104 protein-coding genes (2 of these 104 running past the window's edge) are annotated in these 113,547 nt (G+C 62.5%); 57 read left to right on the forward strand and 47 right to left on the reverse strand.

Annotation, left to right across the window (positions count from 1 at the left end; genetic code table 11):
• The 5 genes from pdxH to dinG all read right to left on the reverse strand — a co-directional run.
• Positions 1 to 305: the 5' portion of a pyridoxamine 5'-phosphate oxidase gene (gene pdxH, locus QQ992_RS22185; RefSeq protein ID WP_016713790.1), read on the reverse strand. The gene continues 343 nt to the left of window position 1, outside the view; only the first 305 of its 648 coding nucleotides appear in the window; it begins with the start codon at positions 303 to 305; its stop codon lies off the left edge, out of view.
• A gap of 18 nt (positions 306 to 323) precedes the next feature.
• Positions 324 to 1,304 (reverse strand): OmpA family protein, encoded by a 981-nt coding sequence (locus tag QQ992_RS22190; protein WP_286111048.1) that lies wholly within the window; start codon positions 1,302 to 1,304, stop codon positions 324 to 326.
• A gap of 99 nt (positions 1,305 to 1,403) precedes the next feature.
• A complete protein-coding gene (locus tag QQ992_RS22195) occupies positions 1,404 to 2,549 on the reverse strand; it encodes a serine hydrolase domain-containing protein (RefSeq protein ID WP_286111049.1) in 1,146 nt (381 codons plus the stop codon).
• A gap of 109 nt (positions 2,550 to 2,658) precedes the next feature.
• Positions 2,659 to 4,893, reverse strand: coding sequence for a beta-galactosidase (locus QQ992_RS22200; RefSeq protein WP_286111050.1), 2,235 nt, complete (start codon positions 4,891 to 4,893; stop codon positions 2,659 to 2,661).
• 79 nt (positions 4,894 to 4,972) lie between these two features.
• Positions 4,973 to 7,117, reverse strand: coding sequence for an ATP-dependent DNA helicase DinG (gene dinG / locus QQ992_RS22205; RefSeq protein WP_286111051.1), 2,145 nt, complete (start codon positions 7,115 to 7,117; stop codon positions 4,973 to 4,975).
• 98 nt (positions 7,118 to 7,215) lie between these two features.
• Here dinG and QQ992_RS22210 point away from each other — a divergent pair, with 98 nt between their 5' ends.
• The gene (locus QQ992_RS22210; RefSeq protein ID WP_286111052.1) at positions 7,216 to 7,680 is read left to right on the forward strand and encodes a CopD family protein; all 465 of its coding nucleotides are present in this window, start codon (positions 7,216 to 7,218) and stop codon (positions 7,678 to 7,680) included.
• 149 nt (positions 7,681 to 7,829) lie between these two features.
• Here the strand turns inward: QQ992_RS22210 and QQ992_RS22215 are convergent, their stop codons facing one another.
• From QQ992_RS22215 to QQ992_RS22230, 4 genes are all read right to left on the reverse strand, one after another.
• The gene (locus QQ992_RS22215) at positions 7,830 to 8,588 is read right to left on the reverse strand and encodes a collagen-like protein (RefSeq protein WP_286111053.1); all 759 of its coding nucleotides are present in this window, start codon (positions 8,586 to 8,588) and stop codon (positions 7,830 to 7,832) included.
• Positions 8,581 to 8,856 (reverse strand): DUF1145 domain-containing protein, encoded by a 276-nt coding sequence (locus QQ992_RS22220; protein WP_016713783.1) that lies wholly within the window; start codon positions 8,854 to 8,856, stop codon positions 8,581 to 8,583. The genes QQ992_RS22215 and QQ992_RS22220 overlap by 8 nt, the downstream gene beginning before the upstream one ends.
• A gap of 98 nt (positions 8,857 to 8,954) precedes the next feature.
• Entirely contained in the window at positions 8,955 to 9,674 is a 720-nt protein-coding gene (locus QQ992_RS22225) for a PA1041 family peptidoglycan-binding anchor lipoprotein (RefSeq protein WP_198751026.1), read from the reverse strand.
• Positions 9,675 to 9,763: 89 nt separating this feature from the next.
• Positions 9,764 to 10,456, reverse strand: a complete 693-nt coding sequence (locus QQ992_RS22230) for a PA1041 family peptidoglycan-binding anchor lipoprotein (RefSeq protein ID WP_016713781.1) — start codon at positions 10,454 to 10,456, stop codon at positions 9,764 to 9,766.
• Between the two features lie 159 nt (positions 10,457 to 10,615).
• Here QQ992_RS22230 and QQ992_RS22235 point away from each other — a divergent pair, with 159 nt between their 5' ends.
• From QQ992_RS22235 to QQ992_RS22250, 4 genes are read left to right on the forward strand one after another with little or no spacing between them, the layout of a single operon-like run.
• Positions 10,616 to 11,110 carry a DUF6231 family protein gene (locus QQ992_RS22235; protein ID WP_286111054.1) on the forward strand — a complete coding sequence of 165 codons (495 nt, stop codon included), beginning with the start codon at positions 10,616 to 10,618 and terminating at the stop codon, positions 11,108 to 11,110.
• 2 nt (positions 11,111 to 11,112) lie between these two features.
• Positions 11,113 to 11,589, forward strand: coding sequence for a YchJ family protein (locus tag QQ992_RS22240; RefSeq protein ID WP_025754557.1), 477 nt, complete (start codon positions 11,113 to 11,115; stop codon positions 11,587 to 11,589).
• A 2-nt stretch (positions 11,590 to 11,591) separates the two neighbouring features.
• On the forward strand, positions 11,592 to 12,068 hold the full coding sequence (locus QQ992_RS22245; protein ID WP_019096575.1) for an LEA/WHy family protein: 477 nt from the start codon (positions 11,592 to 11,594) through the stop codon (positions 12,066 to 12,068).
• Positions 12,069 to 12,075: 7 nt separating this feature from the next.
• Positions 12,076 to 12,273, forward strand: a complete 198-nt coding sequence (locus QQ992_RS22250) for an SEC-C metal-binding domain-containing protein (RefSeq protein WP_009684590.1) — start codon at positions 12,076 to 12,078, stop codon at positions 12,271 to 12,273.
• A gap of 31 nt (positions 12,274 to 12,304) precedes the next feature.
• On the opposite strand, the gene QQ992_RS22255 is transcribed toward QQ992_RS22250, so the two are convergent.
• From QQ992_RS22255 to QQ992_RS22270, 4 genes are read right to left on the reverse strand one after another with little or no spacing between them, the layout of a single operon-like run.
• Positions 12,305 to 13,207 carry a pyridoxal-phosphate dependent enzyme gene (locus QQ992_RS22255; RefSeq protein ID WP_119368981.1) on the reverse strand — a complete coding sequence of 301 codons (903 nt, stop codon included), beginning with the start codon at positions 13,205 to 13,207 and terminating at the stop codon, positions 12,305 to 12,307.
• Positions 13,204 to 14,415 (reverse strand): MFS transporter, encoded by a 1,212-nt coding sequence (locus tag QQ992_RS22260; protein WP_286111055.1) that lies wholly within the window; start codon positions 14,413 to 14,415, stop codon positions 13,204 to 13,206. The genes QQ992_RS22255 and QQ992_RS22260 overlap by 4 nt, the downstream gene beginning before the upstream one ends.
• A complete protein-coding gene (locus QQ992_RS22265; RefSeq protein WP_119368979.1) occupies positions 14,412 to 15,200 on the reverse strand; it encodes an alanyl-tRNA editing protein in 789 nt (262 codons plus the stop codon). Before QQ992_RS22265 ends, QQ992_RS22260 begins: the two co-directional genes overlap by 4 nt.
• The gene (locus QQ992_RS22270) at positions 15,197 to 15,910 is read right to left on the reverse strand and encodes a serine O-acetyltransferase (RefSeq protein WP_286111057.1); all 714 of its coding nucleotides are present in this window, start codon (positions 15,908 to 15,910) and stop codon (positions 15,197 to 15,199) included. The genes QQ992_RS22265 and QQ992_RS22270 overlap by 4 nt, the downstream gene beginning before the upstream one ends.
• Before the next feature lie 171 nt (positions 15,911 to 16,081).
• Here QQ992_RS22270 and QQ992_RS22275 point away from each other — a divergent pair, with 171 nt between their 5' ends.
• Together QQ992_RS22275 and QQ992_RS22280 are read left to right on the forward strand one after the other, a co-directional pair.
• Entirely contained in the window at positions 16,082 to 17,422 is a 1,341-nt protein-coding gene (locus tag QQ992_RS22275) for an aminotransferase-like domain-containing protein (protein WP_286111058.1), read from the forward strand.
• A gap of 103 nt (positions 17,423 to 17,525) precedes the next feature.
• The gene (locus QQ992_RS22280) at positions 17,526 to 19,967 is read left to right on the forward strand and encodes a penicillin acylase family protein (protein ID WP_286111059.1); all 2,442 of its coding nucleotides are present in this window, start codon (positions 17,526 to 17,528) and stop codon (positions 19,965 to 19,967) included.
• Between the two features lie 38 nt (positions 19,968 to 20,005).
• On the opposite strand, the gene QQ992_RS22285 is transcribed toward QQ992_RS22280, so the two are convergent.
• The gene (locus QQ992_RS22285; protein ID WP_433963097.1) at positions 20,006 to 20,431 is read right to left on the reverse strand and encodes a type II toxin-antitoxin system HicB family antitoxin; all 426 of its coding nucleotides are present in this window, start codon (positions 20,429 to 20,431) and stop codon (positions 20,006 to 20,008) included.
• A 199-nt stretch (positions 20,432 to 20,630) separates the two neighbouring features.
• Here QQ992_RS22285 and QQ992_RS22290 point away from each other — a divergent pair, with 199 nt between their 5' ends.
• From QQ992_RS22290 to pdeM, 5 genes are all read left to right on the forward strand, one after another.
• Positions 20,631 to 21,647, forward strand: a complete 1,017-nt coding sequence (locus tag QQ992_RS22290) for a ligase-associated DNA damage response exonuclease (protein WP_286111060.1) — start codon at positions 20,631 to 20,633, stop codon at positions 21,645 to 21,647.
• A complete protein-coding gene (locus tag QQ992_RS22295; protein ID WP_286111061.1) occupies positions 21,644 to 23,302 on the forward strand; it encodes an ATP-dependent DNA ligase in 1,659 nt (552 codons plus the stop codon). The genes QQ992_RS22290 and QQ992_RS22295 overlap by 4 nt, the downstream gene beginning before the upstream one ends.
• Positions 23,303 to 23,401: 99 nt before the next feature.
• Positions 23,402 to 24,517, forward strand: coding sequence for a succinylglutamate desuccinylase/aspartoacylase family protein (locus tag QQ992_RS22300; RefSeq protein ID WP_105945854.1), 1,116 nt, complete (start codon positions 23,402 to 23,404; stop codon positions 24,515 to 24,517).
• A 67-nt stretch (positions 24,518 to 24,584) separates the two neighbouring features.
• Positions 24,585 to 27,035 (forward strand): ligase-associated DNA damage response DEXH box helicase, encoded by a 2,451-nt coding sequence (locus QQ992_RS22305; RefSeq protein ID WP_286111063.1) that lies wholly within the window; start codon positions 24,585 to 24,587, stop codon positions 27,033 to 27,035.
• Positions 27,032 to 27,682 carry a ligase-associated DNA damage response endonuclease PdeM gene (pdeM, locus tag QQ992_RS22310; protein ID WP_286111065.1) on the forward strand — a complete coding sequence of 217 codons (651 nt, stop codon included), beginning with the start codon at positions 27,032 to 27,034 and terminating at the stop codon, positions 27,680 to 27,682. Before QQ992_RS22305 ends, pdeM begins: the two co-directional genes overlap by 4 nt.
• Before the next feature lie 6 nt (positions 27,683 to 27,688).
• Here pdeM and QQ992_RS22315 read toward each other — a convergent pair whose 3' ends face one another.
• Both QQ992_RS22315 and dcd read right to left on the reverse strand, forming a co-directional pair.
• Positions 27,689 to 27,916, reverse strand: a complete 228-nt coding sequence (locus QQ992_RS22315) for a hypothetical protein (RefSeq protein WP_016713758.1) — start codon at positions 27,914 to 27,916, stop codon at positions 27,689 to 27,691.
• 94 nt (positions 27,917 to 28,010) lie between these two features.
• Positions 28,011 to 28,577, reverse strand: coding sequence for a dCTP deaminase (dcd, locus tag QQ992_RS22320; protein WP_003258001.1), 567 nt, complete (start codon positions 28,575 to 28,577; stop codon positions 28,011 to 28,013).
• Positions 28,578 to 28,905: 328 nt separating this feature from the next.
• Here dcd and QQ992_RS22325 point away from each other — a divergent pair, with 328 nt between their 5' ends.
• Positions 28,906 to 29,115: a cold-shock protein gene (locus QQ992_RS22325; RefSeq protein ID WP_003254922.1), complete on the forward strand. Its 210-nt coding sequence runs from the start codon at positions 28,906 to 28,908 to the stop codon at positions 29,113 to 29,115.
• Positions 29,116 to 29,272: 157 nt separating this feature from the next.
• Here the strand turns inward: QQ992_RS22325 and apbC are convergent, their stop codons facing one another.
• Positions 29,273 to 30,367: an iron-sulfur cluster carrier protein ApbC gene (gene apbC, locus QQ992_RS22330; RefSeq protein WP_016713757.1), complete on the reverse strand. Its 1,095-nt coding sequence runs from the start codon at positions 30,365 to 30,367 to the stop codon at positions 29,273 to 29,275.
• Positions 30,368 to 30,526: 159 nt separating this feature from the next.
• Between apbC and metG the strand changes: the two genes are divergently transcribed.
• The 7 genes from metG to QQ992_RS22365 all read left to right on the forward strand — a co-directional run bounded on the left by metG (position 30,527) and on the right by QQ992_RS22365 (position 36,215).
• Entirely contained in the window at positions 30,527 to 32,566 is a 2,040-nt protein-coding gene (gene metG / locus QQ992_RS22335; RefSeq protein WP_286111070.1) for a methionine--tRNA ligase, read from the forward strand.
• Positions 32,567 to 32,655: 89 nt separating this feature from the next.
• Entirely contained in the window at positions 32,656 to 33,204 is a 549-nt protein-coding gene (locus QQ992_RS22340; protein WP_119368971.1) for an Rnf-Nqr domain containing protein, read from the forward strand.
• A complete protein-coding gene (locus tag QQ992_RS22345; RefSeq protein WP_286111072.1) occupies positions 33,201 to 34,175 on the forward strand; it encodes an RnfABCDGE type electron transport complex subunit D in 975 nt (324 codons plus the stop codon). Before QQ992_RS22340 ends, QQ992_RS22345 begins: the two co-directional genes overlap by 4 nt.
• Positions 34,172 to 34,774 (forward strand): RnfABCDGE type electron transport complex subunit G, encoded by a 603-nt coding sequence (locus QQ992_RS22350; RefSeq protein WP_286111074.1) that lies wholly within the window; start codon positions 34,172 to 34,174, stop codon positions 34,772 to 34,774. Before QQ992_RS22345 ends, QQ992_RS22350 begins: the two co-directional genes overlap by 4 nt.
• A complete protein-coding gene (locus tag QQ992_RS22355) occupies positions 34,767 to 35,291 on the forward strand; it encodes an Rnf-Nqr domain containing protein (RefSeq protein ID WP_286111076.1) in 525 nt (174 codons plus the stop codon). The genes QQ992_RS22350 and QQ992_RS22355 overlap by 8 nt, the downstream gene beginning before the upstream one ends.
• A 4-nt stretch (positions 35,292 to 35,295) precedes the next feature.
• On the forward strand, positions 35,296 to 35,934 hold the full coding sequence (gene nth / locus QQ992_RS22360; RefSeq protein WP_119368968.1) for an endonuclease III: 639 nt from the start codon (positions 35,296 to 35,298) through the stop codon (positions 35,932 to 35,934).
• Positions 35,935 to 36,038: 104 nt separating this feature from the next.
• The gene (locus QQ992_RS22365) at positions 36,039 to 36,215 is read left to right on the forward strand and encodes a PA3496 family putative envelope integrity protein (RefSeq protein ID WP_286111078.1); all 177 of its coding nucleotides are present in this window, start codon (positions 36,039 to 36,041) and stop codon (positions 36,213 to 36,215) included.
• Between the two features lie 56 nt (positions 36,216 to 36,271).
• On the opposite strand, the gene QQ992_RS22370 is transcribed toward QQ992_RS22365, so the two are convergent.
• Positions 36,272 to 36,895: a response regulator transcription factor gene (locus tag QQ992_RS22370; protein WP_019096559.1), complete on the reverse strand. Its 624-nt coding sequence runs from the start codon at positions 36,893 to 36,895 to the stop codon at positions 36,272 to 36,274.
• Between the two features lie 369 nt (positions 36,896 to 37,264).
• Here QQ992_RS22370 and QQ992_RS22375 point away from each other — a divergent pair, with 369 nt between their 5' ends.
• Positions 37,265 to 37,732: a hypothetical protein gene (locus QQ992_RS22375; RefSeq protein WP_286111079.1), complete on the forward strand. Its 468-nt coding sequence runs from the start codon at positions 37,265 to 37,267 to the stop codon at positions 37,730 to 37,732.
• A gap of 70 nt (positions 37,733 to 37,802) precedes the next feature.
• On the opposite strand, the gene QQ992_RS22380 is transcribed toward QQ992_RS22375, so the two are convergent.
• Both QQ992_RS22380 and QQ992_RS22385 read right to left on the reverse strand, forming a co-directional pair.
• The gene (locus QQ992_RS22380; protein ID WP_119368966.1) at positions 37,803 to 39,020 is read right to left on the reverse strand and encodes an argininosuccinate synthase; all 1,218 of its coding nucleotides are present in this window, start codon (positions 39,018 to 39,020) and stop codon (positions 37,803 to 37,805) included.
• Between the two features lie 228 nt (positions 39,021 to 39,248).
• The gene (locus QQ992_RS22385; protein ID WP_286111081.1) at positions 39,249 to 40,214 is read right to left on the reverse strand and encodes a flagellar protein MotY; all 966 of its coding nucleotides are present in this window, start codon (positions 40,212 to 40,214) and stop codon (positions 39,249 to 39,251) included.
• A gap of 130 nt (positions 40,215 to 40,344) precedes the next feature.
• Here QQ992_RS22385 and pyrC point away from each other — a divergent pair, with 130 nt between their 5' ends.
• Positions 40,345 to 41,391, forward strand: a complete 1,047-nt coding sequence (gene pyrC / locus QQ992_RS22390) for a dihydroorotase (RefSeq protein WP_016713746.1) — start codon at positions 40,345 to 40,347, stop codon at positions 41,389 to 41,391.
• Between the two features lie 59 nt (positions 41,392 to 41,450).
• Positions 41,451 to 42,062 (forward strand): ribonuclease T, encoded by a 612-nt coding sequence (rnt, locus tag QQ992_RS22395; RefSeq protein WP_225917480.1) that lies wholly within the window; start codon positions 41,451 to 41,453, stop codon positions 42,060 to 42,062.
• Positions 42,063 to 42,197: 135 nt separating this feature from the next.
• Here the strand turns inward: rnt and QQ992_RS22400 are convergent, their stop codons facing one another.
• Positions 42,198 to 42,800 carry a peroxiredoxin gene (locus tag QQ992_RS22400; RefSeq protein WP_012273884.1) on the reverse strand — a complete coding sequence of 201 codons (603 nt, stop codon included), beginning with the start codon at positions 42,798 to 42,800 and terminating at the stop codon, positions 42,198 to 42,200.
• Positions 42,801 to 43,024: 224 nt separating this feature from the next.
• Between QQ992_RS22400 and QQ992_RS22405 the strand changes: the two genes are divergently transcribed.
• Positions 43,025 to 43,243 (forward strand): bacterioferritin-associated ferredoxin, encoded by a 219-nt coding sequence (locus tag QQ992_RS22405; RefSeq protein ID WP_045185737.1) that lies wholly within the window; start codon positions 43,025 to 43,027, stop codon positions 43,241 to 43,243.
• A gap of 201 nt (positions 43,244 to 43,444) precedes the next feature.
• The gene (gene bfr / locus QQ992_RS22410) at positions 43,445 to 43,918 is read left to right on the forward strand and encodes a bacterioferritin (protein ID WP_060497889.1); all 474 of its coding nucleotides are present in this window, start codon (positions 43,445 to 43,447) and stop codon (positions 43,916 to 43,918) included.
• A gap of 57 nt (positions 43,919 to 43,975) precedes the next feature.
• Here the strand turns inward: bfr and grxD are convergent, their stop codons facing one another.
• Both grxD and QQ992_RS22420 read right to left on the reverse strand, forming a co-directional pair.
• Positions 43,976 to 44,311: a Grx4 family monothiol glutaredoxin gene (grxD, locus tag QQ992_RS22415; RefSeq protein WP_016713741.1), complete on the reverse strand. Its 336-nt coding sequence runs from the start codon at positions 44,309 to 44,311 to the stop codon at positions 43,976 to 43,978.
• A 91-nt stretch (positions 44,312 to 44,402) separates the two neighbouring features.
• Positions 44,403 to 46,511 (reverse strand): molybdopterin oxidoreductase family protein, encoded by a 2,109-nt coding sequence (locus tag QQ992_RS22420; protein WP_286111084.1) that lies wholly within the window; start codon positions 46,509 to 46,511, stop codon positions 44,403 to 44,405.
• Positions 46,512 to 46,884: 373 nt separating this feature from the next.
• On the opposite strand from QQ992_RS22420, the gene argF reads away from it, so the two are divergent.
• The gene (argF, locus tag QQ992_RS22425) at positions 46,885 to 47,805 is read left to right on the forward strand and encodes an ornithine carbamoyltransferase (protein ID WP_016713738.1); all 921 of its coding nucleotides are present in this window, start codon (positions 46,885 to 46,887) and stop codon (positions 47,803 to 47,805) included.
• Positions 47,802 to 48,911, forward strand: coding sequence for an ABC transporter ATP-binding protein (locus QQ992_RS22430; RefSeq protein ID WP_286111086.1), 1,110 nt, complete (start codon positions 47,802 to 47,804; stop codon positions 48,909 to 48,911). Before argF ends, QQ992_RS22430 begins: the two co-directional genes overlap by 4 nt.
• Before the next feature lie 37 nt (positions 48,912 to 48,948).
• Here QQ992_RS22430 and ybaK read toward each other — a convergent pair whose 3' ends face one another.
• Positions 48,949 to 49,419 (reverse strand): Cys-tRNA(Pro) deacylase, encoded by a 471-nt coding sequence (ybaK, locus tag QQ992_RS22435; RefSeq protein WP_286111087.1) that lies wholly within the window; start codon positions 49,417 to 49,419, stop codon positions 48,949 to 48,951.
• A 303-nt stretch (positions 49,420 to 49,722) separates the two neighbouring features.
• Between ybaK and QQ992_RS22440 the strand changes: the two genes are divergently transcribed.
• The 4 genes from QQ992_RS22440 (at position 49,723) to glpD (ending at position 54,699) form a co-directional block, all read left to right on the forward strand.
• Positions 49,723 to 50,574 carry an MIP/aquaporin family protein gene (locus tag QQ992_RS22440; protein WP_286111088.1) on the forward strand — a complete coding sequence of 284 codons (852 nt, stop codon included), beginning with the start codon at positions 49,723 to 49,725 and terminating at the stop codon, positions 50,572 to 50,574.
• Positions 50,575 to 50,625: 51 nt separating this feature from the next.
• The gene (gene glpK / locus QQ992_RS22445; protein ID WP_119368957.1) at positions 50,626 to 52,125 is read left to right on the forward strand and encodes a glycerol kinase GlpK; all 1,500 of its coding nucleotides are present in this window, start codon (positions 50,626 to 50,628) and stop codon (positions 52,123 to 52,125) included.
• Between the two features lie 102 nt (positions 52,126 to 52,227).
• Positions 52,228 to 52,983, forward strand: coding sequence for a DNA-binding transcriptional repressor GlpR (glpR, locus tag QQ992_RS22450; RefSeq protein WP_016713733.1), 756 nt, complete (start codon positions 52,228 to 52,230; stop codon positions 52,981 to 52,983).
• Between the two features lie 174 nt (positions 52,984 to 53,157).
• Complete coding sequence (glpD, locus tag QQ992_RS22455) at positions 53,158 to 54,699, forward strand: glycerol-3-phosphate dehydrogenase (RefSeq protein ID WP_286111090.1); 1,542 nt, start codon at positions 53,158 to 53,160, stop codon at positions 54,697 to 54,699.
• A 48-nt stretch (positions 54,700 to 54,747) separates the two neighbouring features.
• Here glpD and QQ992_RS22460 read toward each other — a convergent pair whose 3' ends face one another.
• Positions 54,748 to 59,172 carry an NEL-type E3 ubiquitin ligase domain-containing protein gene (locus QQ992_RS22460; RefSeq protein WP_286111092.1) on the reverse strand — a complete coding sequence of 1,475 codons (4,425 nt, stop codon included), beginning with the start codon at positions 59,170 to 59,172 and terminating at the stop codon, positions 54,748 to 54,750.
• A 334-nt stretch (positions 59,173 to 59,506) separates the two neighbouring features.
• Here QQ992_RS22460 and QQ992_RS22465 point away from each other — a divergent pair, with 334 nt between their 5' ends.
• The 7 genes from QQ992_RS22465 to QQ992_RS22495 all read left to right on the forward strand — a co-directional run bounded on the left by QQ992_RS22465 (position 59,507) and on the right by QQ992_RS22495 (position 66,384).
• The gene (locus tag QQ992_RS22465) at positions 59,507 to 60,424 is read left to right on the forward strand and encodes a glutamate/aspartate ABC transporter substrate-binding protein (RefSeq protein ID WP_110740447.1); all 918 of its coding nucleotides are present in this window, start codon (positions 59,507 to 59,509) and stop codon (positions 60,422 to 60,424) included.
• Positions 60,425 to 60,570: 146 nt separating this feature from the next.
• A complete protein-coding gene (locus tag QQ992_RS22470) occupies positions 60,571 to 61,317 on the forward strand; it encodes an amino acid ABC transporter permease (RefSeq protein WP_019096550.1) in 747 nt (248 codons plus the stop codon).
• Complete coding sequence (locus QQ992_RS22475) at positions 61,318 to 61,989, forward strand: amino acid ABC transporter permease (protein WP_028698557.1); 672 nt, start codon at positions 61,318 to 61,320, stop codon at positions 61,987 to 61,989.
• A complete protein-coding gene (locus tag QQ992_RS22480) occupies positions 61,986 to 62,720 on the forward strand; it encodes an amino acid ABC transporter ATP-binding protein (RefSeq protein WP_003258023.1) in 735 nt (244 codons plus the stop codon). The genes QQ992_RS22475 and QQ992_RS22480 overlap by 4 nt, the downstream gene beginning before the upstream one ends.
• Positions 62,721 to 62,793: 73 nt before the next feature.
• Positions 62,794 to 64,698 carry a two-component sensor histidine kinase AauS gene (gene aauS, locus QQ992_RS22485; RefSeq protein ID WP_025754577.1) on the forward strand — a complete coding sequence of 635 codons (1,905 nt, stop codon included), beginning with the start codon at positions 62,794 to 62,796 and terminating at the stop codon, positions 64,696 to 64,698.
• 47 nt (positions 64,699 to 64,745) lie between these two features.
• Positions 64,746 to 66,023, forward strand: a complete 1,278-nt coding sequence (aauR, locus tag QQ992_RS22490; protein ID WP_433963124.1) for a two-component response regulator AauR — start codon at positions 64,746 to 64,748, stop codon at positions 66,021 to 66,023.
• Positions 66,024 to 66,048: 25 nt separating this feature from the next.
• Positions 66,049 to 66,384, forward strand: a complete 336-nt coding sequence (locus QQ992_RS22495; RefSeq protein ID WP_286111094.1) for a GlpM family protein — start codon at positions 66,049 to 66,051, stop codon at positions 66,382 to 66,384.
• An 18-nt stretch (positions 66,385 to 66,402) separates the two neighbouring features.
• On the opposite strand, the gene QQ992_RS22500 is transcribed toward QQ992_RS22495, so the two are convergent.
• The gene (locus QQ992_RS22500) at positions 66,403 to 67,398 is read right to left on the reverse strand and encodes an alpha/beta fold hydrolase (protein WP_286111095.1); all 996 of its coding nucleotides are present in this window, start codon (positions 67,396 to 67,398) and stop codon (positions 66,403 to 66,405) included.
• A 196-nt stretch (positions 67,399 to 67,594) separates the two neighbouring features.
• Here QQ992_RS22500 and metR point away from each other — a divergent pair, with 196 nt between their 5' ends.
• Positions 67,595 to 68,512, forward strand: coding sequence for a transcriptional regulator MetR (metR, locus tag QQ992_RS22505; RefSeq protein ID WP_019097212.1), 918 nt, complete (start codon positions 67,595 to 67,597; stop codon positions 68,510 to 68,512).
• On the opposite strand, the gene QQ992_RS22510 is transcribed toward metR, so the two are convergent.
• A complete protein-coding gene (locus tag QQ992_RS22510) occupies positions 68,496 to 68,909 on the reverse strand; it encodes an NUDIX hydrolase (RefSeq protein ID WP_274080748.1) in 414 nt (137 codons plus the stop codon). The genes metR and QQ992_RS22510 overlap by 17 nt on opposite strands.
• Before the next feature lie 240 nt (positions 68,910 to 69,149).
• On the opposite strand from QQ992_RS22510, the gene QQ992_RS22515 reads away from it, so the two are divergent.
• Positions 69,150 to 70,769, forward strand: coding sequence for an FMN-binding glutamate synthase family protein (locus tag QQ992_RS22515; protein ID WP_016713720.1), 1,620 nt, complete (start codon positions 69,150 to 69,152; stop codon positions 70,767 to 70,769).
• 40 nt (positions 70,770 to 70,809) lie between these two features.
• Here the strand turns inward: QQ992_RS22515 and QQ992_RS22520 are convergent, their stop codons facing one another.
• The gene (locus QQ992_RS22520; RefSeq protein WP_286111097.1) at positions 70,810 to 72,228 is read right to left on the reverse strand and encodes an amino acid permease; all 1,419 of its coding nucleotides are present in this window, start codon (positions 72,226 to 72,228) and stop codon (positions 70,810 to 70,812) included.
• A 392-nt stretch (positions 72,229 to 72,620) separates the two neighbouring features.
• On the opposite strand from QQ992_RS22520, the gene QQ992_RS22525 reads away from it, so the two are divergent.
• The 3 genes from QQ992_RS22525 to QQ992_RS22535 all read left to right on the forward strand — a co-directional run bounded on the left by QQ992_RS22525 (position 72,621) and on the right by QQ992_RS22535 (position 77,159).
• Positions 72,621 to 75,770, forward strand: coding sequence for a transglycosylase domain-containing protein (locus tag QQ992_RS22525; RefSeq protein ID WP_286111098.1), 3,150 nt, complete (start codon positions 72,621 to 72,623; stop codon positions 75,768 to 75,770).
• A gap of 89 nt (positions 75,771 to 75,859) precedes the next feature.
• Entirely contained in the window at positions 75,860 to 76,405 is a 546-nt protein-coding gene (locus QQ992_RS22530; RefSeq protein ID WP_028698561.1) for a PadR family transcriptional regulator, read from the forward strand.
• Positions 76,398 to 77,159, forward strand: coding sequence for a siderophore-interacting protein (locus QQ992_RS22535; protein ID WP_105945829.1), 762 nt, complete (start codon positions 76,398 to 76,400; stop codon positions 77,157 to 77,159). Before QQ992_RS22530 ends, QQ992_RS22535 begins: the two co-directional genes overlap by 8 nt.
• A gap of 118 nt (positions 77,160 to 77,277) precedes the next feature.
• Here the strand turns inward: QQ992_RS22535 and QQ992_RS22540 are convergent, their stop codons facing one another.
• Complete coding sequence (locus tag QQ992_RS22540) at positions 77,278 to 77,913, reverse strand: Pr6Pr family membrane protein (RefSeq protein WP_286111099.1); 636 nt, start codon at positions 77,911 to 77,913, stop codon at positions 77,278 to 77,280.
• Position 77,914: 1 nt separating this feature from the next.
• Positions 77,915 to 78,136: a VF530 family protein gene (locus tag QQ992_RS22545; protein WP_286111100.1), complete on the reverse strand. Its 222-nt coding sequence runs from the start codon at positions 78,134 to 78,136 to the stop codon at positions 77,915 to 77,917.
• Positions 78,137 to 78,300: 164 nt separating this feature from the next.
• On the opposite strand from QQ992_RS22545, the gene QQ992_RS22550 reads away from it, so the two are divergent.
• From QQ992_RS22550 to QQ992_RS22570, 5 genes are all read left to right on the forward strand, one after another.
• A complete protein-coding gene (locus QQ992_RS22550; protein WP_286111101.1) occupies positions 78,301 to 80,349 on the forward strand; it encodes a TonB-dependent receptor in 2,049 nt (682 codons plus the stop codon).
• Between the two features lie 217 nt (positions 80,350 to 80,566).
• Complete coding sequence (locus QQ992_RS22555; RefSeq protein ID WP_286111102.1) at positions 80,567 to 81,901, forward strand: carbohydrate porin; 1,335 nt, start codon at positions 80,567 to 80,569, stop codon at positions 81,899 to 81,901.
• Positions 81,902 to 81,930: 29 nt separating this feature from the next.
• The gene (locus QQ992_RS22560) at positions 81,931 to 84,342 is read left to right on the forward strand and encodes a glucose/quinate/shikimate family membrane-bound PQQ-dependent dehydrogenase (RefSeq protein ID WP_286111104.1); all 2,412 of its coding nucleotides are present in this window, start codon (positions 81,931 to 81,933) and stop codon (positions 84,340 to 84,342) included.
• 227 nt (positions 84,343 to 84,569) lie between these two features.
• A complete protein-coding gene (gene lon, locus QQ992_RS22565) occupies positions 84,570 to 86,990 on the forward strand; it encodes an endopeptidase La (RefSeq protein ID WP_286111105.1) in 2,421 nt (806 codons plus the stop codon).
• A 107-nt stretch (positions 86,991 to 87,097) separates the two neighbouring features.
• Complete coding sequence (locus QQ992_RS22570; RefSeq protein WP_286111106.1) at positions 87,098 to 87,490, forward strand: protease inhibitor I42 family protein; 393 nt, start codon at positions 87,098 to 87,100, stop codon at positions 87,488 to 87,490.
• Between the two features lie 6 nt (positions 87,491 to 87,496).
• Here QQ992_RS22570 and QQ992_RS22575 read toward each other — a convergent pair whose 3' ends face one another.
• The gene (locus QQ992_RS22575) at positions 87,497 to 88,432 is read right to left on the reverse strand and encodes an alpha-xenorhabdolysin family binary toxin subunit B (RefSeq protein ID WP_286111107.1); all 936 of its coding nucleotides are present in this window, start codon (positions 88,430 to 88,432) and stop codon (positions 87,497 to 87,499) included.
• A 1-nt stretch (position 88,433) separates the two neighbouring features.
• Positions 88,434 to 89,624, reverse strand: a complete 1,191-nt coding sequence (locus tag QQ992_RS22580) for an alpha-xenorhabdolysin family binary toxin subunit A (RefSeq protein ID WP_286111109.1) — start codon at positions 89,622 to 89,624, stop codon at positions 88,434 to 88,436.
• A 210-nt stretch (positions 89,625 to 89,834) separates the two neighbouring features.
• Here QQ992_RS22580 and cmoA point away from each other — a divergent pair, with 210 nt between their 5' ends.
• Complete coding sequence (cmoA, locus tag QQ992_RS22585; RefSeq protein WP_286111111.1) at positions 89,835 to 90,578, forward strand: carboxy-S-adenosyl-L-methionine synthase CmoA; 744 nt, start codon at positions 89,835 to 89,837, stop codon at positions 90,576 to 90,578.
• Positions 90,575 to 91,531, forward strand: a complete 957-nt coding sequence (gene cmoB / locus QQ992_RS22590) for a tRNA 5-methoxyuridine(34)/uridine 5-oxyacetic acid(34) synthase CmoB (RefSeq protein WP_198750963.1) — start codon at positions 90,575 to 90,577, stop codon at positions 91,529 to 91,531. The genes cmoA and cmoB overlap by 4 nt, the downstream gene beginning before the upstream one ends.
• Before the next feature lie 68 nt (positions 91,532 to 91,599).
• Here the strand turns inward: cmoB and QQ992_RS22595 are convergent, their stop codons facing one another.
• Positions 91,600 to 91,803, reverse strand: coding sequence for a hypothetical protein (locus QQ992_RS22595; protein ID WP_003252072.1), 204 nt, complete (start codon positions 91,801 to 91,803; stop codon positions 91,600 to 91,602).
• A gap of 239 nt (positions 91,804 to 92,042) precedes the next feature.
• On the opposite strand from QQ992_RS22595, the gene QQ992_RS22600 reads away from it, so the two are divergent.
• On the forward strand, positions 92,043 to 92,717 hold the full coding sequence (locus tag QQ992_RS22600) for a heavy metal response regulator transcription factor (protein ID WP_003258489.1): 675 nt from the start codon (positions 92,043 to 92,045) through the stop codon (positions 92,715 to 92,717).
• Positions 92,714 to 94,096 carry a heavy metal sensor histidine kinase gene (locus QQ992_RS22605; RefSeq protein WP_286111112.1) on the forward strand — a complete coding sequence of 461 codons (1,383 nt, stop codon included), beginning with the start codon at positions 92,714 to 92,716 and terminating at the stop codon, positions 94,094 to 94,096. The genes QQ992_RS22600 and QQ992_RS22605 overlap by 4 nt, the downstream gene beginning before the upstream one ends.
• A 128-nt stretch (positions 94,097 to 94,224) precedes the next feature.
• On the opposite strand, the gene pdxJ is transcribed toward QQ992_RS22605, so the two are convergent.
• The 10 genes from pdxJ to rpoE all read right to left on the reverse strand — a co-directional run bounded on the left by pdxJ (position 94,225) and on the right by rpoE (position 104,235).
• Entirely contained in the window at positions 94,225 to 94,947 is a 723-nt protein-coding gene (gene pdxJ / locus QQ992_RS22610; RefSeq protein ID WP_153670549.1) for a pyridoxine 5'-phosphate synthase, read from the reverse strand.
• 61 nt (positions 94,948 to 95,008) lie between these two features.
• Positions 95,009 to 95,692: a DNA repair protein RecO gene (recO, locus tag QQ992_RS22615; protein WP_286111113.1), complete on the reverse strand. Its 684-nt coding sequence runs from the start codon at positions 95,690 to 95,692 to the stop codon at positions 95,009 to 95,011.
• A gap of 165 nt (positions 95,693 to 95,857) precedes the next feature.
• Positions 95,858 to 96,760, reverse strand: a complete 903-nt coding sequence (gene era / locus QQ992_RS22620; RefSeq protein WP_016498176.1) for a GTPase Era — start codon at positions 96,758 to 96,760, stop codon at positions 95,858 to 95,860.
• Positions 96,753 to 97,442, reverse strand: coding sequence for a ribonuclease III (rnc, locus tag QQ992_RS22625; RefSeq protein ID WP_016713699.1), 690 nt, complete (start codon positions 97,440 to 97,442; stop codon positions 96,753 to 96,755). Before rnc ends, era begins: the two co-directional genes overlap by 8 nt.
• Before the next feature lie 163 nt (positions 97,443 to 97,605).
• Entirely contained in the window at positions 97,606 to 98,460 is an 855-nt protein-coding gene (gene lepB / locus QQ992_RS22630; protein ID WP_016713698.1) for a signal peptidase I, read from the reverse strand.
• A gap of 5 nt (positions 98,461 to 98,465) precedes the next feature.
• Positions 98,466 to 100,265: a translation elongation factor 4 gene (gene lepA, locus QQ992_RS22635; protein ID WP_025754588.1), complete on the reverse strand. Its 1,800-nt coding sequence runs from the start codon at positions 100,263 to 100,265 to the stop codon at positions 98,466 to 98,468.
• Positions 100,266 to 100,446: 181 nt separating this feature from the next.
• Positions 100,447 to 101,844, reverse strand: coding sequence for a DegQ family serine endoprotease (locus QQ992_RS22640; RefSeq protein ID WP_371920893.1), 1,398 nt, complete (start codon positions 101,842 to 101,844; stop codon positions 100,447 to 100,449).
• 209 nt (positions 101,845 to 102,053) lie between these two features.
• Entirely contained in the window at positions 102,054 to 103,019 is a 966-nt protein-coding gene (locus QQ992_RS22645) for a MucB/RseB C-terminal domain-containing protein (RefSeq protein WP_286111117.1), read from the reverse strand.
• Between the two features lie 12 nt (positions 103,020 to 103,031).
• Positions 103,032 to 103,622: a sigma-E factor negative regulatory protein gene (locus tag QQ992_RS22650; RefSeq protein WP_015271600.1), complete on the reverse strand. Its 591-nt coding sequence runs from the start codon at positions 103,620 to 103,622 to the stop codon at positions 103,032 to 103,034.
• A gap of 31 nt (positions 103,623 to 103,653) precedes the next feature.
• Complete coding sequence (gene rpoE / locus QQ992_RS22655; RefSeq protein ID WP_003252049.1) at positions 103,654 to 104,235, reverse strand: RNA polymerase sigma factor RpoE/AlgU; 582 nt, start codon at positions 104,233 to 104,235, stop codon at positions 103,654 to 103,656.
• A 434-nt stretch (positions 104,236 to 104,669) separates the two neighbouring features.
• Between rpoE and nadB the strand changes: the two genes are divergently transcribed.
• Positions 104,670 to 106,274, forward strand: a complete 1,605-nt coding sequence (gene nadB / locus QQ992_RS22660; protein WP_286111118.1) for an L-aspartate oxidase — start codon at positions 104,670 to 104,672, stop codon at positions 106,272 to 106,274.
• 273 nt (positions 106,275 to 106,547) lie between these two features.
• Here nadB and QQ992_RS22665 read toward each other — a convergent pair whose 3' ends face one another.
• The gene (locus tag QQ992_RS22665) at positions 106,548 to 107,012 is read right to left on the reverse strand and encodes a protein YgfX (RefSeq protein WP_286111119.1); all 465 of its coding nucleotides are present in this window, start codon (positions 107,010 to 107,012) and stop codon (positions 106,548 to 106,550) included.
• Positions 106,996 to 107,250, reverse strand: coding sequence for an FAD assembly factor SdhE (locus QQ992_RS22670; RefSeq protein WP_009684770.1), 255 nt, complete (start codon positions 107,248 to 107,250; stop codon positions 106,996 to 106,998). Before QQ992_RS22670 ends, QQ992_RS22665 begins: the two co-directional genes overlap by 17 nt.
• A 133-nt stretch (positions 107,251 to 107,383) precedes the next feature.
• Between QQ992_RS22670 and ygfZ the strand changes: the two genes are divergently transcribed.
• Positions 107,384 to 108,325 (forward strand): CAF17-like 4Fe-4S cluster assembly/insertion protein YgfZ, encoded by a 942-nt coding sequence (ygfZ, locus tag QQ992_RS22675; protein ID WP_286111120.1) that lies wholly within the window; start codon positions 107,384 to 107,386, stop codon positions 108,323 to 108,325.
• A 55-nt stretch (positions 108,326 to 108,380) separates the two neighbouring features.
• On the forward strand, positions 108,381 to 109,187 hold the full coding sequence (locus QQ992_RS22680) for an HDOD domain-containing protein (protein ID WP_286111121.1): 807 nt from the start codon (positions 108,381 to 108,383) through the stop codon (positions 109,185 to 109,187).
• 126 nt (positions 109,188 to 109,313) lie between these two features.
• On the opposite strand, the gene QQ992_RS22685 is transcribed toward QQ992_RS22680, so the two are convergent.
• Positions 109,314 to 110,693 carry a sensor histidine kinase gene (locus QQ992_RS22685; protein ID WP_060497929.1) on the reverse strand — a complete coding sequence of 460 codons (1,380 nt, stop codon included), beginning with the start codon at positions 110,691 to 110,693 and terminating at the stop codon, positions 109,314 to 109,316.
• The gene (locus tag QQ992_RS22690) at positions 110,686 to 111,357 is read right to left on the reverse strand and encodes a response regulator (RefSeq protein WP_286111122.1); all 672 of its coding nucleotides are present in this window, start codon (positions 111,355 to 111,357) and stop codon (positions 110,686 to 110,688) included. The genes QQ992_RS22685 and QQ992_RS22690 overlap by 8 nt, the downstream gene beginning before the upstream one ends.
• A gap of 201 nt (positions 111,358 to 111,558) precedes the next feature.
• Here QQ992_RS22690 and QQ992_RS22695 point away from each other — a divergent pair, with 201 nt between their 5' ends.
• The gene (locus QQ992_RS22695) at positions 111,559 to 112,848 is read left to right on the forward strand and encodes an OprD family porin (protein WP_016713687.1); all 1,290 of its coding nucleotides are present in this window, start codon (positions 111,559 to 111,561) and stop codon (positions 112,846 to 112,848) included.
• Between the two features lie 32 nt (positions 112,849 to 112,880).
• Positions 112,881 to 113,547, forward strand: partial view of a Bug family tripartite tricarboxylate transporter substrate binding protein gene (locus tag QQ992_RS22700; protein WP_003252023.1) — the 5' portion only. The gene runs 314 nt beyond the window's last position; 667 of the gene's 981 nt are visible here — the first part of the coding sequence; its start codon is at positions 112,881 to 112,883; the stop codon falls past the right edge of the window.

Raw genomic sequence — 113,547 nt, forward strand, 5'->3', positions numbered from 1 at the left:
CAGAAGAAGGTCATGGCTGCAAAGGGGTTGGCTTGCAGCTGCTGGCCCTTGGCGCTGTCGTAGTTGGTGAAGAAGGTAAAACCACGCGTGTCGAGCCCCTTCAGCAGCAGCACACGGCAATGCGGGCGGCCTTCGCCGTCGACAGTGGCCAGGGTCATGGCATTGGCTTCCACCGGTACCTGCTCGGTTTTCACCGCATCGGCAAACCACTGGTGAAACAGGGCGAACGGCTCACCCGGAGCCTGGGCTTCGGCCAGGCCATCACGGGTGTAGTCGCGGCGCATATCGGCCAGGGATTGGGTCATTGCTGCGTTCCTTGACGATCAGTTGGTCTTCGCAGGGCTGTTGGCAGCTACTTTCTTGTCAGTGGTAGCTTTCTTGGCGGCTGGCTTGGCCGGCGCGGCTTTCTTCTTGGCGGTGGTCTTGGCTGGAGTCTTGGCCTTGGCTGCTGGTTTTTTCGCCACTGGCTTCTTCGCTGCTGGCTTGCTGTCGGCGGCCTTGGCAGCCGGTGCCTTGGCATCCTGAACCGCAACCATCGAAGCCGGCGCAGGTGCCGGGCCGGCCTGCTGGTATTTGGCCAGCAGTGCGACCATGGTGTTCTGCGGGGTCAGCAACATTTCAACACGGCGGTTCAGGGAACGGCCTTCGGCGCTGTCGTTGGCGGCACGTGGCATCACCGAGCCCATGCCCTTGAGGGTCAGGCGGTCACGCTGCAGGCCGCTGAGGCGGAAAATGGCCGATACCGACGCGGCGCGCTCAAGGCTGAGCTTCTGGTTGGCAGCTGCAACACCGCTGCTGTCGGCGTGGCCGAGCACCAGCACGGCAGTTTTCGGGTCACCTTCGACGGCCTTGGCCACTCGGGTGATCGGGCCGAGCGTCATGGGCAGCAGCATGTTCGGGCGGTCAGGGTTGTACGAGCTGTCTACCGGCAGGGTTACCGCGAGCACATTGTCGCGACGCTCCAGCTCCAGCTTGCTGTCCTTGATGGCTTCGCGCAGCTTGGGCTCGTACTCGTCCAGCCAGGCCTGGGTGGCCTTCTGGTCGATCTTCGGCACCACAGGCCCTTTGGCTTGCTTGTCATCACCACCGAACGGCCACCACCAGCGGCTGGCGCTTTCAGACTTGGCATCGGCTTTGGCCACGTTTTCAGTGACGGCTGCCTTCACTTCCTGCTCGGCGACCTTGTCCGAACCGAAAGGCCACCAGCTGGAGCCACCTGCCTTGGAGCCTTCCGGAGAGTGGCTGGCACAGCCGGTAACGGCGGTCAGGCACAGGGCGAGTGCTAAGGTTTTATGTGAAGACATCAGCGATACACCATGAAATTAAAAGAAATTTTGCCCACACACATAAGGCGTTGGCATTGAGGATAGTCAAAGGGCTGGGGCAATACCCGCATTACCCGATCAAAGGCAACTGGCAAGGACACGCACCAGCTTCTGGGCTCGTGGGTCCATCAGCACATAAGGGCCGAGGGTATTGACCACGAAGCCGAACGCCACATCGTGCTCCGGGTCGGCAAAACCGACCGAGCCACCGGCACCGGGGTGGCCAAAGGCACGTGCGCCGAGGCCGAAGGTGGCATTGGCCACATCGGGCTGGTCGAGCATACAGCCGAGGCCGAAACGGGTCTGGGTGAGCAAGGTACGGTCCTGGCCCAGGCTGTGTTCACGGGTCAGTTCATCGAGCAGTTCGGACTCGAGCAGGCTGCCGTCCAGCAGCCCGGCATAGAAACCCGCCAGGCTGCGTGCATTGCCATGGCCATTGGCCGCCGGCTGCTGCATGCGCCGCCATTCCGGCTTGTTGGTGCTGGTCAGGATTGCTGGCGGGTTGGTGAAGGCGCGGGTCGACAACGCCTCGGGCTCACGCATGGTCACCTGCAACAGGCGCTGCGCGGCGGCATCCCCGGGGTTGCCCTTGCCACGGGCGATATGCGCCACGCGGTGGAACTCTTCATCTGCCAGGCCAACATGGAAGTCCAGCCCAAGCGGGCGGGCGGTACGGGCCACGATCGAGTCGCCAGGGCCACGGCCATCGGCACGACGGATCAGTTCGCCGATCAGCCAGCCGTAGGTGATGGCCGCATAGCCGTGTTCCGTACCTGGAGCCCACCAAGGTGTCTCGGCCGCCAGGGCATCCACCATGGCCTGCCAGTCATACAGGGCTTCGGCTGGCAGCAGTTCACGGATGGCAGGCAGGCCGGCACGGTGGCTAAGCAGTTGGCGCAGGGTGATCGACTGTTTACCCGCTTGGGCAAACTCGGGCCAGTAGTTGGCCACTGGCGCATCGAGGGCCAACTTGCCCTCGCCCACCAGTTGCAGGGCAGTGACGGCAGTGAAGGTCTTGGTACAGGAGAACAGGTTGGCGATGGTGTCGCTGTGCCAGACCTGTTGCCCGTCCTTGTCGGCGCTGCCGGCCCACAGGTCGATGACGGTTTCGCCCCCCACCTGGATGCACAGCGCGGCGCCACGCTCCTGGGGATCATCGAACAGCGCGGCAAAGGCTTCGCGCACGGCTTCGAACTTCAGCTCATAGTGACCCTGGATCTGCACCCGCTGTACCCCGTACGACCATGTTCAAAAAAGGTGTGCATTGTTTCAGTAGTTGGGTGTTTTGCAAACTGGCTTGGGCCAAATGGTCGCGACGAACGGTAACCTGCACTCAAGGCGCCGGCTTTTCCAGCTGGGTACGCAGTTGGCTCACGGCCTGCAGGTTGCTCTTGCGCACCGCGTCGACAAACCCTGGGTAGGGCATATCCGTAATCGCGACCAGCCCCAGGTGCCCATTCTCGCCGTCGAGCAGGCGGCCGCTAGCCGGCTGATCGAGGTACTGGAACCAGTGGGCACCCACGATCATCGGCTGCGCCAGGGCCGCCTTGAGGAAGTTGCCATAGGCCGGGCCACGGTCCTCTTCCCGCGCCACCTCCAGCGGCCCTGGCCAGAACGGCCCGCGATCGCGCGAACCGAACTGGAACTCGGACACCAGCACCGGCTTGTCGAGCTCGGCCAGGCGCGCGAAGTCGTAGCCGTCCTGCGGCTTGAGGGTATAGAAGTTGAAGCTGAGCACATCGCAGAATTCGGCACAGGCCTTGACCGCCTCCGGCGTGCTGACCGCATAGCGGCCCCCCAGCAGCAGGTGATTGGGGGCATGCCATTTCAATGAGTCGGCAATGGTCTTGAAGTAAGTCTCGGCAAACACCTGCTGGAAGTGCTGGTAGTCGCGCTCGATTTCCGGGTGTTCCGGGTTGGGCAACGGTGCCTCGAAGCCCGGGTCTTCCATCAGCTCCCAGGCGGTCAGTTCGATGCCCCAGGCCTTGGACAGCCCCTCCTGGTTACGGTACTTGTCGCGCAACTGCTTGAGGAAGGCGCGTTTGGCCGGCACGTCGGTGGTCAGGCGCAAGGTGCCATAGGCCAGGCCATAGCGGGCTTTGGGGTCGTTACCGGGGGCAGCCCACGCCAACTCGTTGTCGGCGAAGTAGCCGATCAGCCAAGGGTCGTCGCGGTGATCGCGGGCGGCAATGGCCACGGCGCGCTCTGTAGCCATGGCAAAACGTGGGTCGAACGGGTCGGGCATACTGCCCCACCAGTCCATGCCGGTGCTGATGCTGGCGTAGTCTCCCACGATCGACAGCGGCAAGGTGTAGGGCATCCGCTTGGCCTGGCCCAGGGCAGGCTCGCTCCAGTTGCCGATCGTGTTGAACCCCCAGGCCTGCAACCGGTCGAGCGCATGCGCCTGCCAGCGGGCAGCATCCAGTACCAGCGGCGGGCAGTTGGCTGGCTGCCCTTCCAGGGCCGGCGGGCAGGGTTTACCGTAGGTACGCTGCAGGTTGGCAGCATAGAAGTCGAACCAGCGCCCTTGCTTGAAATTGCGCCCTTGCGACGAGGCATTGCCATCGTCGTTGTTGCCTTCGCCATAGAATGCCGCCAATGCCTCGCCCTCACCCGGCAATGCCTTGAACATGCCTTCACGGCCGGCGACGTAAGTACGCCCGCCATCTGCAGCTATCGCATTCACCCCCAGGGAATAGAACGGGTGCCCCTCGGGCGTTACCAGGTACCAGCGGCCATCACGCTTTTCGGTACGGAAAAACCCTTTGGCCTCGAACGCCGGCCCGGCAACAAGCCCGCCGTAGCTGTCCAGTTGCTGCTTGTCACGCTCAGCCAGCCAGCCCTTGAGCTGTTGCTGCTCGCGCTTATCGGCCGCCTTGAGTTGATCGTCATTGGCGACCTTCTCTGGCCAGTTGGCGCGGGTGGACTGGCCGTAGGCATCGATCAGCTCGTGGTAGGCCGCCTGGTAGGCCTGGTCGTCATCCTGGATGCCCACCCGTTCGATCAGCAGGTTCTGGGCCACCTTGGGGTTGGGGATGCTCAGGCTGACCGAGGTCACCTGCTTGAGGTCAACCGCGCCAGCGCTGCTGGTCAGTAGCAGGCGCTGGCCGCCGTGGTTCCAGGGCATGGGAGGGCCGGCGCGCATGCCCTGGCTCAACGGCGAGCTGGCTGTCAGTGGCACCATCACGGTTTGCGCAGGGCCGGCCGGCAGGTCGATGCGGCTGGTCAAGGTGCGGCCATCGCTGCCTTGCACCGTAACATCAACAGTCAGTGCCCAGTCCATGGCACTTTGCAGGCGCAAGGTGAGAAATTGCCCTGCAGACCAGTCCCACACCCCGCCTTGCGGGCTCAGGCGCAAGGTCGGTCGCGGGGCCGGGTTGAACACCACACGTCGCAGCACCTCGCCCTCGGCCGTTTGCTCCGCGTTGTACTGCGGCATGCCTGCATCTTCGGTCGCCACGTTGACCACCGAGGCCGGGCGCACGAAGCTGAACAGCGTCTGCTGCCCGGCCAGCAAGGGCGAGCTGAACAACAGGGCGAAAACGGCGGGCAGGGTACGGCGGACCATAAGGCTGGGGCTCTCCTTCAGGGCCGTCATGGCCCAAGACTGAGTAATGGACAACGCGCCGGAGCAAGTGCTCCGGCGGTCAGGAAATCTCCCGCCGGAACGGCGGCAGCGCATTGAGAATAGCCTTGCCGTAGCGCTGGGTGACCAGGCGCCGGTCAAGCAAGGTGATGACGCCGCGATCCTGCTCGGTACGCAGCAGACGGCCACAGGCCTGGATCAACTTCAACGAGGCGTCGGGTACGGCAATTTCCATGAACGGGTTGCCACCGCGAGCCTCGATCCACTCCGACAAAGCGGCTTCCACCGGGTCGTCGGGCACGGAGAAAGGTATTTTGGCGATGACCACATGCTCGCAGTACGCACCTGGCAGGTCGACACCTTCGGCAAAGCTGGCCAGGCCGAACAACACGCTGTGCTGGCCATCATCGACCCGCGCCTTGTGCTTGTTCAGGGTTTCCTGCTTGGACAGGTTGCCCTGGATCAGCACCAGCTTGCGCCAGTCACGGTCCAGGCCGTCGAACACATCCTGCATTTGCTTGCGTGACGAGAACAGCACCAGCGCGCCACGGGCATCCTCGACGATGTTTGGCAGCTCACGGATGATCGCCGCCGTATGTGCCGCCGCATCGCGGGGGTCGGCCTGCAGGTCGGGGACCCGCAGCAGGCCGGCATCGCCATGCACGAACGGGCTGGGCACCACGCAGGTGACGGCATCGCGCGGCAACCCCGAGCGCATGCGGAAGCGATCGAACTTGCCCAGCGCGGTCAACGTCGCCGACGTGACCAGTGCGCCGTGGGCAACGCTCCACAGGCTGCGGCGGAGCATCTCGGCGGCGAGGATGGGGCTGGCGTTGACTTCGATGTCGAACAGTGCACCACTCTCGGCCAGCGTCAGCCAGCGAGCCATGGGCGGGCTGTCTTCCGGGTCCTCGGCGGTAAAGGCCGTCCACAGTTCCCAGTTGCCCTGGGCACGGGTGACCAGGCTGCCAAACAGCGGGTACCACTCTTCGGCCTGATGGCTGGCGATGCCGATATTGACCTCGCCATCCATGCCCTCCTTGAGCAGGTCGGCCAGGCGGGTGAACAGGTCGTTGAGACGGGCAAAGCCCTTTTTCAGTTCGATACCCACTTCGCGGATCTGCTCTGGCACCACACCGCCCTCGAAGCGGTAACGCGGGCGTTCGCGGCCTTCGGTATCCTCGCTGGGGCGGAAGTCTGCCACCTGCTCGCACAGGGTGAACATGAACTGCTGTTGGGTCCGCACTTCCCGCGCCAGCTCCGGCACCTGCTCGATGTACTTGCCAAGGTCACCGGGCAGCGGGTGCTGAGCCAACAGTTTGGTCAGGTTCTTGGCGGTCTGTTCCAGCCAGTCGGCAGTGGAGCGCAGGCGCGAATAATGGGCGAAATGGCCGATGGCCTTGTCTGGCAGGTGATGGCCTTCGTCGAACACATACAGGGTATCGCGCGGGTCGGGCAACACTGCGCCACCGCCCAGGGCCAGGTCGGCCAGCACCATGTCGTGGTTGGTGACGATCACGTCGACCTTGCCCATGCCTTCGCGGGCCTTGTAGAACACGCACTGCTGGAAGTTCGGGCAGTGGCGGCCTGTGCACTGGCTGTGGTCGGTGGTCAGCCGTGCCCAGTCCTGGTCTTCCAGGGCCTCGGGCCAACTGTCACGGTCACCGTCCCAGCGGTTGCCAGCGAGCTTCTCGATCATGCTGTTGAACAGCTTCTGGCTGCGCTCGTCGACTTCGATGCGGAAGCCTTCCTCCTCGAACAGCTGGGCGGTGGCCGACTGGGCATGGCCTTCCTGCAGCAGGATGTCGAGCTTGGACAGGCACAGGTAGCGGCCACGGCCCTTGGCCAGGGCGAAGCTGAAGTTGAGCCCGCTGTTGCGCATCAGGTCGGGCAGGTCCTTGAAAACGATCTGCTCCTGCAGGGCCACGGTCGCGGTGGCGATCACCAGGCGCTTGCCGGCGGCCTTGGCGGCCGGGATGGCTGCCAGGCTGTAGGCCACGGTCTTGCCGGTACCGGTGCCCGCCTCGACCGCCACCACGGCAGGCTCGCCGGCACGGCGGCCTTCATCGTCGCAGGCGATGTCGCCAAGCACCCTGGCCACTTCGGCGATCATCAGGCGCTGGCCATAGCGCGGCTTGAGGCTCTTGGCTTCGAGAAAACGCGAATAGGCGCCCTGGATGGTGGCTTTGAGTTCGTTGCTGATCATGGTCTGCAGGCGCCCGAAGGGCTGGATATATTTTCAGTGTTTCACACGGGGCGGCTATCATACCCCGCTATTGCCTATTATGCCGCATGGAGATCCGGATGCTTGCCTTTGCCCTGCCCTACACACTGCATGTCCTGGCTGCCCTGGTATGGGTCGGCGGCATGTTCTTCGCCTGGCTGGTGCTGCGCCCGGCAACGGTTGCAGCCCTTGAGGGCCCTGCGCGGCTGCGCCTGTGGGTGGAAGTTTTCCGACGCTTCTTCGGCTGGGTCTGGGTGGCCGTGGCGATTTTGGCGATAAGTGGTATCGGCATGTTGCACATGCGCTTCAGTGGCTTCGAGACTGCGCCAAAGTACGTGCAGGTGATGATCGGCGGCGGGATCGCCATGTTTGCCTTGTTCATGCGCATTCAGGCGTTGCTGTTGCCCGAGCTGAAGGCAGCGGTGCAAGCCGAGGACTGGCCGACGGGTGCGGCAGTACTCGGGCGGATTCGGCGGATGGTGGGGATCAATCTGCTGCTGGGGCTGGCTGTGGTCGCCGTGGCCAGTTCGCGGCTGATGTTCTGACAGGCTCTACGCGGTCCCTGTAGGAGCGGCCTTGTGTCGCGATGGGCTGCGCAGCAGCCCCAGGTTTCAGCGTTTCCACACAAATTGCTGGTGCTGCTGCGCAGCCCATCGCGACACAAGGCCGCTCCTACAGGGGGGCGCGGCGTGGTTCAGAGCCGCTGCAAGATCAGCTCACCCGCGGCACCCGCCAACCCAGGTTGGCCCGGCTGTCCCGGCCGGCCATTGGCCCCGGCGTCGGTGCTGTACACAAGGCAACCTTTACTCGCCCCGCCTTTACCCGCCTTGCCTGCCGCCCCGGCCTTGCCCGGTGCGCCGCCATCCAGGCGCACCACAACGTGCTCCTGCGGGAACCCTTGCGGCAGGCTCAGACGAATGCGCCCACCCGGAGCACCGTCGTGCCCGTTGCCGCCATTATCGCCATTGGCACCGCGACTGGCCTGGCCCCATGTGCAACCACCTGCCTGGCCATTGGCACCATCAAGCCCCACGTACCCCGGCGCACCGGCGCCGCCACGGGCATCGATCGCCACCCGCTCGGCATCCAGCTCAGCCAGTTTCAGGTCCAGACTGCGGCCCGAGCGGGCTGCCCGCTGGTAGCTACCGGCAGCCCCTGGGGCACTGAATTCACTGCCTTCGCCCAACCTGGCGCTGCGCGCCTCGATCAGCAACGGGCTATCGGAAGGTGCAATGGCGATACGCGCATCACGCCCCAGCTCCAGCTGATCGACCTTCAATTCCGCAAGCGAGGCAGGCAGCAGCAGGGTTGCCGAATCAGCGACACGCAAGTGCGTGAGGTGCACGCTGGCCGACTTGTCGGGCAGGCGCAGCATGGAATTGGCGGCGACTTCCAGGCTTTCGGCCTGAGCCAGGGGAGTGGCCAACATGGCCAGCAACATCAGATTACGCATTTCGCGGCGCCTCCTGCGCACGGGGAATGGACATGACATGGAAGATACCCGTCAACAGGATCTGCAATCGGTCGAACCAGCGGTGGCTGCGCCCACGCAAGCTGCCATTGAAGAACAGCACTTCGAGCAGGTGCAGGCCGAACAGGAAGATACCAGCGGCATTGATCAGCAGATTGAAGGGCAAAGGTTGTGGCAACAGCTGATTGAACAACACCACACCCCAGAAAGCGACCGTCAGGACCTTGCCCAGGCCCAGGATGAACTTCATACCCCGCCCCTATCGATTGTTGTTATGTCGAGACGGCCCGATCGAGCGGGCCGTGCGACCCACATTAACTGCAATGCCAAGGCAGGCGCCAGCACCGCTCAGTTGAGGTGAAGCTCCACCCGTCGGTTGCGCGCGCGGCCCTCCTCGGTTTCGTTGTCGGTGACCGGCTCGCTTTCCCCACGCCCTTGGCTGGTGACCTTGCCGGGCTCCAGGCCCTGGCTGATGAGGTACTCGGCAACACTGCTGGCACGGCGCTCGGAAAGCGCCTGATTGTAGGTGTCGGAGCCCACGCTGTCGGTATGCCCGATCACGGCGACCTTGGCTACCGTCGGTGAATTGAGCTTCGCCACCAGGCCTTGCAGCCGTTGCTGGGCCGCCGGGGTCAGGTCGGCGGAATCGAAGGCGAACATCACCGCGCCGTTGTCATCCAGGATGATGACCTCAGGTGCAGGTTCGGGTGCGGTAGCAGGGGGAGCTGCCGGATACACCTTCAACGGGCACCCCATGTGGTCGACCGCCGTGTTGGCTGGGGTGTCGGGGCAACGATCGCGGCGGTCGAAAATACCGTCGCCATCTTCGTCACCGTCCTGGGCGTAGCAGATCAGCCCCCCGGTAATGGCGCCCAGGGCGCCGCCACCTGCGGCCCAGGCAGAACTTTCGATAGCGCCCAGGCCGCCACCGACCAGGCCGCCCAACAGGCTGCAGATGGGCCAGGTCCTTTGGTTGAGGGGCGCGCTGCCATCACTGTGAGTAGCGCAGCCTGCGAGCAGGCTGGCAGCCACCAACAGCGGCAATGCCGCCTTCGACGTCACACTCATGCTGAATGCTCCTGTGTCATTGGCCACAAACGGCTGACCGGCATCAAGACGCGCCCGTGCCACTGCTCAAGGCACGGGCGCATGCCGTGTTACCGCTGGATCTTGATCTCGGTACGACGGTTCATCGCACGCCCTTCGGCCGTGGCATTGTCAGCCACCGGTTGGGTTTCACCGGCACCGACCACCGAAACGAAGCTGCTGCGCGGTACGCCGCTCTCGACCAGGTAATCGGTCACCGAGTGGGCACGACGTTCGGACAGTTTCTGGTTGTAGCTGTCGGAACCGACACTGTCGGTGTGGCCGCTGACACTCAGGCGGGCGGATGGCGCTTCCTGTTTGAGGCGCGTGGCAATGGTGTTGAGGCGCTCTTTGTCGCGGGCGGTCAGCTTCGCAGAGTCGAATTCGAAGTGCACATCGCGAATGACGATGACCTCTTCTTTCTGCACCACCACTTCCTCGACCACGGCTGCCGGCTCAGGCGGGCACCCGTTGGCATCGACCTGCACCCCACGCGGGGTGCCAGGGCACTTGTCACGGCTGTCCGGCACGCCGTCGCCATCCTCGTCGCCATCTCCATGGGCCCAGCAGTAACCCGCCGCCAGGCCACCGCCCAGCAACGCGCCCCAGCCAGCCCAGCTGGAACTTTCAATAGCGCCCAATGCGGCGCCGCCTACACCCCCGACGGCGGCACATTTCGGCCAGTCGGTTTTTTGCAAACCTGCACAACCAGTCAACACACTGGTGAGCAGTACCAGGGGTATCGCTGTGCGTACTATGCTCATTTCATTGCTTCTCCTAGGGGGAATCGGCATAAGGCCGATCTCTGGGAGTAAAGACCGCGCATTCCAACCCTGCCAGCAATAAGCCACGACGCGGTCACATGCCTCTTTGCCCGCAGGCTGCGGCCCGCTAGTCTTGGACGACTTGAACGAGGATTGGCAATGACCGAAGGTTTCTCCCAACGTACGCCGCAGCAGGCTTTGGCAGCCCTGCTGGAGCGTTTCACCCCGCAACGCCTGCTGCTGGTGGGCACACGCTTCCCGGCGCTCGACGCCTTCGCCGCGGCACACCCGCAGGTGACCATCGCCACAGCGGCCCCCGGCCCGCTTCCGGCCGAGCTTGCGGCCCAGCGCTTTGACCTGGCGGTGCTGGTGGACTGCCTGGAGCACCTGCCCAAACGCACGGGCCTGGAACTGCTCGGCGGCATCCGCAACCTCAATGCCAGCCGGGTTGCCGTGCTGGCCGACCTGGCCGCCTGCGGCTGGCAAGACACCGACTTTTTCGCCCTGGCCCTGTCGGCCAGCGAGAAATTCTGCCGTGACCAGCAGGTATTGAGCCTGTTCACCTATGATCTACATGACTACAAGCAGGTCCCGGACTGGCTCAACGCCAGGTTCTGGGCCAACCCTGAAAACTTCGGCAAGTACTGGTGGTGATGATGAGTGTCTCGGTCTGCCCTTGTGGCAGTGGCAACCTGCTTGACGCCTGCTGTGGGCATTACCATGCCGGCACCCCGGCACCCGATGCCCAGGCGCTGATGCGCTCACGCTACAGTGCCTACGTACTGGGCCTGGTCGACTACCTGGTGGCCACCACTTTGCCCGCCCAACAAGCCGACCTGGACCGTGCCGCCATGGCCGCCTGGAGCGCCCAGAGCACCTGGCTGGGCCTGGAGGTAGAAAGCGCCGAAGTACTCGGTGGCCAACCGGAACACGGCTTTGTCACCTTCACCGCACGCTGGCACGACCAGGAGGGCGACCACCAGCACCGTGAACGCTCGGCGTTCGTCCAGCATGCCGGGCGTTGGTACTTCATCGACCCTACGGTCGGGTTGAAGGCCGGGCGCAACGACCCCTGCCCCTGCGCCAGCGGGCAGAAGTTCAAGAAATGCTGTGCCAGTTACGTCGGGAGCTGAACATGAACGCCCGCGCCCGTCTGCTGCTGCTCGGTACACTGATGGCATGGCTGGCGGGCTGCAGCAGTTGGGGCGGTGAAGACTGGCGCGAACCCGAGGTGCGCCTGGTCGAGGTCGAAACGGTCAAGGCCAGGTTGCTGGAGCAGGAATTCGTGCTGCACCTGCAAGTCGACAACCCCAATGACAGCCGCCTGTTCATCCGCAACCTGTCGTATGCCGTACGCCTGAACGACCTGCTGCTGGTGCAGGATGAAACCAGCGTATGGCGCAGCGTGGGCGGGCATGCCCGGCGTACCTTCAAGATCACCGCGCGTACCAACCTGTGGCAGCACCTCAAGCCGCTGGCCAAGCTGCTCAGAAGCAAGCAACCGCTGCATTACACCCTGCAGGGCGAACTGGCGACCGGGCTGCTTATCCATCGGGACCTGCACTTATCGCGCAGTGGTGAGATAATCCCCGGCGATCACATCCCGGAGTAACCCTGCAATGTCCCAACAACCCCACGTTCATGGCCCTGACTGCAACCACGACCATGATCACCACCATGACCATGGCCATGTTCACGGCCCGCACTGCAACCACGGCCACCAGGAGCCGGTACGTAACGCCCTGAAGGACGTTGGCCGTAACGACCCGTGCCCATGCGGTAGCGAGAAGAAGTTCAAGAAGTGCCACGGCGCCTGATCTGACGTTGCCCCCTGCTGAGGGCCTTGGCCTAGGCGGCCTTGCGCCGGCTCGCCCCCAGCAGGTCCTGGTACCACAGGCCGGCGTCATAGGCGATGGTCACCACAGTGGTCCCGGCATACCGCGGGTGCTGGGCCATGCGCTGAGCAACGGCCAGGCAGGCGGCAGCGGTATTGCCCACGAAAATGCCACTTTGCATGTAGAACCAGCGCTGCGCAGCCAGCATCTCTGCGTGTTGCACCTGGGCCCGCTCGTCCACCAGCGACCAGTCCATGAAGGGCGGGCAAACCCCAACCGCCATCCCTTCGAAGCGGTGGTCGGCAAACACACCCGCCCTTGAGTCGCACCCGCTGGGGTCGACCAACACCGTCGACACTTCGAAACCGTGATCTTTCAGCCCCAGCGTAATGCCCGTGAAGCTTGCACCCGTACCCGCACAGCCAACAAACAGGACTTCCCGCCCTGCCCCGGCGTTGGTCAGTTGCACGGCCAGCTCGCTGGCCGTCTGGTAACGGTGGGCTTCGATACCCACCGGGTTGTTGAACTGGTCGGTATAGAAGTATGACTTGCCCAACGCGGCCTGGTTATCCAGGTGGTGCATGACCACATCCTTGGGGGTGGCACCGGCCATCAGCATTTCCTTGCCGATCAGCCGGGCGCCGAAACACTCGAGCAAATCCCGCTTGGTCTGGCTGAAGCTCAGCCCGACCGCCAGCTCCACCGCAACCTGGTACTGGTGACAGGCCGCCAGCAAGCCGAAGCCGAAACTGCCACCGGTTTTCTCGATGACGGTTGTCACACCGGGAATGATGTCGCCATTGCGCACGGCATGCTCGACGATGCGCCGGGCCGCCCGGTATTTGTGGCTTCCTCCCGGGTTGTTCATTTCCAGCTTGGTGTAGATGCGATCGCTGACACTGATGAGCTCGCTCATTTGCGGCTACCTTCCATTGAAGTATGCAGGCAGGCCTTGTTCTGCAGCAGGCCGGCAGTGGCAACCAGCAGCCCGATGCACAGGGCCATGCAGATGGCGTTGGTGCCATCCCAGCCGACCGTGCTCAGCAACAGCGAAGGGCTGAACGCGCCGAGGGTGGCGAAGATGGCAATGGCCAGGTCGTTCTTGCCCTGCATCTGCATCGCTGCCGGGCTGTTCTGCAGCGACTGGGCCAGCAAGGCGCCGCCGCCTACATACGTCAGGTTCCAACCCAGCCCGAGGGCAATCAGTGCCAAGGTCATCATGGCGTAGCTGTGCGACCAGATATTCAGGGCCGAGCAGCCGATCAGCAGGGCCAGGCCCGCGCAAATGGTGGTCCTGATACCCAACCGCTGGATAATTGCACCGGTGAAGAACGACGGGGCAAACATGGCAATCACATGCCACTGGATCGCCAGGCGTACGTCCGAGAAGTCCTCGTGCATGTGCTTCATGTGCATCGAGGCCTGGATCATCAGCAGGTTCATGATCCCGTAGCTCAGTGCAGCAACGCCCATTGCCACCACCACACTCGGGCTTAACGGCTCGGTACGTGGGCGGGCCGACTGGGCGGCGCTGTTGACCGTGCGGGTCACACCGCCATCGTCTGGCAGGCAAAGGGCAATCAGCAGTGACAGCAGCGCCAGGCCGACAAACGCGGCATAACACAGCGAAAACAGTGGATAGCCGCCAACATCACGCAGCCACTCGGTGAGCGTCGGCCCGACCACCGCGGCGATGACGCCCCCCGCCACAACCAGCGAAAGGGCTTTGGGTTTCAGGGCCTGAGACAGATTGTCGGTGGCCGCGAAGCGGTTGAAGTTGGCGAAGGCGATATACACACCCAACGCAGAATGGCTAAGGACCAGCGTTGCAAAATGCTGGTGCTCCACCGCCAGAAAGCCGCTGACACCCGACAATGCCAGAGGAATGGCGCCCAGCATGAAGGCCTTTTTGCGGCCGATGCGGCTCATCAGCCTGGAGACCGGGTAGGTTGCCAGCATCAGGCTCAGAAACTGAAACCCGTACGGCACCGTGGACCACGCGGCATCAGGCGCCAGCGCCGCGCCGACAATGGCGGCCATGGTCACGGACATGACCGCTGTGGTCAGGTTGATCGACTGTGCGGTGAAATACAGGTACGTGCGCCGCGGTAACGTGCTGTTCATAGTGCGTGCCCGTGGTAGGTGGACAGGTCGATTTCGGCATCGGGAAACGCGCAGATCAGCCGTTCCTTACCTTTGCCCAGGCGTTTGCGCCTGACGCTCAGGCGCCCGATACGCCCTGGTGAATCGAGGTGTGTGCCACCGCACGGAATTTCGATGCCGTTGTAGGTCCACAAACGTGCGTCTTCCAGGCCCTCGACCGCGTAGTGCTCGATGGGTGCATCGCAGCCGATCAGGTCGTTGGCCCGCCGCTCTATTTCAACCACCTCTTCGGCCGTGAAAGCGTCCTCGACCAGGAAGTCGAAACGTGCCGAATCCTCTTTGATGTGGCAGCCGATGGTCCATTGCTGCAGCTCTTCACGCAGCCCGATAGCAGCGGCATACAGAAAGTGACTGGCACTGTGAGACAGCGTCAGCCGTTCGCGCCGTTCAATATCGATGGTGATGCGGGCCGGCATGCCTGGCGTGACGTCATCCAGCAAGTGCAGGTCATCAGGGTGCAGACTGTGAATAATGATGCCGCCCAGTTTTCCGCCTTTGAAACCTTCGAGGCGAATCGGGCTGCCATACAGTTTTTTCACCCAGACAAAGCGCACAGTTCCCACAGGTAATTCAATGGTGCCGAAGTCTGCTTCCTGGCCGCCGCCTTCCGGATAAGCCACGGTACTCTGCAATTCAATGCCATCACTGTGCACGCGTGTTACTTGCGTATCAACGCCGGCCAGGTACTGGTCTTTGTAATACAGCTTTTCGGTATTGCGTAAAACTTCATAGTTCAGAGCGTTCATGGTTCCAGTACCACCTGCAATGATGTTTTAACCTGTACCCGGGCAGCAGCGGGAACATCTTTGGTAATAATGCAGCCCGGCCCGATAAATGCGCCGTCACCGACGTGGATAGCGCCCAGCACACTGGCGAACGCGCCGATTTGTACCCGGTTGCCCAAGGTCGGGTGCCTGGGGCTTGAAGGGTTGCCGCTGATACCGCGGGCGCCCAGGGTGACGCCGCCCAGCACGTAGCAATCGTCACCAATGGTCGAGGTTTCGCCTATGACGGTGCCCATGCCGTGATCGATGATGAAGCGTGCGCCAATACGGCTACGGAAGTGGATCTCGGCCCCGGAGAGCATTTTGCCGCGCCTGGAGATCATGGCCGCCAGGCATTGACCGCCGGCGCCATAGGCAGCAGCGGTATTGTTGTAGATCCAGTGGGCGAGCCGATAATGCAGAACGGCAGAATAAGAGGTGTACGTTCTTGCAATGAATACCAGGTCGCGGCCAGCTGCCGGATCTTTCAGGGCAAAGGCCTGCAAATCGGCATGGGCTTGTTCGGTGACACACTGAATAACCGCAGTTTCTTTAAACGCTTCGAATTCATCAACTGAACAACACTCCAATAGCGCCGATGTAACAAGGTTCCTTACAACCTTGAATGTTTCCGGTTCATCAGGCACAGGTAGCCTGGCAATGACGGCTGATTGCATATCCATAGAGTGCATGGGCTCGATATCCAGTTGTCTGGTTGAACAGACGCTTCAGGGGCTGCCTTTGCGGGCAACCAACACTTCCGACAAGGGAATAGTGGCAGGTACTGGCCATTTGCAAACGAACAGTCGACAAGCATTTCCGTTAACTGTTAGGCTTTTTTTTCTAACGGTTTGAGACCTGCCATGAACACCAGCAGCCTTCATCACCAGTTAAGACAACGCCTGGATGCAGGGGAGTGGCTGCCCGGGCAGCGCATGCCCTCCATCCGGAAACTGACGGCTGCGGTCGACTTCAGCTACCACGACGTTGTTTCGGCCTACGCCCAGCTGGTCAGCGAAGGTGTGTTGACGGCTTCACCAGGCAGGGGCTACTTCGTCGCGACCCGGTCACGGCAAACCAGTGTGATCCACGAGCCCGAGTGCATGGCGGGCGACCCGCTCTTCAAGCTGCTGCAAGGCGGCCAGCACTACACCAAGCTGGGCAGCGGCTGGCTCCCCCCTGCCTGGCGTGACACCGAGTTGCTGGCCAAGGCCATTCGCCGCACGGCGCGGCTGGAGCAAAGCTCGCTGGCCGAATACGGCGACATCCAGGGCTACCTGCCCATGCGCAAACAGCTGTGCGTACACATGAAACGGCTGACCCGTGTCGATGTTCGCCCCAACCAGTTGCTGACCACACTGGGCGCCACACAAGGCCTGGACCTGGTTGCGCGGCTGCTGATCAAGCCGGGCGACCACGTTTTCGTCGACGAGCCGGGTAACGGCAACCTGATCAAGCTGATCCAGCTGGCGGGCGGGCACGTTGTCGGCATACGGCGAACCCAGGACGGGCCAGACGTGGAAGAGATGAAAACCTACCTGGCCAGGCACAAGGTCAAGGCATTTTTCTGCAACAGCACCTTCCACAACCCTACCGGCAGCAACATCAGCCCGCACAACGCCTTCAGCGTCCTGCGCCTGGCGGTAGAGCACGAGTTCTTCGTGGTCGAGGACGATGTGTATGGCGACTTCAGCCCGGCCGTACGCCAGACCTTTGCCGAGCTGGACAACCTTGACCGGGTCATCTACATCGGCAGTTTCTCCAAATGCCTGTCAGCATCGCTACGCGTGGGTTTCATCGCCTGCTCACAAGACCTGATCGAACCGCTGACACGCCTGAAACTGCTGACCTGTGTTGCCGTCCCGGCGTTTTGCGAACGCTTCGTCAACACCATATTGTCGGATGGCACCTATGCCCGGCACATGAATGATGTGCAGCAGCGCCTGATCAGGCAGCAGGTCCAGACCCAGCGGCTTCTGATCGAGCGAGGCTGGCAGTTTGAAATCGCCCCGCAAGGGGGGATGTTCCTCTGGGTCTACCACCCGGACCTGCCAGACCTGCAACCCCTGGTGCGCAAACTGGAACAAAACAAGATCCTGCTGATGCCCGGCTCGGCGTTCGCCGTTACCCGTGACTACCGGCGCTATGCGCGCATCAATTGCACGCACTTTTCCGAGACGTTGGCAGACCACTTCAACGTTTGAGGCAGCGCTGGCAAATAAACCGACCTGGGACCTTGCATGGCGCCTGCGCGCTTACTACCTTAGCGCCTTTCGAAACCCGCCACGCCTTGCAGGAGCCCTTGTCATGGCCGCCCCCGCCTTTCCTCCCTTCCGCCCGCGGTTCGCAACCGCTGCCACGCTGCTCGGCATGCTCGGGCTGGCCGGCTGCCAGACGGGCGGCTACCAGGACAGCGTGCCACCGACCAGTGGCGTGCAGCCGCTCAAGGGCCTGGCGCAGAATGTTTCAGTACGCCGCAATGCCATGGGTGCGCCACTGATCGAAAGCAGCAGCTTCCATGATGCGCTGTTCAGCCTGGGCTATGTGCATGCCGGTGACCGCATCGAGCAGATGGTCTCCATGCGCCTGCTGGCCCAGGGCCGCCTGGCCGAACTGGCCGGCAGCGAAGCGCTGGACATCGACCGCCTGATGCGCGCGGCCAACCTCAAGCAAAGCGCCGCCCAGCAGTACGCCGACGCCTCGCCACGGCTCAAGCGCTTTTTCGAAGTGTACGCACGCGGGGTCAACGCCTACCTGTTCCGCTACCGCGACAAGCTGCCGGCCGGCCTGGCCAGCAGTGGCTATCGCCCGGAATACTGGAAGCCCGAAGACTCGGCACTGATCTTCAACCTGTACGCGTTCAGCCAATCGGTGAACCTGCAGGAAGAATTGAGTGCCCTGACCCTGGCGCAGAAAGCCGGCAGCGACAAGCTGGCCTGGCTGCTGCCTGGCGCCCCGGACGAGCCATTGGCCGAAGGCGAAGTGGACAAGCTCAAGGGCCTGAACCTGGCCAGCCAGCTGCCGGGCCTGCCAGCGCTGGCAGCCGCCAGCCAGAAACTGGCCGACCTCGACCTGCTCGGCAGCCCGGGCTCGGCCAACCTGGCCCTGGCCCCGCAGCGCAGCCGCAGCGGCAAGAGCCTGCTGGCCAGCGACAGCCGCGCTACCTGGGCCCTGAGCCCGGTACAGATCCACACCGCCAAGTACCAGGTGGCCGGCCTGTCGTTGCCGGGCTTGCCGATCGTGCTGGCCGGTTACAACGGCAAACTGGCCTGGAGCAGCAGCGCCGTGATGGCCGACAACCAGGACCTGTTCCTGGAACAACTGCGTCGTCAAGGCAGCCAGCTGAGCTACCTGGCCGACGGCAAATGGCTGCCGGCCCGCGCCCGGAGCGAAACGTTCTTCGTCCGAGGCCAACGCCCGCTGCGCGAGGTGATGTATGACACCCGCCACGGCACCCTGCTGGCCCAGCCAGACAACGCCAGCCTGGGCCTGGCGCTGAACCTGCCGCAGTTCAAGGGCGACCGCAGCCTGGATGCACTGTTCGACCTGACCCGGGCCAGGAACGTGGAACGCGCCTTCGACAGTACCCGCGAAGTGACCGCCGCGGCCCTCAACTTCGTCTTCGCCGAGCCAGAGCACATTGGCTGGCAAGTCAGCGGCCGCTACCCCAACCGCCGCGAAGGCCAGGGCCTGCTGCCCTCGCCGGGCTGGGACGGGCGCTACGACTGGGACGGCTATGCCGACCCGATGCTGCACCCGTACGACCAGGACCCAACCGCTGGCTGGATCGGCCACGCCAACCAGCGCAGCCTGCCGCGCGGCTATGGCATGCAGCTGTCCAGCACCTGGTACTACCCTGAGCGCGCCGAGCGCCTGGCCCAGTTGGCCGGCAATGGCCGCCACGACAGCCGCAGCCTGATGGCCCTGCAGAACGACCAGGTGACCCTGCTGGCCGACAAGCTCAAGCAGATGTTCGACGCCCCCGGCATGGCCCAGCCATTGAAGCAGGCGATAGACGCCCTGCCTGCCGCACAACGCGACAAGGCCCGCGACACGCTGGCCCGGCTCAAGGCCTTCGATGGCCGACTGAGCCCGGTGTCAGCGGATGCCGCACTGTACGAGCTGTTCTTGCAGGAGGTAGCGCGGCAGACCTTCCTCGACGACCTAGGCCCGGAATCCGGCCCGGCCTGGCAGGCGTTCGTCAGCAATGCCCGCTTGTCGTTCTCGGCCCAGGCCGATCACCTGCTGGGCCGCGACGACAGTCCGTTCTGGGATGACCGCAACACCCCGCAAAAAGAAGACAAGCCCGCCATTCTCGCCCGCAGCCTGGCGGGAGCAATGGACGCCGGGATCGCGCAACTGGGCGCCGACCGCCGCGCCTGGCAGTGGGGCAAGCTGCACCAGTACCGCTGGCCAGCACCGGCCTACCATGGCTTGGGCGAAGCCATCAGCCGCTCACCGCTGGCTGCAGGTGGCGACTTCACCACCCTGGCCCTGACGCCATACGCCTGGGGCAGCGACTTCGACACCCGCCTGCCGGCCTCGGCGCGGATGATCGTCGACTTCGGCCAGGCCGAACCGTTGCAGGTGCTGACCAGCAGCGGCCAGTCCGGTAACCCGGCAAGCACGCACTACAGCGACGGGCTGGATGCCTGGTTCAAAGGCCGGTTCATGAGCCTGCCGCTGCAGCAGCAGAACTTCGGGCGGGCGTATGGCAGCCAGCGCTTGACCTTGGTGCCTGGCAAGTAAGCCCTCGGCCCGAGCCGCCAGCTGCGGCGGCTCGGGCTTTAAACAGCGACGACTGAGAGCTCGATCCGCTGTCCCAACACATGCAAGGCATGCTCAACCTGCTCGATTTTCGAGCGATGCAACAGATCGACCAGACGATCGACCTGGGGACGATTTACCCCTAGCCGGCGTGCCATCTCGGTCTTGCTGATTTTTTGTCCCACCATCGTATTCCACAGCGCTGCCTTCGCTGCCGTCAGGGCTGGCAGGCGTACCACGGGCTGGCCCGCCGTAGGCGCTGAAGGTAGAGGGATAGCCTGTTTCTGATCCACATAGAACGAAAGCGCAGACTCCAAGGCATCCACCGCATCGAACAATGCTTCCTCCGAAGTATCACCCGCGCAGGCCATCTCTGGCACATCGGGACAACTCACCCAGACACTGCCGCCTTCCTGATGAACAACCACCGGATACTCGAATATCATCACATGCCTCTCTGAACCCCTCATGCGTAAAGGCCGCAACATTTTTGTTGCACACGCCAACCGGATTACACAGTTAACCGCAAAAGGCCTTTCGGCATTTCTGAATGGCGTGTAGTCCATTTCGCTAATTGAAACCGTTCGAACTCCCGAGACCGTTCCGAGCTCTTAACAAGTATTCTCGGCAACCCGCGCTCGCCCTATGGACCTTGTCATCGCCCGCCCCGAAGGCCTCTACTGCCCGCCCGGTGATTTCTACATCGACCCTTGGCGGCCCGTGGACCGCGCCGTGATCACCCATGGCCACGGTGACCATGCACGTACCGGCAATGGCCATTATCTGACCGCGAGCCCAGGTGCTGGCATTCTGCGTAGCCGGTTGGGCCAGGGCATCGATTTGCAGACCCTGCCCTACGGTGAGCGCCTGCTTCACCATGGGGTGACCCTGAGCCTGCACCCGGCCGGGCACGTGCTGGGTTCGGCACAGGTGCGCCTGGCGTACCAAGGTGAAGTCTGGGTCGCGTCCGGTGACTACAAGGTAGAGCCCGATGGCACCTGTACGCCTTTCGAACCCGTGCCGTGCCACACCTTTATCACCGAGTCGACGTTCGGCCTGCCCATTTATCGCTGGCCCGGCCAGGCTGAGGTCTTCGCGGGCATCAATGCCTGGTGGCGGGCCAACAGCACACAGGGCAAGGCCAGCGTGCTGTTCTGCTATGCCTTCGGCAAGGCCCAGCGGATTTTGCATGGGCTGGACGCCAGCATCGGCCCGATCCTCGTGCATGGCGCCGTCGAGCCGCTCAACCGGGTGTACCGGGACGCCGGTATCCACCTGCCGAAAACCCTCTACGCCGGCGATATACCGCGCAACGACCCACTGCTGCGCCAAGCGCTGATCCTGGCGCCCCCGTCAGCCAGCGGCAGTAGCTGGATGCGCCGCTTTGGTGAGTACAGCGATGCCTTCGCCAGTGGCTGGATGCTGTTGCGCGGCACCCGCCGGCGACGCGGTGTGGACCGGGGCTTCGTCCTCTCGGACCATGCCGACTGGCCCGGCCTGCTGTGGGCAATCGGCCAGACCGGCGCCGAACGGGTGATGGTCACCCACGGCTCGGTCAACGTGCTGGTGCGCTACCTCAACGAACAAGGCCTCGATGCCCGCGCCTTCGCCACCGAATACGGCGACGAAGACGACGTCGTCACTGCCGAACCCACACCATGAAAGCCTTCGCCACGTTGTACCTGCGCCTGGATGCGACCACGTCCAGCAACGCCAAGCTTGAGGCACTGCGCGACTATTTCGCCAATGCCCCCGCCGAGGATGCCGCCTGGGCCGTGTACTTTCTGGCCGGCGGGCGCCCGCGCCAGCTGGTGCCCACTCGCGTGTTGCGCGCACAGGCAACGGCTCAGGCCGGGTTGCCGGACTGGCTCTTCGAAGAAAGCTATCAGGCAGTGGGTGACCTGGCCGAAACCATTTCGCTGTTGCTACCCCTACACGCCGATGGCAGCGATGAAGGCCTTGCCACCTGGGTGGAGCAGCATTTGCTGCCCCTGCGCGGGCTACCGCCTGAGCAGGTTCAGCAGCGCCTGCAGCCGCTCTGGGCGCAGCTGGATCGCCCCAGCCTGATGCTGTGCCTGAAGCTGATCACCGGCAGTTTTCGCGTGGGCGTATCGAAGTTGCTGGTCACCCGCGCCCTGGCGCAACTGGCCGGGCTGGACGCCAAGCGCGTGGCCCAACGCCTGGTCGGTTACACCGATATTGGCCATCGCCCTACCGCAGCCAGCTACCAGAAGCTGATCGCCCCGGAGTCCGCCGATGAGCATCGCCAGCGCGGCGGCCAGCCGTACCCATTCTTCCTGGCCCACCCGCTACAAGCCTCTATCGACCAGTTCGATACTTTGCTCGGGCCGCCAAGCAACTGGCAAATCGAGTGGAAGTGGGACGGCATTCGCGCCCAGGTGGTCAAGCGCGAGGGCCAGCTGTGGGTGTGGTCGCGCGGCGAAGAGCTGGTGACCGAGCGCTTCCCCGAACTGCACAGCCTGGCGCAGACGCTACCCGATGGCGTGGTGCTCGATGGCGAGATTCTGGTCTGGAAACCAGGTGATACAGGGGCTGAACTGGCCGTGCAGCCTTTTTCCTTGCTACAGCAGCGCCTGGGGCGAAAAACGCTGGGCAAGCAATTGCTGACCGACGCACCGGTGGTGTTGCAGGCCTACGACCTGCTGGAGTGGCAAGGCGAAGACTGGCGCAACCGGCCGCAGCACGAGCGCCGCAGCCAGCTGGAACGCTTGGTCGATGCGTACCCGCTTGCCCCCGTGCTGCTGTCGCCGCTGCTGACAGGCCCGGACTGGGCCGACCTTGCCCACCAGCGCGAACAGTCGCGCAGCCTGGGTGTCGAGGGCCTGATGCTCAAGCAACGCGAGGCCCTTTACGGCGTGGGGCGCACCAAGGATATGGGTACCTGGTGGAAGTGGAAGATCGACCCGTTCAGCGTCGATGCCGTGCTGATCTACGCCCAACGCGGCCACGGCCGACGTGCAAGCCTGTACAGCGACTACACCTTCGCCGTGTGGGACGCACCGGCCGGCACCCCGGGGCGAGCATTGGTACCCTTTGCCAAGGCCTATTCGGGGCTCAGTGACGAAGAAATGCGCAAGGTCGATGCCATTATCCGCAAGACCACGGTGGAAACCTTCGGCCCGGTGCGCAGCGTAACGCCTACGCTGGTGTTCGAACTGGGCTTCGAAGGCATTGCCTTGTCCAGGCGCCACAAGAGCGGTATTGCCGTGCGCTTTCCGCGCATGCTGCGCTGGCGGCTGGACAAGCCGGTGGAAGAGGCGGATGACCTGGGCACCTTGCAGGCACTGCTGGCCTGAAAGGTCGCGACCCCATTGAGGCGCAACGCTGAAAACTATGCTTCTATCAGTGTGCCGACCTGTGTCGCAGACCGTATTCGCCACGCATCCAGGACCACCATGCACCATTCAACCCACGACCTGCTCTCACCCGTTCCGGGCATCACCCGCCAGTTGCACAGCTTCCACTTCGGCCCTCGCAGTGGCGGCAAAGTCTATATCCAGGCTTCCCTGCATGCCGACGAACTGCCCGGCATGCTGGTGGCATGGCACCTCAAGCGGCGCCTGATAGCGCTGGAAGAACAAGGCCGCCTGCAGCGCGAGATCATCCTGGTGCCGGTGGCCAACCCGGTCGGCCTGGAGCAAGTGCTGCTGGATGCGCCGCTGGGGCGCTTCGAACTGCAAAGCGGCGAGAACTTCAACCGCAACTTCGTCGACCTGTCGGACAGCATCGGCGACCAGATCGAAGAGCACCTGACCCAGAACCCGGCGCACAACGTCGAGCTGATCCGCGAATACCTGCGTCGTGGGCTGGACGCGCACCCGGCCCGCACACCGCTGCAAGCCCAGCGCCTGATCCTGCAGCGCCTGGCCTGCGATGCCGACATGGTGCTGGACCTGCACTGCGACTTCGAAGCAGTCGAACACCTGTACACCACACCCGATGCCTGGCCACATATCGAGCCGCTGGCCCGCTACCTGGGCGCCCAGGCCAGCCTGCTGGCCACCGACTCGGGCGGGCAGTCGTTCGACGAATGTTTCAGCCTGGTCTGGTGGCAGTTGCAGCAACGCTTCGGCAAACGCTTCCCGATCCCGCTGGGCTGCTGCTCGGTCACTGTCGAGCTGCGCGGCCAGGCCGATGTCAGCCATGACCTGGCCAGCAAAGACTGCCAGGCGATACTCGACTTCCTTACCCACGCAGGCGTTATCGAAGGCGCCAGCCCTGCCCTGCCGCCCTTGCCCAGCCCGGCCACGCCGCTGGCTGCTGTCGAACCGGTAGTGACGCCGCTGGGCGGGTTGCTGGTGTATCACGCCAAACCCGGACAGCACCTGGAAGCCGGGCAGTTGATTGCCGAAGTCATCGACCCGCTCAGTGACCGGGTAACGGCTGTGCGCAACAGCCAACCGGGCCTGCTGTATGCCCGCAGCGTAAGGCGCATGGCCACTTCCGGTATGGTCATCGCCCATGTTGCTGGCGAGCAGGTATGTCGCAGTGGCTACCTGCTGGGCAACTGATTCGGTAAAACCATTGCGCCTGGCGCGCGGTCTGTAGAAGCACAGCCTTCGAAGGACCACTTCCCTCATGCCCGCTGCCACCGACCTTGCCAATGCCTGGTTTGCCAGGCGTGGCTGGAAGCCATTCGCTTTCCAGCGCCGCGTTTGGGCGGCTGTGGCGCGCGGCGAGTCCGGCCTGCTGCACGCCAGTACCGGGGCCGGCAAAACCTACGCCGTGTGGCTCGCCGCGCTTCGTGCGTTCAAGACCCAGCCCCAAGGCAGCCAACCGGCGCCATTGCAGGTGGTGTGGGTGACGCCCATGCGCGCCTTGGCCGCCGACACCGCACGCGCCCTGCAGGTGCCCGTGGATGAACTGGCGCTGCCGTGGAGCGTTGGGGTACGCAGCGGAGACACAGGCAGCGCCGAACGAGCCCGACAAGCTCGGCGCCTGCCAAGTGTGCTGGTCACCACACCCGAGAGCCTGACGCTGCTGCTGACGCGTACACAGGCCCGCGAAGATTTCGCCACCCTGCGGCTGGTGGTGGTGGATGAATGGCACGAACTGCTGGGTAACAAGCGCGGGGTACAACTGCAGCTGGCCTTGGCCCACCTGCGCCACTGGCATCCAGGCCTGCCGACCTGGGGCCTCTCCGCCACCCTGGGCAACCTGCAACATGCACGGGACGTTCTGCTGCCGCAAGGCGGCCTGCTGGTACAGGGGCGACAAGACAAGGCGCTGCAAGTCGATACCTTGCTGCCAACAGCGATCGAGCGCTTCCCCTGGGCTGGGCATATCGGCCTGAAGATGCTCGACCAGGTCAGCCAGGAAATCGAGGCCAGTGCCAGTTGCCTGGTGTTCACCAACACGCGCGCCCAGGCCGAGCTCTGGTACCAGGCCCTGCTTGAAGCCCGCCCTGACTGGGCCGGGCTGATTGCTCTGCACCATGCCTCGCTGGCCCGCGATACCCGCGACTGGGTGGAACGTAGCCTCAAGCAGGGCAGCCTGAAAGCGGTGATCTGCACCTCCAGCCTTGACCTTGGCGTGGACTTTCTACCCGTGGAACGGGTGTTGCAAATCGGCTCGGCCAAAGGCATCGCCCGCCTGATGCAACGCGCCGGGCGCTCCGGGCACGCACCGGGGCGGCGCTCGCGGATCACCCTGGTGCCTACCCACAGCCTGGAACTGGTGGAGGCAGCTGCAGCCCGACAGGCACTGATAGCCGGGCACATCGAAGCCCGCTGCTCGCCGCAACTGTGCATGGACGTGCTGGTGCAGCACCTGGTCAGCATGGCCTTGGGCAGTGGCTTTCGACCCAAGCAGCTACTGGCCGAAGTGCGCAGCACCTGGGCCTTCCGCGCGTTGCGCGACAGCCAGTGGCAGTGGGCGCTGGACTTCGTCTGCCACGGCGGCAGTTCACTTTCCGCCTACCCGGATTACCAGCGCGTCGAGCCCCGGCCCGACGGCGTTTACCGGGTTGCCAGCGAACGCCTGGCACGGCGCCACCGCATGAGCATCGGCACCATCGTCAGCGACGCCAACCTGCAACTGAAATACTGGAGCAAGGGCGGCGGGGGCAAGACGCTGGGCAGTGTCGAAGAGGCATTCATCGCCCGCCTGCGTCCCGGCGACACGCTGGTGTTTGCCGGGCGGGTGCTGGAACTGGTACGCGTGGAAAACATGACCGCCTATGTGCGCCGCAGCACCGCACGCAAGGCTGCGGTGGCACGCTGGAACGGTGGGCGCATGCCGCTATCGAGCGAACTGGCCGACGCGCTGGTCGAGCAGCTCGATTCTGCGGCCCATGGCCGCTTTGACGGCCCGGAGATGCGAACCGTGCGCCCGCTGCTGGCGTTGCAGGCACAGTGGTCGGCGTTGCCAACCACCGGCACGCTGCTGGCCGAAACCTTCAAGTCCCGCCAGGGCTGGCACGTGTTCTTGTACCCCTTTGCCGGGCGCCTGGCCAACCTGGGCCTGGCCAACCTGATTGCCTGGCGGGTCAGCCGCGTACAACCGCTGTCGGTATCGATTGCCGTCAACGACTACGGGTTCGAACTGCTCAGCCCTGCACCGGTGGACTGGACAACGCACCTGCCAAAAGCGCTGGGTACCGAGCACTTGCTGGAAGATGTGCTGGCCAGCCTGAATGCGGGGGAAATGGCACTGCGGCGTTTTCGCGAAATTGCCCAGATTGCCGGGCTGGTGTTTGGCGGGTACCCGGCGGCACAAAAGAGCACCCGACAGATCCAGGCATCCAGCGGGCTGTTCTATGAAGTGTTTCGCAAGCATGACGCCGGTAACCTGCTACTCGGCCAGGCACGGGACGAAGTGCTGGGCGAGGAGCTGGAGATCGAGCGGCTGCGTCGGCAATTGCTGAAAATGGCCAGCCTGAAGCTGGACCTGCAGGTATTGAAGCGACCGGGGCCGCTGGCCTTCGCTTTGCTGGTAGAGGGCATGCGCGAGACGCTGAGTACCGAGAAGCTGGCAGACCGGATTGCGCGAATGGTTGCAGAACTGGAACAAGCGGCGGGCAAGGCATGAATGACCAGCCCATCGAACACGCAGGCCAGGTGCTCTGGTTGCTTGCCGACAAGGCCATCTATTGGCCCAGCCGCCGAGCATTGCTGGTGGCCGACGTGCACATCGGCAAGGCTGCCAGCTATCGTGCCCTGCACCAACCTGTGCCGCGTGGCACCACAGACGCGACGCTCACCCGGCTGGATGCCTTGCTGGCAGCCCATGACTGCGACCAGCTGATCGTCCTCGGGGACTTCCTCCATGCACGCACTGCCCGGGCGCCAGCAACACTGGCCAGGCTGCATGCGTGGCGGCAGCGCCACGCGTACCTGAACATTGTGCTGATACGCGGCAATCATGATCGCAATGCCGGCGATCCACCTGCATCGCTTCGCATTGAAGTCAAGGATGAGCCTTGGATACTGGAACCTTTCGCGCTACAACACGAACCCGCGCCTCACCCGGCTTACCCGGTGCTGGCGGGCCATGTGCACCCGGTTTTTGTGCTGCGAGGCACGGCCCGCCAGCGCCTGCGACTGCCGTGCTTCCTGATCGACGCTCACGTCAGCCTACTGCCGGCTTTCGGTGAATTCACCGGCGGCTGGAAGATCGCGCCATCCGGCACCAGCCGGGTATACCTGGCTGGCGCAGGGCGCGTCTGGCCGCTGTAACGGCGCTCAGGCGACAGGTGCTGGCGGCGGCTCATCCGGCAAGGTCGGCTCGCCCGGCTCCATGGGTGGCCTCTCGCCAGGCTCTGGTGGCTGCGGGGTATCGGGGTCAGGCTGATGGGGCACGCCCCCCGCCTGCATGGGCAGCGGGTGCGCCAGCAATGACCAGGGCAACAACCCCACGTGGTTGGGCTGCAGGCCTGCCAGCTTGGCACTGATTGCGGGATGGAGTTTCATTGGCTGCTCCTGACGAAAGCCGATGCACATCATGCGCACCGGCATTACTTCGTTGGAGTGCCAAAGGCGCGGGTAATTCCCCGCGCTTGTCGGCTCAGGTGCGCGGCAGGGTGACGCCGCGCTGGCCTTGGTATTTGCCGCCACGGTCCTTGTAGGACACTTCGCACTCTTCGTCAGACTGCAAGAACAGCATCTGCGCCACGCCTTCGTTGGCGTAGATCTTCGCCGGCAGCGTGGTGGTGTTGGAGAACTCCAGCGTCACGTGGCCTTCCCACTCGGGCTCCAGCGGGGTGACGTTGACGATGATGCCGCAACGGGCGTAGGTGCTCTTGCCCAGGCAAATGGTCAGCACGTCACGCGGAATGCGGAAGTATTCGACGGTGCGCGCCAGGGCGAAAGAGTTTGGCGGGATGATGCACACGTCGCTCTTGATGTCGACAAAGCTGCCGGCATCGAAATTTTTCGGGTCGACGGTAGCCGAGTTGATGTTGGTGAACACCTTGAATTCGTCAGCGCAGCGTACGTCGTAGCCATAGCTGGAGACGCCAAAGGAGATCACCCGGCTGTCTTGTTCGCCGCGCACCTGGCGCTCGACGAACGGTTCGATCATGCCGTGTTCCTGCGCCATGCGGCGAATCCACTTGTCCGATTTGATGCTCATGGCGGGGGTGTCCTGAAGAGTTGCGTGGTGAAAATCGTGACGCACATCTTACCGGTCCCGGCGCCCAGGTTAAAGTTCTATGCCTCATCCCGCGCCGGGCGGGGGCTGCAGCCGCCGTCGATCCGAATTTGCGTAAAGCGCCTTCTGACCATTGGCAGGTTGCGGAAAGTGGGGTAAGGTGGCGCCACTGTGCTGCACGTGACACCGAGAATCTCTAGTTTGATGCACGATCCTGATCGGCCCATCGCTGAATTTTCTGCTCTCTTTGCGCTCAGTCCCGGGCAGGGTTTTTCCTGACCGTTATCAAATTGTCCAAGGAGACAGAAAAATGTCCAACCGTCAATCCGGTGTTGTTAAGTGGTTCAACGATGAGAAAGGCTACGGCTTCATCACCCCTCAGTCGGGCGACGACCTGTTCGTGCACTTCAAAGCCATCCAAGCTGACGGCTTCAAAACCCTGAAAGAAGGCCAGGCTGTTACTTTCGTCGCTACCCGCGGCCAGAAAGGCATGCAGGCTGAAGAAGTTCAGATCGCCTAAGTCGATCTAGCTTTTTAGCTTTCAAAAAAACCCGCCTTCTGGCGGGTTTTTTTATGCCTGCCTGAAAAACCGAGTCGCCTGCTTCGCGGGTAAACCCGCTCCTACATCGACCGTGTAGGAGCGGGTTTACCCGCGAAGCAGGCGACTCGGTTTCAGGTCAGTCTTCGCTGATGGTAATGCTCGGCATCGCCGGCGCCGCCGCCTCTTGCAGCACAATCCGCGCACCCACCTGGCGCGCCAGCTCTTGATAGACCATGGCAATCTGGCTTTCCGGCTCGGCAATCGCCGTCGGCTTGCCGCTGTCGGCCTGCTCGCGGATCAACATCGACAATGGCAACGACGCCAGCAGGTCAACGCCATACTGGCTGGCCAGCTTCTCACCACCGCCTTCGCCGAACAGATGCTCGGCATGGCCGCAATTCGAACAGATATGCACGGCCATGTTCTCGACCACGCCCAGCACCGGGATGTTGACCTTGCGGAACATCTCCACACCCTTCTTGGCATCCAGCAACGCCAGGTCCTGCGGCGTGGTGACGATCACCGAGCCCGCCACCGGCACTTTCTGCGCCAAGGTCAGCTGAATGTCGCCAGTACCCGGCGGCATGTCGATCACCAGGTAGTCCAGGTCATCCCAGGCGGTCTGGGTGACCAGCTGCAGCAGCGCACCGGAAACCATCGGGCCGCGCCAGACCATCGGTGTGTTGTCGTCGGTGAGGAAGGCCATGGACATGACCTCCACGCCATGGGCCTTGATCGGCACGAACCACTTCTGCTCGCGAATCTGCGGGCGGGTGCCTTCGGCAATACCGAACATCACGCCTTGGCTAGGGCCGTAGATATCGGCATCGAGAATACCCACCCGTGCGCCTTCGCGGGCCAGCGCCAGCGCCAGGTTGGCCGCAGTGGTCGACTTGCCCACCCCGCCCTTGCCCGAGGCCACGGCGATGATGTTCTTGACGTTGGCCATGGCCGGCACCTGGGCCTGGGCCTTGTGAGCAGCGACCACGCAGTCGATCGACACTTGGGCGCTGCTGACGCCCTCAAGGTTGCCGATGGCCGTCTGCAACACCTGGGCCCAACCGTTCTTGAACAAACCTGCGGCATAGCCCAGCTGCAATTGCACGCTGACCTGCCCGCCCTGGATGTCGATGGCGCGCACACAACCGGCGCTGACCGGATCCTGGTTCAGGTAGGGGTCGGTGTACTGGCGAAGCACGCCTTCGACGGCGGCACGGGTGACGGCACTCATGGAGACTCCCATTGGCAAACTGAATGTAAAACAGGCGCCTATCCTAACCCGTCAATCGTCAGTAGATGCGCATGCGGGGTGAAATATCTTCGCCAGCCCTTTATAGTGGCCGATCACCCTTAATTTTTACCCCGTAGCCAGATAAGTAGCCGAGCCACCATGTCCGAGCCACGTCAGATTCTCGTCACCAGCGCCCTGCCCTATGCCAATGGATCCATCCATCTAGGCCATATGCTCGAGTACATCCAGACAGACATGTGGGTCCGCTTCCAGAAAATGCGTGGCAACCAGTGCATCTATGTCTGCGCCGACGACGCCCACGGCTCGGCCATCATGCTGCGCGCCGAAAAGGAAGGCATCACCCCGGAGCAACTGATCGCCAACGTTCAGGCCGAGCACAGCAGCGACTTCGCCGACTTCCTGGTGGATTTCGACAACTTCCACTCTACCCACAGCGAAGAGAACCGCGAGCTGTCGAGCCTGATCTACACGCGCCTGCGTGAAGCCGGGCACATCGCCACCCGTTCGGTAACCCAGTACTTCGACCCGGAAAAGGGCATGTTCCTGGCCGACCGTTTCATCAAGGGCACCTGCCCCAAGTGCGCGGCCGAAGACCAGTACGGCGACAACTGCGAAAAATGCGGTGCCACCTACGCGCCTACCGAGCTGAAGAACCCCAAGTCAGCGATCTCCGGCGCCACCCCGGTACTGCGTGACTCCCAGCACTTCTTCTTCAAGCTGCCAGACTTCCAGGCCATGCTGCAGCAGTGGACCCGCAGCGGCACCCTGCAGGACGCGGTAGCCAACAAACTGGCCGAATGGCTGGATTCCGGCTTGCAAGAGTGGGACATCTCCCGCGATGCGCCGTACTTCGGCTTCGAAATCCCGGGTGAACCGGGTAAATACTTCTACGTGTGGCTGGACGCGCCAATCGGCTACATGGCCAGCTTCAAGAACCTTTGCGCACGCCGCCCGGAACTGGACTTCGATGCGTTCTGGAACGAAGGCTCCAAGGCCGAGCTGTACCACTTCATCGGCAAGGACATCGTCAACTTCCACGCCCTGTTCTGGCCAGCCATGCTCGAAGGTGCCGGTTTCCGCAAGCCGACTGCCGTCAACGTGCATGGCTACCTGACCGTCAACGGCGCGAAGATGTCCAAATCGCGCGGCACCTTCATCAAGGCCCGTACCTACCTCGATCACCTGCAGCCGGAATACCTGCGTTACTACTACGCAGCCAAGCTGGGGCGTGGCGTCGACGACCTGGACCTGAACCTGGAAGACTTCGTGCAGAAGGTCAACTCCGACCTGGTGGGCAAGGTCGTGAACATTGCCAGCCGCTGCGCCGGCTTCATCCACAAAGGCAACGAAGGCGTGATGGTAAGCGGTGATGCCGCGCCTGAGCTGACCGAAGCCTTCCTGGCTGCCGCTCCGTCCATCGCCGAAGCCTATGAAGGCCGTGACTTTGGCCGCGCCATGCGTGAAATCATGGCACTGGCCGACCGCGCCAACGCCTGGATCGCCGACAAGGCGCCGTGGTCGCTGGCCAAGCAGGAAGGCAAACAGGATGAAGTGCAGGCCATTTGTGCCCAGGGCATCAACCTGTTCCGCCAGCTGGTGATCTTCCTCAAGCCGGTACTGCCGGTGCTGGCAGCGGACGCCGAGGCTTTCCTCAACGTTGCCCCGCTGGCCTGGAACGACCACCTGTCGCGCCTGGAAAACCATAAACTGAACCCGTTCAAGGCCCTGATGAGCCGCATCGAACCGGCCAAGGTCGAAGCCATGGTCGCCGCCAGCAAGGAAGACCTGCTGGCCGCCGAAGCCAAGGCCCCGGCCGGCAACGGCGAGCTGACCAAGGACCCGCTGTCGGCAGAAATCGAGTTCGACACCTTCGCTGCCGTCGACCTGCGCGTGGCGCTGATCGTCAAAGCCGAAGCCGTACCGGGCGCCGACAAACTGTTGCAACTCACCCTGGACATCGGTGACGAGCGCCGCAACGTGTTCTCCGGCATCAAGTCGGCCTACCCCGACCCGTCCAAACTGGAAGGCCGCCTGACCATGATGGTCGCCAACCTCAAGCCCCGGAAAATGCGTTTTGGCGTATCCGAGGGCATGGTCATGGCTGCCGGCCCTGGCGGTGAAGAAATCTACCTGCTGAGCCCGGACAGCGGCGCCAAGCCAGGCCAGCGCATCAAGTAACCCCCCCTGCCCCGGCCCTCGTGCCGGGGCAGTTTCTTCTGCGCCTTGATTACCGGACAATCACCCGTATTCCCGGCTATCGTCATCTCATGAGCGATTACCTTCTGGTCCTGATCGGCGCCGCGCTGGTCAATCACCTGTGCCTGTTGCAGCAGCCAATCCCCCGGCTGAACCTGCATGTGCATGGCCTGGCCTGCGCCCTTTGCATTGCCTTGGGCACGATCGGCGCACAATTGCTGATGCGGGGGGTACTTGCCCCGCTGCACATCCCCGACCTTGCCCTGTTCCTGTTGTTGCCCTGGCTGGCACTGCTCGCCTGGGGCTTGCCGTGGCTGCTGGCGAAGTGGCGCCCGGCCTGGCCCGTAGTCGGGTTGCCAGCGCTGCTGTCGAGCAATGCCACAGTGCTGGGGCTCGCCCTGCAGCAGGCAGGCGATGACAGCACCTGGCCCTCGACGCTGCTGCAAGGTTTACTGGCGGGCGGCGGCTTCTGGCTGGCACTGGTGTTGTTCGCCGACTTGCGCCAGCGCAGTGCCCATGCCGATATCCCCGGCGCACTGCGCGGCCTGCCGCTCGAGTTGATCGGCGCCGGGGTGATGGCCATGGCGTTTTCCGGCTTTAACGGTATGTTCGGACAATGATCAGCCAGCCCGATCCGCGACTGCGCACCAGTATGGGCCTGGTCCTGCTGGCCTGTTTGCCTGGCCTGCTGGCGTTGTTGTGGTTGCATGGCTGGGGCATGCTGCTGAACCTGTTGCTAAGTGCCACCGCCGCATTGCTGTGCGAAGCTGTGCTGCTGGCGTTGCGCGGCCAAACGCTGAGCACGGCGCTAGGCGACGGCAGCGCACTGGTAACCGCCGTGCTGCTGGCGGCCGCCCTGCCCACCCTGGCCCCGTGGTGGTTGCCGGTGGTCGCGGCAAGCGTTGCCATCGGTTTCGGTAAACAGGCTTTTGGCGGCGTCGGACGCAACCCGTTCAACCCGGCCATGGTGGGTTATGCCTTCGTGCTGCTGAGCTTCCCGTTGCAGATGAACCATTGGCCGGGGCAACCCCCAGGCCTGTTCGACAGTTTGCAGCAGGTATTCACCGGAGGCGAACAGATCGACGCCTGGGCCCGGCCGACGTTGCTCGACGGCCTGCGCCACAACCGCAGCCTGACCATCGAGGAGCTGTTCGCCAGCCATCCAGGCTTCGGCAACATCGGCGGGCGCGGCAGCGAATGGGTCAACCTGGCATTCCTGCTCGGCGGCCTGTTCCTGTTGCAGCGCAAGGTGATCAGCTGGCATGCACCACTGGGCCTGCTGACAGGGCTGTTCGTGTTCAGCCTGCTGGGCTGGAACGGCTCTGGGTCGGACTCCAATGGCTCACCCTTGCTGCACCTGTTCTCCGGCTCGACCATGCTGGCAGCCTTTTTCATTGCCACCGAGCCGGTGTCGGGGCCCAGGAACGAACGGGCCAGGCTGTACTTCGGCCTGGGTGTCGGGCTACTCATCTACCTGATTCGCACCTGGGGCAGCTACCCGGATGGCACCGCGTTCGCCGTCCTGCTGATGAACCTCATGGCACCAACGCTTGAACGCCTTGCGGCACAACCCCAACAGGCCGCCCGATGAAACGCCTGACGCATGATGTGAGCCTGCTGGTACTGATTGGGGTATTGGCAGTGTCTGCCACGCTGGCATGGCGGCACTTGACCGGCCCTGCCATCACCGGTGCCGAGAAGCAACTGCAAAGCCGTCAACGGCTGGCCGTGCTGCCCGAGGGCAGTTATGACAACCAGCCGTTGGACAGCCCGCTCGCGAAGCCCGAGGCGCAGCGACCCAACAGCCGCATCCTCGCGGCTTACCGTGCCACGATGGCGGGCATACCAAGCGCGATCGTTCTGGTCACTCAAACCCAAGGATATGCCGGGCCAATCGTACTGAGCGTGGCCATCGCCACAGACGGCCGGCTGATTGGCAGTCAGGTCATGGAGCAACAGGAAAGCCCCGGTCTGGGCGCACGCCTGGGCGACCCGCAGTTGCACTGGCTTGGGCAGTTCGACAACCGCCATCAGGGCGACCATTGGGCGCTGAAGCGGGACCAGGGTGACTTTGACCAACTGGCCGGCGCGACCGTGACTTCACGGGCGGTGATCACCGCGCTGCAAGAGGCGCTGAGCTATTTCGATGAGCAGCGCAGCGTACTGCTGGAGGGTGCAGCACATGAATAGGTTCTGCCTGCTGGCCGTAAGCCTGACGCCCCTGCTGGGTGCTACCCGAACACTGCATGAGGGCATCGCCATTGGCCTGTGCGCAGTAGTGATGGGCAGCCTGCATCAGCTTTTGCTGACACCGCTGCGCCAGCGTCTGGCCAGCTGGGCCTATGTGCTAGCCAGTCTGCTGATGCTGGCAGCCTTGGCCAGTTGCCTGCAAATGGCCCTGCGCGCAGGGTCGCTGCCTTTGGCACTTGCCCTTGGCCATTATCCCGCCCTGCTGTGCCTGCAGTGCCTGGCCTGCGATCATCAGCTACCCGATCAAGGCCGCTGGCGCATGCTCGCCAGGTATTTCTGTGCGGTATTTGCCCTCTGCCTGGTGCTCGGCGCCAGCCGCCAATGGCTGGCCAACGTTGCCGACCTGCACGTGGCCAGCCTGGCCCCGGGCGCCCTGCTACTGCTCGGACTGCTGCTGGCCTTGTACAATCGCTTGCGTCCGGGCCCTGCCCACCCACGTCGTCAAGGAAAGCTCTGATTTCATGAATGCCGCCAAACGCCTGGAGATTTTTCGCAGGCTGCACGAAGACAACCCAGACCCGAAGACAGAACTGGCCTACACCACCCCGTTCGAGCTGCTGGTCGCCGTGACACTGTCCGCGCAATCCACCGACGTCGGCGTCAACAAGGCCACTGCCCGCCTGTTCCCCGTCGCCAATACGCCCGAGGCCATCTATGCCTTGGGCGTTGAAGGCCTTAGCGAATACATCAAGACCATCGGGCTATACAACAGCAAGGCCAAGAACGTCATAGAGGCCTGCCGGCTGCTGATCGAACGCCACGCCAGCCAGGTGCCACAAACCCGCGAAGCCTTGGAGGCGCTGCCCGGTGTGGGCCGCAAGACCGCCAACGTGGTGCTCAACACAGCGTTCCGCCAACCGACCATGGCGGTGGACACCCACATCTTCCGGGTGAGCAACCGCACGGGTATTGCACCTGGCAAAACGGTGCTGGAAGTGGAGAAGAAACTGGTCAAGTTCGTGCCAAAAGATTACCTGCTCGATGCCCACCACTGGCTGATCCTGCACGGGCGCTACGTGTGCCAGGCACGCAAGCCAAGGTGCGGCAGTTGCAGGATCGAAGATTTGTGCGAGTACAAGCACAAAACCTCCGACGATTGAGGCGATAGCTGGAAACCCCTCACCACGATTGAAAAAATCTTTTTTACCGGCGTCTGCTTTCTGGTTATAAGGACGGCCAATGGCCCCTTGGCTTGGAGCGACTCATGAGTAGCGATAAAGACGACCTGTCGATCGAAGATGATTTTGTTGCCGCAGACGATGACGCGGAGCCCCAGGTGGAAACCGCAAAGACCAACCTGAGCAAACGCCGCACCATCGATAACATGCTGGAAGAACGGCGCCTGCAAAAGCAGTTGGCCGATTTCGACTACGACCTGTAAAGCCGGACCTGTAGCCTTGGCAAAGCCTCCTGACTGGAGGCTTCAAGGCTTGGCAGTCAGTTCAGTCCTTGCCGCTGCGCCAGCTCGATCAGGTCGACCAGCGACCGTGCATTGAGCTTGAGCAGCAGCCGCGACTTGTAGGTACTGACCGTCTTGTTGCTGAGGTACATGCTGTCGGCAATCTCCTTGTTCGAACGCCCTCGCGCCAGTTGTTGCAGCACCGTCATTTCACGCGCGGAGAGGCGATTGACCATGTCCACCTCGCTTCCCGCCCCCCTGCCACGTGACGCATGCAAGGCCTGGTTGGGGAAATAGCTGTAACCCGACAACACCGCCTTGATGGCGCTTAACAACTCGGTAAGTTCCTGCTGCTTGCACACGTATCCCGCAGCGCCCGCCTGCATGCAACGCATCGAGAAGTTGCCAGGGGCCTGCGATGTCAGCACCAGTACCTTACTAGCCGGGCTGAACGTCGTCATGCGGGCGATCACCTCCAGACCATCCAGTTTCGGGATCCCGATATCCAGCACCACGATATCCGGCAGGTGTTGCCGAGTAAGCTGCAGCGCAGCCACCCCATTATCGGTCTCCGCCACGACGTCATACCCATGCCGCTCCATCAGCATGCGTACGGCCAGGCGTATGACCGGATGATCATCCACGATAAGCACTTTATTCATGCGATATCCATTCATTCATTGTTTTGCTTTGGCACGCCACGATAACCGACAGGACGCTTGCTGGCGCGGCGATTTACTGACGAAACTCATGGACAGACAAAACTTACAACACTTACAGAAATTTCCTACACTTCATGACCAAGGTTGTAACAAACGCGCTCCTTAGTACCAAAACAACGGTATCACCCGCCTGCAAAAACGCACCAGTTGAAAACTGAACATCTGCTGGCGAAACGTCCAACTCAAACGCGCTGAAAAAACAAAGCCGAGTGGCTTTATGTCGATTATTCCTCACCGGGAAAACAATCCAGTCTTTAGTTGAGTACCGCAGTAAGGTAATGATGGGCAAAACCGCTGGAGATGGCCCACATGACCCAAGCACAACCTGTTGCCCCGCTGACGATCATTGCCATCTTCGCGGGGATTATCGAAGCCTCCGCCCTTGCCACACTGCCTTTTCTCAGTGAGTCCAGCCAAAAGCTCTACACCTGGTTCCTGGTAGGCTTTCCGTTCTTTCTGACGGCACTGTTTTTTCTCACACTCAACTTCAATTACAAGTCGTTCTACAGCCCGCCACCAAACAAGATGGCACACGACAAAACGCCAACTGTGAACAGTGTCATCAGTGATGCCCCTGAGGCGGCGCAAGGCGAGCCTGTCACGTTCATGTTTTCCGGCCCCGACGCCTATCGCATGATGGAACAACAACTCCTGCATGTACTTGCCCAACCGCCCGTGCCGCCCCGAATATGGCGCTTTTGCAACCTGGACAAACGTCAATGTGCGCAGCTGTCGATCAGTGCACTCGAGGGTGATGTTGTGAGCCAACACAGTTGAATGCCCTGACTTTTCTGCACGCAAAAAAAACCCCGGCTCAAGCCGGGGTTTTCATTGCACGAGCGCGCAATCAGAGCATCGAACGGCCCTTGTTGGCGGCAATGCGCATGCGCAGTGCGTTCAACTTGATGAAGCCTGCAGCATCGGCCTGGTTGTAGGCGCCGCCATCTTCCTCGAAGGTCGCGATGTTGGCATCGAACAGCGAATCGTCCGACTTGCGGCCAACCACGGTAACGTTGCCCTTGTACAGCTTCAGGCGCACGACACCGTTCACGTTGACCTGGGAAGCGTCGATCATCTGCTGCAGCATCAGACGCTCAGGGCTCCACCAGTAGCCGGTGTAGATCAGGCTGGCGTACTTCGGCATCAGCTCATCTTTCAGGTGAGCGACTTCGCGGTCCAGGGTGATCGACTCGATGGCACGGTGGGCCTTGAGCATGATGGTGCCGCCAGGGGTCTCGTAGCAGCCACGCGACTTCATGCCGACGTAACGGTTTTCCACGATGTCGAGGCGGCCGATGCCGTTGGCACCACCGATACGGTTCAGGTCGGCCAGGACGGTGGCCGGGGTTTTCTCGACGCCATCAATGGCAACGATGTCGCCGTTGCGGTAGGTCAGCTCGATGTAGGTCGCCTGGTCCGGGGCGTTCTCAGGCGAGACGCTCCATTTCCACATGTCTTCTTCGTGCTCGGTCCAGGTATCTTCCAGGACACCGCCTTCGTAGGAGATGTGCAGCAGGTTGGCGTCCATTGAGTACGGCGACTTCTTCTTGCCGTGGCGCTCGATCGGGATGCCGTGCTTTTCGGCGTAGTCCATCAGCTTCTCGCGGGACAGCAGGTCCCACTCACGCCACGGGGCGATGACCTTGACGCCAGGCTTGAGGGCATAGGCACCCAGCTCGAAACGAACCTGGTCGTTGCCTTTGCCGGTGGCGCCGTGGGAAATGGCGTCAGCACCGGTTTCGTTGGCGATTTCGATCAGGCGCTTGGCGATCAGCGGACGGGCGATGGAAGTACCCAGCAGGTACTCGCCTTCGTAGACGGTGTTGGCGCGGAACATCGGGAACACGAAATCACGCACGAACTCTTCGCGCAGGTCGTCGATGTAGATCTCTTTAACGCCCATTGCCTGAGCCTTGGCACGGGCCGGCTCGACCTCTTCGCCCTGACCCAGGTCAGCGGTGAAGGTCACCACTTCGCAGTTGTAGGTATCCTGCAGCCACTTGAGAATCACCGAAGTATCAAGGCCGCCGGAATACGCCAGTACGACCTTTTTTACGTCCGCCATGCCATCACTCCACGGGGTTGTACGGAAAGGGATCGATTCTAACGGCCTTGCAGATAAAATTACAGTGGGGCGACAGCTTCTGACGACAAAGCGACAGGAACTTTCGCAAGCGCGACGGGGTGCATGCCTCCACATCTCTAGCGCCTATCAGATCGAGCGCCGCGCGGGCGGCGCTCGATCTGATAGGCGCTGAAGACCTTGTGGTGAGCACCTATGGCCAATACGGTCTCAGGGCGCCTTCGCCCCCGGCGCGGCAGCAGCCGGGCTGGCTGCGGCTGGAGCTGGGGCCGGAGCAACAGGCGCCGCTGGCTCAACCGGTTTCTCTACCGGTTTCACAACCACCGTAATCTGGTCCAGCTCGATATTCACCCGTCGATTTCGCGCCCGGTTGGCAGCACTGTTGTTCTTCACCAACGGGTATTGCTCACCGTGGAAGCGCACGATGATCTGATCCTCCGCCACGCCATGGGCCTTGAAGTAATCAGCCACCGCCAGCGCGCGACGGCGCGACAGGTCACGATTGGTCAGGCGGTTGCCGCTGTTGTCGGAGTGGCCGTCGAGTTCGATATGGTTCACCGTAGGGTCGGCCTTCATGTAATCGAGGATCACATCCAGCCGTGCACGCGCCGACGCGTCCAGGTCGGTGCCGCCCCCCGGGAAGCCCACCTGCGTCTGGCGCACCTGATCGAAATTCATCGGTAGCAGCTTGCCGGCACAGGCCAGGTAGTCGCTGTAGGCCTTGGCGAAGCTGACCGGCAGCACACGCACTTCCATCGACTTGCCGGCTTCACCCGCATAGTTGCGCACCACCGTGCTGCGCCCGTCGAGCAGGCCATTGATCAGGCGGCTGGCCTGGCCTTGGGACGAGCTGAACAACACACCGGTACGGGCCATGCGCACACTGCCCAGGTTGATGTCGCCGCGCCCGGGTTGCCATGGGGCCGCCGCTGCCAGCAAGCTGGCGGTGCCTGCACCCAGTACGTTGCTGTCCGAGCGCAACTGGAACACCGGCTGCTCACCCGCCCGGCGCACGAACTCACCGCTGCCGAAACCTTCGATCGGCTGGATCAGGCGGCACTCGAACTGGTCACCCTCGACCTTCCAGGCAATGTTTTCCATGCGCGTCTGGAAAGTCAGTGCACCGGCCGGCAGGCTGGCGAACAGGGTCAACAGGGCTAGGTAACGCTGGCGCACGGGCGGCTCCACAAATTCTGACGGCTTACCTGCAGGCTATCGGACGCTGGCCGGAAAACTTGATAGCCGTGCTCGACCCAGGGTTTTCCGGTAGCATTGGGGCTTGAGTTCGACCCGCCTGGAATCCCCAATGTCCGATCGCCTGACCCTCCTGCGCCCCGACGACTGGCACATCCATCTGCGCGATGGTGCCGTCCTGCCCCACACCGTTGGCGACGTGGCGCGTACCTTCGCCCGTGCCATCATCATGCCAAACCTGGTTCCACCGGTGCGCAATGCCGCCGAGGCTGGCGCCTACCGTGAGCGCATCCTCGCCGCGCGCCCGGCCGGCAGCCGCTTCGAGCCGCTGATGGTGCTGTACCTCACCGACCGCACCAGCCCCGAGGACGTCCGCGCGGCCAAGGCCAGCGGCATCGTGTACGCTGCCAAGCTGTACCCGGCCGGCGCCACCACCAACTCCGACTCGGGCGTGACCAGCATCGACAACATCTTCCCGGCCATCGAAGCGCTGGCGGAAGTTGGCATGCCCCTGCTGGTGCATGGCGAAGTGACCCGTAGCGAAATCGACGTGTTCGACCGCGAGAAGCGCTTCATCGACGAGCACATGCGCCGCCTGGTCGAGCGCTTCCCTACGTTGAAAGTGGTGTTCGAACACATCACCACCGGCGATGCCGCGCAGTTCGTCACCGAGGCCCCGGCCAACGTTGGCGCGACCATCACCGCCCAGCACCTGCTGTACAACCGCAACCACATGCTGGTTGGCGGCATTCGCCCGCACTTCTACTGCCTGCCGATCCTCAAGCGCAACACCCACCAGGTGGCGCTGCTGGATGCGGCCACCAGCGGCAACCCGAAGTTCTTCCTCGGCACAGATTCGGCACCTCACGCCCGTCACGCCAAGGAAGCCGCCTGCGGTTGCGCCGGTTGCTACACCGCCTATGCGGCCATCGAGATGTACGCCGAAGCGTTCGAACAACGTAACGCACTGGACAAGCTGGAAGGCTTTGCCAGCCTGCACGGCCCGGCTTTCTATGGCCTGCCGGCAAACACCGACACCATTACCCTGGTCCGCGAAGAATGGACCGCCCCGGACAGCCTGCCGTTTGGCGAGCAGACGGTAATCCCGCTGCGCGCTGGCGAAAAACTGCGCTGGCGCCTGCTGGAGGACAACGCGTGAGCGAAGACCTCTACGAAGACGACCTGGACTCCCAGGGCAGCAGCGGCTCTCGCCACCCGATGGCCGAGCGCTTCCGTGGCTACCTGCCGGTCGTGGTGGATGTGGAAACCGGTGGTTTCAACAGCGCCACCGATGCCCTGCTGGAAATTGCCGCCGTCACCATCGGCATGGACGAGAAAGGCTTCCTGTTCCCCGAGCACACCTACTTCCACCGGGTGGAGCCGTTCGAGGGTGCCAATATCGAAGCCGCGGCGCTGGAGTTCACCGGTATCAAGCTGGACCACCCGCTGCGCATGGCCGTCAGCGAGGAAAGCGCGCTGACCGACATCTTCCGTGGCGTGCGCAAGGCGCTCAAGGCCAATGGCTGCAAGCGGGCGATCCTGGTCGGCCATAACAGCAGCTTCGACCTGGGCTTCCTCAATGCAGCGGTAGCGCGCAACGACCTGAAGCGTAACCCGTTCCACCCGTTCTCCAGCTTTGACACCGCTACGTTGGCGGGCCTGGCCTATGGCCAGACCGTACTGGCGCGCGCCTGCCAAAGTGCGGACATCGACTTCGACGGGCGTGAAGCGCACTCGGCGCGATACGACACCGAGAAGACGGCAGAGCTGTTCTGCGGCATCGTCAACCGCTGGAAAGAAATGGGCGGCTGGCGCGACTTCAACGACTAGAAGCTTCAAGTTTCAAGCTGCAAGCGACAAGGAAAAGCAGGCCGCATGCGCTCAGTTTTTTCTTGAAGCTTGTAGCTTGAAACTTGAAGCTAAAAAAACCGGCCACGAAGGCCGGTTTTTTTATGCGAGCGGCAATTACAGCTTGCCGGCGTTCTCGCTCAGGTAGGCAGCAACGCCTTCTGGCGAAGCGTTCATGCCTTTGTCGCCTTTTTTCCAGTTGGCAGGGCAAACTTCGCCGTGCTCTTCGTGGAACTGCAGGGCGTCAACCAGGCGCAGCAGCTCGTCCATGTTACGGCCCAGTGGCAGGTCGTTGATGATCTGCGAACGGACAACACCGTTGGTGTCGATCAGGAAGGCGCCACGGAAAGCCACGCCGCCTTCGGACTCGACGTCGTAGGCTTTGCAGATTTCGTGGGTCATGTCGGCAGCCAGGGTGTACTTCACCTGGCCGATGCCGCCGTTGTTGACCGGGGTGTTACGCCAGGCGTTGTGGGTGAAGTGCGAGTCGATCGACACGCCGATCACTTCAACGTTGCGGGCCTGGAAGTCCGGGATGCGGTTGTCCAGGGCGATCAGCTCGGACGGGCAGACGAAGGTGAAGTCCAGCGGGTAGAAGAACACCAGGCCGTACTTGCCCTTGATGGCCGAAGCCAGGTTGAAGCTGTCGACGATCTCGCCATTGCCCAGCACGGCCGGAACGGTGAAATCGGGGGCTTTCTTACCAACGAGTACGCTCATTGTAATCTCCTGATGAGGGTGAAAAACCGTTTGCCGGGCCAGACGGGCTTGCCCGACATCCAACAAAGGCCGACCATCATACACGGCTTCTGATGACAGGCCGAATCCATCAGGCAGGCAACCGCCGGTCGCTCAAGCACGGCCCTTCCAGAAAGCCCTTTGACAAGCATTCTCATTAACATTAAGCTCCAACCCATCGACTCAACCCGCGATGGTCAGCCCTTATGTATGTGTGTCTTTGTGTCGGCGTTACCGACGGACAGATCCGCGATGCGATCTATGAAGGATGCTGCAGTTACAAGGAAGTGCGAGCCGCGACCAATGTCGCAAGCCAGTGTGGCAAATGCGCCTGCCTGGCCAAGCAGGTGGTCCGTGAGACCCTGACCGAGCTTCAGGTCAGCCAGGCAGCCCTGCCCTACCCCGTAGAATTTACCGCAGCCTGAAACCCCAGAATTCAAAGAACCGGACCCTGTGTCCGGTTTTTTTATGCCTGTAATTCAATAAGTTAGCGCCGCAACGCGGTTCACAAACATTCTTATTCCTATTAATTTTCACTTATTATTCAATAACTTAGGTTTGACACTCCTAAGTATCGGGATCAAACTTCACTGTATTGGCACACTTCTACAGGGCAGGAACCCGCAATGAAAGGCGACGTAAGCGTCATCCAGCATCTCAACAAGATCCTCGGAAACGAGCTGGTCGCGATCAACCAGTACTTCCTGCACGCACGCATGTACGAAGATTGGGGCCTGAACAAACTCGGCAAGCTCGAGTACAAGGAATCCATCCACGCGATGAAAGACGCTGACAAACTGATCAAGCGTATTCTCTTCCTCGAGGGCATCCCGAACGTTCAGGACCTGGGCAAGCTGATGATCGGCGAGCACACCAAGGAAATGCTCGAGTGTGATCTGAAGCTTGAGAAGAAAGCCCTGGTAGACCTGAAGGCGGCCATTGCGCATTGCGAAACGGCTGGCGACTTCGGCTCGCGTGACATGCTTGAAGATATCCTCGAGTCCGAGGAAGAGCACATCGACTGGCTGGAAACCCAACTGGGTCTGATCGACAAGATCACTATCGAGAATTACCTGCAGTCGCAGATGGGCGAAGAGTAATTCTTCAGCGCATAAAAAAACCCGCGATCCGCGGGTTTTTTTATGCTTGCCGGAAAATCAGGCTTCGGAAGCCTTGGCCTTGGCAGCCGCTTCCTTGATCAGGGTTTGCAGTTCACCCTTCTCGAACATTTCCAGCATGATGTCGCTGCCGCCAACCAGCTCACCGGCTACCCACAGCTGTGGGAAGGTCGGCCAGTTGGCGTACTTTGGCAGGTTGGCGCGGATTTCCGGGTTCTGCAGGATGTCGACGTAGGCGAACTTCTCGCCACAACCCATCACAGCCTGCGATGCCTTGGCCGAGAACCCGCACTGCGGGGCATTCGGCGAGCCTTTCATGTAAAGCAGAATGGTGTTGTTGGCAATCTGCTCTTTGATCGTATCGATGATATCCATCTAGCACCTCAGCTGAACTTTCCGACGCGGTCGTCGGCACGGTGACGCATTGTAACGGAAAGCCGAGCGGCGTGCTCGGCCTTACCATTGCTCATGCGGCCTCTACCTGCACGGGCACGCCATTGAGTGCAGCGTTGCCGGAAACCGCGTCCCGAAAGCGCTCGTCGGTCAGGTCATTGGCACTCACGCCGGGTTGTGTCTGGGCGATCTGCATGTGCACGCCCTGGCGGCCATGGCCGAAGCCATGGGGCAGGCTGACCACACCCGGCATCATGTCCTCGCAGGCCTCCACCTCGACTTCGAGGGCCCCCGTGCGCGAGCGGATACGCACCCGCTGGCCGTCCTGCAGGTGCCGCTGCTGCAAGTCTTGCGGGTGCATCAGCAACTGATGACGCGGCTTGCCTTTCACCAGGCGATGGAAATTGTGCATCCACGAGTTGTTGCTGCGTACATGTCGGCGGCCAATCAGCAACAGTTCGCCGGCTATCGGAGGCGCCTGTTGCGCCAGGCGCTGCAAGTCGTCCAGCAACACTTGGGGGGCCGCTTCGACAGCCTTGCTGGCAGTTGCCAGGCGCCCGACGAGGTTACTGCGCAAAGGCCCGAGATCGAGCCCGTGCGGGTGATTGGCCAGTGTCGCCAGCGAGAGCTTCCATGGCGTCGCCTCACCGTAGCGCCCTTTGCGCAGGGCCATGTCGATCATCTGCGCCGGGGCCCAGGTCGGTTTCAACTCCAGCTCGGCACGCCTGGCAAACGCCTGCGCCAGGCCGACGAAGATTTCCCAATCGTGCAGCGCGCCTTCCGGCCTGGCCAGGATCGCCCGATTGAAACGGGTGACGTTGCGCACGGCCAGCAGGTTGAAGGTGCTGTCGTAGTGGTCGTTTTCCAGCGCGCTGGTGGAAGGCAGGATCAGGTCGGCATGCCGGGTGGTTTCGTTGATGTAGAGGTCGATGCTGAGCATGAACTCCAGCCCCTCCAGCGCTGCATCCAGCTGGCGACCGTTAGGGGTGGATAGCACGGGGTTGCCGGCCACTGTCACCAGCGCGCGAACCTGCCCTTCGCCTGGCGTCAACATCTCTTCTGCCAGGGCCGCCACGGGCAGCTCGCCACCGTACTCGGGCAAGCCCGATACCCGGCTTTGCCAGGCGTTGAAATGGCCACCCGAGGTGGTCGCCACCAGATCGACGGCAGGCTCCGTACACAACGCGCCACCTTCACGATCGAGGTTGCCGGTCACCAGGTTGATCAGTTGCACCAGCCAATGGCAGAGGGTACCGAAGGCTTGGGTAGAGACACCCATGCGCCCATAACACACGGCCTTGCCTGCAGCGGCGAAATCCCGTGCCAGCTGGCGGATATCCGCTGCGGCAATACCACAATGCACGCTCATGGCCTCGGCGCTGAGCGACGCAAGCGCTTCGCGTACTTGTTGCAGGCCGTTGACCGGCAAGTGCGAACCCTGCGCCAGGCCCTCCTCGAACAGGGTGTTGAGCAAGCCACACAAAAAGGCCGCATCGCCACCGGGGCGAATAAACAGATGGGTATCGGCCATGGCCGCCGTCTCGCTGCGCCGCGGGTCCACCACTACCAGACGCCCTCCCCGCCCGCGTAGGGCCTTCAGGCGCTTCTCTACATCGGGCACGGTCATGATGCTGCCGTTGGAGGCCAGCGGATTGCCGCCGAGAATCAGCATGAAGTCGGTCTGGTCGATATCCGGGATCGGCAGCAGCAGGCCATGGCCGTACATGAGGTGGCTGACCAGATGTTGTGGCAACTGGTCCACCGACGTGGCCGAGAAACGGTTGCGCGTCTTGAGCAGGCCAAGGAAGTAGTTGCTGTGGGTCATCAGGCCATAGTTGTGCACGCTCGGGTTACCCTGGTACACCGCCACGGCATTGCGCCCGTGCGCCTGCTGGATCGCCCACAGCTTGTCGGCGGCCAGGGTAAAGGCCTCGTTCCAGCCAATGGCCTCCCAGCGCTCCCCCACCCGTTTGTGCGGCTGGCGCAGGCGGTCGGGGTCGTTCTGGATGTCTTGCAGGGCCACGGCCTTGGGGCAGACATGGCCGCGGCTGAACGGGTCCTCGGGGTCGCCTTTGATCGAGCTGATCAGCGCCCGCCCATCGTCTTCGTGGCTGACTTCGATGTTCAGCCCGCAGATCGCTTCGCACAGGTGACAGGCACGGTGGTGCAGGGTCTTGGTCATGGCCGCCTCTGCCTTGTTGTTGTCGAACAGTGACTATGCGCCCGGCCCCTCCCCCGGGCCAGCGCCCTTCGCCGCGTGAATCCACCGACATCAGGCGCACGATTCGCGACAGCCATTTGCCAAATTGCCAGCAAGCCGTGTACAACCCTGTGTAGTAAATAAAAAACAGCACCGGCCAGCGGGTAAAGACACCCTTTGCAACATCCTTTCGAATAGGCCGCTGTTTCCCCCTTGGCTTGAGGCGACATTTACTTATAGTATTGCGCCTTTCCCTATTTCGTCCGCCCCGTGCGGCTTACGCCGCAGGTCACTCCCGTTGTCAAAAAAAACCATACGGTCGACCTGCATACCGTTGCAGATAAGGTAGTCAATCATGAGCGCTAGGCACTTTCTCTCCCTGCTGGACTTCACCACCGACGAATTGCTCGGGGTGATCCGCCGCGGCATCGAGCTGAAGGACCTGCGCAAGCGAGGCGTGCTGTTCGAGCCCCTGAAGAACCGTGTATTGGGCATGATCTTCGAGAAGTCCTCGACCCGCACCCGGGTGTCGTTCGAAGCCGGCATGATCCAGCTCGGTGGCCAGGCCATCTTCCTGTCGCCGCGCGATACCCAGTTGGGCCGTGGCGAGCCGATCGGCGACAGCGCGATCGTGCTGTCGAGCATGGTCGATGTGGTGATGATCCGTACCCACGCCCACAGCACCCTGACCGAATTCGCCGCCAAATCGCGCGTACCGGTCATCAACGGCCTGTCCGACGAGTCGCACCCGTGCCAGCTGCTGGCCGACATGCAGACGTTCCTGGAACACCGCGGTTCGATCCAGGGCAAGACCGTGACCTGGATCGGCGACGGCTTCAACATGTGCAACTCCTATATCGAGGCTGCCCGGCAGTTCGATTTCCAGCTGCGCATCGCCTGCCCCGAAGGCTACGAGCCGGATGAACGCTTCATGGCGCTGGGCGGAGACCGCGTGCAGATCATCCGTGACGCCAAGGAAGCCGTACGTGGCGCACACCTTGTGGTCACCGATGTCTGGACTTCCATGGGCCAGGAGGAGGAAACTGCACGGCGCCTGGCGCATTTCGCGCCTTACCAGGTCACCCGCGAACTGCTCGACCTGGCGGCACCCGATGTCCTCTTCATGCACTGCCTGCCCGCCCACCGTGGCGAGGAAATCAGCCAGGACCTGCTCGACGACCCTCGTTCGGTCGCCTGGGACGAGGCTGAAAACCGCCTGCATGCACAGAAGGCGCTTCTCGAATTCCTTGTAGAACCGGCTTACCACCACGCATGAGTCAACCCCTACTGCTCAACCTGCGCAACCTCGCCTGCGGCTATGGCGACCAGCGCATCGTCCAGAACCTCAACCTGCACCTGAATGCAGGCGACATCGGTTGCCTGCTGGGTTCATCCGGTTGTGGCAAAACCACCACCCTGCGCGCCATTGCCGGCTTCGAGCCGGTGCATGACGGTGAAATCCAGCTGGCCGGCGACGTCATTTCCCGCGCCGGCTTCACCCTGGCCCCGGAAAAACGCCGCATCGGCATGGTGTTCCAGGACTACGCGCTGTTCCCGCACCTGACCGTGGCGCAGAACATTGCGTTTGGCATCGCCAAGCACCCACGCCAGGCCGCCGTCATCGAAGAGATGCTCGAACTGGTCAAGCTGGGCGGCCTGGGCGGGCGTTATCCGCATGAGCTGTCTGGTGGCCAGCAGCAACGGGTCGCGTTGGCCCGTGCACTGGCGCCAGAGCCGCAGTTGCTGCTGCTCGACGAACCGTTCTCCAACCTTGACGTGGAGCTGCGTCGGCGCCTGAGCCACGAGGTTCGCGACATTCTCAAAAGCCGCGGCACCAGCGCCATCCTGGTGACACATGACCAGGAAGAAGCGTTCGCCGTGAGCGATCAGGTCGGCGTGTTCAAGGAAGGCCGCCTGGAGCAGTGGGACACGCCCTACAACCTTTACCACGAGCCACAGACGCCATTCGTGGCCAGCTTCATCGGCCAGGGGTACTTCATCCGGGGGCAGATGAGCAGCCACGAGGCGGTCAATACCGAACTGGGTGAACTGCGCGGCAACCGCGCCTACACCATGGCGCCAGGCAGCTCGGTGGATGTGCTGCTGCGACCGGACGATATCGTGTATGCGCCGGACAGCGCGCTGAGGGCGGCTATCGTGGGCAAGAGCTTCCTGGGGGCATCGACCTTGTATCGCCTGCAACTGCCGACCGGCAGCCAGCTGGAAGCGATTTTTCCCAGCCATGTCGACCATCAGGTGGGTGGGGATGTGGGGATTGCGGTGAAGGCCGATCACCTGGTGCTGTTCCCGGTACCGGGCAGTGTGGCGGCGCAATTGCCGCGCCAGGAGAACGGGGTACGTCGGTACAGTTCGGCGACCTGACTTTAGATCCTTGGGGCCGCTTTGCGGCCCCAGATACTCAGCCTCTGCCGATCCCGGCAAACTTGCCCTGGGTATGCTCGGCCAACACCGCTGCGGCCAACTCCACTTCCAGCCCACGCCGTCCAGCACTGACATGGATAGTTGTAAAGTTCTGCGCTGAATCATCAATGAACGTCCGCAGACGCTTCTTCTGCCCCAACGGGCTGATCCCGCCGACCAGATAACCCGTGGCGCGTTGCGCCGCCGCAGGGTCGGCCATTTCGCACTTCTTCACCCCCGCAGCATGGGCCAGGGCCTTCAGGTCCAAAGTGCCCACCACAGGCACCACCGCCACCAACAATTCCCCCTTCTCGCTGCTCGCCAACAACGTCTTGAACACCTGTTGCGGGTCAAGCCCAAGCTTTTCCGCTGCCTCCAGGCCATATGACGCCGACTTCGGGTCATGCTCATAACTGTGCACGCGGTGCTCGGCACGGTGCTTCTTCAACAGGTCTAGGGCGGGGGTCATGCAGGGGCTCCGGTCTTGGACGACTCGGCGGCTACTTTAGGACAATTCCCACATCCCAGCCAGCGCACCGCAATTGGGCGCCTCTAGCACGGGGATCCGCGGCTGATTTTAGCGGCCATATCGTGACTAGTCGTTCACTTTCGACCTTTGACATCAGCGTTTCTTGTCTATATTTTTTCGTTTCTGAATAAATGGTGCACTTATAAGGTGCATTTCCTACATCTGCCCGGGGTCAATGGGGATAGACACCGGGCTTTGCTGTCGAGCGCCACGCGCCTCACAACAAAAAAAACGAGGTCATACATGACGACTGCTCTACGCCAACCCACGCTGTCCAGCCAATGCCTGGCCGAGTTCCTCGGCACCGCCCTGCTGATCTTTTTCGGTACCGGCTGCGTTGCCGCCCTCAAGGTCGCCGGCGCCAGCTTCGGCCTATGGGAAATCAGTATCATCTGGGGCGTCGGCGTGAGCATGGCGATCTACCTCACCGCCGGCATTTCCGGCGCGCACCTGAACCCGGCCGTGAGCATCGCCCTCACCCTGTTTGCCGGCTTCGACAAGCGCAAGCTGCCCTTCTACATGCTGGCCCAGGTGTGCGGCGCGTTCTGTGGCGCAGCGCTGGTGTATACCCTGTACAGCAACCTGTTCTTCGATTTCGAACAGGCCCACACCATGTTGCGCGGTAGCGAAGCCAGCCTGGAGCTGGCCTCGGTGTTCTCCACCTACCCACACCCGTCGCTGTCCACCGGCCAGGCATTTCTGGTGGAAGTGGTGATCACCGCCATCCTGATGGCCGTGATCATGGCCCTGACCGACGACAACAACGGCCTGCCACGCGGTGCCATGGCTCCGCTGCTGATCGGCCTGCTGATTGCCGTGATCGGCAGTGCCATGGGCCCCTTGACCGGCTTCGCGATGAACCCGGCCCGCGACTTCGGACCAAAACTCATGACCTTCCTGGCCGGCTGGGGCGAAATCGCCTTCACTGGCGGGCGGGATATTCCTTATTTCCTGGTTCCGGTGTTCGCACCGATCCTTGGCGCCTGCATGGGTGCCGCGACCTATCGCGGCCTTATCGCCCGCAACTTGCCAACGGCACCTGCCGCGAACCCTGAGACAAATGACATCCGCCAGGGCGATACTCAAGCCAGTTGATGCCGGCATCACGCCCAGCCCTGACCCCCTATTTTTGCAAGGCCTACGACCATGACAGACACCCAGGATAAGAACTACATCATCGCCCTGGACCAGGGCACCACCAGTTCGCGGGCGATCATTTTCGACCGCGACGCCAATGTGGTGGGTACCTCCCAGCGCGAGTTCGCCCAGCACTACCCGCAGGCGGGCTGGGTCGAGCACGACCCGATGGAGATCTTCGCCACGCAAAGCGCGACCATGGTCGAAGCCTTGGCCCAGGCCGGTATCAGCCACGCTCAGGTCGCCGCACTGGGCATTACCAACCAGCGCGAAACCACCGTGGTATGGGACAAGGAAACCGGTCGCCCGGTGTACAACGCCATCGTCTGGCAGTGCCGCCGCAGTACCGAAATCTGTGCCCAGCTCAAGCGTGACGGGCATGAAGACTACATTCGCGAAACAACCGGCCTGGTCACCGACCCCTACTTCTCCGGCACCAAGCTGAAGTGGATTCTCGACAACGTCGAAGGCGCGCGTGAACGTGCCGAGCGTGGCGAGCTGCTGTTCGGCACCATCGATACCTGGCTGATCTGGAAGTTCTCCGGCGGCAAGGTACACGTCACCGACTACACTAATGCCTCTCGCACGTTGATGTTCAACATCCACAGCCTGCAGTGGGACGACAAGCTGCTGGAGATCCTCGGCATCCCGCGCCAGATGCTGCCAGAGGTGCGCCCGTCCTCGGAAGTGTACGGCCACACCAAGAGCGGCATCGCCATCGCCGGTATCGCCGGCGACCAGCAGTCGGCACTGTTTGGCCAGATGTGCGTGGAGCCAGGCCAGGCCAAGAACACCTACGGCACCGGCTGCTTCCTGCTGATGAACACCGGCGACAAGGCGGTAACGTCGTCCCATGGCCTGCTCACCACCATCGCCTGTGGCCCGCGTGGCGAGGTGGCCTACGCGCTGGAGGGTGCGGTGTTCAACGGTGGCTCCACCGTACAATGGCTGCGTGACGAGCTGAAAATCGTCAACGATGCTTTGGATACCGAGTACTTCGCCAGCAAGGTCAAGGACAGCAACGGCGTCTACCTGGTGCCCGCCTTCACCGGCCTGGGTGCCCCGTACTGGGACCCGTATGCCCGTGGCGCGCTGTTCGGCCTGACCCGTGGCGTGAAGGTGGACCACATCATCCGCGCGGCACTGGAGTCGATCGCTTACCAGACCCGCGATGTACTCGACGCCATGCAGCAGGATTGCGGCCAGCGCCTGTCCGAGCTGCGCGTGGACGGCGGTGCGGTGGCCAACAACTTCCTCATGCAGTTCCAGGCCGACATCCTCGGCACCTGCGTAGAGCGGCCGAAGATGCGCGAAACCACAGCGCTGGGCGCCGCCTATCTGGCTGGCCTGGCCTGTGGCTTCTGGAGTGGCCTGGACGAGCTGCGCGATAAAGCCATCATCGAGCGCGAATTCAGCCCACAGCTGGATGAAGCGCAGAAAGAGAAGCTGTATGCCGGCTGGAAAAAGGCGGTCGAGCGCACCCGTGACTGGGAAGATCACGAGGCGTAATGCCTATCGGGGCCGCCACGCGGCCCCAATCGTCTACTGGCCGTCATCCGCGTCCTACGGCATCATTGCAGAATTTGTCCGGCAGCCCCAAAGGACCGCCCCATGAATCTGCCCCCCCGCCAACAACAAATCCTCGAACTGGTGCGTGAGCGCGGTTACGTCAGTATCGAAGAAATGGCGCAGCTGTTCGTCGTGACACCGCAAACCATCCGCCGTGATATCAACCAGCTGGCCGAACTCAATTTGCTACGTCGCTACCACGGTGGCGCGGCCTACGACTCGAGCGTGGAAAACACCGCTTACGCCATGCGTGCCGACCAGATGCGCGACGAAAAGCAACGCATCGCCGAAGCCGTAGCCCGGCAGATTCCCGACCATGCTTCGGTGTTCATCAACATTGGCACCACCACCGAATCCATCGCCCGGGCACTGCTCAATCACAACCACCTGAAGGTCATCACCAATAACCTGCATGTGGCTGCAATCCTCGCGGCCAAGGATGACTTCGAAGTGCTGGTGGCCGGTGGCACGGTACGTCGCGATGGCGGGGTGGTCGGCCAGGCCAGCGTCGACTTCATCAACCAGTTCAAGGTCGACTTCGCCCTGGTCGGCATCAGCGGCATCGATGAAGACGGCAGCCTGCTCGACTTCGACTATCAGGAAGTGCGGGTATCCCAGGCCATCATCGCCAATGCCAGGCAAGTGATCCTTGCCGCCGACTCCAGCAAGTTCGGGCGCAACGCCATGGTGCGCCTGGGTTCGATCAGCCTGGTCGATTGCCTGGTGACCGACCAGGCGCCGACGACCACCCTCACCCAGTTGCTCAACCAGTACAAGATCCGCCTCGAAGTGGTTTGAGCCGCCTGCGGGCTGCCAAGCGGCCCGCCATTTTCGTAAATGTTCACTTTATTGTCATCTGATCAGTTTTTTCTATAAAGACTGACTGGCGACCGGCTTTCTCTTGCGCTAGTATTTTCGAAAACGAACATCAATGTTCATATTCGATGTGAACAGCCCCAGGAGGCCTTGCCCGTGTCCCAGCCCGTTTCGTCCCAGCCCCCACTCGCCGACTGCTATGACCTCGCCGTGATCGGCGGTGGCATCAATGGCGTGGGCATCGCTGCCGACGCCGCTGGGCGTGGCTTGAAGGTATTTCTTTGCGAGAAGGACGACCTGGCCCAACACACCTCGTCAGCCAGCAGCAAATTGATCCACGGCGGCCTGCGCTACCTGGAGCACTACGAGTTCCGCCTGGTGCGTGAAGCGCTGGCTGAACGTGAAGTGCTGCTGGCCAAGGCACCGCACATCGTCAAACCGATGCGCTTTGTGTTGCCACACCGCCCGCACCTGCGCCCGGCGTGGATGATTCGTGCAGGCCTGTTCCTGTATGACCACCTGGGCAAGCGCAAGCGCCTGGGTGCCTCGCGCAGCCTGCGCTTCGGCCCGGGGTACCCGCTCAAGCCGGCGATCACCCGCGGTTTCGAATACGCCGATTGCGCGGTGGACGACGCCCGCCTGGTGGTGCTGAACGCCATGGCAGCTCGCGAACATGGCGCGCATGTGCGCACCCGCACCCGTTGCCTGCGCGCCGAGCGCGTCGATGGCCTGTGGGAGGTGTCGCTGCAACACGCCGATGGCAGCCTGCAGACCATTCGCGCCCGCGCCCTGGTGAACGCCGCCGGCCCATGGGTCGCCAGCTTCATCAAGGACGACCTCAAGCTTGATGCCCCCTACGGCATCCGCCTGATCCAGGGCAGCCACATCATCGTCCCACGCCTGTACGAAGGCGAGCATGCCTACATCCTGCAGAACGAAGACCAACGCATCGTCTTCTGCATCCCTTATCTGGACCGCTTCACGCTGATCGGTACCACCGACCGCGAATACAGCGGCGACCCGGCCAAGGTGGCGATTACCGAGCAGGAAACCGATTACCTGTTGAAGGTCGTGAACGAACACTTCAACCATCAACTCAGCCGCGCCGACATCCTGCACACTTATTCCGGCGTACGTCCGCTGTGCAATGACGAGTCCGACAACCCATCGGCGGTAACCCGCGACTACACCCTGGCATTGTCTGCCGCCGAGGGAGAAGCGCCGTTGTTGTCGGTGTTCGGTGGCAAGCTGACCACCTACCGTAAGCTGGCCGAGTCGGCCATGGCAGAGCTCAAGCCATTCTTCACCCAGATGCGCGACAGCTGGACTGCCCAAGCGGCCTTGCCAGGCGGCGAAAACATGACGACCGTCCAGGCATTGGTCGATGCCATCCTTGCCCGCAATGGCTGGTTACCGGTCGACATTGCAAAGCGCTGGGCCGTGACCTATGGCAGCCGCGTCTGGGCCCTGCTGGAAGGTGTCAACGGGCCAGACGACCTGGGCCAGGCCATCGGTGGCGGGCTGTTCAGCCGGGAAGTCGATTATTTGCGCAGCCAGGAGTGGGCCATCAGTGCCGAGGATATTCTCTGGCGGCGCACCAAGCTGGGCTTGTTCACTTCGGCAAGCGAACAAGAAACGCTGAAAGATTATCTGAAAGAAACCGCCCGCAAAATCTCGCTGGGCGATCAGGCTGCTTGAATGGATTCGACGCGGTGCATGCAGGCAATGCACCGCGTCGATGCCCCTTCAACGTTGCCAACGCATCAAGGCTTCCTGAGTCAATTGTTCGATCAATGTACGTTCCTTCGTTTCCAGTTCCTTGGCCAGTACCTTGCACTGTTCCAGGTAAGTGTTCTCACTGATCGTTCCGTCACTGACCAGTGCGTCGGCATGCTCCAGCGCCAGACGCTGCTCATCCACCAACGCCCTGAATCGCAGAAAGTACGTGTTTCGCAAGTAGTCTTGCCAATAGGCTTGGTCGGCGAGTGACTGCCTGAGCCGTGCATCGCTCTCTGCAGACAGGATCTCGACTCTGGCGACATTGATGTCTTCAACCGTCACCAACGACTCTGCCAGGTAGTGCATGCGCACCGGCTGGGCCGGTAATTGCAAAGGCCCGGCAAGCCCGACCCGATAGGCAAGGTACGTTTCGATGTCGTCGATGTGCTCCAGCCGTGCAGGGTCGTTGGCCAGGGCCTCTCTGAGCCTGTTGAGCTTTTGCGCAGCCACCCTGTCAACTTCCTGCAACCGATACAGCGAGCGCCCCAACCTTACCAAGGCCCTCTCGCTCTGCATCTGCGACAGGCCCGCCGTTTCACGATGAACCAGCGCACGAACCTCCAGTTGGCTAAACAACCAGAGCACACGGTCTTCGCAGGTCGCCACACCCCCTGCCTGCGCGAACATCAGCTCACGTAACTCACCGTTCTGCTCGCACGCCTCGATAATGGCCCATACCCTTGCCCGGTAGTACATCGGGTGTTTCAAGAAGTCTGGCGACCTGCCAAGGTCATGCAGGAAGTGAAAGAAGTCACTGGAACCCGGCTCATTGCGCAAATTGAGCCAAGCCTGCTCACGCGTGGTCCGCAGTGCACCGACTGCCCCTGTCAGCCACTGAGACAGCTCTGCCTGCTGCAGCAGATGCTCACGATAGTTCGGGCTTCCCTGCGCAACGGGTTGTACCGCGCCCGATGGGCCGGGCTGCGCTTGCACATAGCTTTCACTGGCTTCGTCCAACGGATTGCCGCGAAGCTCCATTTGTTGCAGGCGCTCCCGCAGGCCTTGCAGATCCTGGTTGACCTGCTGGATCTGGTTTTCACGCAGGTCGACAAGCCCGCGCCATGGCAGTTGCTGAAGGTTTTCCGGCATTTCGGCAAGCGCTGTTCCGCGCAGCCCCACATTCCGCAAGTTCAACAACCCCCTCACCTCCGGGGCAATACCCAACGGGTTGAAGTTGATCTCAAGGTCTTCAAGGTTACGCAGCCCCCTTAACCGCTCGCTATCTGCCTGCGTGAAAATGATCTCGTTGTGATCCAGACGAAGCTGTCGAAGCTCGGGCAGTTGGTCCAGGCCCGATGGAATCGACAACAAGCGATTGTTACGCACGTCCAGCTCCCTCAGGTTTGGAAAACGCCTGAGGAAATCGACGTCGATCTCGCCTAACGCCATGTCGCGCATAACCAGCCGCGTCACGTGCTCGAACATGATGCCCGGCGGCAGGGGAGGCAAACGCCCCACCCGTTCGGCACAGATTTCTAACGCGTAAGTACCATCGCCCAGCAGCCCTGTTTTACGGCGCCAACAACGGCGAATTGACCTTATCACCCTGTTGCGCCGTAGCAAGTCGAGAAGGTTTGTATACTCCGCTCGCCAACTCGCCAGGCCTTGACGCAGGCTCACCCACTGCCCATGTAACCGCTCATACCGTGACCACGGGTCAGCCCCCGCCGCCATGGCATCCAGCACATAGCGCTGCAGTTGCTCATCGTCGAGCGTGGGAAAAATCTGCCTGATACCACGCCTGGTGGCTTGCGCACGGCCATTCCCCCGTCCGCTTAGCGGGTAGCCAAGCCGACCATCGGCAAAGCGCACGGGTGGCCGTACGCCCCCGGGGACAGCGACTTGCCCGATGAGCCGGGAAGCAACATCGCGGTGAAGCCGGGCGTGAGCCGCCAGCACGTTTACCAGTTGCGGCTCGCTAAGCGTTGCATCCCCCAGCAGCAACTTCTGGTCTTCCCCCATGACCAGCAAGAGCGCATTCATGAGGCTGTCGGTGGTGGTCACTTCGGGTTGGCCGCCCCCCGTCAGATCATGAATGCTGTAACGGCTTTTCTCGCGCACGATGCAAATGACCTGCTGCGTCGCTTCTGCCCCCACCTGGCCAAGCACACGCCCTTCGGGTGAGCCCTCCCGTAACTCGACGCGAAGCGAATCGGGCCAGGCAGCGAGCTCCTGTACCAACCCCAAGGCCAATCGCTCAGTATCGGTGTTGACCGCAGAGGCTTGCCTCAGGCCCGCGCTGGCTCGGTCCAGGCGGCTGTCACGGAGAAACCAGCGCGCTCTTTCTGCCATGGCCAGCGACACCCGCCCGGTGCTATTGAGTAGCTCCAGATCGCCACTGTTCACTTGCTGACGTATTTCCTTTGCGCCTCGCACGCTGAGCCCCGGGAAGTGCCGACGCAGTAGCGTATCTTCCACCTCTTCGGCATCCTGGGCAGCGGCGACCAACATGTCGAAAGCAGCGGTTTCCATCACAGGGTGCGCAGCATGTAACCGGTAACGGTCCAATGCATCCTGAAGGCGTGCAGGTGCCGGCGCGTTTTCTACGTTCAAGCGCCGCAATTGCGCCTCGTCGAAACCTGTGCAATCGAGCACGGCTGTGGCCTGCTCTGGGCTGATATCCGCGAACCTGGACGCCAGTCTCTGCAGTAACAGGTGCTCTCCCTGCCATTCCTGTGGCTGCTCGAGCGAATGGCGCCAACCACCACTGCCATTTCGCTCCAGCAGCGGCCGGTATGCGCCTTCGCGTTCGGGGTGGCGAATTTGCAGTTCCTTGCCATCCCGAGAGCTTGCCAGCTTGAAATCCCCTTCAGACAAACGCAGGTGCCCGGTCTGGCGATCGATAGCGACCTGCCCTGTCGGCGGGCTGCCCGTTTTTTCGACGCGGTAGGCACTCATGTCGCTGGAGCACAGTTTCAGGCGCTCGTTGCCAACCAGTACCGGTACCAGTCCATCCACAAAACTCACGCGCTCCAACAGCCGTGCGCCTGCCGTTGCGCCCGCCCCCAAGGCCGCTCCGACGACGATCGTTTCTGCCACCGAGAATAAATGCCCCAGCGCAGCCTGCCGGTCACCGATCCGCCAGTCCTGATAGCCCTCATACACTTCGTCGGCGACCTGAAGCGCGGCAACGCCCAACATGACCTCACCCAGCACGGGTACGAATAATCCAGCCAGCCCAAGCAGCGCCAGCCCGGTGCTGGCATAGGACTTCAGTTCGGCGTTACGCGATTCGGCATCCTTGACGCCGGTCGGGATGGCCAGAACCTTCGCGTCATCAAGGATCTTGTTGATGCGCTGGCTTCGCAGATAGGGGAACAGCGATTGTTCAACGATCAGGTTTCGATAATCGAGCCCGAGCGGCGTGCCCGCCCTGGTTTTCTCTTTGCGCCCTTCTAGCTGGGTACTGAATGAAAGACGGTCCCGCTCGGCAATGAAGCGGCCGAAAAACCCGGCGTAGGCTGCCTCGCGCAAGCGCCCCCCCAATACCTCATAGAACGCCTCCCAGGACCGGAAGTGCTGAACGGCCTGAACGGGGTCACCCGGGATCCACACCAACAGGCCACGCATTGCGCCCCTGTTGTCGCTGACTTCAACCGTCACAACCCCGTGCACGCATTTGCCCAATACGTAAAGTTGCCGAGCCTTGAACATGGTCGATGAGGCCGCACTCGATTCACCCACCTGCTCACCGCCCGATGCCGGCTTCTCGCAGAGGCTCAATAGCTGCGCAGACGTGTGCTCATCAATCAGCCCTTTGAGTGCCGAGACCCGCACCGCAGCCTCCATGGCTGCCCTGGAAGCCTCTTCAAGCAGGCTCGCCACGTGTTGCCGCGCCTGCACATCAGCCGGCAGCAATGTCTGATGCAGCGTGGCCTGGTACAGGCCGCCAAGATCCAGTTCACGGCAAAGCTTGGCAAACTGCACGAACGAGACAGGCAATACCGCGCCCGAAGGGGTCTCGAGCCGGCGACGAACAAGAGGCCGGGCCTGCACTTCATCCAGCGCGAAGTTATGCAGGGCCGCAGACAACAATGGCACCGAGGCGGTACGTACAACCCGCACGACGGGGGGCAGTGGAAACATACTGGCGTATTCCTTGCGCACCACCGTGCACAGCGAGGCGGCGCGTACATCCACCTTGATGTTGTGCTTCGCCTGCAGCTGTTTCTCCAGCCTTGGCGCGCAGAACGCCACCAGCCCGGTAAGACCTTTCAGCAACTTCCTCACTTGTTCAGCACTCGCCTGTTCCGCACGCAAGGCAAGGTGCAGCCCCCTGATCGCCTCGACAGATGCGTTTTTGATCCAGTCGGGTATTTGCCTGGCGATCACGGCATCAATGGAGTCCGCAGGGATGGGGTCTGAGCCAGGGTGTTCACGCGTATCGGTCATCGGTTCTGCCTCCTGAAATTCAGGTAGCAGGCCACGGCGTCATACTGCGAAAGTGGTAATTAGATATAGGGGCTTTCAACTAATCAGCCCACCCATTCGGATTACCGAACACCAAAATGCAACGCGTTCGGAATACCGTCCGAAAAATTACGTTGCAATTGCCTGGAAAACTTCAAACCCCAGGATTTTCGCGGCGTTATGATCGGAGTCAGGGCTTGGCACGAGTCATGCTCTACACTTGGTAGCCGAATGCACTCGCTTCTTGCGGTATTCGTTGAACGAAAGAGTCCGCCAACGGCTCCATAAAAAAAACAAACACGTCGAGGAAAATTTGATGCGTATCGTTCGTCAATTGCTGGGCGCCGCCATCGCGGCTGCTGTGATCGCTTCGCCAGCCATGGCTGAAGAACTGACCGGCACCCTGAAGAAGATCAAGGAATCGGGCACCATCACCCTGGGCCACCGCGACTCCTCCATCCCGTTTTCCTACCTGGCCGGCAAGCCCGAGCCCGTGGGCTACTCGCATGACATCCAGCTGGCTGTCGTCGACGCCCTGAAGAAGCAACTGGGCACGGACATCAAGGTCCGTTACAACCTGGTCACCTCCCAGACCCGTATCCCGCTGGTGCAGAACGGCACCGTCGACCTGGAGTGCGGCTCCACCACCAACAACGTCGAGCGCCAGCAGCAAGTCGGCTTCTCGGTCGGCATCTTCGAAGTCGGTACCCGCCTGTTGACCAAGGTCAAGGACGGTCAGCCTGCATTCAAAGACTTCCCGGACCTGGCCGGCAAGAACGTGGTAACCACCGCGGGCACCACGTCCGAACGCATCCTCAAGGCGATGAACGCCGACAAGCAGATGAAGATGAACGTGATTTCCGCCAAGGACCACGGTGAAGCCTTCAACATGCTCGAAAGCGGCCGCGCCGTGGCCTTCATGATGGACGACGCCCTGCTCGCCGGCGAAATGGCCAAGGCCCGCAAACCGTCGGACTGGGTCATCACCGGTACCCCGCAGTCGTACGAAATCTACGGCTGCATGGTGCGCAAGGATGACGCAGCCTTCAAGAAAGCGGTCGATGACGCCATCGTCGGTTACTTCAAGTCGGGCGAAGTCAACAAGAGCTACGACAAGTGGTTCCAGCAGCCGATCCCGCCAAAGGGCCTGAACCTGCAGTTCCCGATGAGCGACGAGCTGAAGAAACTGATCGCCGAGCCGACCGACAAGGCAGCGGACGAGAAGAAGTCCTGATCCTCAGCGTTTAGTGGCCTGGTGCGCATCCGCGCACGATTGAACCCACAGGCCACGCATTAGTGTCTACCCTTTCATCCGAGGGCGCCCAGCGCCCCCGGATGCTCGAAGGTGCCCGTGAAACAACCGTCTGAGGGGAAATCCCGATGAATTACAACTGGGACTGGGGCGTGTTCTTCAAGTCCACCGGCGTGGGCAGCGAAACTTATCTGGACTGGTACGTCACCGGTCTGGGCTGGACCATCGCCATCGCCATTTCCGCCTGGATCATCGCCTTGCTGCTGGGCTCGGTGCTCGGTGTGATGCGCACCGTGCCGAACCGCGTGGTATCCGGTATCGCGACCGCCTATGTGGAGCTGTTCCGCAACGTGCCGCTGCTGGTGCAGCTGTTCATCTGGTACTTCCTGGTACCGGACCTGCTGCCCGAAGGCCTGCAGGAATGGTTCAAGCAAGACCTCAACCCGACGACCTCGGCACTGATCAGCGTGGTCATCTGCCTGGGCCTGTTCACCGCCGCCCGCGTTTGTGAACAGGTACGTACCGGTATCCAGGCGCTGCCCCGCGGCCAGGAAGCCGCTGCCCGTGCCATGGGCTTCAGCCTGCCGCAGATCTACACCAACGTGCTGCTGCCGCAAGCCTACCGGATCATCATTCCGCCGCTCACGTCAGAATTCTTGAACGTGTTCAAGAACTCCTCGGTAGCGTCGCTGATCGGCCTGATGGAGCTGCTGGCGCAGACCAAGCAAACCGCCGAGTTCTCGGCCAACCTGTTCGAGGCCTTTACCCTGGCCACGCTGATCTACTTCACCCTGAACATGGGCCTGATGCTGCTGATGCGCATGGTCGAGAAGAAAGTCTCGGTGCCTGGCCTGATTTCCGTAGGGGGCAAATAAATGGACATGGATTTCAGCGAAATCATCCCGGCCCTGCCTGCCCTGTGGGAAGGCATGGTCATGACCCTGCAACTGATGGTCATGGGCGTGGTCGGCGGCATCGTGCTGGGCACTATCCTGGCCCTGATGCGCCTGTCGTCGAACAAGCTGCTGTCGAACGTGGCCGGCGCCTACGTCAACTACTTCCGTTCCATCCCGCTGCTGCTGGTGATCACCTGGTTCTACCTGGCGGTGCCGTTCGTGCTGCGCTGGATCACCGGCGAGGACACCCCGGTGGGTGCCTTCACCTCGTGCGTGGTGGCGTTCATGATGTTCGAAGCCGCCTACTTCTGCGAGATCGTCCGCGCCGGCGTACAGTCGATTTCCAAGGGCCAGATGGGCGCCGCCCAAGCCCTGGGCATGACCTACGGCCAGACCATGCGCCTGATCATCCTGCCCCAGGCCTTCCGCAAGATGACTCCGCTGCTGCTGCAGCAGAGCATCATCCTGTTCCAGGACACCTCGCTGGTGTACACCGTGGGCCTGGTGGACTTCCTCAACTCGGCACGCTCCAACGGCGACATCATCGGGCGCTCCCATGAGTTCCTGATCTTCGCCGGTGTCGTGTACTTCCTCATCAGCTTCTCCGCTTCGTGGCTGGTCAAGCGCCTGCAAAAAAGGATCACCGTATGATTTCCATCAAGAACGTCAACAAGTGGTACGGGGACTTCCAGGTACTGACCGATTGCAGCACCGAGGTCAAGAAAGGTGAAGTGGTGGTGGTGTGTGGCCCGTCGGGTTCGGGCAAGTCCACCCTGATCAAGTGCGTGAACGCCCTGGAACCCTTCCAGAAAGGTGACATCGTGGTCGATGGCACCTCGATTGCCGACCCGAAGACCAACCTGCCCAAGCTGCGCTCCCGGGTTGGCATGGTGTTCCAGCACTTCGAGCTGTTCCCGCACCTGTCCATCACCGAGAACCTGACCATTGCCCAGCGCAAGGTGCTCGGCCGCAGCGAAGCGGAAGCGACCAAGAAGGGCCTGGCCCTGCTCGACCGCGTCGGCCTCGGTGCCCACGCCAAGAAGCACCCCGGCCAGCTGTCCGGTGGCCAGCAGCAGCGCGTGGCCATCGCCCGCGCCCTGTCGATGGACCCGATCGTCATGCTGTTCGACGAACCGACCTCGGCGCTGGACCCGGAAATGGTCAATGAAGTACTGGACGTCATGGTCGAGCTGGCCCACGAAGGCATGACCATGATGTGCGTGACCCACGAAATGGGCTTCGCCCGCAAAGTGGCCAACCGCGTCATCTTCATGGACAAGGGCAACATCATCGAGGACTGCCAGAAGGAAGACTTCTTCGGCAACCCGTCGGCCCGCCACGAGCGTACCCAGCACTTCCTCAGCAAGATCCTGCAACACTGATTTTGCCTCACTGAACCGGTCGGCGCCGCTGCCCTTTCGGGCAGTTGGCGCTGGTCGTGACAAGGCCACTGTGATGAAATGCGACCCTTCGCTTCTTCTCCCTGCCAAGCCTGCCGTGAATTCCCGCCTGCTCCGCCAATTGCTGTTGCCGCCCCTGATCATTCTGCTGATGGTCGGCCTGGGAATGGCTGGCTACCTGATCAGCGAAAGCAACGGCATTCGCACCCTCAGCGAAAACGGTGAGCGCCAGCTGGAGCTGCACGCGCGCACGGTCGAAAGCGAAATCAGCAAGTACACCTACCTGCCGAGCCTGCTGGAGCTGGAAGACAGCGTCTCGCACCTGCTCACCGACCCGGACGGCGGCTCACGGCAAACGGTAAACGAATACCTTGAGGGCCTGAACCGACGCAGCCGCAGCCGGGCCATCTTCGTTCTCGATACCAATGGCCGGGTACAGGCCACCAGCAACTGGCGCGACGCCGACTCGTTCCTGGGTGAAGACCTGTCGTTCCGCGCCTACTTCCAGACAGCCGTGCGCGGTGAGCCTGGGCGTTTCTATGGCATCGGCAGCACCACTGGCGAGGCTGGCTACTACCTGGCTCATGGCCTGGAAGAGCACGGCAAGATCATCGGCGTGGCCGTGATCAAGGTGCGCCTGGACACGCTCGAGGAACGCTGGCAGCGTGCCCGTCTGGAGGCGTTCGTCAGTGACGAGAACGGCATCATCATCCTTTCCAGCGACCCGGCCCGACGCCTGAAATCGGTGCGCCCGCTGACCCCGCAAATCAAGGAGCGCCTGGCGCGCAGCCTACAATACTACTGGTGGCCGCTGAACGAGTTGCAGCCACTGGCCCGGGAAACCCTGGCCGATGGCGTGGAAAAACTGACCTTCCCGGCCAACAGCGAAACCGCAAAAGGCAAACCCCACGAGGTTGCCTACCTGGCGCAGACCCGTCGCCTGGTGGATACACCCTGGCATTTCACCCTGCTGACCCCGCTGCAGGACCTGCGTCGCGAGTCCATGGTGCAGGGCATTCTGGTGGGCGTGGCGTTCGCCTTGCTGGCGATCCTCGGCATCGCCTGGAACGAACGACGCAAGGTCATCGCCACCCGCCTGGCAGCCCGTGAAGCCCTTGAGGAAGCGAATAGCCAGCTGGAGCGGCGGATTGCCGAGCGCACCGCCGACCTGCGTGCCAGCAACGAACGCCTGAAGGGGCAAATTCGCGAACGCCGGCATGCCGAGCAAACCTTGCGCCACGCCCAGGATGAGTTGGTGCAGGCCGGTAAGCTGGCGGCCATCGGGCAAATGTCCACCAGTATCGCCCATGAGCTGAACCAGCCGCTGGCCGCGTTGCGCACCTTGTCTGGCAACACGGTGCGTTTCCTCGAACGTGGGGCACTGGAAACCGCCAGCACCAACCTGCGCACCATGAACGACCTGATCGACCGCATGGGCCGCATTACCGCCAGCCTGCGCTCCTTCGCCCGGCGCGGCGATGACAGCGGCCAGGCCTCGCTGGCCAAGGCGGTGGAAGCGACCTTGCAAGTATTGGCCAACCGCATCAGCGCCTGCCATTTGCAGTTGCACCACCAGTTCGACGATCAGCAACTGGCTATCGACCAGACGCGCCTCGAACAGATTCTGGTCAACCTGATCGGCAACGCGCTTGATGCCATGGCCGCACAACCGCTGCCCGAGCTATGGCTGGAAGGCGAACTGCAGGGCGACAAGTACCGCTTGCAGGTGCGCGACAATGGCCACGGCATCGATGCCGAGGCGCGCAAGCACCTGTTCGAACCTTTCTTCACCACCAAACCGGGCGAACATGGCCTGGGCCTGGGCCTGACCTTGTCGGCGAGCCTTGCCGCCGCCGCCAAGGGCAGCCTCAACGTCGAGCACCCCGCCACTGGCGGCACCGCCTTCGTCCTGGCCCTGCCCCTGGTTTCTCCCCCTAGCGAATCGGCAGAGCACCCATGAACCAAGCGCCTCTTACCGTCCTGATCGTCGAAGACGACCCGCATGTGCTGCTCGGCTGCCAGCAGGCGCTGGCGCTGGAAGATATCGCCTGCGAAGGCGTGGGCAGCGCCGAACAGGCGCTGGAACGCATCGGCGACGATTTCGCCGGCATTGTCGTCAGTGACATCCGCCTGCCGGGCATTGACGGCCTGGAACTGCTCAACCGCCTGAAGGCCCGTGATCGCAGCCTGCCGGTGGTGTTGATCACCGGCCATGGCGATATCGACATGGCCGTCGGCGCCATGCGTAACGGCGCCTACGACTTCATGGAAAAACCGTTCTCCCCCGAGCGCCTGGTCGATGTGGTGCGCCGCGCACTGGAGCAACGCGGGCTGTCGCGAGAAGTGGTGGCCCTACGCCGCCAACTGGCCGAACAGAGCAGCCTTGAGGGCCGCATCATTGGCCGCTCCCCCGCCATGGAGCACTTGCGCGAACTGATCGCCAACGTCGCCGATACCTCAGCCAACGTGCTGATCGAAGGCGAAACCGGTACCGGCAAGGAGCTGGTCGCACGCTGCCTGCACGACTTCAGCCGCCGCCAGAGCCAACCGTTCGTGGCGCTGAACTGTGGCGGCCTGCCGGAAAACCTGTTCGAAAGCGAGATTTTTGGCCATGAGGCCAACGCCTTCACCGGCGCCGGCAAACGCCGCATCGGCAAGATCGAGCACGCCAACGGCGGCACACTGTTCCTCGATGAAGTGGAGAGCATGCCGATCAACCTGCAGATCAAGCTGCTGCGCGTGCTGCAGGAACGGACCCTGGAACGATTAGGCTCTAACCAGAGCATCCCGGTGGATTGCCGGGTAATTGCCGCGACCAAGGCCGACCTCGACAGCCTGGGCCAGAGCGGCCAGTTCCGCAGCGACCTGTATTACCGGCTGAACGTGGTCACCCTGGAACTGCCGCCACTGCGCGAGCGCCGCGAAGACATCCTGCAACTGTTCGAGCACTTCCTGCAGCAGTCGGCCCTGCGCTTCGACCGGGAAACCCCGACGTTGGACAGCCAGACCTTGTCGCGCCTGATGGCCCACGATTGGCCGGGCAATGTGCGCGAGTTGCGCAACGTGGCCGAACGCTATGCGCTTGGCCTGCCGGCCTTCAAGAAAGGCCCCAGCGGCGGCGCCAGCCAAGGTTTGGGCTTTGCCGAGGCTGTGGAGGCGTTCGAACGCAACCTGCTCAGCGACGCCCTGCAACGCACCGGGGGCAACCTGAGCCAGGCCAGCCAGGAGCTGGGCATGGCCAAGACCACGTTGTTCGACAAAGTGAAGAAATACGGCCTCGGCTGACCTCAACCCAAACTGGAATAACAACGTGGACCTGGTATTCAAAGCGGCCCTGGGCGCTGGCGTGGTACTGCTGCTGGCGGTGCTGTCAAAGACGCGTAACTACTACATCGCCGGGCTGGTGCCGCTGTTCCCCACTTTTGCCCTGATTGCCCATTACATTGTTGGCAAGGGGCGCAGCATTGCCGACCTGAAGACCACCATCCTGTTCGGCATGTGGTCGATCATTCCGTACTTCGTGTACCTGGCGACCCTGTATGTACTGGTTGACCGCCTGCGCCTGGAGGCATCGCTGGCACTGGCCACGGTGGCCTGGCTGATGGCCGCGACCGTGCTGGTGACCTTGTGGGTGCGAATACACTGATTGATGTCGGTGCTGGTTTCAGAGCCCTGCGATATGCGTGACATCCTGCCGATGCGCTTGCAGATAAGGCAACACAGCCCCCAGCAGCGGCGCCTTGAACGGCTCCTGGAAGCGATGCGCCAGCCCTGGTATCAAGCGCAGCTGGCTGCCTTGTATATGCGCCGCCAGGTGCACACCATGCATCACCGGCAGCAACGGGTCAGCCGTGCCGTGCACCACCAGGGTCGGCACCCTCAACTGGTTCAATAGCTCGACGCGGCTTGGCTCGGCCAGGATCGCCATGATCTGGCGCTTGGCCCCGTCCGGGTTGAACGCCCGATCGTAGGCCACCGCTGCCTGGTGCAGCAACACGGCGCGGTCATCCCGCACCTCAGGGCTGCCCAACGCCGCCAACAAGTCTGCCTGCTGCTCGATGGCCACCTCGCGGTTGGGCGCGCTGCGCCGGGCCAGCAACTGCACCAGCGCCGGGTCGGGCGCCGGCAACCCCGCCGCCCCGGAACTGGACATGACCAACGTCAGGCTGCGCACGCGCTCGGGAGCCATGGCCGCCAGGTGCTGCGCGATCATGCCGCCCATGCTCACGCCCAGCACATGAAACTGGCGCACCCCCAAGGCATCCATCAGGCGTAAACCATCGTCTGCCATGTCGGTCAGCGTATAAGGCGCCGCCACTGGCAGGCCCAGCTTGTAGCGCAGCAGCTCCACCGTCAGGTTGGCCGACGGTGGCACCTGGTTCCAGCGTGACAGCCCGACATCGCGGTTGTCGTAGCGAATAACCCTGAAACCTTGGCGGCACAATGCCTCGACCACATCGTCCGGCCAGTGGATCAGTTGCCCGCCCAGGCCCATGACCAGTAGCAAGGCCGGATCACGCGGCGCGCCCACGCTCTGGTACACCAGGCTGACCGCGCCCAGCTCGGCGCGCTGCACCGGTACGTGGGCGTCACAACGCTGTTCGGCGAAGCTGGCAGGTACGCTGAAAAGGAAGAAAAGAAAAAGCCAAAAAGCCCGCATGAAAGAAACACCAGAATGCAGATCCCCAGTAAAGCGCGAGTCTGATGAATTCTGTTCGGGCGCGCTGCCACAGTTCAGTGACAGTTTCATGACTCCCGCCAGGCGGTGCGGCTGAACGTCCAGTCGACAGGCACGGCAACATGAGAGAAACTCAACTCATTCCCTGTTTCTTCAATCCCACACCCCGGAGTCAGCTGTGCTGGAGATCCGTCACCTGAAAACCCTTCATGCCCTGCGCGAAGCCGACAGCCTGGTGGAAGCCGCCGAGCGCCTGCACCTGACCCAGTCGGCGCTGTCGCATCAGTTCAAGGAGCTGGAAGAACGCCTGGGCCTGCCGCTGTTCGTGCGCAAGACCAAGCCGATCCGCTTCACCAGTGCCGGGCTGCGCCTGCTGCAACTGGCCGATGCCACCCTGCCACTGCTGCGCGGCGCCGAGCGCGACATTGCGCGCCTGGCCGGTGGTACCGCCGGGCGCCTGCACATGGCCATCGAATGCCACAGCTGCTTCCAGTGGCTGATGCCGACCATCGACCAGTTCCGCGATGCCTGGCCGGAAGTGGAGCTGGACCTGGCCTCCGGCTTTGCCTTCGCCCCGCTGCCGGCCCTGGCGCGCGGCGACCTGGACCTGGTGGTGACCTCCGACCCGGTGGACCTGGCAGGTATCACGTATGTGCCGCTGTTCACGTACGAAGCGATGCTGGCCGTGGCCAACCAGCACGCGCTGGCCAGCAAGCCCTACATCGTGCCGCAAGACTTGCTCGACCAGACGCTGATCACCTACCCGGTGGAACGCGACCGCCTGGACATCTTCACCCGTTTCCTGGAGCCGGCCGACATCGAGCCGGCTGCCGTGCGCACGTCGGAACTGACGGTGATGATGATGCAACTGGTGGCCAGCGGCCGTGGGGTCTGCGGCATGCCGCACTGGGCGCTGCACGAGTACAGCTCACGCGGCTATGTAAAGGGCAAGCGCCTGGGTGAAAAAGGCCTGTTCGCCACCCTTTATGCTGCCGTACGCACCGACATGCTCGATGCGCCGTACATGCGCGACTTCCTGTTGACCGCCAAAGATACCTCGTTCGCCACGCTCGACGGCGTCAGCGCGGTGCGCTGACTGCCTGGCGGTACAGCGGCAGTATCAGGTCGCGGGTCAAAGGCGCCAGCGGCAGGGCTGGTGCCTGATCGGCAGCCAGCCACACCACCTCTTCGATCTCCGCAGCCGGCGTTACCGGCGCGGCGCTGTCGACACGGAACAGTTCGGCTTGCACCTCGAAACCTGGTTCGTTCGCGGCCGGGGCACTGAACCGGCCCAGGTGCACGGCCTGGTCCGCGTTGATGTTCAGCCCCAGCTCTTCATGCAGTTCACGCACCAGCGCCTGCACCGGTGATTCACCGGCATCGATCTTGCCACCTGGCTGCATGAAAGCCTCGGTGCCGCGCTTGCGCACCAGCAGGGTACGGCCCTGGGGGTCGATCAGCAGGGCAGCGGCGATGCGGATGATGTTGGGCATGGGAGGGCTCGCTGGAAACAATGGCCGGGGAGGATCCCATGGGGCTCATTGGCCTGACAAGGCCAGCGCCCACAAGAAGACCGCTGCACCCACAGGGCATGTGTAACGGCTGCGCTCACAACCTCGATTCGAGAATGATTTTCGCTACCCCGATTTTAATTTGCAGCGCCCCGCAACTTGGCTATGGTCGGGGTTTACCCCCAGGCCCTGAGCCTGACCGCGCCATCGCAAGGACCCCGTATGAGCCTGTCACTTCTCAGTCGCTATGCCTTCTTCGCCGCCTGTGTGCTGTTCACCCTGGCGAGCCTGCCCTTCACCCACCACGAATGGCTGTGGCCATTCACCCTGACCACTGGCATCCTCAGCCTGATCGGCGTATTCGACCTGCTGCAGCAACGCCATGCGGTGCGCCGCAACTACCCGATCCTGGGCAACATCCGCTACCTGGTCGAAGCCATTCGCCCGGAAATCCGCCAATACCTGCTGGAATCGGACAGCGACGCCTTGCCGTTCTCCCGCGCCCAGCGTTCGCTGGTGTATGCCCGGGCGAAGAACGAAGCCTCGGACAAGCCATTCGGCACCCTGATCGATGTGTACGAGTCCGGCTTCGAGTTCATCGGCCACTCCATGCGCCCGGCGCCGCTGGCCGACCCGTCCAGCTTCCGCGTCATTGTCGGCGGGCCGCAGTGCAGCCAGCCGTACTCGGCATCGATTTTCAACATTTCGGCAATGAGCTTCGGCTCGCTCAGCGCCAACGCCATCCGCGCCCTCAACCAGGGTGCCAAGCTGGGTAATTTCCACCATGACACCGGCGAGGGCAGCATCAGCCCTTACCACCGCGAGCACGGTGGCGACCTGGTCTGGGAACTGGGCAGTGGCTACTTTGGTTGCCGCACGCCAGACGGGCGCTTCGACCCCGAACGCTTCGCCGCCCAGGCGCGCAGCCCGCAGGTGCGCATGATCGAGATCAAGATGAGCCAGGGCGCCAAACCCGGCCATGGCGGCATCCTGCCCAAACACAAGGTCACCCAGGAAATCGCCGAGACCCGTGGCGTGCTGATGGGTGAGGACTGCATTTCGCCGTCGCGCCACAGCGCTTTCTCTACGCCAATCGAGATGATGCAGTTCATCGCACAGCTGCGTGAATTGTCCGGTGGCAAACCCGTCGGTTTCAAATTCTGCCTGGGCCACCCTTGGGAGTTCATGGGTATTGCCAAAGCCATGCTGGAAACCGGCATCCTGCCCGACTTCATTGTTGTCGATGGCAAGGAAGGCGGCACCGGCGCGGCGCCAGTGGAATTCACCGACCATATCGGCGTGCCGCTGCGCGAAGGGCTGCTGTTCGTGCACAACACCCTGGTGGGCCTTAACTTGCGCGACAAGATCAAGCTTGGGGCCAGCGGCAAGATTGTCAGCGCCTTCGACATCGCCAGCGTACTGGCGATCGGCGCTGACTGGGCAAACTCGGCACGCGGCTTCATGTTCGCCATCGGTTGCATTCAGTCGCAGAGCTGCCACACCAACAAGTGCCCGACCGGCGTGGCGACACAGGACCCGCTACGCCAGCGTGCGCTGGTGGTGCCGGACAAGGCCCAGCGGGTGCTGAACTTCCATCACAACACCTTGCGCGCGTTGGCTGAAATGCTTGCCGCGGCAGGCCTGGAGCACCCTGCGCAGCTGGAGGCCAAGCACCTGGTGCGGCGCATCTCGGCCACCGAGATCAAACTGTTCTCGCAGATGCATGTGTTCTTGAAGCCGGGGGAGTTGCTGACGGGCGAGGTGAACGGGCAGTTCTATTCACGCATGTGGCAACTGGCGCGAGCCGACAGTTTTGAGCCGCACAGCGAAGTAGCTGCCTGAGAGAGCCCCGGGGCCGCGCAGCGGCCCCGGTTATTTCAGATCAGGACGCGGTATTTGCTACACCCTGCACTTCTTTCGGCGCCAGGCGGAACGCGTAATACAACACCGTCAACAGCACCAGGAACGCCGGGCCGATGTACAGGGCCACGCGGGTATCCTCGAAGTACGCCATCAAGCCAACTACCAGCACCAGGAACGCCAGCGCCAGGTAGGAGCTCAGCGGCCACAGCCACATGCGGTACTTCAATGCCTTGCGCTCGGCAGTGGTAAGGCCTGCACGGAACTTGAGCTGTGCGAGCAGAATCATCACCCAGGTCCAGATCGCGCCGAAGGTAGCGATCGAGGTGACCCAGACAAAGACTTTTTCCGGCACCAGATAGTTGGCCAGTACACCCAGCAACAGCGCGCCGATCGACAGCAGCAGCGCATTGCGCGGTACGCCATTCTTCGAAGTGCGGGCGAAGGCCGCCGGGGCCTGGCCGTTCTGCGCCAGGCTGTAGAGCATGCGCCCGGTGCTGAAGATGCCGCCGTTGCACGACGACAGTGCCGCTGTGATGACCACGAAGTTGATGATGCCGGCCGCAGTCTTGATACCGAGGCGCTCGAAAGTCATCACGAACGGGCTGCCCTGGCTGCCGATTTCGTTCCACGGGTAGATCGACAGGATCACGAACAACGCGCCCACGTAGAACAGCAGGATGCGCCAGAACACCGAGCCGATGGCCTGCGGGATGGTCTTTTGCGGGTTGCGTGCTTCGCCGGCGGTCAGGCCGATCATTTCCACGCCCAGGTAAGCGAACATCACCATCTGCAGCGACATCAGCACGCCGGTCACGCCATTGGGCATGAAGCCACCGTTGCTCCACAGGTTGGAAATGCCCATAGCCACACCGTCATTGCCAAAACCAAAGGCAATGACGCCGATGCCGCCCAGGACCATGGCGATGATGGTGACGATCTTGATCAGGGCGAACCAGAACTCGAATTCACCGAAGGCCTTCACCGCCACCAGGTTGACCGCACCCATGCTGCCCAGCGCCGCCAGGGCCCAGATCCAGCGCGGTACGTCGGGGAACCAGATGCCCATGTAGATGGCCACTGCGGTAATTTCGGCAACGCAAGTCACCAGCCACAGGAACCAGTAGTTCCAACCGGTGAGGAAGCCCGCCAGCGGGCCGAGGTAGTCCTGGGCATAACGGCTGAAGGAGCCGGCGACAGGGTTGTGCACGGCCATTTCACCAAGGGCGCGCATGATCACAAGGATGGCCAGGCCGCCGATGATGTAGGACAGCATGATCGCAGGGCCGGCCATTTCGATGGCCTTGGCCGAACCCAGGAAAAGACCGACACCGATACAGGCGCCCAGCGCCATCAGACGGATGTGCCGTTCGCCCAGTTCACGCTTGAGCGGGCCGCCTTCAGTGGCAGGGCCGTGGGCAGGGTGGTTGCCGACTGGCATAGCAATACAACCTCATTTTGTTATTGGATTTGACCTTCGTGCAGCACCGGCCATGCCGATAGGCGTGGCGTTGGCTTGCCAGGCTGGCCTTGTGGGCCGGCCCGTATGCCGGAATAGAGCGCCCGGCAGGTCGAAGGGGGCGAGCAGTATAGGAAGAGCGTTGTAGGGGTTTTCACTGTATATGTGCAGAAATTTGGCGAGAACCCCGGGATCGCGTCACACTCATCACGATCGCCCGGGCACCATAGCAACATCCCGGTACGAAGAAACCCACACCAAAGCCGCATAGCCCTACCTCGCCTTTCTTCCCTTCCTACAAATTTTTCACCTCACCCGCTCAACGTCTAAGCTTCAGACAAGCAAGACGAAAATACCTGGCCGGATAGAAGACTATGGGCGCACTGTGGCAATCGGAACCAACCAGAACGGAAGCACCCGAGATACCTCCGGCCGAGACGCCACAACCCAAGTCACCCCGTCAGCGTCGGCTATGGTGGCGGCTGATCATCCTTATTCTGCTGGTGGCGCTGGTTGCCATCGGCTTTGCGGCGTATGACGAATTCCGCACGTCCGAGCTGCAATCGCGAGAATTCAGCAAACTGGCCGGCACGCTGACCTATTCACTGCAGCCAGGCCCCAGCGATGCCATCGTGTACCCGGGTGAAGGGCCGTTCGACAAACGCCTGGGCTACAGCGCGTTGGGCGAATTCCTGCCACGCCTGCTCAAGCGCGACTACCTGATCAGCGAGCAGGTGAAGTTCTCGCCAGCGTTGATGAACTACGTCGATCACGGGCTGTTCGTGCCCTACATCGAGAAAATCCAGGCCGGCCTGTCGATCACCGACTGCCGTGGCGACACGCTGTACCAGTACAACTACCCGCAGCACCTGTACCCTGACTTTGCAGCGATCCCGCCGGTGATGGTCAACAGCCTGCTGTTCATCGAAAACCGCGACCTGCTCGACACCCAGGACCCGCGCAACAACCCGGCCGTGGACTGGCCACGCTTTGCCAAGGCAGCCTACAGCCAGGTGGCCAAGTACCTGGCTTTGCCTGGCCAGTCCGCTGGCGGCAGTACCTTGGCCACGCAGCTGGAAAAATACCGTCACTCCCCAGACGGCCTGACCGTCTCGGGGGCCGAGAAAATCCGCCAGATGATTTCCGCCAGCGTACGTGCCTACCAAGGCGGCCCTGACACGACTGAGGCTCGTCAGCGTATCGTGCGTGACTACCTCAACAGCGTGCCTCTCTCGGCTGTACCGGGGCATGGTGAAGTGCATGGCATGGCCGAAGGCCTACGGGTGTGGTACGGCGCCGACTTCGACCAGGTCAACCAGGCCCTGACTTCCACCGCCAGCGCCCCCGAGAGCATGGCCGCACGCGGCCTGGCCCTGCGCCAGGTGCTGTCACTGATGATTGCCCAGCGCCGCCCCTCGCATTACCTGTCCAAGGGCCGCGTCGAGCTGGCAGAACTCACCGATTCGCACATCCGCGTGCTGGCCGCCAACAAGGTGATCGAGCAGCCCTTGGCCGACGCCGCGCTGGCCAGCAAGGCGGTTTACCGCGACTGGGTCGCGCAGCCGACCATCGTGCCGATTGTGACCAACAAGGGCATCAGCCTGGCACGCAACCGCCTGGCCGCCATGCTCAACCGCCCTTTGTACGACCTCGACCGCCTCGACCTGTCGGCCACCAGCACCTTGCAGGCAGATTTGCAGTTGCAAGTGAGCCAGTACCTGAAGAACCTTGCCGACCCCGAATTCGCGGCGCAGATCGGCCTGATCGGCGAGCGCCTGCTGACCAGCAAGACCACCGACCAGGTGAGCTACAGCTTTACCCTGTTCGAGCGCACCGGCGACGGCTCACGGGTGCGTGTGCAGACCGACAGCACCAACCAGCCTTTCGACATCAACGAAGGCAGCAAGCTGGAGCTGGGCTCGACCGCCAAGCTGCGGGTACTGACCACCTACCTGGAAATCATTGCGGAGCTGCACGACAAGTACGCGGGCAAACCCGCCGCCGAGTTGAAAAAGGTCGAAGTCGCCGAACTCGACCGCATTACCCAGTGGTCGCTGGAGTGGCTTGCACAAAACAGCAAGAACCAGAGCCTGGATGCCATGCTCGATGCGGCGCTGGAGCGCAAGTATTCCGCCAACACCGGTGAAGCCTTCTTCACCGGCGGCGGCATGCATGTGTTCAACAACTTCCGCAAGGAAGACAACAACCGCAACCCGACGCTCAAAGATGCCCTGCGCGAATCGATCAACCTGCCGTTCATCCGCCTGATGCGCGACCTGGTGCGCTACGTGACCTACCAGCAGCCGTACAACCGCGTGCCGCTGCTAAAGGACGACGCCGACCCGCGCCGCCAGGAATACCTGGCCCGCTTCGCCGACAAGGAAGGCACCAACTACCTGATGCGCTTCTGGAAGAAATACCAACGCAAGACCTCGCAGCAGCGTCTGGACACCTTCCTCGACAGCATGCGCGTGACGCCGCAGCGGCTGGCGGCGGTGCACCGCTACCTGTTCCCCGAAGCCGGCCAGGAAACCTTCAATGCCTTCGTCCGTGCCCACCTCAAGGGCGACAAGATTGCCTTGGGCAAGCTGACCGACGGTCGCCTGTCGGAAATGTACGACGCCTACGGCCCAGGCAAGTACGACCTGCCTGACCAAGGCTACATCGCCAAGGTCCACCCGCTGGACCTGTGGCTGCTCGGCTACTTGCTGAAGAACCCCAGCTCGACCCTGACCGAGATGGTCAACGCCAGCCGCTTCGAGCGCCAGGAGGTGTACGGCTGGTTGTTCAAGAGCCGCCACCAAGGCGCCCGCGACAGCCGCATCCGCACCATGGTCGAGATCGAAGCCTTCCTCGACATCCATCAACGCTGGAAACGCGTGGGCTATCCATTCGACCACCTGGTGCCTTCGCTGGCCACTGCCATCGGCAGCTCGGGCGACCGCCCTGCTGCCCTTTCCGAACTGGTCGGCATCATCCAGAACGACGGCGTTCGCCTGCCAACCTTGCGTATCGATACCCTGCACTTTGCGGCCAACACACCTTACGAAACCAAGCTGATCACCGACCCTGACCGAGGCGTGCGGATTCTGCCGGTTGAAGTCGCGCGCGCCCTGAAAGGCGCCATGTCGCAAGTGGTAGACGCAGGTACCGCGCGGCGTATTTCCGGCAGCTTCAAGCTGCAGGACGGCACGCCATTGGTGATGGGCGGCAAGACCGGTACCGGTGACAACCGCATCGAAAGCTTCGGCGCCGGCGGTCGGCTGATTGGCTCGCGCTCGCTGAACCGTACCGCCACATTCGTGTTCTTCCTGGGCGACAACCACTTCGGCACCCTCACCGCCTTCGTCCCGGGGCGCTCGGCAGAGGCGTTCAAATTCACCTCGGCGCTGCCCGTGCAGGTGCTCAAGGGCATGGCCCCGATCCTCATGCCGTACCTGCAGCCAGGCAATCCGAATGAATGCAAACCGCCGCAGGTTGCCGTGCACACACCACCAGCGGCAGGGAACGTATCGAATGACTAGATGATAATCATCTGCATTTAAGGGCTTGTCTTTAGATATATCTTGAGTAATATCTTACGATATATCGCAAACGACGGAGCCCTGTCCCCATGCGCGAACACACCCCCCATGATCCCTTCGAACGGCGCCCTGGCCGTGGCGAGCGCGGCCCACGCGTTTTCGCCCCCGGAGACCTCAAGCTATTGATGCTCGACCTGCTGGCCGAACAGCCCGGCCACGGTTACGACCTGATCCGCCAGATCGAAAACCTGTTCGATGGCAGCTACAGCCCAAGCCCCGGGGTGATCTACCCCACGCTGAACTTCCTTGAAGAAGCCGAGCTGATCAGCGGCCAGATACAGGGCAGCAAACGCCTCTACGCCATCACCGATGCCGGCCGCCATGCGCTGGCCGAGCAAGCTGTCGCGCTGGACGGCGTGCGTATGCGCATCGAAGTCAGCAAACGCGCCCTGCGCGGCCATGACCGCCCGCCAGAAATTCACGAAGCGGTCGGCAACCTGCGCCACGCACTGCACATGCACAGCGGCCGCTGGACACCGGAAGAAATCGAACGGGTTCGCGACCTGCTCAACCATACCGCCAAGGCCATTGCCTCCGGGCCGGCCGAACCTGTCAGGGAGACTCCCCATGAGTGACACCATCCACCGCGTCAACCACGAGATCCGCCAACGCCGCCTGCAGGTACTGCGGGTCACCGACCTCACCCCACGCATGCGCCGCATCACCCTGGGTGGTACCGAGCTGCAAGGCTTCACCAGCGTGGGCAGCGACGACCATATCAAGCTGCTGTTCGCCGAAACGCCAGAACAACAGCAGGCCATCGAGGCCCGTAATCTGGGGCGTGACGGTGGTGCACGGCCGACCATGCGCGAGTACACACCACGGCGTATCGACCTGGTGGCCAATGAACTGGATATCGACTTTGTGCTGCACGGTGACGGCCCTGCCTCCACCTGGGCTGCGCAGGCCGCGCCGGGGCAAACGCTGGATATCGCCGGGCCACGGGCGTCGATGGTGGTGCCGGACATTTTCGACAGCTATTTGCTGATTGGTGACGAAACAGCCATTCCAGCAATTGGCCGTCGGCTGGAAGAGTTGCCAGCGGGCCGCCAGGTGCTGGCGGTGATCCAGATCGAAGATGAGCAGGAGCGCCAGCCACTGCCGAGCAAGGCTCAGGTCGAAGTGATCTGGGTACGCCGCCAGCAGGAAGATTTGCTGGCACTGGTGAAGAACCTGACCTTGCCGCAAGGCCGGTTGTATGGCTGGGTGGCGCTGGAAAAAGCCCTGACCCGCCAGGCCAAGGCGCTGCTGCTGGAGAAAGGGGTGCCGGAAGATGCGCTGAAGGCTGCGGCCTACTGGCGTGCTGACGGGACTGCGGACGACGAGTGATTGTTTGTTGCTCTACCGGCCCTATCGCCGGCAAGCCAGCTCCCACAGGTATTGCACAGCCTCCGAAGGTTGTGGGCACCTGTGGGAGCTGGCTTGCCGGCGATAGGGCCAGTGCAGGTCAAGCAAGTCTGTGCAGCCCCCGCCACCGATCCAGCCCCAGCAAAACGAGACCAATCCCCCAAAAGCCCGCCAGCACCCCCAAGGCATTGAGCATCACCTGCCCATACCCCAGGCTCGACACATCGATGAACGGGTAGGCATACACGCCAATCTCGCTCCCCCGCCACAGCGCATAGGCAAAGTACACCGCCGGGTAAATCGCCCAGACCGCCAGGTGCCATAGCCGCAACGTGCCCTTGCGCACCTCGCACCACCAATACAAGGCATACAGCACCGGCATCACGTCGTGCAGCAGTTCATCCGCCAGCCACTGCCAGCCTTGCGGCTGCCACAAATGGCGCAACAACAGGCTATAGGCCAACGCAACCAGCAGGATGCTGGCAGCAATGGCTGAACTCACCGAAGGAGACAGGAAAAAACGCTTGGCACGCCCTTCCCGCCCGAACGCCGCATAACTGAGCACCGTCGCCACCAAGGTATTGCTCAGCACGGTGAAGTACCCGAACACGTTGATCAGGCCGCCAATCAGGCTGGCCTGTTCCTGCCAACGCGCCACCAGCACCAGGTACACCTGCACAGTCAGACCGAACCAGCCCAGTACAGCCATACCGGTCAGCCAAGGACGCTGTGGCATGTCAGGCCTGGCGCTGCAGCTTCACATACAACTGCTCGACCTTTTCCCGCGCCCACGGTGTTTTGCGCAAGAAGGTCAGGCTCGACTTGATGGTCGGGTTGCTCTTGAAGCAGCGCACATCGATGCGTTCGGCCAGGCCCTGCCATTGGTAGTGCGTCACCAGCTCGGTAAGGATCTGCTCAAGGGTCTTGCCGTGTAGCGCGTTGTGTTGGGCCGTGCTCATGCTGTGCTCCGTAGGAAAGATGCGCACCTTACACGAGTGTAGTGGTGGGTGGGATCAGTCGACTCGACAGAAAAACCGCTGGCCATAGGCAAAACCTCTGTGCTGAAATAGATATGTTATGTTGTAACATTACAAAAGCCTCTGCCAAGGAACGCCCCATCCCCATGCTGTACTCACCGCTTCGCCTCTCCCCCCTTGCCGTCGCGCTCTGGCTGGCTGCATCGCCCAGCCAGGCCGTGGAACTCGAACCCCAGGTCATCACCGCCAACCCGCTGGGCAATCGCCAGCTGGCCGCTCCCAGCACCGTGCTGGAAGGCGACAACCTGTTGCAGCAACAGCACGGCAGCCTCGGTGAAACCCTGAACAAACAGCCCGGTGTCGCCTCCACCTGGTTCGGGCCAGGCGCCAGCCGCCCGGTGATTCGTGGCCTGGACGGCGACCGCATTCGTATCCTGCGCAATGGCGTCGGCGCGCTGGATGCCTCGTCGCTGTCCTATGACCACGCCGTGCCGCTGGACCCGGTCACCGTCGACCGCGTCGAGATCGTCCGTGGCCCTGCCGCCCTGCTGTACGGCGGTAACGCCATCGGCGGTGTGGTCAACACCTTCGACAACCGCATCCCGGATGCGCCCATCGAGGGCATTCACGGTGCCGGTGAGCTGCGCTACGGCGGCGCCGACACCACCCGCAGCAGCGCCGGTAAGCTGGAGGCCGGTAACGGTGCCTTTGCCCTGCACCTGGATGCCAACAGTCGCCAGTTCAACGACCTGCGCATCCCCGGCTACGCCCGCAGTTCCAAGGTACGTGACGCTGACGAGCCCGGCAGCAAGCACCGCCTGGAAAACAGCGACGGTCGCCAGGATGGCGGTGCGGTCGGTGGCGCGTACCATTGGGATCACGGCTACGCTGGCCTGTCCTACAGCAGCTATGACAGCAACTACGGCTCGGTGGCCGAATCCGGCGTGCGCCTGGACATGAAGCAGGACCACTACGCCTTCGCCTCCGAACTGCGCGACCTCGACGGCCCGTTCAGTTCGGTCAAGGTCGATGCCGGCTACACCGACTACGAACACAGGGAGATTGAAGAAGGCGAGGTGCACACCACCTTCAAGAACAAAGGCTACGAAGCACGCATCGAAGCCCGCCACCAACCGCTCGGGCCGGTGGAAGGGGTGATTGGCGCCCAAGTCAGCCGCAACGAGTTCTCTGCCCTGGGCGAAGAAGCCTTTGTCCCGCACACCGATACCGACAGCCTGGCGCTGTTCATGCTCGAACAGTGGCAGGCCACCGAGCGCCTGAACCTGAGCCTGGGTGCACGCATGGAGCACACCCGGGTAGACCCCGACGCCAAAGGCAACGAAAACTTCGTCGATGCCGACAGCGCCAGCAGCTTCAACGCCTTCAGCCTGTCGTCAGGTGCGGTGTACCAGCTTGACCCGATCTGGTCGCTGGCCGCCAACCTCGGCTACACCGAACGCGCCCCGACCTTCTACGAGCTGTATGCCAATGGCGCACACGTGGCCACTGGCGCCTTTGAAGTTGGCGATGCCAGCCTGAACAAGGAAAAGGCCATTTCCGCCGACCTGGCACTACGCTTCGACAATGGCACGCACAAGGGCAGTGTCGGGGTGTTCTACAGCCACTTCCGCAACTACATCGGATTGATCGGCACCGGCAACACCCGCGAAGGTGGGCATGACCACGACCATGACGAGGATGACCATGACCACGATCATGACCACGACGGCTTCCCGGAGTACCAGTACCAGGGCGTGCGTGCGCGCTTCTATGGCATCGAAGCCCAGGACCGCTGGCAACTGGCCGAGAACCGTTACGGCAGCTTCGCGCTGGAACTGTCTGGCGACTACACCCGGGCCAAGAACCTCGACAGTGGCGAGCCGCTGCCACGCATCGCCCCGCTGCGCCTGAACAGCGGGCTGGTCTGGGAACTGGACCGCTGGCAGGCACGGGTCGATGTGCAACATGCGGCATCGCAACACCGCAAGCCGGCCAACGAAACCAGCACCGATGGCTACACCACGCTGGGGGCGAGCGTCGGCTACCGATTCGAGGTTGGCCAAAGCCAGTGGCTGGCGTTTGTGCGCGGTGAAAACCTGACCGACCAGACTGTGCGTTATGCCAGCTCTATTCTGCGCGATATTGCCCCGGCGCCGGGGCGTAGTGTGGAAGTCGGCCTGCGTACTACCTTCTGAAATCGCGGGGGCGCTTTGCGCCCCCTACAGGCCATTGTTACCAGACAAACAATAATGCCCTGCGACATTTTGTCTTTTTTTCTTACAACTTCCCCTATATCCTCCTCGCCGCAAGCTGAAACGCTTCATCGAAACCATCTTGTCGCCATATCCATTGAAGGGCCCGCCCTTCGATGCGCTTGCCGTTTTTTCAATAATCAAAAGATAGCGCTATCTCATGTTTCAACTGCCCAAACCCTGTTACATCGGCCTTGCCCTCAGTGCCTTGGCGACACCCGCCAGTGCCAGCGAAATGTTCGCCAACGACTCCCCCTGGATGCTCGGCGACTGGGGCGGCACCCGCAGCGAATTGCTGGAAAAAGGCTACGACTTCACCCTCGGCTACACCGGCGAGATGGGCAGCAACCTGCACGGTGGCTACAACCACGACCGCACGGCGCGCTACAGCGACCAGTTCACCTTTGGCAGCCACCTGGACCTGGAAAAGATCCTGGGCTGGCATGACACCGAGTTCCAGCTGACCATCACCGAACGCCACGGCGACAACATCAGCAACGACCGCATCAACGACCCACGCGTCGGCGGCTTCACCTCGGCCCAGGAAGTCTGGGGCCGTGGCGAAACCTGGCGGCTGACCCAGATGTGGATCAAGCAGAAGTACTTAGACGGCGCGCTGGACGTGAAATTCGGCCGCTTCGGCGAAGGCGAGGACTTCAACAGCTTCCCCTGCGACTTCCAGAACCTGGCCTTCTGCGGCTCGCAGGTGGGCAACTGGGTCGGCGGCATCTGGTACAACTGGCCGGTCAGCCAGTGGGCCCTGCGCGTGCGCTACAACCTTACCCCCGAGCTTTACGCGCAGGTGGGCGTCTTCGAGCAGAACCCTTCCAACCTTGAATCCGGCAACGGCTTCAAGCTCAGCGGCAGCGGCACCCAGGGCGCGGTGATGCCAGTGGAACTGGTGTGGAGCCCGCGCCTGAATGGCCTGAAAGGGGAATATCGCGCCGGCTACTACTACAGTAATGCCAAGGCACAGGATGTTCTAAAGGACAGCAACGGCCAGCCGGCAGCCCTGAGCGGCGCCGCCTACCGCAGCAGTTCCAGCAAACACGGCATGTGGCTCGGCGCCCAGCAGCAAGTGACTTCGCTGGCCTCCGACCAGTCGCGTGGCCTGAGCCTGTTCGCCAACGCCACGGTGCATGACAAGAAGACCAATGCCATCGACAACTATGTGCAGGCAGGACTGGTATACAAAGGGCCTTTCGACGCCCGCGCCAAGGACGACATCGGCTTCGCCCTGGCCCGCGTGCACGTCAACCCTGCCTACCGCAAGAACGCCCGCCTGGCCAACCAGGCCGCCGGCCTCGATGACTACGACAACCCCGGCTTCCTGCCCGTGCAGGACACCGAATACAGCGCCGAGCTGTACTACGGCATTCATTTGGCCGACTGGCTCACGGTTCGCCCCAACCTGCAGTACATCCGCCACCCGGGCGGGGTGTCGCAGGTCGATGGCGCCCTGGTCGGCGGCCTGAAGATCCAGAGCAGTTTCTAACCCCTTTTTGACCTGACGGAGAACCTACGATGAGCACTGAAAGTGCCAACAATGGAAGCCGCTGGCTACCGCGCCTGATGGGCGCGCTGCTGTTGCTGATGGGCCTGGCCCTGCTGGCTGGCGGCATCAAGCTGAGCCAGCTGGGTGGATCGCTGTACTACCTGATCGCCGGTATCGGCTTTGCCCTGTCGGGCATCCTGCTGCTGGCTCAGCGCCGTATTGCCCTGGGCCTGTATGGCCTGGTACTGCTGGCCAGCACCGTCTGGGCCCTGCTCGAAGTGGGCCTGGACTGGTGGCAACTGGTGCCACGCCTGGCCATCTGGTTCGCCATCGGCGTGGTGCTGCTGCTGCCATGGGCACGTCGCCCGCTGATCGGCCCGGCCAGCAAAGCCAACACTGCGCTGCTGAGCGTTGCCGTGGTCGCATCGGGCGCTTGCGCGGTCGCCAGCCAGTTCACCCACCCCGGTGAAGTGTTCGGCGAACTGGGCCGCGAAAGCAGTGAAATGGCCAGTGCCGCCCCGGCCATGCCCGACGGTGAATGGCAGGCCTACGGCCGTACCGAACATGGCGACCGCTACTCGCCGCTGCGCCAGATCACCCCACAAAACGCCTACCGCCTGGAAGAAGCTTGGCGTATTCGTACCGGTGACCTGCCGACCGAAAACGACCCGGTGGAGCTGACCAACCAGAACACCCCGCTGAAGGTCAACGGCATGCTCTATGCCTGCACCGCGCACAGCCGCCTGCTGGCCCTGGACCCGGACACGGGTGCGGAAATCTGGCGCTACGACCCTCAGGTCAAAAGCCCGGTCGGCACCTTCAAGGGCTTTGCCCACATGACCTGCCGTGGCGTTTCGTACTATGACGAAAACCGCTACGTCAGCCGCGACGGCAGCCCGGCACCGAAAATCACCGACGCAGGCCAAGCCGTGGCCCAGGCCTGCCCGCGCCGCCTCTACCTGCCTACCGCAGATGCCCGCCTGATCGCCATCAACGCCGACAACGGCAAGGTATGCGAAGGCTTCGCCAACCAGGGCGTGATCGACCTCACCACCGGCATCGGCCCGTTCACCGCCGGCGGCTACTACTCCACCTCGCCTGCTGCGGTTACCCGTGACCTGGTGATCATCGGCGGCCACGTGACCGACAACGAGTCGACCAACGAGCCGTCCGGCGTAATCCGTGCCTACGACGTGCACGATGGCCACCTGGTATGGAACTGGGACAGCAACAACCCGGACGACACCAAGCCATTGGCTCCGGGCAAGCTGTACAGCCGCAACTCGGCCAACATGTGGTCGATCGCCAGCGTCGATGAAGACCTTGGCATGATCTACCTGCCGCTGGGTAACCAGACCCCGGACCAGTGGGGCGCCGACCGCACCCCGGGCGCCGAGAAGTACAGCGCCGGCGTGGTCGCGCTTGACCTGGCCACCGGCAAGGCCCGCTGGAACTACCAGTTCACCCACCACGACCTGTGGGACATGGACGTCGGCAGCCAGCCGACCCTGGTACACCTGAAGACCGACGATGGCGTGAAACCGGCGATCATCGTGCCGACCAAGCAAGGCAGCCTGTATGTGCTCGACCGCCGCGACGGCACGCCAATCGTACCGATTCGCGAAATCCCTACCCCGCAAGGCGCGGTGAAGGGCGACCACACCTCGCCGACCCAGGCCCGCTCCGACCTCAACCTGCTCGGCCCTGAGCTGACTGAACAGGCCATGTGGGGCGCGACGCCGTTCGACCAGATGCTGTGCCGCATCCAGTTCCGCGAGCTGCGCTACGAAGGCCAGTACACCCCGCCGTCCGAACAGGGCTCACTGATCTACCCAGGCAACGTCGGCGTGTTCAACTGGGGCAGCGTGTCGGTCGACCCGGTGCGCCAGCTGCTGTTCACCTCGCCCAACTACATGGCCTTCGTGTCGAAGATGGTCCCGCGTGAGCAGGTTGCCGAAGGCAGCAAGCGCGAAAGCGAGACCAGCGGCGTGCAGCCGAATACCGGCGCGCCGTACGCCGTGACCATGCACCCGTTCATGTCGCCACTGGGCGTACCGTGCCAGGCCCCGGCCTGGGGTTACGTTGCCGCCATCGACCTGTTCACCAACAAGGTGGTGTGGAAGCACAAGAACGGTACCACCCGCGACAGCACCCCGGTCCCGATCGGCCTGCCGGTTGGCGTGCCAAGCATGGGCGGCTCGATCGTGACCGCTGGTGGCGTCGGCTTCCTCAGCGGCACCCTCGACCAGTACCTGCGCGCCTATGACGTGAACAACGGCAAGGAACTGTGGAAAGCCCGCCTGCCGGCAGGTGGCCAGGCCACGCCGATGAGCTACACCGGCAAGGATGGCAAGCAGTACGTGCTGGTGACTGCCGGCGGCCATGGCTCGCTGGGCACCAAAATGGGCGATTACATCATCGCTTACAAACTCGCGGAATAACCCTCAAGTGATGCGGTGACTGTGCTGCCGCATTCGCGGGCAAGCCCGCTCCCACAGGTTCTGTGCTGCCCTCAAGGCAGGCGCCGTACCTGTGGGAGCGGGCTTGCCCGCGAAGAGGCCGGGATAGCCAACCAAAGATGAAAGCCCTGCCTGCTGCCTTCGTCTACCATTGAAACCCATCCCACCCTGCCCCATCTAAGCACCATAGTCATTCACGCAGGTGCCCCATGAGCGACCAGCAGGATTTCCCGGAACACCCCGACGAACACAGCGAAGTCGAACACACCACCACGCAGGCCGAAACCGGCCATGCCCTCGCCCTGCCCGGCCAGCAGCTGCCGGACAAGGTCTACGTGATCCCGATCCACAACCGCCCGTTCTTCCCGGCCCAGGTACTGCCGGTCATCGTCAACGAAGAACCTTGGGCCGAAACCCTCGACCTGGTGGCCAAGTCGCCGGACCACTGCCTGGCGCTGTTCTTCATGGACACCCCGCCAGAAGACCACCGCCACTTCGACACCGCCGCGCTGCCGCAGTACGGCACGCTGGTCAAGGTGCACCATGCCAGCCGTGAGAACGGCAAGCTGCAGTTCGTTGCCCAGGGCCTGACCCGGGTACGCATCCGCACCTGGCTCAAGCACCACCGCCCGCCCTACCTGGTTGAAGTCGAATACCCGCGCCAGCCCGCCGAGCCCACCGACGAGGTCAAGGCCTACGGCATGGCGTTGATCAACGCGATCAAAGAGCTGCTGCCGCTCAACCCGTTGTACAGCGAAGAGCTGAAGAACTACCTCAATCGCTTCAGTCCCAACGACCCGTCGCCGCTCACCGATTTCGCCGCCGCGCTCACCTCGGCCACCGGCAACCAGTTGCAGGAAGTACTCGACTGCGTACCCATGCTCAAACGCATGGAAAAGGTGCTGCCGATGCTGCGCAAAGAGGTGGAAGTCGCGCGCCTGCAGAACGAGATCTCGGCCGAGGTCAACCGGCAGATCGGCGAACACCAGCGCGAGTTCTTCCTCAAGGAACAGCTCAAGGTCATCCAGCAAGAGCTGGGCCTGACCAAGGACGACCGCAGTGCCGACCTCGAACAGTTCGAGCAGCGCCTGGAGGGCAAGACCTTGCCGCCCCAGGCACGCAAGCGCATCGATGAAGAAATGGGCAAGCTGGCCATTCTCGAAACCGGCTCACCCGAATACGCCGTCACCCGCAACTACCTCGAATGGGCCACCGCCCTGCCGTGGGGTGTTTACGGCAAGGACAAGCTCGACCTCAAGCATGCGCGCAAGGTCCTCGACCAGTACCATGCCGGCCTCGACGACATCAAGGAACGCATCCTCGAGTTCCTCGCCGTGGGGGCCTGGAAAGGCGAGATCAGCGGCTCGATCGTGCTGCTGGTCGGCCCGCCCGGGGTGGGCAAGACCAGCATCGGCAAGTCCATCGCCGAGTCGCTTGGCCGGCCGTTCTACCGTTTCAGCGTCGGCGGCATGCGTGACGAGGCCGAGATCAAGGGCCATCGCCGGACCTACATCGGCGCCCAGCCCGGCAAGCTGGTGCAAGCCCTGAAAGACGTCGAAGTGATGAACCCGGTGATCATGCTCGACGAAATCGACAAGATGGGCCAGAGCTACCAGGGCGACCCGGCTTCAGCGCTGCTGGAAACCCTCGACCCGGAGCAGAACGTCGACTTCCTCGACCACTACCTCGACCTGCGCCTGGACCTGTCCAAGGTGTTGTTCGTGTGCACTGCCAACACCCTCGACTCGATCCCCGGCCCATTGCTCGACCGCATGGAAGTGATCCGCCTGTCCGGCTATATCACCGAGGAAAAACTGGCCATCGCCAAACGCCACCTGTGGCCCAAGCAACTGGAAAAGGCCGGCGTCTCCAAAAGCAGCCTCAGCATCAGCGACAGCGCCCTGCGTATGGTGATCGAAGGCTACGCCCGCGAAGCCGGCGTGCGCCAGCTGGAGAAGCAACTGGGCAAGCTGGTGCGCAAGGCCGTGGTCAAATTGCTGGAAGACCCTGAAGCCAAACTGAAGATCGGCACCAAGGACCTCGAAGCCGCGCTCGGCACGCCGGTGTTCCGCAGCGAGCAGGTACTGGCTGGCAAAGGCGTGATCACGGGCCTGGCCTGGACCAGCATGGGCGGCGCCACGCTGCCAATCGAGGCGACCCGCATTCACACCCTCAACCGTGGCTTCAAGCTGACTGGCAAGCTGGGTGACGTGATGAAGGAGTCGGCCGAAATTGCCTACAGCTATGTCAGCTCCAACCTCAAGCAGTTTGGCGGTGACCCTGGCTTCTTCAACGAAGCGTTCATCCACCTGCATGTACCTGAAGGGGCTACGCCCAAAGATGGCCCGAGCGCTGGCATCACCATGGCAAGTGCCCTGCTGTCGCTGGCCCGCGACCAGGCGCCGAAAAAAGGCGTGGCCATGACCGGCGAGTTGACCCTCACCGGCCAGGTGCTACCGATTGGTGGTGTGCGCGAGAAGGTGATTGCGGCGCGGCGGCAGAAAATCTTCGAGCTGATCTTGCCAGAGCCTAACCGAGGGGACTTTGAAGAACTGCCGGACTATTTGCGCGAAGGCCTGACGGTTCACTTCGCCAAGCGCTTTGCCGATGTGGCCAAGGTCCTGTTCTAGCCTGCACCGGCCTCTTCGCGGCTAAACCCGCGAAGAGGCCAGCACCGACAACACAAAACCCTCGATCATCGGTTATCCTCGGGCCATCGCCAGCCCCCGGAGCCAACATGACCGCCCCTCGTCTGCTCGTTCCCCTGAGCTTCGCCCTGCTTTCCGCCTGTGCCCAGCACCCCACACAGCCCATCGAACTGGATGCCGAGAGTGAATGCCCAACACGGCTGCAGGTAGGCCAGGCACTCACCCTGAGCTTGCCCAGCAACCCGTCCACCGGTTATCGCTGGCGTGTCGAAAACCCAGCCTCAAGCGTACTGCGCAGCCTTGGCCCGGAGGTATACAGCGCCCCCGAAGAAGAAGACGTGGTCGGCAGCGCCGGTGTTTCCACCTGGCGCTTCCAGGCCTGCAGCACCGGAGACGCCCAACTGGTGCTGGTCTACCAGCAGCCGTGGGCCGCAGACGTCGCCCCGGTGCAAACCTTCGACTGCAAGATTATCGTCCGCTGAGCACGATCAGCTGCGGTCATACGCCATCTGCACGACCTTCAGGTAGTCACAGAGGTCTTTCAACGCGACCGTGGCAGCATCCAGGCCCATCGTCGCGTTGAGCTTCACGGCCTGCGCCTGCCACTCCAGTTCCACCTTGCGCAGTTCGTGCAACCACGCGTTCTTGAGTGGTTCAAGGCCAGACAACGCCGTGATCGCCTCCCGCTCACCCTGCGCACTCTGCAAGGCTCGCTGCAGCTGCCGCTGGTCGCCCAGCGCTTCCTCTATTTTTGCATCAAGCCGGGTGCGAACCTTGCTCAAGTCACTGAACGTCTTGGCCCCCTCCAGTGCATCAGCATGCTTGGCCAACTTCCCTGTCACAGCCTTCAACAGGCTGGCATCAACTTTCGGGTCCGTGATCAACCCGATGACCTGGTCAATGTCATCATCGCTCGGGATCAAGCCCTTCAGCGCACTGGCAACGGACGGCCTTTCGAACAACTCGATAGCCTGGCCAATATCTGCCCGCTGCTGGCGCAACTGGGCCAGTCGTTGATCGAAGGCTAACGCCTGGCTCTGGAGGCTGACGATTCGTTTGTCCAGTTCCGATAACGGCTCTACCAAGGCAGACAGTGTGAAAAGTTCCAACCGCAGATTCTGCCTGGATAACAGCGCATGAAGCTGGTTTAAACGGCTTAGCACACTGGCAAGCCGGTAATGGGTATCGCCCCCCAGTTTGCTCGGAATGAAATCGCGGTCCTCCAGCAAAACGATAGCGCCTATCAGGCTCTCCTTGAAGGCGCGTTCGACACCCAGCAACAATGTACGCAGTTCACCCAGTTGCTCACGCGCCCCGGGCAACACGTTCATGTCCCAGCTTTGTATCAGGTGGAATACCTGATCTTGCACGGTTTGCATCTGCACGAAATCCGGCAGGGTCGCATTAACGTTGGTCACGTCCATGTCAAACGTCCTCATATTCTTCAATCAATTCATTAAATAACTCAGACAATGTGTGGCAGATATTGCCTATCTTGCTCCACGGTTTGATAACCTCAGAGAAATCGTGAACAAACGATTCAAGTTGAGTGAGGGTGCTCAGCTCTTTGGCTTCGTTCACGGAGTTATTGGCGTACGAGGCCAGAAACAGCCATACATCTGCCAGGCGGCGGGTTGCTGCCGACAGGTCCTTGCACCTGAACTGCAGGTCCCTGACCAATGTCGAGATACGCTCGAAGTCGTTCAGCGCGGGGGCCATCCTGCCCAGCGCATTCGCCAGTTCTTCGCGCTCTTCGATCAACGCGTTTTTTCTGGCCCGGATCTTTTCTGCCTTGTCACCGAACACACCGCCGGTGATGACCAGGCCAATCGGCCCCAACAAGATACCCGTGAACGCGTAGCCCACATTGGCATCGTACTCGGACTTCAACTGGTCAATCTGTTCGTCCCATTGATCCAGCTGCCGCCGTTTCATCAGAATGTCTTCATGGGAAACCTTCTCGTCGAAGTGTTTCAACAACCGTACCATTCGCGGCTTCAGCTCGCGTTTGATCTCACTGTTGAACCAGTTGGCACGTGCATCGACGTCATCGATTCGCCGGCGAGTGCCTTCAATTTCCCTGACCAGTTCGTTGATGCCAAGTGTCAGCACACTGGCGATCTGCGCTTGATCTTCTTCACTCAGTTCCGACGTATAAACATCATCGCCCTGCTCGGCCTGTCGCTGCTTGATTGCCAAAAAGACATCACTGTTTTCAAGGTGCGCAAGCAGGCTGCCGCCACGCTGTACCAGGCTTTCAGCGAACAGTTCAATTTCAGGACCCAGTTGCTTGATGCTACGCTCCAGTATGTCCCATTCGTACACATGCCTGTGCAGTGCCGTATACAGGTCATGAACCATCGAGGCGTCAAGGCCGAGTGCCGCATAATCGACTTCGCGTTCGATTTCAGCTCGCGTGTGTGGCAACTGATTTACAGTATTGGCGTATCGTTTGATGACCTTCAGATTATCAGCCGTCAATAAGCTGCCAACGTGCTGGCCACCCTCGAGCCGGTTCTCGATGAACGTAAAATAGCGTTCCGGCAACATCTTGACCTTGGACACCGGGTCCAGTTCATCTACGGTAACTTCTTCCCGCCCAGTATTGGCACTCATCACTTAACCCAATATCCTTTTTCAAATCCAGTCAACCTGCATTCGAAGTGTCCTTCTTCATCCGACTGAATTCATTCATCTTGATAACTTAGCACTGTGGGAAAGTTCACTGCTCCCGGTCTGAACGCTCCGACCCTGAAGCATTGCCATGGCAAGATGCGCGGCCATTGGATAAAATGCGCCCCCGTTTCACCCTGTATCGAGCCTGCCGTGAGCAAACAACCCGACCGCCTCTTCTCCCAGCCCCTGGAGCAGGTGCCTGATTTCGTCTTCAACGAGGACGTGGTGCGTGTGTTCCCGGACATGATCAAGCGCTCGGTGCCCGGGTACCCGACCATCGTCGAGAACCTCGGTGTGCTGGCCGCGCGTTTCGCCCAGCCAAATACCGCGCTGTACGACCTGGGCGCATCGCTGGGGGCAGTCACCCAGTCGCTGCGCCGCCATGTGCGCAGCGACGGCTGCCGGGTGATCGCGGTGGACAATTCCGCCGCCATGGTCGAGCGTTGCCGCCAGTACCTCACCGCCCAGGACTCGATGTTCCAGGAGCTGCTGCCGGTGCAGGTGCTGGAGGCCGATATCCTTACCCTGCCCTTCGAGCCCGCCTCGGTAGTGGCGATGAACTTCACCCTGCAGTTCATCGCCCCCGACCAGCGCCTGGAACTGCTCGGCCGTATCCGCCAGGCACTGCTGCCCGGTGGCGCGCTGATCCTCTCGGAAAAGCTGCGGTTCGCCGATGAGCAAGAGCAGGACCTGCTCAATGAACTGCACCTGGACTTCAAGCGGGCCAATGGCTACAGCGAACTGGAAATCGCCCAGAAGCGCAGCGCCATTGAAAACGTGATGCGCCCCGATACCCTCGAAGCCCACCAGGAGCGCCTGCGCGCCGCCGGTTTCTCGAAAGTGGTGCCCTGGTTCCAATGCCTTAACTTCGCCTCGTTGATAGCCCTGCCATGATCGATCTGTCCCCCCTCGTCCGCCGCCTGGCGGGCACGCCCCTGGCTTCCTGGTCGCAAGGCCTGCAAGCGCAACTGGAAGCCAAGCTGGAGAAAGGCCACGGTGACCTCGACCGCTGGCGTGGTGCGCTCGATGCCCTGCCCGCGCTAAAGCCCAGCGAGATTGACCTGGTCAACGGGCTGCGTCTGGACTGCGACTGCGACGACGCCACCCGTGCACAAATGCGCCAGGCACTGATGGGCCTGTCACCTTGGCGCAAAGGCCCGTTCGACCTGTTTGGCGTGCATGTGGACACCGAGTGGCATTCGGACTGGAAATGGTCACGCGTTGCGCCGCACCTGGACCTCAAAGGCAAGCGCGTGCTCGACGTGGGCTGTGGCAACGGCTACTACCAGTGGCGCATGCTCGGTGCCGGGGCCGACATGGTGATTGGCGTCGACCCCAACTGGCTGTTCTTCTGCCAGTTCCAGGCCGTGCAGCAATACCTGCCGGAGCTGCCGGCGTGGCATCTGCCGTTCGCCCTGGAGGACCTTCCCGCCAACCTGGAAGGTTTCGACACGGTGTTTTCCATGGGCGTGTTCTACCACCGCCGCTCCCCCATCGAACACTTGCTGGCGCTGAAGGACTGCCTGGTCAAAGGTGGCGAGCTGGTGCTGGAAACCCTGGTGATCGAAGGCGACGAAAACCAGGTACTGGTACCTGAAGACCGTTACGCGCAGATGCGCAACGTCTGGTACTTGCCATCGGTTCCGGCCCTGGAGCGCTGGTTGCGCCGTGCCGGTTTCAGCGATGTGCGTTGCGTCGATGTGTGCGTGACCAGCGTCGAGGAACAGCGCAGCACCGAGTGGATGCGCTATCAGTCGCTGGGCGACTTCCTCGACCCGAACGACCACAGCAAGACCATCGAAGGCCTGCCGGCCCCACGCCGTGCCACCCTGCTGGCGCGCAAATAAAAAAGGCGCCCGATCGGGCGCCTGAATACACCTGCGCCGAGGAGCTGTCGCGCGCAGGTGCTGTTACCTCAGTCCTTGGCCACCTCGCGGGCCTTCTCTTGCGCCTTGCGCTCGCGTTCGGCAACGGCTTGTTGCTTGTCGCCGTGCAGGCGCTGCTGGTCTTCGCGGAAAGCTTGCCAGAACTGCTTCGAGCGTTCCGCACCGCCCTCGGCGTAAACACTGGCGCTGCCCAGGGCAAGGGTGGCCAACAGCAGGTATTTGGTCAGGTTCATCGTGGTTGCCTCGTGATAACCGATCAGACACGGCCATCCTAGTGAGGGGAAGCTAACAGCAAGGTGAGGCGGGGATTACAGTCCTGCAATCTGCGCAGAACAGACAGCCAGATAACCGCAGCATTACAAATCCGTTATCTGCGCCGCGATTCCTTTCTCATGCCGTAACATCCCGCCCCTTGACCCTGATGCCACTACAGGGTCGAGAATCGCCCCCTTTCATCACACCGAGCCCCTTCATGCGCCTACTGATCATCGAGGACGAACTGCGTACCGCCGATTACCTGCAACAGGGCCTGCGCGAAAACGGCTACGTGGTCGACTGCGCTCACACGGGCACCGACGGCCTGCACCTGGCCCGCCAGCAGCCGTATGACCTGGTCATCCTCGACGTCAACCTGCCTGAACTCGATGGCTGGACCGTGCTGCAGCGGCTGCGTGCCGAGTCGGCCACGCGCATCATGATGCTCACCGCTCACGGTCGTCTCGCCGACCGGGTCAAAGGCCTGGACCTGGGTGCCGATGACTACTTGCTCAAGCCCTTCGAGTTCCCCGAGTTGCTGGCCCGCATCCGCAGCCTGCTGCGCCGCAACGACCAGCAACTGCAGCCCAGCACCCTGCGCGTCGCCGACCTGGAGCTGGACCCCGGCCGCCACCGCGCCTACCGCGCCGGGCAACGCATCGACCTGACCGCCAAGGAGTTCGCGCTGCTCCACCTGCTGATGCGTCAGACCGGCGAAGTGTTGTCGCGCACACAGATCATCTCGTTGGTCTGGGACATGAATTTCGACTGCGACACCAACGTGGTCGAGGTCTCGATCCGGCGCCTGCGGGCGAAGATAGACGACCCGTTCGACAACAAGCTCATCCACACCCTGCGTGGCGTAGGCTATGTACTTGAGGCGCGCTTTTGAAAAACCCCAGCCTGTCGCTGCGCCTGGGCCTGAGCGTCACACTGATGGGCGCCGCACTCGTGCTGCTGCTTGCCTGCCTGGCGGTGTTCGCTCTGGATCACGAACTGGACAACCGCGCACGCAAAGACCTGGCGCGCAAGATGCTGCAGGTCGAGCACAACCTGCGCGTTGACCTGCGCAGCGAAGACCTGGGCAGCCGCGCCCATCCCCTGCTCGACCTGGTAATGGGGCATGACAACCTCAGCCTCAGCGTCATGGCCCTGGAGGGCCGCCACCCGCACCTGCTCAGCCTCGGCCCGGCTCTGGAGTCGCAGGTGGGCGATTTGCACACTGGTGCCCGCCTGAGCTTTCACGCCTGGCGCGACAGCAGCGGCAATCAGATCCTCACCGTGACCCGGCTGATGCGCCTGCGCGACAACACGCCGGTGAAGGTGATGATGTCGCTCAACCGCGCCGACGACAACGCCCTGCTGCAGGCTTACCTGCATTCCACTTTGCTCGCGCTGCCACTGCTGCTGGTCTTGATTGGCGCGGGCGCCTGGTGGCTGATGCAACGCGGCCTGAAACCCCTGCGGCACTTCCGGCGCATTGCCGGGCAGGTCTCGGCCCAGGACCTGCAGCATCGTTTGCCCGCCACTGGCTTGCCACAGGAGCTGGCAGAACTGGCCAGCAGCATCAACGTCATGCTCGATCGCCTCGATCAGGGCGTGAGCCAGTTGTCGCAGTTCTCCGACGATCTGGCCCATGAACTGCGCACCCCATTGAGCAACCTGATGGGCAAGGCGCAGGTGACCCTGGCCCGTGAGCGGGACAACGCCAACTACCGGGAAGTGCTGGAAGACAGCATCGAGGAGCTGACGCGGCTCAACCGCATCATCAACGACATGCTGTTTCTCGCCCAGGTCAGCCAGCCTCAAGTGCAGATCGCGCTCAAGCCGATGGCATTGGCCGACGAGGCTGCAAGGGTGGTCGAGCTGTTTGCTTTCAGCGCCGAAGTGAAAACGATTGAATTGCGGGTTCAGGGCTGGGGTACGGCGCTGGGTGACCGGTTGATGTTCCAGCGGGCGTTGTCGAACCTGCTGAGCAATGCGATACGGCATGGCCCTGAGGGTGAGCCCATCGAACTGCGTATCGAACGCTCTGGCAGCGAAGTACGGCTATCTGTGGAGAACCAAGGGCCTGGCATTGCTGCCGAGCATCAGTCGCGCTTGTTCGAGCGGTTTTACCGGGTGGGATCGGGGCGCTCACGGCTGGAGGGCGGGACCGGGTTGGGGTTGGCGATCGTGAAGTCGATCATGCAATTGCATGGTGGGCGGGTCGAAGTGAACAGCAGCCCCCTAGGGCCTACCCGTTTTACCCTGGTGTTTCCTGCCGAGTAATCAGCTGTCTGTACCGGCCTCTTCGCGGGCAAGCCCGCTCCCACAGGGACTCCACAGGCCTTGAGGTTTGTGCAATACCTGTGGGAGCGGGCTTGCCCGCGAAGAGGCCGGTACAGGTGATCATCAAATCAGCGCGAAGCCGCCACGATCAGCGCCTTCATCTCGGCCACGGCAGCCTTGAAACCAACAAACAGTGCATGCGCCACCAGCGCATGGCCAATGTTCAGCTCATTGATACCCTTGATCGCCGCCACCGCCTCGACGTTGTGGTAATGCAGCCCGTGACCGGCATTGACGATCAGCCCCTGCCCCACGCCAAAGGCCACGCCATCGACGATACGCTTGAGTTCCTCAGCCACTTCAGTCGGGGTTTCGGCATCGGCGTAACGCCCGGTGTGCAGCTCGATGGCCGGCGCGCCTACGCGGCGTGAAGCCTCGATCTGCCGCTCGTCAGCATCGATGAACAGCGACACCTCGGCACCGGTGCGCGACAGGCGCTCCACAGCTGCCTTGATTCGCGCCTCTTGCCCGGCCACGTCCAGGCCACCTTCGGTGGTCAGCTCCTGACGGGTTTCGGGGACCAGGCAAATGTGCGCCGGGCGGATCTTCTCGGCAAAGGCCATCATCTCTTCGGTGACACCCATCTCGAAGTTCATGCGCGTCTGCAGCACATCCTTGAGCAGCACCACGTCACGCTCCTGGATGTGCCGGCGGTCTTCGCGCAGGTGCACGGTGATGCCATCGGCGCCCGCCTCTTCGGCGTCCAGGGCAGCCTTGACCGGATCAGGGTAACGCGTGCCCCGGGCCTGGCGCAGGGTCGCCACGTGGTCGATGTTTACGCCAAGAAGCATGCGGTTGCTGTGAGTCACGAAAGGCTCTCCTGAAGATTGAGCCCCACAGCATACGTCGTGATCAGCGCTTGCGAAACAGTTCCCGGCTGACCAGCGGTTTTGCGCCCAGGTGAACGGCCAATGCCTGGCGCATCAGGCGCTTGGCGGCGAGCAAGGCGCCCGGGGCGTTCCAATCGGCTTCGGCCAGGGCCATGAGCTCGGTGCCGCGGAACAGGCCGGGTTGTACCAGCTCGACCCGCTCCAGACCGGCATCCACGCGCAAGCGGTAAAGGCCGTCGGCCACGACGGGGTGGTCGTTGACGTCATGGTTCAAGGAAAACGCATAACCGAGCTCGTCCAGCAGCCGCCATTCGAACGAACGCAGCAGCGGCTCCAGCGGGCGCCCGGCAGCCAAGGCTTGCAGGGTCAATGTGTAATGCTCGAACAGGGCCGGGAACGGCGCTTCAGCCGGCAGCAGGCGCATGAGCAGCTCGTTGAGGTACAAGCCGCTGAACAGGGCATCACCGTGTAGCCAGGCCGCAATTCCGGCGCTGTCCATGCGACCGACATTCTTCAGCTCGCCACGCCCGCGCAGCTCCACCTCCAGCGGCACGAACGGCCGCACCAGGCTGCCGCCCTTGCCGCGCGCACGGCGCAGTACAGCGCGCATGCGGCCCTGCGGGGTGAAGAAGTCTACCAGCGCGCTGGTTTCCTTGTAGGCACGGCTGTGCAGCACATAGGCTGGCTGGCCGACGGGTTGTTCCATGGAAGTTACTTGCCCCAGGGTTGCACTGGCCCTTGTAGGAGCGGCCTTGTGTCGCGATAGGGCTGCACAGCAGCCCCGGCGATTTATGCTGTGAAGCTGAAAATCTGGGGCCGCTGTGCGGCCCTATCGCGACACAAGGCCGCTCCTACAGGGACCGTGCGAGCCTTAGAGGTCGCCGTAACCCAGCGAACGCAGGGCGCGCTCGTCGTCGGACCAGCCACCTTTCACCTTGACCCAGAGGTTGAGCATGACCTTGGAGTCGAACAGCACTTCCATGTCCTTGCGTGCCTCGGAGCCAATGCGCTTGATGCGCTCGCCCTTGTCGCCAATGATGATTTTCTTCTGGCCATCACGCTCGACCAGAATCAGCGCGTGAATGTGCAGCACATGGCCCTGTTGCTTGAATTCCTCGATCTCCACGGTGATCTGATACGGCAGCTCCGCACCCAGCTGGCGCATGATCTTCTCGCGCACCAGTTCGGCGGCCAGGAAACGGCTGCTGCGGTCAGTGATCTGGTCTTCCGGGAAGAAGTGATCGTTTTCAGGCAGGTGCTTGGCGATCTGTGCTTCCAGCGCTTCGAGGTTGTGACCCTGCTGCGCAGAGATCGGCATCACCTCGGCGTTCGGCAGTTGCTCCTGCAGCCACTGCAGGTGCGGAATCAACTCGGCCTTCTCTTCCATGCGGTCGGTCTTGTTGACCGCGATGATCAGCGGGCCAGTCACGTACTGCACACGCTCCAGCACCAGTTGGTCCTCGTCGGTCCACTTGGTGCGGTCGACCACGAAAATCACCACGTCGACGTCCTTCAGGGCCGCCGAGGCGTTGCGGTTCATGTAGCGGTTCAGGGCCTTGTCGTTGGCCTTGTGCATACCCGGGGTATCGACGTAGATCGCCTGCACGTCACCCTCGGTCTTGATGCCGAGCATGTTGTGTCGGGTGGTCTGCGGCTTGCGCGAAGTAATCGCCAGCTTCTGGCCGAGGATGTGGTTGAGCAAGGTCGACTTGCCGACGTTGGGGCGGCCGACAATGGCGACGTAGCCGCAGCGGGTCGGGTTGTTATCAGTCATTGCCATTCTCCACGCCCAGGGCGATCAGTGCAGACGCGGCAGCGACTTGCTCGGCAATACGCCGGCTAACACCCTGACCACGGCTCTTGTTGTTCAGCAGCACCACTTCGCATTCGACGAAGAACGTACGGCAGTGCGGTTCACCCTGGATATCCACCACTTCGTAGCGCGGCAGCTCACAGCTGCGCGACTGCAGAAACTCTTGCAGGCGGGTTTTCGGGTCCTTGTTGGTATCGACCAGGGTCAAGCCCTCGAACTCATCGGCAAGCCAGGCCAGGACGCGCTCCCGTGCGGTTTCCATATCGGCGTCCAGGTAGATGGCACCGATCAGTGCCTCCAGGGCGTCGGCCAGGATCGACTCGCGGCGAAAACCGCCGCTCTTGAGCTCGCCCGAACCCAGGCGCAAGTATTCGCCCAGGTCGAAACCACGGGCCAGCCGGGCCAGGGTTTCGCCCTTGACCAGCCGCGCACGCAGGCGCGACAGCTGGCCTTCACGGGCCTGCGGGAAACGCTCGAAAAGCGCTTCGCCGGCGACGAAGTTGAGAATGGCGTCACCGAGAAACTCCAGGCGCTCGTTGTTGCGCCCGGCATAGCTGCGATGGGTCAGCGCCAGGAGCATCTGGTCCTGGTTCTTGAAGGTATAACCGAGCTTTCGCTCCAGACGGGCAAGGGAAGCACTCATGCGGCCACCCGTTCGTTGTTCAACGCGTTGTTCAAATCAACATCCTGAAAGACTGTTTGGCTGTGGTTCGCCACGCGATGTGCGGCGAATCTCCCGATCCCTGAGAACACAGCCTATGTCAGAAATGCATTCGGCGCTGTCTGCTGGACAGCGCCGATGGGTATCAATGGATCAGGCCAACCCGCGACAGGTTGGGCAGGTGGCTGAGTTTGGGCTCTGGCCAGCTCATCCACACCGCAAAGGCCTTGCCGACGATGTTCCGGTCCGGAACCATGCCGTGCAGCTCCTTGGGAATGTTCGGGTCATCCCAGAAACGGCTGTCGTTGGAATTGTCGCGGTTGTCGCCCATCATGAAGTAATGGCCTGCCGGCACGGTCCATTGCTGGTCCGGCGGCATGCGATAACGGCTCATTTCCTTGCGGATCAGGTGTTCGGCCTCGCCGAGTTTTTCCTTGTACAGCTCGGCGCTGCCCAAGGTACCTGGCTCGGTGCCCACCAGTTGTTCGGCAATCGGCTGGCCGTTGACGAACAGCCGCTTGTCGTTGGTGTAGCGAACCACATCACCCGGCAAGCCAACCACACGCTTGATGTAGTTGACGTTCGGGTCGCTCGGGTAGCGGAACACCATTACATCACCGCGTTGCGGGTCACCGACCTCGATGACCTTCTTGTCGATCACCGGCAAACGAATGCCGTACGAGAACTTGTTCACCAGGATGAAATCGCCCACTTCCAGGGTCGGTTTCATCGACCCCGAAGGGATCTGGAACGGCTCGACCAGGAACGAGCGCAGCACCAGCACGATGAACAGCACCGGAAAGAACGACTTGCCGTACTCGACCAGCAGCGGCTCCTTGTTCAGGCGCTCGACCACGGCCATCTCGGGCTGGCTGACGCTGCCCTGGTAGTTGGCGATTGCTGCGCGCCGGCGCGGGGCCAGGAACAGCAGGTCGATCAAGCCCAGCAGACCGCAGACGAAGACGGCGATGACTAGCAACAGCGGGAAATTTAGCGACATAGGACCTAGCTATCCAACCTGAGCACGGCGAGGAAGGCTTCTTGTGGAATCTCCACGTTGCCCACCTGTTTCATGCGTTTCTTACCGGCCTTCTGCTTCTCCAGCAGTTTCTTCTTACGGCTGACGTCACCACCGTAGCACTTGGCCAGTACGTTCTTTCTGAGCGCCTTGACGGTTGTCCGCGCAATGATCTGGCCGCCGATAGCTGCCTGGATCGCCACGTCGAACATCTGCCGAGGGATCAGTTCCTTCATCTTTTCGGTCAACGCACGGCCTTTGTAGGCCGCGTTGTCGCGGTGCACGATCAATGCCAAAGCATCGACCTTGTCGCCGTTGATCAGCACATCCAGCTTGACCAGGTTGGCCGACTGGTAGCGGTCGAAATGATAGTCCAGCGAAGCATAGCCGCGGCTGGTGGACTTGAGGCGGTCGAAGAAGTCCAGTACCACTTCGTTCATCGGCATGTCGTAACGCACCTGAACCTGGCTGCCGAGGAACTGCATGTCGCGCTGCACGCCACGCTTCTCGATGCACAGGGTGATGACGTTACCCAGGTGCTCTTGCGGTACCAGAATGGTCGCGGTGACGATCGGCTCGCGGAAGTCAGCGACAGCCGATACGTCTGGCAGCTTCGACGGGTTGTCGACAACGATGGTTTCGCCGGTTTTCAGCTCCAGCTCATAGATCACGCTAGGTGCGGTGGTGATCAGGTCCAGGTCGTATTCGCGCTCCAGGCGCTCCTGGATGATCTCCATGTGCAGCATGCCAAGGAAGCCGCAACGGAAGCCGAAGCCCAGGGCGTCAGAGCTTTCCGGCATGTACTGCAGCGACGAGTCGTTCAGGGTCAGCTTCTGCAGGGCGTCGCGGAAGTCTTCGAAATCGTCGGAGCTGACCGGGAACAGGCCGGCGTAAACCTGCGGCTGGATCTTCTTGAAGCCTGGCAGCACTTCGACCTCAGGGGTCGAGGACAGGGTCAGGGTGTCACCCACAGGGGCACCGTGAATGTCCTTGATGCTGGCGATGATGAAGCCTACTTCGCCGGCTTTCAGGTCTGCGGTCTGGGTGTGCTTCGGGGTGAATACACCCACGCTGTCGACCAGGTGCACCTTGCCGGTGGACTTGACCAGGATCTTGTCACCCTTCTTGACGCGGCCCTGGCGCACGCGCACCAGCGAGACCACGCCCAGGTAGTTGTCGAACCAGGAGTCGATGATCAGCGCTTGCAGCGGCGCATCGATCTCGCCCTCGGGTGCAGGAATGGAGTGCACCAGGCGCTCGAGCACCTCGTCCACGCCCATGCCGCTTTTGGCACTGCAGGCCACGGCGTCGGTAGCATCGATGCCGATGATCTTCTCGATCTCGTCCTTGACGCGGTCCGGGTCGGCCTGGGGCAGGTCCATCTTGTTCAGCACCGGCATGACCTCCAGGCCCTGCTCGATGGCGGTGTAGCAGTTGGCCACGGACTGGGCCTCTACGCCCTGGCCGGCGTCGACGACCAGCAGCGCACCTTCACAGGCCGCCAGCGAGCGCGAGACTTCATAGGTGAAGTCGACGTGGCCGGGGGTGTCGATGAAGTTCAGCTGGTAGGTCTTGCCGTCTTGCGCCTTGTAGTGAAGCGTGACGCTGTGGGCCTTGATGGTGATACCGCGTTCACGCTCCAGGTCCATGGAGTCAAGCACCTGGGCTTCCATTTCGCGTGCCGACAGGCCACCGCACATCTGGATGAAACGGTCGGCCAGCGTCGACTTGCCATGGTCGATGTGGGCGATGATGGAGAAATTGCGGATATGACTCAAATCACTCACGGGTCAACACTCGAAAAGGCTGCGAGCCGGACGCCCGCCGAAAAATAGCCGGGAATTGTACCTCAAGCTGCCGGGATATGGGAGATTCCTCTGTCCGACTGTACACAGCAATCCACCGTCCAATTGTGAATAATCATGAAAAAGGGCAGCCGTAGCTGCCCTTTCTCCCTTGCCAGGCCGCTTATTCAGCGAGCTTGAAGGTGATGAAGCTGGCACGGCCCTGACGCAGCACGCGCATCGACACCGAACGGTTCTTCGGCAGCTCCTTGGCGATTTCGGTGAACTCTTTGGCCGAACCGATGGCCTGGTTGTTCAGGTGGCTGATGACATCACCCGGACGCAGGCCGATCAGCGCTGCCGGGCCATCCTGCACTTCCTTGATGACCACACCGCCTTTGAGCTCCAGGGATTTCTTCTGCTCGGCGGTCAGGTCGGCGACCGATACGCCCAGACGGTTACTGCTGCGCTCGGCACTGCCATCGGCACCGGTGCCGATGTCGGCATCATCGTCCGGCAGCGCGCCGACGCTGATGTCCAGGGTCTGGCGCTTGCCGTTGCGGATGATTTCCAGCTTGGCCTTCTCGCCATCCTTGAGGCCGCCAACCAGGTGTGGCAGGTCGGCCGACATGACGATTGGCTGGCCGTTCATGCTCAGGATCACGTCGCCCACCTGCAGGCCGCCCTTGGCTGCCGGGCCGTTTTCCAGCACCTGGGCCACCAGGGCACCGGCCGGTTTGTCCAGGCCGAAGGATTCCGCCAGGTCCTTGTTGACCTCCTGGATGACCACGCCCAGCCAGCCGCGGCTGACCTTGCCGTCTTTCTTCAGCTGGTTGGAGACATCGATCGCCACATCGATCGGGATGGCGAACGACAGGCCCATGAAGCCACCGGAGCGGGTGAAGATCTGCGAGTTGATACCCACCACTTCGCCCTTCATGTTGAACAGCGGGCCACCGGAGTTACCCGGGTTGATGGCCACGTCGGTCTGGATGAACGGTACATAGGTGTCGTTTGGCAAGGTACGGCCCTTGGCGCTGACGATACCTTTGGTCACCGAATGGTCGAAGCCGAACGGCGAACCGATGGCCAGTACCCATTCGCCCACCTTGAGCTTCTCGGAGTCACCCAGCTTGACCGTCGGCAGGTTCTTGCCTTCGACCTTGAGCAGGGCCACGTCGGTGCGCGGGTCGGTGCCGACCAGTTTGGCCTGCAGCTCGCTGCGGTCCGACAGGCGGACGATGATCTCGTCGGCATCGGCCACCACATGGTTGTTGGTCAGCACGTAGCCATCGCTGGAAATGATGAAGCCCGAGCCCAACGACTGCGCCTCGCGCTGGCGGTCACCACGCGGCGAACGCGGCTGCTGCGGCATGTTGCGCTCGAAGAACTCGCGGAACATCGGCGGCAGGCCTTCCAGGTCCGGCATCTGCCCGGCGGCGACGCGGTCAGGCAGCTTCTGCTTGGTACTGATGTTGACCACGGCCGGCGAGGCCTGCTCGACCAGGGTGGTGAAGTCCGGCAGGGCTTCCTCGGCCTGGGCGGTGAGCACCTGGCCAAGCATCAGCACGGCGGCGAACATCGTTAGGTAGGATTTCAAGCGTGGTATTGACATACGGCTCCCGTCACAACGAGCGGTAGTTTAGAAAGACCCCTGCACAAAGCAGGAAAGGCCAGGCTCCTGAAAGCCTGACCTATAGAAAATTTGCCGATGGATTGCAAATGACAATGCTTTAATTTCATTTCAGCCGTATGTCCGCCTGCCTTGGCACGGCCCGCAAACGCGCGCCATCACTGGCGCGCCTGGGCATCCTGAGGGCGCATCGACAAAGCGACGCGTTCTGCCGTACCGAGCGGAATTTCGCCCACCACGGTCACCATCACCTTGCCCTTTGGCGTATTGAGGCGACGCGAAACAGCCGAAGTCGGGCCGAGCTGGGTGCGCATGTCGGTGCCGCCGTCATCGTTCACCGGTTCGAGGAACACGGAAAAACGTGCGAGGCCATCGTCATACATCAGGCTGCTGACCGAACTGTTGTGTTTGGGGTCGCGGCGCACCGAGCTGTTGACCAGCTCGAACCCGGGTGGCAGCCAGTCCGAGCGCCAGCCAGCAACGCTGTCATTGCTGACGGGCGCGCCATGCTGCACAGGCTTGCAGGCAGCGCTGGGGCGCAAGTCATCGTCGCCAGGCGGCTCGTCGGTATCGAGGCGGGTCATCTGGAAGCGCTCCAGCAACTGCCCTTTGTCGTTGAGCATCAACGAGCGCAGTGGCAGGCCGGTATTACGGTCCAGGTGCAGTTCGAAGGCATAGCGGTGCTGGTCGCGGGGCGTGAGCGTCACGATCACGGCGTCGCGCCCGGCGACCCGTGACTTGCCCGCCACGCTCAAATCGTACCAGCCCATCAGTTTCAGCGGATCAAGCACACGCGGCGCGGTGTCTGGCGGTGCCGCGACACTGCTGACCAAGGCCCCACTGACACACTCCACCTTCCCATCCACACGCACGATTTCCTGGGCGGCGCCATCGAGCTGCAGCAGCCGCTCGCTGACCTTGCCGTCCTCGACCCGGTGCCAGATGTCGTGGGAAGAGAAGCTGCCGTTGCGTTCGTAGACGAAAGAGCCTTGGTAGCTCTGCTTTTGCTCGGCCTGTGCCAGCTTGTTCAGCCACTCACTCGCCTGGGGCGAGGAATTGGCCGCCAATGCTGGCACCGTCATGCAGCTGCCAATCAGCAGCGACAGGAGAGGTAGCGCGCGCATGATCCTCCTTACTTAACGGTTTTCCAGGCTGGCAGCGCGGGCATAAGGCAATGCGGTTTCAGTGCCCTTGAGCGCAGATTCCTGGGCATGCTGGCGCAGGTAGCCTGGCAGACGCTGATCCCAGCCGGCCTGGTTCTGCAGCACGCCGTTGGCCATTGGCCCGGTCGGTTGCTCACTGCTCTCACTATAGCCTGCCAAAACGGCCGGGCCTTGTGCTTGTGGCACGCTCAGGCCTTGCTGGGCAGGCTGCTGGGCTGCAAGCTCGGCACCGGTGATTTCGTCCTGGTTGTACATACGTACACCGGCGAGCACCGCAACGGTGACCGAAGCTGCTACAGCCAGGCGACCGATGCTGCGCCACGGGCCTTTCTTGACCTTGGCCGGCACCGCTTCGTCAGCCAGCGCAGCAGACACCGCCGAGGCGATATCCAGGTTAGGCAGCAGCAGCTCCTTGTGCATGGCTGCACGGGCAACCTGGTAACGCGACCAGGTGGCACGGGTTTCGGCATCGTCGACGGCGTTCAACACCCGACGCAATTCCAGTTCGTCCGCTTCGTTATCCATCACCGCGGACAGCGATTCCTGCAAAGCTTCACGACTCATGGCGGTTCCTCTCTTGGCTGTCGCCGCTGTCTCAGGTTTCCTGCAACAACGGCTGCAGGGCTTTGTCTATGGCCTCCCGAGCGCGGAAGATTCGAGAGCGCACGGTACCCACCGGACATTGCATGACACTGGCAATGTCTTCGTAACTCAGTCCGTCGAACTCGCGCAGGGTCAACGCCGTGCGCAGGTCTTCGGGCAGTTGCTGGATGGTGCGATGGACGGTGCCTTCGATTTCATCCCGCAACAACGAGCGCTCTGGGGACTCGAGATCCTTGAGGCCATGATCGCCGTCGTAAAACTCCGCATCCTCGGAGCTCACATCACTGTCTGGCGGCCGTCTTCCACGGGACACCAGGTAATTCTTCGCCGTGTTGATGGCGATACGGTACAGCCAGGTATAAAACGCACTGTCACCGCGAAAATTGCCAAGCGCACGGTAGGCCTTGATAAAGGCTTCCTGCGCCACATCCTGGGCCTCGTGGGTATCGTGAACGAACCGCACGATCAACCCGAGAATCTTGTGCTGATACTTCAGCACCAACAGATCGAACGCTCGCCTGTCACCGCGCTGAACACGCTCGACAAGCTGCTGATCCTCTTCCTGGGTTAGCATGAACACTCCTCAGTGAACTCGAAGGAGCGTTGCAACAGCCATCGTTCAGGCTTGCAACCATAGACTCGGGCTTTACGCAAAAGTTCTCCCCTCCAAGCAAGTTTCCTGCAGCCCTTGGTCGGCTTGCACGGAAGACGCGGCGCGGTCACGGCCGGCTACGTCGATAATCAGGTTTCGAATACGCAGAGACAGCCCGGACAGGCCTGCCGCCCTGCGTCGCCGCGGCAAATTGTGGCGTGCGGGCAGCCTTCATAGGATTTCCGGCCATGTCGGAAAGTTCCCACAAAGGTTGCCGCAACCTGGCAAGTGGCATGGAAATTGGCCACCCCGGGCTGCTATAAAGGCATCCCGGCCAAGTTTAACGATAGTTTCACAATGCCATCTGCGCGTGACTATTGTGCCGCGCCCCTTCCAAAGATTACTAGTGTCCCGACATGAGCCAACAATTCCAACATGATGTCCTGGTGATCGGCAGCGGTGCCGCCGGTCTCAGCCTGGCACTTAACCTTCCCAGCCACCTGCGCGTTGCCGTGCTCAGCAAGGGCGACCTGGCCAACGGCTCGACCTTCTGGGCCCAGGGCGGGGTCGCTGCGGTGCTCGACAACACCGATACCGTGCAGTCGCATGTCGAGGACACCCTCAATGCCGGCGGCGGCCTGTGCAACGAAGAGGCGGTGCGCTTTACCGTCGAGCACAGCCGGGAAGCCATTCAATGGCTGATCGAGCAAGGCGTGCCCTTTACCCGCGACGAGCACTACAGCGTTGATGACGGCGGTTTCGAGTTTCATCTCACCCGTGAGGGGGGCCATAGCCACCGGCGCATCATCCACGCCGCCGATGCGACCGGCGCGGCCATTTTCACCACGCTGCTGGAACAGGCTCGCCTGCGCCCGAACCTCCAGCTGCTGGAGCAGCGTGTAGCGGTCGACCTGATCACCGAACGCCGCTTGGGCCTGCCTGGCGAACGCTGCCTGGGCGCCTATGTGTTAAACCGCAATACCGGCGAGGTAGATACCTTCGGCGCACGCTTCACCGTGCTGGCCACCGGTGGTGCGGCCAAGGTCTACCTCTATACCAGCAACCCCGATGGCGCTTGCGGTGACGGTATCGCCATGGCTTGGCGGGCGGGTTGCCGGGTGGCCAACCTTGAGTTCAACCAGTTCCACCCGACCTGCCTGTACCACCCGCAGGCCAAGAGCTTCCTGGTCACCGAAGCCCTGCGCGGCGAAGGCGCGCTGCTGCGCCTGCCCAACGGCGAACGTTTCATGCCGCGCTTCGACCCACGCGAAGAACTGGCCCCGCGCGACATCGTGGCCCGCGCCATCGACCATGAGATGAAGCGCCTGGGCGTGGACTGCGTCTACCTGGACATCACCCACAAGCCGGCCGATTTCATCAAGAGCCACTTCCCCACCGTGTACGAGCGCTGCCTGGCATTTGGCATCGACATCACCCGCCAGCCGATCCCGGTGGTGCCTGCCGCGCACTACACCTGCGGCGGGGTGATGGTCGACGACCGTGGCCACACCGACGTACCGGGCTTGTACGCGATTGGCGAAACCAGCTTCACCGGCCTGCACGGCGCCAACCGCATGGCCAGCAACTCATTGCTGGAATGCTTCGTCTATGGCCGGGCCGCCGCTGCCGACATCCAGGCGAACCTGGAGGCAGTGGCCATGCCCAAGGCCCTGCCGGGTTGGGACGCCAGCCAGGTGACCGACTCGGACGAAGACGTGATCATTGCGCACAACTGGGACGAACTGCGGCGTTTCATGTGGGACTATGTCGGCATCGTGCGCACCAGCAAACGCCTGCAACGCGCGCAGCATCGCATTCGCCTGCTGCTGGATGAAATTGACGAGTTCTACAGCAACTACAAGGTCAGCCGCGACCTGATCGAACTGCGCAACCTGGCGCAGGTGGCCGAGTTGATGATCCTGTCGGCCATGCAGCGCAAGGAAAGCCGTGGGCTGCATTACACCCTGGACTACCCGGGGATGCTGGACGAGGCCAAGGACACCATCCTTAGTCCACTCTGAGAGCTGTAGCGTCTGCGAGATCGAGCGCCGCCCGCGCGGCGCATCGCGAGCAAGCTCGCTCCTACATCTGTTTCGGGCCAGTTTTACCTGTGGGATTTGCGCGCGGACGCCTTGGCGCATGACACGATATCGCGCCGTACAAACAAGGCGGTCGCGCGCGCCCGCCACAGGCGTTACTGGCCAGAAACAAACGTAGGAGCGAGCTTGCTCGCGATGCGCCGCGCGGGCGGCGCTCGATCTTACAGGCGCTGAACCTGCCACGGCGAACACCTGTCAGCCCTGACTCGCCCCCACCTCGGCCCACCTGCGCCTGCTGAACTTCAACCTTACCCGCAAGCGCCGATGCTCATCCGCCCCCAACGCATCGCGCGGTATGCACTGGCTCTCCCCCAGCCACCGCCCCACCCGCTCGAAGCGCAACACCACCAGCCCCGGCAACGCCACGCTGTCCCGGCACAAGCGCACCGGCTGCCAGCCACGGGCACGGCTGAGCACCTGCCAGCCGCGCACATCACGGCGCAAGCCAACCACGGCATGCTCATGCGTCAACAAGATACGTCGGGGAATGGCCCAGCCAGCGTGGGCAATACAGACGGCGATAACAGAAAGGGCCAGCCACCCGGGCAGCGGGCTCGCCCACACGGCAAGCCACGCCAGTACCTGGCACACCAGATAGGCCGCTAGCAGCAGGCGTGAGCCTTGCCAGCGGCACTCGAAGCACTCACTTGGGCTGGACACGGTCCAGAATGATGCGAACCATGCGCTGCAGCTCCGGGTCTTCAGACTCGGTGCGCTCCATGAACCAGCCGAACATGTCCTGATCCTCGCAGCTCAACAGACGCACGTACAGTTCGCGGTCGGCCTCGTTGAGGGTGGGGTAGACTTCCTGGGTGAAAGGCACCAGCAGCACGTCCAGTTCCAGCATGCCACGGCGGCTGTGCCAGAAAAGCCGGTTGAGTTCAGTTTGTTCGACCATGGGGCCCTCCTCGAATGGCCCGCCAGTATACAGCCAGGCGAGCGATGCGACACCGGGCGTTGGTCTAGTCACCTACCTATTTTGTTACTGGCGTTCTATGATGGCCGCCAGTCTTTAGCCACCGCGATGACCCATGGCCGATTCCGCTTTCTTCTGCCCCCTGTCCCACGAGGGCATCCTCGCCGTCCGCGGCTCCGATGCAGGCAAGTTCCTGCAAGGCCAGCTGACCTGCAACATCAACTACCTCAGCCAGGAACACGCCAGCCTCGGCGCCCGCTGCATGGTCAAGGGGCGCATGCAGTCCAGCTTCCGCATCCTGCCCGAAGGCAACGGCTACCTGCTGGCCATGGCCAGTGAACTGCTCGATGCGCAACTGGCCGACCTGAAGAAGTACGCCGTGTTCTCCAAGGCCACGCTGACCGACGAAAGCGCCGCCTGGGCACGCTTTGGCCTGCAAGGTGGCGACGCTGCGCTGCAGGCGCTGGGGCTCGACGTGCCCGCAGCTGCCGGCAGCACCGTGCGCCATGAGGGCCTGATTGCCATTGCCGTTTCTGCAGGCCGCGTAGAACTGTGGGTGCCGGCAGACAACGCCGACACCGTGCGCCAGGCGCTCGCCGGCGCCCTGCCCGAGGGCAGTCTCAACGACTGGCTGCTTGGGCAGGTTCGCGCCGGTATCGGCCAGGTCATGGGGCCGACCCGTGAGCTGTTCATCCCGCAGATGATCAACCTGCAAGCGGTCGATGGTGTCAGCTTCAAGAAAGGCTGCTACACCGGCCAGGAAATCGTCGCCCGCATGCAGTACCTGGGCAAGCTCAAGCGTCGCCAGTACCGCCTGGCACTGGACCAGCAGGCCATTCCTGCCCCGGGTGCCGAGATATTCTCGCCCACCCATGGTTCGTCGGTCGGTGAAGTGGTCATTGCTGCTGGCAACGGCGCAGGCTGTGAACTGCTTGCGGTGCTCAGCGCCGAGGCAGTGGAGGACGACAACCTGCACCTGGGCAGCCTGGAAGGCCCGCGCCTGCAAGTGCTGACCCTGCCTTACGAACTGGACCGCGACCGGGAAATCCAGCGCTGACCAGCCTGCCCCGCCCCTGTGGCGGGGCCGCACCACCACTGCGGTAGACACGCCCATGAACAAGCTGGCCGAGATGGTTCAAGCACAGTTGCTCGATGCCATCGAAAAGGATGACCTGGTCCTGCCGACCCTGCCCGAGGTTGCCTTGAGCATCCGCGAGGCAGCGGAAGACAGCGAGATCAGCGTAGCGGCCCTGAGCAAGGTAATCGGTCGCGATGCGGCCCTTTCTGCGCGCCTGATCAAGGTCGTCAACAGCCCGCTGCTGCGTGCAGCGGTCGAGGTCACCGACCTGCACACTGCCATCACGCGGCTGGGCATCAATTACAGCTGCAACCTGGCCATTGGTCTGGTGATCGAGCAGATTTTCCATGCCCGCGCGCCGACCGTTGAACAAAAACTGCGCGACATCTGGGCCAACAGCCTGGAAGTTGCGGGTATCAGCTACGAAATCTGCAGGCGCTACACGCACCTCAAGCCCGACCAGGCTACCTTGGGCGGGCTGGTCAACCAGATTGGCGCACTGCCGGTACTCATCTACGCCGAAGAGCACAACGAACTGCTGTCCGACCCGGTTTGCCTGCATTACGTGATCGAGCAGATCCAGCCGGTGCTGGGGGACAAGATCCTCAAGGCCTGGGAGTTTCCGGAGCAACTGGTCAACCTGCCCAGCCAGGTTCAGGACCTGGACCGGCAGACTGACAAGGTCGATTACATCGATATCGTGCAGATCGCCCGCTGCATCAGCCAGCGCGGGCGGCATCGGCCACTGGCTGCGCTGCCGGCGTACCGCCACCTGGGGCTGCCGTTTGGCACTGAACTGGAAGTGGATGAACTGCTTGAAGCGCGGAGCATGTTCCGCTGACTTGCTTCAGCCTGTTCTGGCCCTATCGCCGGCAAGCCAGCTCCCACAGGTGCTGCACAGGCCTTGAGACCTGTGCAGCACCTGTGGGAGCTGGCTTGCCGGCGATAGGGCCAGAACAGCAACACATCAATCTGCTATAAAACTCACCCGCACCCGCAGCCCGCCGTTCTCGCCATCATGCAGGCTTACCTGCGCCAGGTGCGCCCGGCAGATCTCACCAACAATCGCCAGCCCAAGCCCGCTCCCTTGCGCACTGCGCCGGTAGAACCGCTCGAACACCCGCTCACGCTCAGCCTCGGGAATGCCCGGCCCGTCGTCTTCCACCTCCAGCACCGCCGGCGCCACCACCCGCAAGATCACATTGCCACCTTCTGGCGTGTGCGCCAGGGCATTGTCCACCAAGTTGCTCAACAGCTCGTTGAGCAGCGTCGGCTCACCCTTCAGCCACACAGGCGCCTCGGCCTCCAGGGCCAGCGCAACGCCGCGCTTGTGTGCCAACGGGGCCATAGCCATGCCCAGCTCACGGGCCAGCTGGCTCAGGTCCAGGCGCTGCGCGCCGCCCTCGGCAATTGCCCGCGCTCCGTTCTCCACCCGTGCCAACGACAACAGCTGGTTAGCCAGGTGGGTCAGGCGGTCAGTGCCTTGCGCCGCAGATTCCAGCGTCTGCCGCCACTCTTGCGGCTCGGACGAGCGAAGGCCCAGCTCCACCCGCGCCTTCAAGGCAGCCAGCGGCGTACGCAACTCATGGGCGGCATCGGCAATGAACTGCGCCTGGCGCTCGAACTGGCCGCGCAGGCGCTCGGTAAAGTGGTTCAACGCTCGCACCAGCGGGCCGAGCTCACGCTGCACCTGCACCACCGGCAAGGCCCGCAAGTCATCTGGCTGGCGCTCTTCCACCGCCGTGCGCAGGCGTTCCAGCGGCCGCAACGCCGCACTCACGGCAAACCACACCATCACCAACGCGCCCAGCGCCAGCATACCCAGGCGCAACAGGGTGTCGGCCATCAGCCCACGGGCCATGCGCACCCGCGCCTCCTCCGTCTCGGCCACGCGGATTTCCGCCATGCCGTTCATGTTCGGCTCGGTCACTGCCTTCAGCAGGCTGACCACCCGCACGTCCTGGCCCAGGTAGGTGGCGTTGTAGAACCGCGCAAGCGCCGGGTAATCATCAGTGCGCGGCGTGCCGGGCGGCGGCGGTGGCAGGTTCTCGTAGCCGGAAATCAGCCGCTGCTTGATGTCCAGCACCTGGTAGTAGATGCGCCCGGCGCTGTCGTAGGCGAACGTGTCCAACGCCACGTAAGGCACATCCGCGCTCAGCGAGCCGTCACGCTGCGACAGGCCAGCGGCAATGGTGCGCGCCGAGGCCAGCAGGGTGCGGTCGTAAGCGGTATCGGCGGCCTCACGGCCATTCCAGTAGGCGCTCAGGCCGCTGGCCAGCATCAGCACCACCAGCAGCAGGGCCAGGTTGCCCAGCAGGCGCCCGCGCAAGCTGCCGTTGTCACGCATCGCGGTGCTCTAGCAGATAGCCCAGCCCACGGAAGGTGACAATGGCCACCGGGTGGCCGTCGAGCTTTTTGCGCAGCCGGTGGATATAGATTTCGATGGCATCCGGGCTGGCTTCTTCATCCAGGCCGAACACCTGGGCAGCCAGTTGCTCCTTGCTCATCACCCGACCAGGGCGTGCGATCAGCGCTTCCAGCACGCTTTGCTCGCGTGACGTCAGGGTCAGGTTGTCGTCGCCAAGGACAAAGCGCCGGGTATCCAGGTCGTAAACCAGCGGCCCGCAACGTTGCTGGCGCTCGCCACCGAGCACACTGCGGCGCAGCAACGCCTTCACCCGCGCTTCCAGCTCGGTCAGCTCGAACGGTTTGGCCAGGTAGTCGTCTGCCCCCAGGTTCAGGCCATGAACCCGGTCCTTGACGTCGCTGCGCGCGGTCAGCATCAGCACCGGGACAGTCTTGCCACGGCCGCGCAGGCGCGCCAGCACCTCGAAGCCATCCATGCGCGGCAAGCCGACATCCAGCACGGCCACGGCGTATTCCTCGCTGGCCAGAGCCAGGTCGGCAGCCACGCCGTCATGCAGCACATCCACGGTAAGGCCGTGGCTTTTCAAGGCCTGGGCCACGCTTTCGGCCAGTTGCAGATGGTCTTCGACCAGCAGCACACGCATCGGATTCTCCCTGCTCGGGTGGGGCGGTTGGCGCGGAGTGTACCGCTGTCGCCAAGCCTGTGAAGCCCCTTGTAACAAACCTTTCACGCTGAAAGGTTAGCGAAAGGTTCGTTACCTAGCATCGCACCACGGTCGCCCTTCGCGCCGAAAAAAGCACCAGCAAGGTGCAACGAATAAGAACAATAAACGGAGTCATCGACGATGCTGTCATCGCAGCCGCAGGCGTTCGCGCCTACCCGTTCCTTTGCCGCACGCCCCTCCGCCATCGCCAGCGCCCTTGCGCTTGCCGGTGTCGCCCCGATGAGCCAGGCCGCCTTCTTCGAAGACAGCACGGCCACCTTCGAAACCCGCAACATGTACTTCAACCGCGACTTCCGCGACGGCACCAGCGCGCAGCAATCCAAGCGCGACGAGTGGGCCCAGGGCTTCATCCTCAACTTCGAGTCCGGCTACACCGATGGCACCGTAGGCTTTGGCCTGGATGCACTGGGCATGCTCGGCATCAAGCTCGATTCCAGCCCCGACCGCACCGACACCGGCCTGTTGCCGACCCACGATGATGGCAAGGCCGCCGACGAATATTCCAAGCTCGGCCTGACCGGCAAGGTGAAGATTTCCCAGACCGAACTGAAGATCGGCACCCTGATCCCCGAGCTGCCAACCCTGCAGCCCAACGACGGGCGCATCCTGCCGCAAACGTTCGAAGGCGGCCTGCTCACCTCGAAGGAAATCAAGGGCCTGACCTTCACTGGCGGTCGCCTGGACAAGGCCAAGGACCGCAACGACACCAACTGGGAAGACCTGGCGCTGAACAACAAGAACGGCCGCTTCGGTGGCAGCTTCAGCGCCGACAACCTGGCCCTGGGCGGGCTGGACTACCAGTTCACCGACCGCATCACCGGCAGCTATCACTTCGCCCAGCTCGACGATATCTACCGCCAGCACTTCATCGGCATGGTCGCCACCCAGCCGTGGGGCCCGGGCACCTTCGGCGCCGACCTGCGCCTGGCCGTGAGCGACGACGCCGGTGCGGCCAAGGCGGGCAACATCGACAACACCACCGTCAACGGCATGCTCAGCTACGCCCTGGGCGGGCACAAGGTCAGCGCCGCCTGGCAGCAGCTGTCAGGGGACAGCGCCTTCCCGTATGTCGATGGTGCCGACCCGTACCTGGTCAACTTCGTCCAGATCAACGACTTCGCCGGCGCCGACGAGCGCTCCTGGCAAGCGCGCTACGACTACAACTTCGCCGCCCTCGGCGTGCCCGGCCTGACCTTCATGACCCGCTACATCAGCGGCGACAACGTCAGCCGCGCCGCCGGCGGCGAGGGCAAGGAGTGGGAACGCAACACCGAGCTCAAGTACGTGGTACAAAGCGGCCCGTTGAAGAACGTCGCCGTGCGCCTGCGCAACGCCACCTTCCGCTCCAACTTCGCCCGTGACGCGGACGAAGTGCGGCTGCTGGTGAGCTACAGCGTCGCCCTGTGGTAACCCAATAACAACAACGCTCACGGAGATAGACGATGACCTTTTCACTGCGCCGCCTCGTCCTCGCTACCGGCTGCCTGCTGTTGGCCGGCAATGCCCTCGCTGCCGAACCGAAACGCCCCGAATGCATCGCCCCCGCCTCGCCCGGTGGTGGCTTCGACCTGACCTGCAAGCTGGTGCAAAGCGCCCTGGTGCAGGAAAAGATCCTCAGCAAGCCGATGCGCGTCACCTACATGCCTGGCGGTGTCGGCGCGGTGGCCTACAACGCCGTGGTCGCCCAGCGCCCGGCCGATGCCGGCACCCTGGTGGCCTGGTCCAGTGGTTCGCTGCTGAACCTGGCACAAGGCAAGTTCGGCCGCTTTGACGAGAACGCGGTGAAGTGGCTGGCCGCTGTCGGTACCAGCTACGGCGCCATCGCGGTGAAAAGCGACTCCCCTTACAAAACCCTCGACGACCTGGTCGCGGCGCTGAAGAAAGACCCGAGCAAAGTGGTGATCGGCTCTGGCGGCACCGTGGGCAGCCAGGACTGGATGCAGACCGCCCTGATCGCCAAGGCTGCCGGCATCAACCCGCGTGACCTGCGCTACGTGGCTCTGGAAGGCGGTGGCGAAATTGCCACGGCGTTGCTGGGTGGCCATATCCAGGTTGGCTCGACCGACATCTCCGACTCCATGCCGCATATCCAGAGCGGCAACATGCGCA

Origin of the sequence: Pseudomonas kurunegalensis (assembly GCF_030291635.1) — a bacterium.
Lineage (GTDB): Bacteria > Pseudomonadota > Gammaproteobacteria > Pseudomonadales > Pseudomonadaceae > Aquipseudomonas > Aquipseudomonas monteilii.

Bases quoted from the DNA above. Each gene is read 5' to 3' on its own strand.
- QQ992_RS22245 (WP_019096575.1), top strand. From the start codon at position 11,592: ATGAACGCCCGCGCCCGTCTGCTGCTGCTCGGTACACTGATGGCATGG.
- argF (WP_016713738.1), top strand. From the start codon at position 46,885: ATGAGCGCTAGGCACTTTCTCTCCCTGCTGGACTTCACCACCGACGAA.
- QQ992_RS22650 (WP_015271600.1), bottom strand. From the start codon at position 103,622: ATGAGTCGTGAAGCTTTGCAGGAATCGCTGTCCGCGGTGATGGATAAC.
- bfr (WP_060497889.1), top strand. From the start codon at position 43,445: ATGAAAGGCGACGTAAGCGTCATCCAGCATCTCAACAAGATCCTCGGA.
- QQ992_RS22545 (WP_286111100.1), bottom strand. From the start codon at position 78,136: ATGAGCACGGCCCAACACAACGCGCTACACGGCAAGACCCTTGAGCAG.
- QQ992_RS22510 (WP_274080748.1), bottom strand. From the start codon at position 68,909: ATGCCCAACATCATCCGCATCGCCGCTGCCCTGCTGATCGACCCCCAG.
- QQ992_RS22475 (WP_028698557.1), top strand. From the start codon at position 61,318: ATGGACATGGATTTCAGCGAAATCATCCCGGCCCTGCCTGCCCTGTGG.
- QQ992_RS22290 (WP_286111060.1), top strand. From the start codon at position 20,631: ATGGACCTTGTCATCGCCCGCCCCGAAGGCCTCTACTGCCCGCCCGGT.
- QQ992_RS22285 (WP_433963097.1), bottom strand. From the start codon at position 20,431: ATGATATTCGAGTATCCGGTGGTTGTTCATCAGGAAGGCGGCAGTGTC.
- nth (WP_119368968.1), top strand. From the start codon at position 35,296: ATGAATGCCGCCAAACGCCTGGAGATTTTTCGCAGGCTGCACGAAGAC.
- QQ992_RS22640 (WP_371920893.1), bottom strand. From the start codon at position 101,844: ATGTTCGCCGCCGTGCTGATGCTTGGCCAGGTGCTCACCGCCCAGGCC.
- QQ992_RS22365 (WP_286111078.1), top strand. From the start codon at position 36,039: ATGAGTAGCGATAAAGACGACCTGTCGATCGAAGATGATTTTGTTGCC.
- rpoE (WP_003252049.1), bottom strand. From the start codon at position 104,235: ATGCTAACCCAGGAAGAGGATCAGCAGCTTGTCGAGCGTGTTCAGCGC.
- QQ992_RS22355 (WP_286111076.1), top strand. From the start codon at position 34,767: ATGAATAGGTTCTGCCTGCTGGCCGTAAGCCTGACGCCCCTGCTGGGT.
- era (WP_016498176.1), bottom strand. From the start codon at position 96,760: ATGACTGATAACAACCCGACCCGCTGCGGCTACGTCGCCATTGTCGGC.
- QQ992_RS22220 (WP_016713783.1), bottom strand. From the start codon at position 8,856: ATGAAGTTCATCCTGGGCCTGGGCAAGGTCCTGACGGTCGCTTTCTGG.
- QQ992_RS22525 (WP_286111098.1), top strand. From the start codon at position 72,621: ATGGGCGCACTGTGGCAATCGGAACCAACCAGAACGGAAGCACCCGAG.
- QQ992_RS22300 (WP_105945854.1), top strand. From the start codon at position 23,402: ATGCACCATTCAACCCACGACCTGCTCTCACCCGTTCCGGGCATCACC.
- QQ992_RS22380 (WP_119368966.1), bottom strand. From the start codon at position 39,020: ATGGCGGACGTAAAAAAGGTCGTACTGGCGTATTCCGGCGGCCTTGAT.
- nadB (WP_286111118.1), top strand. From the start codon at position 104,670: ATGAGCCAACAATTCCAACATGATGTCCTGGTGATCGGCAGCGGTGCC.
- QQ992_RS22595 (WP_003252072.1), bottom strand. From the start codon at position 91,803: ATGAACCTGACCAAATACCTGCTGTTGGCCACCCTTGCCCTGGGCAGC.
- QQ992_RS22200 (WP_286111050.1), bottom strand. From the start codon at position 4,893: ATGGTCCGCCGTACCCTGCCCGCCGTTTTCGCCCTGTTGTTCAGCTCG.
- QQ992_RS22255 (WP_119368981.1), bottom strand. From the start codon at position 13,207: ATGAGCGAGCTCATCAGTGTCAGCGATCGCATCTACACCAAGCTGGAA.
- QQ992_RS22215 (WP_286111053.1), bottom strand. From the start codon at position 8,588: ATGCGTAATCTGATGTTGCTGGCCATGTTGGCCACTCCCCTGGCTCAG.
- QQ992_RS22570 (WP_286111106.1), top strand. From the start codon at position 87,098: ATGACCGCCCCTCGTCTGCTCGTTCCCCTGAGCTTCGCCCTGCTTTCC.
- QQ992_RS22520 (WP_286111097.1), bottom strand. From the start codon at position 72,228: ATGCCAGTCGGCAACCACCCTGCCCACGGCCCTGCCACTGAAGGCGGC.
- QQ992_RS22315 (WP_016713758.1), bottom strand. From the start codon at position 27,916: ATGAAACTCCATCCCGCAATCAGTGCCAAGCTGGCAGGCCTGCAGCCC.
- QQ992_RS22465 (WP_110740447.1), top strand. From the start codon at position 59,507: ATGCGTATCGTTCGTCAATTGCTGGGCGCCGCCATCGCGGCTGCTGTG.
- QQ992_RS22550 (WP_286111101.1), top strand. From the start codon at position 78,301: ATGCTGTACTCACCGCTTCGCCTCTCCCCCCTTGCCGTCGCGCTCTGG.
- QQ992_RS22680 (WP_286111121.1), top strand. From the start codon at position 108,381: ATGAACAAGCTGGCCGAGATGGTTCAAGCACAGTTGCTCGATGCCATC.
- pdxJ (WP_153670549.1), bottom strand. From the start codon at position 94,947: ATGCTTCTTGGCGTAAACATCGACCACGTGGCGACCCTGCGCCAGGCC.
- grxD (WP_016713741.1), bottom strand. From the start codon at position 44,311: ATGGATATCATCGATACGATCAAAGAGCAGATTGCCAACAACACCATT.
- QQ992_RS22420 (WP_286111084.1), bottom strand. From the start codon at position 46,511: ATGACCAAGACCCTGCACCACCGTGCCTGTCACCTGTGCGAAGCGATC.
- QQ992_RS22560 (WP_286111104.1), top strand. From the start codon at position 81,931: ATGAGCACTGAAAGTGCCAACAATGGAAGCCGCTGGCTACCGCGCCTG.
- QQ992_RS22350 (WP_286111074.1), top strand. From the start codon at position 34,172: ATGAAACGCCTGACGCATGATGTGAGCCTGCTGGTACTGATTGGGGTA.
- glpR (WP_016713733.1), top strand. From the start codon at position 52,228: ATGAATCTGCCCCCCCGCCAACAACAAATCCTCGAACTGGTGCGTGAG.
- cmoB (WP_198750963.1), top strand. From the start codon at position 90,575: ATGATCGATCTGTCCCCCCTCGTCCGCCGCCTGGCGGGCACGCCCCTG.
- QQ992_RS22240 (WP_025754557.1), top strand. From the start codon at position 11,113: ATGAGTGTCTCGGTCTGCCCTTGTGGCAGTGGCAACCTGCTTGACGCC.
- metG (WP_286111070.1), top strand. From the start codon at position 30,527: ATGTCCGAGCCACGTCAGATTCTCGTCACCAGCGCCCTGCCCTATGCC.
- QQ992_RS22265 (WP_119368979.1), bottom strand. From the start codon at position 15,200: ATGAACGCTCTGAACTATGAAGTTTTACGCAATACCGAAAAGCTGTAT.
- QQ992_RS22670 (WP_009684770.1), bottom strand. From the start codon at position 107,250: ATGGTCGAACAAACTGAACTCAACCGGCTTTTCTGGCACAGCCGCCGT.
- apbC (WP_016713757.1), bottom strand. From the start codon at position 30,367: ATGAGTGCCGTCACCCGTGCCGCCGTCGAAGGCGTGCTTCGCCAGTAC.
- QQ992_RS22400 (WP_012273884.1), bottom strand. From the start codon at position 42,800: ATGAGCGTACTCGTTGGTAAGAAAGCCCCCGATTTCACCGTTCCGGCC.
- QQ992_RS22375 (WP_286111079.1), top strand. From the start codon at position 37,265: ATGACCCAAGCACAACCTGTTGCCCCGCTGACGATCATTGCCATCTTC.
- QQ992_RS22645 (WP_286111117.1), bottom strand. From the start codon at position 103,019: ATGCGCGCGCTACCTCTCCTGTCGCTGCTGATTGGCAGCTGCATGACG.
- QQ992_RS22295 (WP_286111061.1), top strand. From the start codon at position 21,644: ATGAAAGCCTTCGCCACGTTGTACCTGCGCCTGGATGCGACCACGTCC.
- QQ992_RS22480 (WP_003258023.1), top strand. From the start codon at position 61,986: ATGATTTCCATCAAGAACGTCAACAAGTGGTACGGGGACTTCCAGGTA.
- QQ992_RS22555 (WP_286111102.1), top strand. From the start codon at position 80,567: ATGTTTCAACTGCCCAAACCCTGTTACATCGGCCTTGCCCTCAGTGCC.
- ygfZ (WP_286111120.1), top strand. From the start codon at position 107,384: ATGGCCGATTCCGCTTTCTTCTGCCCCCTGTCCCACGAGGGCATCCTC.
- QQ992_RS22230 (WP_016713781.1), bottom strand. From the start codon at position 10,456: ATGAGCATAGTACGCACAGCGATACCCCTGGTACTGCTCACCAGTGTG.
- rnc (WP_016713699.1), bottom strand. From the start codon at position 97,442: ATGAGTGCTTCCCTTGCCCGTCTGGAGCGAAAGCTCGGTTATACCTTC.
- QQ992_RS22440 (WP_286111088.1), top strand. From the start codon at position 49,723: ATGACGACTGCTCTACGCCAACCCACGCTGTCCAGCCAATGCCTGGCC.
- QQ992_RS22270 (WP_286111057.1), bottom strand. From the start codon at position 15,910: ATGCACTCTATGGATATGCAATCAGCCGTCATTGCCAGGCTACCTGTG.
- QQ992_RS22540 (WP_286111099.1), bottom strand. From the start codon at position 77,913: ATGCCACAGCGTCCTTGGCTGACCGGTATGGCTGTACTGGGCTGGTTC.
- glpK (WP_119368957.1), top strand. From the start codon at position 50,626: ATGACAGACACCCAGGATAAGAACTACATCATCGCCCTGGACCAGGGC.
- QQ992_RS22685 (WP_060497929.1), bottom strand. From the start codon at position 110,693: ATGCGTGACAACGGCAGCTTGCGCGGGCGCCTGCTGGGCAACCTGGCC.
- QQ992_RS22190 (WP_286111048.1), bottom strand. From the start codon at position 1,304: ATGTCTTCACATAAAACCTTAGCACTCGCCCTGTGCCTGACCGCCGTT.
- QQ992_RS22235 (WP_286111054.1), top strand. From the start codon at position 10,616: ATGACCGAAGGTTTCTCCCAACGTACGCCGCAGCAGGCTTTGGCAGCC.
- QQ992_RS22695 (WP_016713687.1), top strand. From the start codon at position 111,559: ATGCTGTCATCGCAGCCGCAGGCGTTCGCGCCTACCCGTTCCTTTGCC.
- QQ992_RS22460 (WP_286111092.1), bottom strand. From the start codon at position 59,172: ATGACCGATACGCGTGAACACCCTGGCTCAGACCCCATCCCTGCGGAC.
- QQ992_RS22500 (WP_286111095.1), bottom strand. From the start codon at position 67,398: ATGCGGGCTTTTTGGCTTTTTCTTTTCTTCCTTTTCAGCGTACCTGCC.
- QQ992_RS22275 (WP_286111058.1), top strand. From the start codon at position 16,082: ATGAACACCAGCAGCCTTCATCACCAGTTAAGACAACGCCTGGATGCA.
- QQ992_RS22535 (WP_105945829.1), top strand. From the start codon at position 76,398: ATGAGTGACACCATCCACCGCGTCAACCACGAGATCCGCCAACGCCGC.
- QQ992_RS22305 (WP_286111063.1), top strand. From the start codon at position 24,585: ATGCCCGCTGCCACCGACCTTGCCAATGCCTGGTTTGCCAGGCGTGGC.
- ybaK (WP_286111087.1), bottom strand. From the start codon at position 49,419: ATGACCCCCGCCCTAGACCTGTTGAAGAAGCACCGTGCCGAGCACCGC.
- QQ992_RS22325 (WP_003254922.1), top strand. From the start codon at position 28,906: ATGTCCAACCGTCAATCCGGTGTTGTTAAGTGGTTCAACGATGAGAAA.
- pdeM (WP_286111065.1), top strand. From the start codon at position 27,032: ATGAATGACCAGCCCATCGAACACGCAGGCCAGGTGCTCTGGTTGCTT.
- QQ992_RS22515 (WP_016713720.1), top strand. From the start codon at position 69,150: ATGAGCCTGTCACTTCTCAGTCGCTATGCCTTCTTCGCCGCCTGTGTG.
- lepB (WP_016713698.1), bottom strand. From the start codon at position 98,460: ATGTCGCTAAATTTCCCGCTGTTGCTAGTCATCGCCGTCTTCGTCTGC.
- QQ992_RS22575 (WP_286111107.1), bottom strand. From the start codon at position 88,432: ATGGACGTGACCAACGTTAATGCGACCCTGCCGGATTTCGTGCAGATG.
- QQ992_RS22280 (WP_286111059.1), top strand. From the start codon at position 17,526: ATGGCCGCCCCCGCCTTTCCTCCCTTCCGCCCGCGGTTCGCAACCGCT.
- recO (WP_286111113.1), bottom strand. From the start codon at position 95,692: ATGGAACAACCCGTCGGCCAGCCAGCCTATGTGCTGCACAGCCGTGCC.
- QQ992_RS22210 (WP_286111052.1), top strand. From the start codon at position 7,216: ATGCTTGCCTTTGCCCTGCCCTACACACTGCATGTCCTGGCTGCCCTG.
- QQ992_RS22370 (WP_019096559.1), bottom strand. From the start codon at position 36,895: ATGAATAAAGTGCTTATCGTGGATGATCATCCGGTCATACGCCTGGCC.
- QQ992_RS22260 (WP_286111055.1), bottom strand. From the start codon at position 14,415: ATGAACAGCACGTTACCGCGGCGCACGTACCTGTATTTCACCGCACAG.
- QQ992_RS22580 (WP_286111109.1), bottom strand. From the start codon at position 89,624: ATGAGTGCCAATACTGGGCGGGAAGAAGTTACCGTAGATGAACTGGAC.
- QQ992_RS22345 (WP_286111072.1), top strand. From the start codon at position 33,201: ATGATCAGCCAGCCCGATCCGCGACTGCGCACCAGTATGGGCCTGGTC.
- QQ992_RS22600 (WP_003258489.1), top strand. From the start codon at position 92,043: ATGCGCCTACTGATCATCGAGGACGAACTGCGTACCGCCGATTACCTG.
- QQ992_RS22530 (WP_028698561.1), top strand. From the start codon at position 75,860: ATGCGCGAACACACCCCCCATGATCCCTTCGAACGGCGCCCTGGCCGT.
- QQ992_RS22340 (WP_119368971.1), top strand. From the start codon at position 32,656: ATGAGCGATTACCTTCTGGTCCTGATCGGCGCCGCGCTGGTCAATCAC.
- QQ992_RS22405 (WP_045185737.1), top strand. From the start codon at position 43,025: ATGTATGTGTGTCTTTGTGTCGGCGTTACCGACGGACAGATCCGCGAT.
- aauS (WP_025754577.1), top strand. From the start codon at position 62,794: ATGAAATGCGACCCTTCGCTTCTTCTCCCTGCCAAGCCTGCCGTGAAT.
- lon (WP_286111105.1), top strand. From the start codon at position 84,570: ATGAGCGACCAGCAGGATTTCCCGGAACACCCCGACGAACACAGCGAA.
- pyrC (WP_016713746.1), top strand. From the start codon at position 40,345: ATGTCCGATCGCCTGACCCTCCTGCGCCCCGACGACTGGCACATCCAT.
- dinG (WP_286111051.1), bottom strand. From the start codon at position 7,117: ATGATCAGCAACGAACTCAAAGCCACCATCCAGGGCGCCTATTCGCGT.
- rnt (WP_225917480.1), top strand. From the start codon at position 41,451: ATGGCCGAGCGCTTCCGTGGCTACCTGCCGGTCGTGGTGGATGTGGAA.
- dcd (WP_003258001.1), bottom strand. From the start codon at position 28,577: ATGAGCATCAAATCGGACAAGTGGATTCGCCGCATGGCGCAGGAACAC.
- QQ992_RS22430 (WP_286111086.1), top strand. From the start codon at position 47,802: ATGAGTCAACCCCTACTGCTCAACCTGCGCAACCTCGCCTGCGGCTAT.
- QQ992_RS22470 (WP_019096550.1), top strand. From the start codon at position 60,571: ATGAATTACAACTGGGACTGGGGCGTGTTCTTCAAGTCCACCGGCGTG.
- QQ992_RS22250 (WP_009684590.1), top strand. From the start codon at position 12,076: ATGTCCCAACAACCCCACGTTCATGGCCCTGACTGCAACCACGACCAT.
- QQ992_RS22690 (WP_286111122.1), bottom strand. From the start codon at position 111,357: ATGCGTGTGCTGCTGGTCGAAGACCATCTGCAACTGGCCGAAAGCGTG.
- QQ992_RS22225 (WP_198751026.1), bottom strand. From the start codon at position 9,674: ATGAGTGTGACGTCGAAGGCGGCATTGCCGCTGTTGGTGGCTGCCAGC.